This window comes from Stenotrophomonas sp. GW821-FHT09E08, from assembly GCF_059416125.1.
Map to the genome: position 1 here is coordinate 57,672 of NZ_JBWKOO010000007.1, position 114,509 is coordinate 172,180.

97 protein-coding genes and 4 pseudogenes (2 of these 101 cut by a window edge) are annotated in these 114,509 nt (G+C 66.7%); 49 read left to right on the plus strand and 52 right to left on the minus strand.

What is annotated here, in order from left to right; translation table 11 throughout:
- Nucleotides 1-806, minus strand: partial view of a 30S ribosomal protein S1 gene (rpsA, locus tag AC07M7_RS10980; protein ID WP_012510790.1) — the 5' portion only. It extends 880 nt beyond the left edge of the window; only the first 806 of its 1,686 coding nucleotides appear in the window; the start codon lies at nt 804-806; its stop codon lies off the left edge, out of view.
- Nucleotides 807-1,004: 198 nt separating this feature from the next.
- Complete coding sequence (gene cmk / locus AC07M7_RS10985) at nt 1,005-1,682, minus strand: (d)CMP kinase (protein WP_046983807.1); 678 nt, start codon at nt 1,680-1,682, stop codon at nt 1,005-1,007.
- A gap of 197 nt (nt 1,683-1,879) precedes the next feature.
- Here cmk and ykgO point away from each other — a divergent pair, with 197 nt between their 5' ends.
- On the plus strand, nt 1,880-2,005 hold the full coding sequence (gene ykgO / locus AC07M7_RS10990) for a type B 50S ribosomal protein L36 (RefSeq protein WP_005409283.1): 126 nt from the start codon (nt 1,880-1,882) through the stop codon (nt 2,003-2,005).
- Between the two features lie 30 nt (nt 2,006-2,035).
- Here the strand turns inward: ykgO and AC07M7_RS10995 are convergent, their stop codons facing one another.
- A complete protein-coding gene (locus AC07M7_RS10995) occupies nt 2,036-2,314 on the minus strand; it encodes a hypothetical protein (RefSeq protein ID WP_480982511.1) in 279 nt (92 codons plus the stop codon).
- Here AC07M7_RS10995 and AC07M7_RS11000 point away from each other — a divergent pair.
- The 6 genes from AC07M7_RS11000 to AC07M7_RS11025 all read left to right on the plus strand — a co-directional run bounded on the left by AC07M7_RS11000 (nt 2,209) and on the right by AC07M7_RS11025 (nt 7,269).
- A complete protein-coding gene (locus tag AC07M7_RS11000) occupies nt 2,209-2,481 on the plus strand; it encodes a hypothetical protein (RefSeq protein ID WP_428709117.1) in 273 nt (90 codons plus the stop codon). The genes AC07M7_RS10995 and AC07M7_RS11000 overlap by 106 nt on opposite strands.
- A gap of 39 nt (nt 2,482-2,520) precedes the next feature.
- Entirely contained in the window at nt 2,521-3,558 is a 1,038-nt protein-coding gene (locus AC07M7_RS11005) for an agmatine deiminase family protein (protein ID WP_295378291.1), read from the plus strand.
- Between the two features lie 158 nt (nt 3,559-3,716).
- Nucleotides 3,717-4,604, plus strand: a complete 888-nt coding sequence (locus AC07M7_RS11010) for a carbon-nitrogen hydrolase (RefSeq protein ID WP_046983810.1) — start codon at nt 3,717-3,719, stop codon at nt 4,602-4,604.
- A 14-nt stretch (nt 4,605-4,618) separates the two neighbouring features.
- Nucleotides 4,619-5,149 (plus strand): GNAT family N-acetyltransferase, encoded by a 531-nt coding sequence (locus AC07M7_RS11015; protein WP_046983811.1) that lies wholly within the window; start codon nt 4,619-4,621, stop codon nt 5,147-5,149.
- A 4-nt stretch (nt 5,150-5,153) separates the two neighbouring features.
- Entirely contained in the window at nt 5,154-6,374 is a 1,221-nt protein-coding gene (locus AC07M7_RS11020; protein ID WP_136639466.1) for a TraB/GumN family protein, read from the plus strand.
- Nucleotides 6,375-6,423: 49 nt separating this feature from the next.
- Nucleotides 6,424-7,269, plus strand: a complete 846-nt coding sequence (locus tag AC07M7_RS11025) for a phytanoyl-CoA dioxygenase family protein (protein ID WP_046983813.1) — start codon at nt 6,424-6,426, stop codon at nt 7,267-7,269.
- A 67-nt stretch (nt 7,270-7,336) separates the two neighbouring features.
- Here the strand turns inward: AC07M7_RS11025 and AC07M7_RS11030 are convergent, their stop codons facing one another.
- Genes AC07M7_RS11030 through AC07M7_RS11040 form a run of 3 tightly spaced genes read right to left on the minus strand, consistent with a single transcriptional unit; the run spans nt 7,337 to nt 15,089 of the window.
- Nucleotides 7,337-10,423 (minus strand): efflux RND transporter permease subunit, encoded by a 3,087-nt coding sequence (locus tag AC07M7_RS11030; RefSeq protein ID WP_495207385.1) that lies wholly within the window; start codon nt 10,421-10,423, stop codon nt 7,337-7,339.
- Nucleotides 10,420-13,941 (minus strand): efflux RND transporter permease subunit, encoded by a 3,522-nt coding sequence (locus tag AC07M7_RS11035; protein ID WP_495207386.1) that lies wholly within the window; start codon nt 13,939-13,941, stop codon nt 10,420-10,422. The genes AC07M7_RS11030 and AC07M7_RS11035 overlap by 4 nt, the downstream gene beginning before the upstream one ends.
- Entirely contained in the window at nt 13,938-15,089 is a 1,152-nt protein-coding gene (locus tag AC07M7_RS11040) for an efflux RND transporter periplasmic adaptor subunit (RefSeq protein ID WP_136639468.1), read from the minus strand. The genes AC07M7_RS11035 and AC07M7_RS11040 overlap by 4 nt, the downstream gene beginning before the upstream one ends.
- 206 nt (nt 15,090-15,295) lie before the next feature.
- Between AC07M7_RS11040 and AC07M7_RS11045 the strand changes: the two genes are divergently transcribed.
- Together AC07M7_RS11045 and AC07M7_RS11050 are read left to right on the plus strand one after the other, a co-directional pair.
- Nucleotides 15,296-15,685 carry a c-type cytochrome gene (locus tag AC07M7_RS11045; protein ID WP_428708987.1) on the plus strand — a complete coding sequence of 130 codons (390 nt, stop codon included), beginning with the start codon at nt 15,296-15,298 and terminating at the stop codon, nt 15,683-15,685.
- Between the two features lie 9 nt (nt 15,686-15,694).
- Nucleotides 15,695-16,156: a c-type cytochrome gene (locus AC07M7_RS11050; RefSeq protein ID WP_495207387.1), complete on the plus strand. Its 462-nt coding sequence runs from the start codon at nt 15,695-15,697 to the stop codon at nt 16,154-16,156.
- 169 nt (nt 16,157-16,325) lie between these two features.
- Here AC07M7_RS11050 and AC07M7_RS11055 read toward each other — a convergent pair whose 3' ends face one another.
- Nucleotides 16,326-18,209 (minus strand): ATP-binding cassette domain-containing protein, encoded by a 1,884-nt coding sequence (locus AC07M7_RS11055; RefSeq protein WP_046983818.1) that lies wholly within the window; start codon nt 18,207-18,209, stop codon nt 16,326-16,328.
- 233 nt (nt 18,210-18,442) lie between these two features.
- Nucleotides 18,443-19,318, minus strand: coding sequence for a LysR family transcriptional regulator (locus tag AC07M7_RS11060; protein ID WP_136639472.1), 876 nt, complete (start codon nt 19,316-19,318; stop codon nt 18,443-18,445).
- 102 nt (nt 19,319-19,420) lie between these two features.
- Between AC07M7_RS11060 and AC07M7_RS11065 the strand changes: the two genes are divergently transcribed.
- On the plus strand, nt 19,421-20,500 hold the full coding sequence (locus AC07M7_RS11065; RefSeq protein ID WP_495207388.1) for a YeiH family protein: 1,080 nt from the start codon (nt 19,421-19,423) through the stop codon (nt 20,498-20,500).
- Between the two features lie 85 nt (nt 20,501-20,585).
- The gene (dbpA, locus tag AC07M7_RS11070; RefSeq protein ID WP_495207389.1) at nt 20,586-21,962 is read left to right on the plus strand and encodes an ATP-dependent RNA helicase DbpA; all 1,377 of its coding nucleotides are present in this window, start codon (nt 20,586-20,588) and stop codon (nt 21,960-21,962) included.
- 173 nt (nt 21,963-22,135) lie between these two features.
- Here the strand turns inward: dbpA and AC07M7_RS11075 are convergent, their stop codons facing one another.
- On the minus strand, nt 22,136-22,672 hold the full coding sequence (locus tag AC07M7_RS11075; protein WP_136640089.1) for an adenine phosphoribosyltransferase: 537 nt from the start codon (nt 22,670-22,672) through the stop codon (nt 22,136-22,138).
- 805 nt (nt 22,673-23,477) lie between these two features.
- On the opposite strand from AC07M7_RS11075, the gene AC07M7_RS11080 reads away from it, so the two are divergent.
- The 9 genes from AC07M7_RS11080 to AC07M7_RS11120 are packed head-to-tail and all read left to right on the plus strand — an operon-like array spanning nt 23,478 to nt 35,829.
- Nucleotides 23,478-25,109, plus strand: a complete 1,632-nt coding sequence (locus AC07M7_RS11080; protein WP_495207390.1) for a TldD/PmbA family protein — start codon at nt 23,478-23,480, stop codon at nt 25,107-25,109.
- 30 nt (nt 25,110-25,139) lie between these two features.
- Entirely contained in the window at nt 25,140-26,774 is a 1,635-nt protein-coding gene (locus AC07M7_RS11085; RefSeq protein WP_495207391.1) for a TldD/PmbA family protein, read from the plus strand.
- Between the two features lie 21 nt (nt 26,775-26,795).
- A complete protein-coding gene (locus AC07M7_RS11090; protein WP_046984782.1) occupies nt 26,796-28,130 on the plus strand; it encodes a TldD/PmbA family protein in 1,335 nt (444 codons plus the stop codon).
- Nucleotides 28,130-28,837, plus strand: coding sequence for a DUF4159 domain-containing protein (locus tag AC07M7_RS11095; protein ID WP_495207392.1), 708 nt, complete (start codon nt 28,130-28,132; stop codon nt 28,835-28,837). The genes AC07M7_RS11090 and AC07M7_RS11095 overlap by 1 nt, the downstream gene beginning before the upstream one ends.
- Nucleotides 28,838-28,853: 16 nt before the next feature.
- Nucleotides 28,854-29,837 carry an AAA family ATPase gene (locus tag AC07M7_RS11100; RefSeq protein ID WP_495207393.1) on the plus strand — a complete coding sequence of 328 codons (984 nt, stop codon included), beginning with the start codon at nt 28,854-28,856 and terminating at the stop codon, nt 29,835-29,837.
- A 7-nt stretch (nt 29,838-29,844) separates the two neighbouring features.
- Entirely contained in the window at nt 29,845-30,741 is an 897-nt protein-coding gene (locus AC07M7_RS11105) for a DUF58 domain-containing protein (protein WP_495207394.1), read from the plus strand.
- Nucleotides 30,738-31,859 (plus strand): BatA domain-containing protein, encoded by a 1,122-nt coding sequence (locus AC07M7_RS11110; protein WP_495207395.1) that lies wholly within the window; start codon nt 30,738-30,740, stop codon nt 31,857-31,859. Before AC07M7_RS11105 ends, AC07M7_RS11110 begins: the two co-directional genes overlap by 4 nt.
- Entirely contained in the window at nt 31,856-34,024 is a 2,169-nt protein-coding gene (locus tag AC07M7_RS11115) for a hypothetical protein (RefSeq protein WP_495207396.1), read from the plus strand. The genes AC07M7_RS11110 and AC07M7_RS11115 overlap by 4 nt, the downstream gene beginning before the upstream one ends.
- Nucleotides 34,021-35,829, plus strand: a complete 1,809-nt coding sequence (locus AC07M7_RS11120; protein ID WP_495207397.1) for a hypothetical protein — start codon at nt 34,021-34,023, stop codon at nt 35,827-35,829. Before AC07M7_RS11115 ends, AC07M7_RS11120 begins: the two co-directional genes overlap by 4 nt.
- A gap of 98 nt (nt 35,830-35,927) precedes the next feature.
- Here AC07M7_RS11120 and AC07M7_RS11125 read toward each other — a convergent pair whose 3' ends face one another.
- Together AC07M7_RS11125 and AC07M7_RS11130 are read right to left on the minus strand one after the other, a co-directional pair.
- Complete coding sequence (locus AC07M7_RS11125; protein ID WP_495207398.1) at nt 35,928-36,602, minus strand: hypothetical protein; 675 nt, start codon at nt 36,600-36,602, stop codon at nt 35,928-35,930.
- A 40-nt stretch (nt 36,603-36,642) separates the two neighbouring features.
- Nucleotides 36,643-37,161: a hypothetical protein gene (locus AC07M7_RS11130; RefSeq protein WP_136638455.1), complete on the minus strand. Its 519-nt coding sequence runs from the start codon at nt 37,159-37,161 to the stop codon at nt 36,643-36,645.
- 212 nt (nt 37,162-37,373) lie between these two features.
- Here AC07M7_RS11130 and AC07M7_RS11135 point away from each other — a divergent pair, with 212 nt between their 5' ends.
- The 3 genes from AC07M7_RS11135 to AC07M7_RS11145 all read left to right on the plus strand — a co-directional run bounded on the left by AC07M7_RS11135 (nt 37,374) and on the right by AC07M7_RS11145 (nt 41,263).
- A complete protein-coding gene (locus AC07M7_RS11135; RefSeq protein ID WP_495207399.1) occupies nt 37,374-39,863 on the plus strand; it encodes a DEAD/DEAH box helicase in 2,490 nt (829 codons plus the stop codon).
- On the plus strand, nt 39,860-40,882 hold the full coding sequence (locus tag AC07M7_RS11140) for a ribonuclease H-like domain-containing protein (RefSeq protein WP_495207400.1): 1,023 nt from the start codon (nt 39,860-39,862) through the stop codon (nt 40,880-40,882). Before AC07M7_RS11135 ends, AC07M7_RS11140 begins: the two co-directional genes overlap by 4 nt.
- 66 nt (nt 40,883-40,948) lie before the next feature.
- Nucleotides 40,949-41,263 (plus strand): I78 family peptidase inhibitor, encoded by a 315-nt coding sequence (locus tag AC07M7_RS11145; protein WP_046984771.1) that lies wholly within the window; start codon nt 40,949-40,951, stop codon nt 41,261-41,263.
- Between the two features lie 67 nt (nt 41,264-41,330).
- Here AC07M7_RS11145 and AC07M7_RS11150 read toward each other — a convergent pair whose 3' ends face one another.
- Together AC07M7_RS11150 and AC07M7_RS11155 are read right to left on the minus strand one after the other, a co-directional pair.
- A complete protein-coding gene (locus AC07M7_RS11150) occupies nt 41,331-43,316 on the minus strand; it encodes a M56 family metallopeptidase (protein WP_495207401.1) in 1,986 nt (661 codons plus the stop codon).
- A gap of 3 nt (nt 43,317-43,319) precedes the next feature.
- The gene (locus AC07M7_RS11155; protein WP_136638451.1) at nt 43,320-43,706 is read right to left on the minus strand and encodes a BlaI/MecI/CopY family transcriptional regulator; all 387 of its coding nucleotides are present in this window, start codon (nt 43,704-43,706) and stop codon (nt 43,320-43,322) included.
- A gap of 191 nt (nt 43,707-43,897) precedes the next feature.
- Here AC07M7_RS11155 and AC07M7_RS11160 point away from each other — a divergent pair, with 191 nt between their 5' ends.
- A complete protein-coding gene (locus AC07M7_RS11160) occupies nt 43,898-45,019 on the plus strand; it encodes a serine hydrolase domain-containing protein (RefSeq protein WP_495207402.1) in 1,122 nt (373 codons plus the stop codon).
- On the opposite strand, the gene AC07M7_RS11165 is transcribed toward AC07M7_RS11160, so the two are convergent.
- The 3 genes from AC07M7_RS11165 to AC07M7_RS11175 form a co-directional block, all read right to left on the minus strand.
- Nucleotides 44,954-45,766 (minus strand): hypothetical protein, encoded by an 813-nt coding sequence (locus tag AC07M7_RS11165; protein WP_495207403.1) that lies wholly within the window; start codon nt 45,764-45,766, stop codon nt 44,954-44,956. The genes AC07M7_RS11160 and AC07M7_RS11165 overlap by 66 nt on opposite strands.
- Nucleotides 45,767-45,769: 3 nt before the next feature.
- Nucleotides 45,770-47,185: an XVIPCD domain-containing protein gene (locus AC07M7_RS11170; RefSeq protein ID WP_495207404.1), complete on the minus strand. Its 1,416-nt coding sequence runs from the start codon at nt 47,183-47,185 to the stop codon at nt 45,770-45,772.
- Between the two features lie 119 nt (nt 47,186-47,304).
- Entirely contained in the window at nt 47,305-48,411 is a 1,107-nt protein-coding gene (locus AC07M7_RS11175) for an SDR family oxidoreductase (RefSeq protein WP_428709469.1), read from the minus strand.
- A gap of 195 nt (nt 48,412-48,606) precedes the next feature.
- Between AC07M7_RS11175 and AC07M7_RS11180 the strand changes: the two genes are divergently transcribed.
- Nucleotides 48,607-48,915 carry a putative periplasmic lipoprotein gene (locus tag AC07M7_RS11180; protein ID WP_046984765.1) on the plus strand — a complete coding sequence of 103 codons (309 nt, stop codon included), beginning with the start codon at nt 48,607-48,609 and terminating at the stop codon, nt 48,913-48,915.
- Here AC07M7_RS11180 and AC07M7_RS11185 read toward each other — a convergent pair.
- The gene (locus AC07M7_RS11185) at nt 48,893-49,948 is read right to left on the minus strand and encodes a DNA topoisomerase IB (protein WP_495207405.1); all 1,056 of its coding nucleotides are present in this window, start codon (nt 49,946-49,948) and stop codon (nt 48,893-48,895) included. The genes AC07M7_RS11180 and AC07M7_RS11185 overlap by 23 nt on opposite strands.
- 111 nt (nt 49,949-50,059) lie before the next feature.
- On the opposite strand from AC07M7_RS11185, the gene AC07M7_RS11190 reads away from it, so the two are divergent.
- The 3 genes from AC07M7_RS11190 (at nt 50,060) to AC07M7_RS11200 (ending at nt 56,575) form a co-directional block, all read left to right on the plus strand.
- The gene (locus AC07M7_RS11190) at nt 50,060-50,449 is read left to right on the plus strand and encodes an I78 family peptidase inhibitor (protein ID WP_495207406.1); all 390 of its coding nucleotides are present in this window, start codon (nt 50,060-50,062) and stop codon (nt 50,447-50,449) included.
- A gap of 175 nt (nt 50,450-50,624) precedes the next feature.
- Complete coding sequence (gltB, locus tag AC07M7_RS11195; protein WP_495207407.1) at nt 50,625-55,079, plus strand: glutamate synthase large subunit; 4,455 nt, start codon at nt 50,625-50,627, stop codon at nt 55,077-55,079.
- Between the two features lie 50 nt (nt 55,080-55,129).
- A complete protein-coding gene (locus AC07M7_RS11200; protein WP_495207408.1) occupies nt 55,130-56,575 on the plus strand; it encodes an FAD-dependent oxidoreductase in 1,446 nt (481 codons plus the stop codon).
- On the opposite strand, the gene AC07M7_RS11205 is transcribed toward AC07M7_RS11200, so the two are convergent.
- Nucleotides 56,561-58,969 (minus strand): ATP-binding protein, encoded by a 2,409-nt coding sequence (locus AC07M7_RS11205; RefSeq protein ID WP_495207409.1) that lies wholly within the window; start codon nt 58,967-58,969, stop codon nt 56,561-56,563. The two genes, AC07M7_RS11200 and AC07M7_RS11205, sit on opposite strands and share 15 nt — an antisense overlap.
- Nucleotides 58,970-59,136: 167 nt before the next feature.
- Here AC07M7_RS11205 and AC07M7_RS11210 point away from each other — a divergent pair, with 167 nt between their 5' ends.
- Nucleotides 59,137-60,003 carry a methylglyoxal synthase gene (locus tag AC07M7_RS11210; protein WP_136638444.1) on the plus strand — a complete coding sequence of 289 codons (867 nt, stop codon included), beginning with the start codon at nt 59,137-59,139 and terminating at the stop codon, nt 60,001-60,003.
- Between the two features lie 377 nt (nt 60,004-60,380).
- On the opposite strand, the gene AC07M7_RS11215 is transcribed toward AC07M7_RS11210, so the two are convergent.
- The 3 genes from AC07M7_RS11215 to ttcA are packed head-to-tail and all read right to left on the minus strand — an operon-like array spanning nt 60,381 to nt 63,058.
- On the minus strand, nt 60,381-61,160 hold the full coding sequence (locus AC07M7_RS11215; protein WP_046984705.1) for a M48 family metallopeptidase: 780 nt from the start codon (nt 61,158-61,160) through the stop codon (nt 60,381-60,383).
- A gap of 59 nt (nt 61,161-61,219) precedes the next feature.
- Complete coding sequence (locus tag AC07M7_RS11220; RefSeq protein ID WP_495207410.1) at nt 61,220-62,125, minus strand: recombination-associated protein RdgC; 906 nt, start codon at nt 62,123-62,125, stop codon at nt 61,220-61,222.
- A 36-nt stretch (nt 62,126-62,161) separates the two neighbouring features.
- Nucleotides 62,162-63,058, minus strand: a complete 897-nt coding sequence (gene ttcA, locus AC07M7_RS11225; RefSeq protein ID WP_046984704.1) for a tRNA 2-thiocytidine(32) synthetase TtcA — start codon at nt 63,056-63,058, stop codon at nt 62,162-62,164.
- 90 nt (nt 63,059-63,148) lie between these two features.
- Between ttcA and AC07M7_RS11230 the strand changes: the two genes are divergently transcribed.
- The gene (locus AC07M7_RS11230) at nt 63,149-63,352 is read left to right on the plus strand and encodes a YdcH family protein (RefSeq protein WP_012509637.1); all 204 of its coding nucleotides are present in this window, start codon (nt 63,149-63,151) and stop codon (nt 63,350-63,352) included.
- Nucleotides 63,353-63,510: 158 nt separating this feature from the next.
- Here AC07M7_RS11230 and plsB read toward each other — a convergent pair whose 3' ends face one another.
- The 4 genes from plsB to AC07M7_RS11250 form a co-directional block, all read right to left on the minus strand.
- Nucleotides 63,511-66,147 carry a glycerol-3-phosphate 1-O-acyltransferase PlsB gene (plsB, locus tag AC07M7_RS11235; protein ID WP_495207411.1) on the minus strand — a complete coding sequence of 879 codons (2,637 nt, stop codon included), beginning with the start codon at nt 66,145-66,147 and terminating at the stop codon, nt 63,511-63,513.
- The gene (locus tag AC07M7_RS11240; RefSeq protein WP_046984702.1) at nt 66,147-67,100 is read right to left on the minus strand and encodes a hypothetical protein; all 954 of its coding nucleotides are present in this window, start codon (nt 67,098-67,100) and stop codon (nt 66,147-66,149) included. Before AC07M7_RS11240 ends, plsB begins: the two co-directional genes overlap by 1 nt.
- Nucleotides 67,101-67,498: 398 nt before the next feature.
- Nucleotides 67,499-68,224, minus strand: a complete 726-nt coding sequence (gene pyrF, locus AC07M7_RS11245; protein WP_495207412.1) for an orotidine-5'-phosphate decarboxylase — start codon at nt 68,222-68,224, stop codon at nt 67,499-67,501.
- Nucleotides 68,221-69,144, minus strand: a complete 924-nt coding sequence (locus AC07M7_RS11250; RefSeq protein WP_495207413.1) for a 5'-nucleotidase, lipoprotein e(P4) family — start codon at nt 69,142-69,144, stop codon at nt 68,221-68,223. Before AC07M7_RS11250 ends, pyrF begins: the two co-directional genes overlap by 4 nt.
- A 102-nt stretch (nt 69,145-69,246) precedes the next feature.
- Between AC07M7_RS11250 and AC07M7_RS11255 the strand changes: the two genes are divergently transcribed.
- The gene (locus AC07M7_RS11255) at nt 69,247-69,897 is read left to right on the plus strand and encodes a YceH family protein (RefSeq protein ID WP_046984700.1); all 651 of its coding nucleotides are present in this window, start codon (nt 69,247-69,249) and stop codon (nt 69,895-69,897) included.
- Nucleotides 69,898-69,956: 59 nt separating this feature from the next.
- Here the strand turns inward: AC07M7_RS11255 and AC07M7_RS11260 are convergent.
- A pseudogene (locus tag AC07M7_RS11260) lies at nt 69,957-70,472 on the minus strand (GNAT family N-acetyltransferase); the annotation flags it as partial.
- A 262-nt stretch (nt 70,473-70,734) separates the two neighbouring features.
- Nucleotides 70,735-72,711, minus strand: a complete 1,977-nt coding sequence (locus AC07M7_RS11265) for a UvrD-helicase domain-containing protein (RefSeq protein ID WP_012509630.1) — start codon at nt 72,709-72,711, stop codon at nt 70,735-70,737.
- Nucleotides 72,712-72,810: 99 nt separating this feature from the next.
- Between AC07M7_RS11265 and AC07M7_RS11270 the strand changes: the two genes are divergently transcribed.
- Genes AC07M7_RS11270 through AC07M7_RS11280 form a run of 3 tightly spaced genes read left to right on the plus strand, consistent with a single transcriptional unit; the run spans nt 72,811 to nt 74,843 of the window.
- Entirely contained in the window at nt 72,811-73,482 is a 672-nt protein-coding gene (locus AC07M7_RS11270) for an SEL1-like repeat protein (protein WP_046984695.1), read from the plus strand.
- Nucleotides 73,479-74,213, plus strand: a complete 735-nt coding sequence (locus tag AC07M7_RS11275) for an SEL1-like repeat protein (protein ID WP_430766743.1) — start codon at nt 73,479-73,481, stop codon at nt 74,211-74,213. The genes AC07M7_RS11270 and AC07M7_RS11275 overlap by 4 nt, the downstream gene beginning before the upstream one ends.
- A 9-nt stretch (nt 74,214-74,222) precedes the next feature.
- Complete coding sequence (locus AC07M7_RS11280; RefSeq protein WP_046984694.1) at nt 74,223-74,843, plus strand: thymidine kinase; 621 nt, start codon at nt 74,223-74,225, stop codon at nt 74,841-74,843.
- Nucleotides 74,844-75,059: 216 nt separating this feature from the next.
- Here AC07M7_RS11280 and AC07M7_RS11285 read toward each other — a convergent pair whose 3' ends face one another.
- From AC07M7_RS11285 to AC07M7_RS11300, 4 genes are all read right to left on the minus strand, one after another.
- Entirely contained in the window at nt 75,060-76,664 is a 1,605-nt protein-coding gene (locus tag AC07M7_RS11285; RefSeq protein WP_012509627.1) for an OpgD/OpgG family glucan biosynthesis protein, read from the minus strand.
- Nucleotides 76,665-76,769: 105 nt separating this feature from the next.
- Nucleotides 76,770-77,582, minus strand: a complete 813-nt coding sequence (gene mutM, locus AC07M7_RS11290) for a bifunctional DNA-formamidopyrimidine glycosylase/DNA-(apurinic or apyrimidinic site) lyase (protein ID WP_046984692.1) — start codon at nt 77,580-77,582, stop codon at nt 76,770-76,772.
- Between the two features lie 124 nt (nt 77,583-77,706).
- Nucleotides 77,707-78,039, minus strand: a complete 333-nt coding sequence (locus AC07M7_RS11295) for an EF-hand domain-containing protein (protein ID WP_253077929.1) — start codon at nt 78,037-78,039, stop codon at nt 77,707-77,709.
- Entirely contained in the window at nt 78,036-79,238 is a 1,203-nt protein-coding gene (locus AC07M7_RS11300) for a DesA family fatty acid desaturase (protein WP_253077928.1), read from the minus strand. The genes AC07M7_RS11295 and AC07M7_RS11300 overlap by 4 nt, the downstream gene beginning before the upstream one ends.
- Nucleotides 79,239-79,425: 187 nt before the next feature.
- Here AC07M7_RS11300 and AC07M7_RS11305 point away from each other — a divergent pair, with 187 nt between their 5' ends.
- Nucleotides 79,426-80,211, plus strand: coding sequence for an ABC transporter ATP-binding protein (locus tag AC07M7_RS11305; RefSeq protein WP_046984689.1), 786 nt, complete (start codon nt 79,426-79,428; stop codon nt 80,209-80,211).
- Between the two features lie 141 nt (nt 80,212-80,352).
- Here AC07M7_RS11305 and AC07M7_RS11310 read toward each other — a convergent pair whose 3' ends face one another.
- Nucleotides 80,353-81,555 carry a DUF4785 domain-containing protein gene (locus AC07M7_RS11310; protein WP_495207414.1) on the minus strand — a complete coding sequence of 401 codons (1,203 nt, stop codon included), beginning with the start codon at nt 81,553-81,555 and terminating at the stop codon, nt 80,353-80,355.
- A gap of 11 nt (nt 81,556-81,566) precedes the next feature.
- Nucleotides 81,567-82,445, minus strand: a complete 879-nt coding sequence (locus AC07M7_RS11315; RefSeq protein ID WP_253077926.1) for a hypothetical protein — start codon at nt 82,443-82,445, stop codon at nt 81,567-81,569.
- A gap of 260 nt (nt 82,446-82,705) precedes the next feature.
- Between AC07M7_RS11315 and AC07M7_RS11320 the strand changes: the two genes are divergently transcribed.
- Nucleotides 82,706-83,545, plus strand: a complete 840-nt coding sequence (locus AC07M7_RS11320) for an acid phosphatase (protein ID WP_100442918.1) — start codon at nt 82,706-82,708, stop codon at nt 83,543-83,545.
- Nucleotides 83,546-83,653: 108 nt separating this feature from the next.
- On the opposite strand, the gene AC07M7_RS11325 is transcribed toward AC07M7_RS11320, so the two are convergent.
- A complete protein-coding gene (locus AC07M7_RS11325; protein WP_046985030.1) occupies nt 83,654-85,924 on the minus strand; it encodes a TonB-dependent receptor in 2,271 nt (756 codons plus the stop codon).
- Between the two features lie 159 nt (nt 85,925-86,083).
- Here AC07M7_RS11325 and AC07M7_RS11330 point away from each other — a divergent pair, with 159 nt between their 5' ends.
- Nucleotides 86,084-87,100, plus strand: a complete 1,017-nt coding sequence (locus AC07M7_RS11330) for a TIGR00266 family protein (protein WP_495207415.1) — start codon at nt 86,084-86,086, stop codon at nt 87,098-87,100.
- Between the two features lie 177 nt (nt 87,101-87,277).
- Nucleotides 87,278-88,270 (plus strand): patatin-like phospholipase family protein, encoded by a 993-nt coding sequence (locus AC07M7_RS11335; RefSeq protein WP_495207416.1) that lies wholly within the window; start codon nt 87,278-87,280, stop codon nt 88,268-88,270.
- A gap of 39 nt (nt 88,271-88,309) precedes the next feature.
- Here the strand turns inward: AC07M7_RS11335 and AC07M7_RS11340 are convergent, their stop codons facing one another.
- The gene (locus AC07M7_RS11340; protein ID WP_046985032.1) at nt 88,310-88,795 is read right to left on the minus strand and encodes an Lrp/AsnC family transcriptional regulator; all 486 of its coding nucleotides are present in this window, start codon (nt 88,793-88,795) and stop codon (nt 88,310-88,312) included.
- Nucleotides 88,796-88,920: 125 nt separating this feature from the next.
- On the opposite strand from AC07M7_RS11340, the gene phhA reads away from it, so the two are divergent.
- Nucleotides 88,921-89,814 (plus strand): phenylalanine 4-monooxygenase, encoded by an 894-nt coding sequence (phhA, locus tag AC07M7_RS11345; protein ID WP_046985033.1) that lies wholly within the window; start codon nt 88,921-88,923, stop codon nt 89,812-89,814.
- Between the two features lie 52 nt (nt 89,815-89,866).
- Here the strand turns inward: phhA and AC07M7_RS11350 are convergent, their stop codons facing one another.
- Nucleotides 89,867-90,922 (minus strand): LacI family DNA-binding transcriptional regulator, encoded by a 1,056-nt coding sequence (locus AC07M7_RS11350; RefSeq protein WP_430766746.1) that lies wholly within the window; start codon nt 90,920-90,922, stop codon nt 89,867-89,869.
- A 239-nt stretch (nt 90,923-91,161) separates the two neighbouring features.
- On the opposite strand from AC07M7_RS11350, the gene AC07M7_RS11355 reads away from it, so the two are divergent.
- From AC07M7_RS11355 to AC07M7_RS11370, 4 genes are all read left to right on the plus strand, one after another.
- Nucleotides 91,162-91,752 (plus strand): cysteine dioxygenase family protein, encoded by a 591-nt coding sequence (locus tag AC07M7_RS11355; RefSeq protein WP_046985035.1) that lies wholly within the window; start codon nt 91,162-91,164, stop codon nt 91,750-91,752.
- A gap of 116 nt (nt 91,753-91,868) precedes the next feature.
- On the plus strand, nt 91,869-92,507 hold the full coding sequence (gene eda / locus AC07M7_RS11360) for a bifunctional 4-hydroxy-2-oxoglutarate aldolase/2-dehydro-3-deoxy-phosphogluconate aldolase (RefSeq protein WP_046985036.1): 639 nt from the start codon (nt 91,869-91,871) through the stop codon (nt 92,505-92,507).
- Between the two features lie 96 nt (nt 92,508-92,603).
- A complete protein-coding gene (gene adhP, locus AC07M7_RS11365; protein WP_046985037.1) occupies nt 92,604-93,632 on the plus strand; it encodes an alcohol dehydrogenase AdhP in 1,029 nt (342 codons plus the stop codon).
- A gap of 127 nt (nt 93,633-93,759) precedes the next feature.
- Nucleotides 93,760-94,152 (plus strand): hypothetical protein, encoded by a 393-nt coding sequence (locus AC07M7_RS11370; protein ID WP_495207417.1) that lies wholly within the window; start codon nt 93,760-93,762, stop codon nt 94,150-94,152.
- Between the two features lie 71 nt (nt 94,153-94,223).
- Here AC07M7_RS11370 and ligD read toward each other — a convergent pair whose 3' ends face one another.
- The 3 genes from ligD to AC07M7_RS11385 form a co-directional block, all read right to left on the minus strand.
- The gene (ligD, locus tag AC07M7_RS11375; RefSeq protein ID WP_495207418.1) at nt 94,224-96,710 is read right to left on the minus strand and encodes a DNA ligase D; all 2,487 of its coding nucleotides are present in this window, start codon (nt 96,708-96,710) and stop codon (nt 94,224-94,226) included.
- Nucleotides 96,711-96,713: 3 nt separating this feature from the next.
- Nucleotides 96,714-97,619, minus strand: a complete 906-nt coding sequence (ku, locus tag AC07M7_RS11380) for a non-homologous end joining protein Ku (RefSeq protein ID WP_136640057.1) — start codon at nt 97,617-97,619, stop codon at nt 96,714-96,716.
- 154 nt (nt 97,620-97,773) lie between these two features.
- A complete protein-coding gene (locus AC07M7_RS11385; protein WP_004132921.1) occupies nt 97,774-98,172 on the minus strand; it encodes a hypothetical protein in 399 nt (132 codons plus the stop codon).
- Between the two features lie 147 nt (nt 98,173-98,319).
- Here AC07M7_RS11385 and AC07M7_RS11390 point away from each other — a divergent pair, with 147 nt between their 5' ends.
- Nucleotides 98,320-98,664 (plus strand): hypothetical protein, encoded by a 345-nt coding sequence (locus AC07M7_RS11390; protein WP_046987677.1) that lies wholly within the window; start codon nt 98,320-98,322, stop codon nt 98,662-98,664.
- Nucleotides 98,665-98,749: 85 nt separating this feature from the next.
- Here the strand turns inward: AC07M7_RS11390 and AC07M7_RS11395 are convergent, their stop codons facing one another.
- Nucleotides 98,750-100,840: a TonB-dependent receptor family protein gene (locus tag AC07M7_RS11395; RefSeq protein WP_495207419.1), complete on the minus strand. Its 2,091-nt coding sequence runs from the start codon at nt 100,838-100,840 to the stop codon at nt 98,750-98,752.
- A gap of 171 nt (nt 100,841-101,011) precedes the next feature.
- Here AC07M7_RS11395 and AC07M7_RS11400 point away from each other — a divergent pair, with 171 nt between their 5' ends.
- The 3 genes from AC07M7_RS11400 (at nt 101,012) to AC07M7_RS11410 (ending at nt 104,390) form a co-directional block, all read left to right on the plus strand.
- Entirely contained in the window at nt 101,012-102,214 is a 1,203-nt protein-coding gene (locus AC07M7_RS11400; RefSeq protein ID WP_495207420.1) for an amino acid aminotransferase, read from the plus strand.
- A gap of 341 nt (nt 102,215-102,555) precedes the next feature.
- A complete protein-coding gene (locus tag AC07M7_RS11405) occupies nt 102,556-103,572 on the plus strand; it encodes a class 1 fructose-bisphosphatase (protein ID WP_337302982.1) in 1,017 nt (338 codons plus the stop codon).
- Between the two features lie 107 nt (nt 103,573-103,679).
- Nucleotides 103,680-104,390, plus strand: coding sequence for a 2OG-Fe(II) oxygenase (locus AC07M7_RS11410; protein ID WP_046987680.1), 711 nt, complete (start codon nt 103,680-103,682; stop codon nt 104,388-104,390).
- 97 nt (nt 104,391-104,487) lie between these two features.
- On the opposite strand, the gene AC07M7_RS11415 is transcribed toward AC07M7_RS11410, so the two are convergent.
- Nucleotides 104,488-105,084 (minus strand): hypothetical protein, encoded by a 597-nt coding sequence (locus tag AC07M7_RS11415; RefSeq protein WP_495207421.1) that lies wholly within the window; start codon nt 105,082-105,084, stop codon nt 104,488-104,490.
- Nucleotides 105,085-105,254: 170 nt separating this feature from the next.
- Nucleotides 105,255-105,419 (minus strand): hypothetical protein, encoded by a 165-nt coding sequence (locus tag AC07M7_RS11420; protein ID WP_495207422.1) that lies wholly within the window; start codon nt 105,417-105,419, stop codon nt 105,255-105,257.
- Nucleotides 105,420-105,449: 30 nt separating this feature from the next.
- On the opposite strand from AC07M7_RS11420, the pseudogene AC07M7_RS11425 reads away from it, so the two are divergent.
- Nucleotides 105,450-105,592, plus strand: a pseudogene (locus AC07M7_RS11425) (2OG-Fe(II) oxygenase); the annotation flags it as partial.
- A 1,166-nt stretch (nt 105,593-106,758) separates the two neighbouring features.
- On the opposite strand, the pseudogene AC07M7_RS11430 reads toward AC07M7_RS11425, so the two are convergent.
- Nucleotides 106,759-107,145, minus strand: a pseudogene (locus AC07M7_RS11430) (RHS repeat-associated core domain-containing protein); the annotation flags it as partial.
- A 39-nt stretch (nt 107,146-107,184) separates the two neighbouring features.
- Here AC07M7_RS11430 and AC07M7_RS11435 point away from each other — a divergent pair.
- Nucleotides 107,185-107,361: pseudogene (locus AC07M7_RS11435) on the plus strand (2OG-Fe(II) oxygenase); the annotation flags it as partial.
- Between the two features lie 62 nt (nt 107,362-107,423).
- Here the strand turns inward: AC07M7_RS11435 and AC07M7_RS11440 are convergent.
- The 9 genes from AC07M7_RS11440 to AC07M7_RS11480 all read right to left on the minus strand — a co-directional run.
- Nucleotides 107,424-107,894, minus strand: a complete 471-nt coding sequence (locus AC07M7_RS11440; protein WP_495207423.1) for a hypothetical protein — start codon at nt 107,892-107,894, stop codon at nt 107,424-107,426.
- Nucleotides 107,891-108,181 carry a hypothetical protein gene (locus tag AC07M7_RS11445; protein ID WP_100447254.1) on the minus strand — a complete coding sequence of 97 codons (291 nt, stop codon included), beginning with the start codon at nt 108,179-108,181 and terminating at the stop codon, nt 107,891-107,893. The genes AC07M7_RS11440 and AC07M7_RS11445 overlap by 4 nt, the downstream gene beginning before the upstream one ends.
- A gap of 205 nt (nt 108,182-108,386) precedes the next feature.
- Entirely contained in the window at nt 108,387-108,980 is a 594-nt protein-coding gene (locus AC07M7_RS11450) for a hypothetical protein (RefSeq protein ID WP_495207424.1), read from the minus strand.
- A gap of 948 nt (nt 108,981-109,928) precedes the next feature.
- Nucleotides 109,929-110,225, minus strand: coding sequence for a hypothetical protein (locus AC07M7_RS11455; RefSeq protein WP_241877585.1), 297 nt, complete (start codon nt 110,223-110,225; stop codon nt 109,929-109,931).
- Nucleotides 110,226-110,477: 252 nt separating this feature from the next.
- Entirely contained in the window at nt 110,478-111,569 is a 1,092-nt protein-coding gene (locus AC07M7_RS11460; RefSeq protein WP_495207425.1) for a PA0069 family radical SAM protein, read from the minus strand.
- Nucleotides 111,570-111,711: 142 nt separating this feature from the next.
- Nucleotides 111,712-112,455 carry a pyridoxine 5'-phosphate synthase gene (locus tag AC07M7_RS11465; protein ID WP_495207426.1) on the minus strand — a complete coding sequence of 248 codons (744 nt, stop codon included), beginning with the start codon at nt 112,453-112,455 and terminating at the stop codon, nt 111,712-111,714.
- A 9-nt stretch (nt 112,456-112,464) separates the two neighbouring features.
- Complete coding sequence (locus AC07M7_RS11470) at nt 112,465-112,734, minus strand: hypothetical protein (protein ID WP_241877569.1); 270 nt, start codon at nt 112,732-112,734, stop codon at nt 112,465-112,467.
- Nucleotides 112,735-112,774: 40 nt separating this feature from the next.
- Nucleotides 112,775-114,235: a cardiolipin synthase gene (gene cls / locus AC07M7_RS11475; RefSeq protein ID WP_495207427.1), complete on the minus strand. Its 1,461-nt coding sequence runs from the start codon at nt 114,233-114,235 to the stop codon at nt 112,775-112,777.
- 150 nt (nt 114,236-114,385) lie between these two features.
- On the minus strand, nt 114,386-114,509 hold the final stretch of the coding sequence (locus AC07M7_RS11480) for an ExbD/TolR family protein (protein WP_004132666.1). It continues 290 nt past the right edge of the window; 124 of the gene's 414 nt are visible here — the last part of the coding sequence; the start codon falls outside the window, past its right edge; its stop codon occupies nt 114,386-114,388.

Genomic DNA, 114,509 nt, shown 5'->3' on the forward strand with positions numbered 1-114,509 from the left:
TCCCACGGATCTTCGCCCAGCTGCTTCAGGCCCAGCGAAACGCGGTTGCGCTCGCGGTCGAACTTCAGCACGCGCACGTCCAGCTCGTCGCCGACGTTCACGACTTCGGACGGATGGCGCACGCGCTTCCATGCCATGTCGGTGATGTGCAGCAGGCCGTCGATACCGCCCAGGTCCACGAACGCGCCGTAGTCGGTCAGGTTCTTGACGACACCCTTCAGGATCGCGCCTTCCTGCAGCTTGTCCATCAGCTGCTCGCGCTCTTCCGAGTGCTCGCTTTCGACGACAGCGCGGCGCGAAACCACGACGTTGTTACGCTTGCGGTCCAGCTTGATGAGCTTGAACTCGAGCTCCTTGCCTTCCAGGTAGGCCGGATCGCGCACCGGGCGCACATCGACCAGGGAACCCGGCAGGAAGGCGCGGACATCCTTGATGTCCACGGTGAAACCACCCTTGACCTTGCCGCTGATGCGGCCGGTGATGGTTTCGTTCTTTTCCAACGCTTCTTCCAGCTCGTCCCACACCATCGCGCGCTTGGCCTTCTCGCGCGACAGGACGGTTTCGCCGAAGCCGTTCTCGATCGAGTCGAGGGCGACCTTGACGATGTCGCCTTCGGCGACGTCGATTTCGCCAGCGTCGTTACGGAACTGTTCGATCGGCACGATGCCTTCGGACTTCAGGCCAGCGTTGATCACCACGACGTCGCCGCGGACTTCAACAACGGTACCGCTGACGATGGCGCCCGGCTTCAGCTTGGCCAGGTTGGCCTGGCTGGCTTCAAACAGTTCGGCAAATGATTCGGTCATTAGATTTACTCTGTTGGACACATGGGTCGGTGGCGTCCCCTTCAGGGGAATGGCGACCGCCCGCCTGTTGGTCGACCCCGGAAACGCAGGTCGTGTGTAGTAGGAAAACCGCCACGCATCATTGCGCGACGGAGCTGGTACAGCACTGCTTTGCGCGACCACCACCGGTGTTGCTGGCAGTACTCCCGCGCGAACGGATCAGGCAGCCGGAACCGGAAGCAGATCCATCACTCGGGCAACGACATCATCGATGCCGATGCCTGTGGTGTCGATGAGGACAGCATCGTCTGCCGGCTTCAGGGGCGCCACGGTACGCTGAGCATCACGGGCGTCGCGGGCCATGATCTCGCGCAGGAGGTCATCAAAGCTAACAGAAACCCCCTTGTCTTTCAACTGCTTATGCCGGCGCTCGGCGCGCTCCTCGGCACTGGCGGTCAGAAAGACCTTGTAGGACGCGTCCGGGAAGATCACCGTGCCCATGTCACGGCCATCGGCGACCAGGCCCGGCAGTTCCCTGAATGCGCGCTGGCGCTCCTTCAGGGCGGCACGGACCTCAGGAATGGCGGCAATGGCCGAGGCCAGCGCCCCCGTGGTCTCCAGGCGCAGCTCGTCGGTGGCATCGGTGCCGTTGACCAGGACCCGCATGGCCTCGCCCTGCTCGACAAACTGGACGTGGGTGTCGAAGGTGCAGCGGACCAGCGCCGAGGCATCCGAGGTATCGATGTCGGCCCAGCTGGCAGCCACGCCCACCGCCCGGTACAGCGCGCCCGAATCCAGGTAATGCCAGCCCATCCGGCGCGCCACGATGCGGCTGATGGTACCCTTGCCGGCCCCGGATGGGCCGTCGATGGTCAGGACGGGAGCAAGTGGATTCATGGGGGTCCCAGAGCGTGTGAAGAGGCCATTCTAGCCTCTGCCAGATGCCCCCAGCAGGTTCTTTTGTGCAACCACTTGAAACCACGAGGAAAAGCCCGGTAGAATGGCGGGCTTGAACGAGCGTCAACTGCCGATTGTCTTTCGCATATCGCGGCCACGCTCCACCCGAACAACTACTGTTTACGCCGAGGTATGCCATGAAAGTCCTGTCCTCCCTGAAGTCGGCGAAGGCCCGTCACCGTGACTGCAAGGTCGTGCGTCGTCGTGGCAAGATCTTCGTCATCTGCAAGTCGAACCCGCGTTTCAAGGCGCGTCAGCGCTAAGCCTCACAGCCCTCGCGGCTGCGGCTGGCCCTACGCGGGGCCGACCCGATGCAAAAAGCCGCCTTCGGGCGGTTTTTTGTTTATGCGGCTTTTTCCTGCCGTTTTTGCTGTAATCGCCGTTCTTGACCACTGGGGAGTAGTTCGAGATGAAGCGTTACCTGTCCGCCCTGGCCATGCTGGCCACCCTGGCCGCCGCCACACCGGTGCTGGCCGATACCCTGCTTGTCGACCGCGCCCGCGAAAAACCAGCTGGTGCCCTGCCCGCGCGCGGCCAGAGCATGCAGCAGGTGCAGGCGCAGTTCGGTGCACCAAGCGAGCAGCTGCAGCCGCGTGGCGGGCAGAAACGGCAGTGGCCGACCATCAACCGCTGGGTGTACCCGCAGTTCACCGTCTACTTCGAGAAGCAGAAGGTGATCAACGTGGTGGCCAACCAGGCGGACCCGAACGAAATCGGCCCGAAACCGCCGATCCGATGATCCCTCTACCCGCCGTGCGCGGGCCTGTGTAGCGAGACCATGAACCAGACCCTTCGTTTTCCTGCCGAATGGGAAGCCCAGAGCGGCATCCTGATTGCCTGGCCCACCGCCGACACCGACTGGGCCGACCGCCTGGGCCAGGTGGAAGAGACCTACATCGCGCTGGTCGCGGCGATCACCCGCTTCCAGCCGGTGCTGATCTGCGTGGCCGACGACGATGTGGAGACCTATGCCGAGATGCGGCTGCGCTCCAACCGCATCGACATGGACAAGGTCCACTTCACCACGGCGGCCTACGACGATACCTGGCTGCGCGACTCCGGCCCGATCACCCTGCGCCGCGCCGATGGCGGCTTCCAGCTGCTGGACTTCCGCTTCACCGGCTGGGGCGGCAAGTTCGACGCGACCCTGGATGACCAGCTGGTGGGCGTGCTCGACCAGGCCGGCGTGTTCAACGACGCACCGGTGCGCAGCATCCCGTTCGCGCTGGAAGGCGGCGGCATCGAGACCGACGGTGAAGGCACCCTGCTGACCACCTGGAAGTGCCTGCACGAGCGCCACCCGGACCGCGACCGGGCAAGCCTGACTGCCGACCTGGCCGACTGGCTGCAGCAGGATCGCGTGCTGTGGCTGGACCACGGCTACCTGGAAGGCGACGACACCGACGCCCACATCGACACCCTCGCCCGCTTCGCCTCGGCCGACAGCATCGTCTACCAGGCCTGCGACGACCAAAGCGATTCGCACTACGCCGAACTGCAGGCGATGGGCAATGAGCTGGCGGCGCTGCGCACCAAGGACGGCCAGCCGTACCGCCTGTTCCCGCTGCCGTGGGCACAGCCGGTGATCGACGAAGGCCGCCGCCTGGCTGCGTCGTACGCCAATTACCTGATCGTCAACGGTGCCGTGCTGATGCCGGCCTACGGCGATCCGGCCGATGACCTGGCCCGCGACGTGCTGGCGCAGGCGTACCCGGGCCGCGAGGTCGTGCAGGTGCCGTGCCGCTCGCTGATCTGGCAGAACGGCAGCCTGCACTGCATCACCATGCAGCTGCCGGAAGGCCTGTTGAAGGCATGACGGTAGTGCCGGCCGCTGGCCGGCAACCATGCAATGCCTGATGGATCCACGGGATTGCCGGCCAGCGGCCGGCACTACCAGCACCCATTCAGCGCGCGACACGCCGTCGCCGTCCATCCGCGCTAACATGCAGGTTTTCCCCCGCAGGAACGCCCCGCATGAACTCGCGCAGCCCCCTTACCGTCGCCCTGATCCAGGAGCGCAACCACGGTGATGCCGCCGCCAACCTGGCGGTGATCGAAGCACGCGTGGCCGAGGCGGCTGCGCAGGGTGCCAAGCTGGTGCTGCTGCAGGAACTGCATAACGGTCCGTACTTCTGCCAGCACGAGTCGGTGGACGAGTTCGACCTGGCCGAGCCGATTCCGGGCCCGAGCACTGAGCGCCTGGGCGCGCTGGCGAAGAAGCATGGCGTGGTACTGGTCGGCTCGCTGTTCGAGCGCCGAGCTGCCGGCCTGTACCACAACACCGCGGTAGTGTTCGAAAAGGACGGCACGCTGCTGGGCAAGTACCGCAAGATGCATATCCCGGACGACCCGGGCTTCTACGAGAAGTTCTACTTCACCCCGGGCGACATCGGCTTCAAGCCGATCGATACCTCGGTGGGCCGCCTCGGCGTGCTGGTGTGCTGGGACCAGTGGTACCCGGAAGCGGCGCGCCTGATGGCGCTGGCCGGTGCCGAGCTGCTGCTGTACCCGACCGCGATCGGCTGGGACCCGGACGATGTGCAGGACGAGAAGACCCGCCAGCGCGACGCCTGGGTGCTGAGCCACCGCGGCCACGCCGTGGCCAACGGCCTGCCGGTGCTGAGCTGCAACCGCGTCGGCCACGAGGCTTCGCCGCTGGGCGCGTCGGGCATCCAGTTCTGGGGCAACAGCCACGTGCTCGGCCCGCAGGGCGAGTTCCTGGCCGAGGCCGGCACCGATGCCACCGTGCTGGTGTGCGACGTCGACCTGCAGCGCAGCGAGCACGTGCGCCGCATCTGGCCGTTCCTGCGTGATCGCCGCATCGATGCGTACGGCGACCTGCTCAAGCGCTACATCGACTGAGCCGGAGCCCGCGCATGGCCGTCCTCATCCGTGATGCCGGCCCGGCCGACATCGACGCGATCACCGCGATCTATGCGGTGGAAGTGACCGACTTCGTCAACACCTACGAGTACGACATCCCCGACGCGCCGGAGATGCTGCGCCGCATGCGCGACATCATCGACCGTGGCTTCCCCTACCTGGTCGCCGAGATCGACGGCCAGGTGGCCGGCTATGCCTACGCCAACACCTACCGCACCCGCATCGCCTACCAATGGACCGTGGAAAACTCGGTCTACGTCGATGCCCGCTTCCAGGGCCAGGGCGTGGGCGCCGGCCTGCTCCAGGCCCTCATCGACGCCTGCGTGGCGCGCGGCTACCGGCAGATGGTGGCGGTGATCGGTGAACCGACCAATGCCGCCTCCATCAAGCTGCACGAACGCTTCGGCTTCGAGCTGGTGGGCGTGTTCCGTGGCCTTGGCCGCAAGCATGGCCGCTGGCTGGATACCGTGCAGATGCAGCGCGCGCTCGGCGATGGCGCCGACACCGCACCTTCCAATGAATGAATCCATGACTGAAACCCTTCCTGACACCGGCGATGACCTGTTCGCCGGCCAGCCGGTACGCGTCGTTGAACGCGACGGCGTGCGCTACACCCTGCTCGGCACCGCGCACGTCTCTCGCGCCAGCGTCGAAGCAGTGGAAAAAGCGATCGACAGTGGTCGCTTCGACGCGGTGGCCGTCGAGCTCGATCCGCAGCGCCTGCAGGCCCTGAGCGACCCGGACACCCTGGCCAAGCTCGACCTGGTCGAGGTGATCCGCAAGGGCCGCGTCGCCCTGTTCGCCGCCAACCTGGCGTTGTCCGCCTACCAGCGGCGCCTGGCCGAGCAGCTCGACATCGAGCCGGGTGCCGAACTCAAGCGCGCGGTGGAACTGGCCCGCGAGCGCGATCTGCCGGTGCACCTGATCGACCGTGAAGTCGGCCTGACCTTCCGCCGTGCATCGCAGCGGCTGGGCTTCTTCGGCAAGCTGAAGCTGGTCGCCGGGCTTGGCGCCGGCCTGTTCTCGTCGGAGGAAGTGGGCGAGAACGAGATCGAGAAGCTCAAGCAGGGCGACATGCTGGAGTCGAGCTTCGGCGAGTTCGCCAGCGAGAGCCCGGCGCTGTACGAGACCATCATCGGCGAGCGCGACCGCTACATGGCCACGCGCCTGCGCGAAGCGCACGACCCGCAGCAGCGCGAAGTGCTGGCGGTGGTCGGTGCCGGCCACCTGGCCGGGCTGGCACGCTATCTGGAAACCGACACCGAGGCACCGGCACCGCTGCGCGCCGAGCTGGAATCGGTGCCGAAGAAGCGCAACATCCCGTGGTTCACGCTGGGCATCCTGGCCATCGTAGCGACCGGCATCGGCGTGGGCTTCTACCGCGGCGGGCTGGGCGTGGGCACCGAGCTGCTGGCGACCTGGGCGATGTACACCGGCGGTCTGGCCGGCCTGGGCTGCCTGCTGGCCGGTGGCCATCCGCTGAGCATCCTGACCGCGATCGCGGTGGCACCGTTCAAGCCGTTCCGCTTGAGCATTCCAACCGGCGCGTTCTCGGCACTGGTGGAAGCACGCCTGCGCAAGCCGGCGTACGAGGACTTCCTGAAGCTGCGCGACGATGCGCAGAGCCTGAAGGGCTGGTACCGCAACCGCGTCACCCGCGTGGTGCTGACCTTCATGCTGACCAACCTGGGCAGCATGCTGGGCCTGTGGCTGACCACGTTCAAGGTCTGGGGCAAGGTGGCGGGCTGATGGTCCCGCCACACGTGGCTATACTCGGCGTTTAAGGAGGAACACAGCGATGGATGCATATGACGCGCTGATGCGCGATGGTTACGTAGTAGTTCGCCAGGCCATCGCGCCGGCGCTGGTCCAGGACATCAACGAGCGCATCGCGCGCTTCAAGCAGCGCAACCCAAAAGCGGTAACGCGCAACCTGGACGATCACAATCGCATGTACCGGGTCGTCAACCTGCACCTGGCAGTGGATGCGATGACCCGCCTGCTCACCGACAACCCGGCCATCGACGTCTGCGACCGCTTCCTCGGTGAACCCACTACGCTCTACACCAGCCTCTACTACGAGCGCGGATCCGAACAGTCATTGCACCGCGATACGCCGCTGTTCTGCACCTCCCCGGGCGAGCGCTACATGGGGGTGTGGACGGCACTGGAGGCAGTTGATGACAGTAACGGCCCACTACGGGTGGTCCCGGGCAGCCACCTGCTGCCGCCCATTGATGTGCAGGCGCTGCGACGCACGGTCTTCGGCGACAGCCCGGTCGGCGCGATGTCGCCGGAGGGCTGGACTGCCTACCAGGATGCGGTAGCCCGCCAATGCGAAGATGCTGGCCTGCAACCGCAAGCGGTGCACGTGCAGGCGGGTGACGTCATCGTCTGGCACCCACAGTTGTTCCATGGCGGCGCCCCGCATCCTTCGTCCGGCACGCGCCGCAGCGTGGTGATGCATGTGACCCCGAAGTCGATGCCGGTCGGTCACATGGATGTCTTCTACGGACAGACCCACCCGCCGGAGAAGGCGCCATGGCGCTACTACCGACGCGGCCGGCGTGAGATCGCGCGGTTCGGCCATGTCGATTTCGGGCATGAATACACCCGGCGCACGCTGTTCCTGCGCAAGGCCTGAAAAAAAATGGGGGGAGACCGCCCCACTACGACCGGTCTCCCCCCACACCACAACACGTTGTCGTGCATTACAGCCGGGCAGCGCCCGGCTCTACCATCTCCAGACCGCGGGCGCGCCGGATCAGTCGCGTGACCGCACTGCGCAGGTCATCCAGCACCGCATAGATGGTCGGCAGGAACAGCAGGCTGACCACCGTCGAGAACGCCAGGCCACCGGCGATCGCGCGCGCCATCGGCGCGTACTCCGGGCCGTTGCCGAACATCTGCGTATTGGTCAGCGAGATCGGCACCATCGCCAGGATCGCCGTGCCCATGGTCATCATGATCGGGCGCAACCGCTCGCGCGAGCCTTCAACCAGTGCCTGCGTTCGGCCCATGCCGCCGCGCCGCAGGTTGTTGATGTGCTCGATCATCACGATGCCGTTGTTCACCACCACGCCCATCAGCACCAGGATGCCGATGAAGGACATGATTCCGAACGAGGTACCGGTGATCCAGAACAGCCAGAACACGCCGAAGATCGAGAACAGCACCCCACTCATGATCGCCGCCGGGAACAACAGCGACTCGAATACCGCAGCCATCACCACGTAGATCATCACCAGTGCGATCAGCAGGTTGAACACCATCTGCTGCATCGCTTCGTCGTCGTTGCCGTAGTCACCGCCATCGAAGGTGAAGCCATAGCCGGCCGGGAAGTTCATCGGCTTGAGCACCGATTCCATGGCCTTGCGGCCGTCCGGCGCGGTGACCTTCTCGGCCAGGTTGGCCTTGATGGTCAACGTGGTCTGGCGGTTGGTACGGCCGATCTGGGTGGCCGACGAACCGACGTCGACACTGACCAGGCTCAGCAGCGGCACGCTGCGGCCATCGCCGGTACGTACGCTGAAGCCGGCCAGATCCTCGGGGCTGCTCTGTTCGGCACCGGCGAAGCGCACCCATACCGGTACTTCGTTGTCACCACGACGGAACTCGCGCATCGGCGCACCGCGCAGTGCGAGGCCGACGAAGCTGGCCACCTGCTCGGCATTGAAGCCGAACGCCGCAGCGCGCTCGCGGTCAACGCGCACCTTCAGTTCACCGCCCTTCTCGCCGTTGTCGATGCGCACGTCGCGCAGCTCGGCACGCTGGGCCAGCAGCGGCACCACTTCCTGGCCGATCTCCTGCAGCATCGAACTGGAGTCGCCGACCAGCTGCACCTGTACGCCCTGATTGCCACCACCGCCGCCGTCGCCCCCTTGGTTGCCGACGAAATAATCGGTGCGGGCCGACTTCGGCAGCCCCTTGCGCAGCTCTTCCTGCAGCGCTTTGATGTCCTTGGCGTACTTCTCGTCGAGGGTGACCACGGTCGAGCTGCCTTCCTGCTCGCTGTACCAGGAGTACACCTGCTTCACGTGCAGGCGTTCGCGGTTCTGGTCGATCCAGCTCTCCACCCGTGCCACTTCCTCGGACATCTGCCGGTAGGTATAGGCGCCCTTCCACATGTAGCCGATGAAGATGTCCTTGCCGCCTTCGCCGCCGAACATATCGATCTTGGTCAGCTTCATCGGCACCAGGCTGACCAGCACCACCAGCAGGATGCCGAGCAGGCTCCAGCCGCGGTGGCGCAGTGACCAGTCCAGCAGCTGTGCGTAACGGCGCTGCAGGCGCGCGATCAGGCCGGTCTTCGAATGCACCAGCTTCGGCGTGGTCATGCGCGCGGACAGCATCGGGATCAGGCTGACTGCCACCAGCCACGAGGCCAGCAGCGAGACCGAGATGGTGATCGCGATCTGCGCCATGAAGATGCTGATGTTGTTGGTCTCGCCGAACAGGTTCGGTACGAATACGATGCAATGGCACAGGGTACCGGCGCTGAGCGCGATGGCCACGTTGCGGGTGCCGATGATCGAGGCCAGCCGTGGCTGCCCGGGCATGCGCTCGCGTTCCTGGTAGATGCTCTCCACCACCACCACGGCGTTGTCGACCAGCATGCCGACCGCCAGCAGCAGGCCCATCATGGTCAGGATGTTCAACGTCACCCCGACGAAGTACATGAACCCCAGGGTGATGGTGAAGCAGATCGGAATGGCCAGGGTCACCATCAGCGTGGATGGCCAGTGGCGCAGGAAGAAGAACAGCACGGTCACCGACAGGATCAGGCCGACGCCGCCGGCCTCGGCCAGTTCCAGCAACGAGGAGGTCACCGCCTTGCCCTGGTTGTCGATCACCTTGATCTGCACGTCGCGCATCGACGCCTCCCCGCGAATTGCCTCGACCTCGGCCAGCGCCGCGCGCGAAACCTCCACCAGATTGGCGCTGCGCTCCTTGAAGATGTCCAGGCCGACCGCCGGGTTGCCGTCCAGGCGGCGTCCATAGCTCATGCGCGCCGGCTTCAGCCGTATCTCGGCGATGTCACCCAGGCGCAGGCCCTTGGCGTTGATCACCAGGTCGCGCATTTCCTGCAGGTCGGTGATTTCGCCCACCGGCTGCACGCGCACGCGCTGGCCGTTGTCGTCGATCTGTCCGGCCGAGATCGAGAAATTCAGCGTGCGCAGGCGCTCGCTCAGCTCGTTGATGCTCAGCCCATGCGCGTTGAGCCGGTTCGGATCGATGGCGATCTCCACCTCGTTCGGCGGCGCGCCGGTGATGTCGACACGGGCCACGCCGGGAATGCGCTCGATGCGCCGCTTGAACTCGCGGTCGAGCATGTCATAGGCAGTGGTCAGATCGGTGGTACTGGCCAGGCGCACCTTCAGCACCGGCTGGTCACTGCTGGACCACTTGAACACGTTGTAGCGCTGCAGGTCGTCGGGCAGGTCGCTGCGGATCGCATCGATGCGCTCGCGCGCATCGGAAGCGGCAATCGCAATGTCGCGGTCCCAGTCGCTGAACTCGATGTAGATCAGCGCCGCCTCGGAGGTGGCCGACGAGCGCATGCGCTTGATGCCGGTCATCGTCGCCAGCGATTCCTCCACCGGGCGGATGATGGTCCGCTCCACTTCCTCCGGTGTCGAGCCGGTGTACGGGATCTGCACGAACAGGAACGGTGCCGAGATGTCCGGCAATGCTTCCAGCGGCAGCCGGAACGAGGCGATCAGGCCGATCACCACCAGCGACACGAAACACATGATGGTGGTGACCGGACGGCGGATGGAGAACTCGGCAACACTCATGCCGGTTCCTCCGCACCCGCCGCGCTGCCCGCTGCACCCGGCTCGATCCCGCCGGCATGCTTGCGGCCACGTTCGCGGTAATACACATCGCCGCGACGGTCCATCAGGTCATACACCACCGGAATGACCAGCAGGGTCAGCAGGGTCGACACCAGCAGGCCGCCGATCACGGTGATCGCCATCGGTGCACGCACTTCCGCACCCTCGCCCATCGCCACCGCCAGCGGCAGGAAGCCGAACAGCGTGCACAGCGTGGTCATGATGATCGGCCGCAGGCGTGAGCGGGCACCTTCCACCAGCGCCTCGTGCTTGGCCACGCCGGCCTCGCGCAGCTGGTTGACCTTGTCGATCAGGATGATCGCGTTCTTGGTGACCAGGCCGACCAGCAGGATCAGGCCGATGAACACCACCACCGAAATGGGCTTCCCGGTCAGCATCAGCGCCAGGATGGCGCCGACCAGCGCCAGCGGGATGGTGAACAGGATCACGAACGGGTGCAGCAGCGATTCGAACTGCGAGGCCATCACCAGGTAGACCAGGAAGATCGCCAGGCCGAAGGCGAAGATCAGCGACTTCGCCGCCTGCGCCAGCTCCTCACCCTGGCCACCGATATGCAGGCCGACGCCTGCGCCCAGCGGCTGTTCCGACACCATCTGCTGCACTTCGCGCATGGCCGCGCCAAGATCGATGTCGCGCAGGTTGGCCGACACCACCGCCACCCGGGTCTGGTCGGCACGGTGGATCTCGCTGGGGCCGGTGGTGGCGACCACATCGGCCACCGCGTCCAATGTGACCGGACGGGTGCTGCCCGGGTTGACGATCAGCCGACGGATGCTGTCCACGCTGGCACGATCACCTTCCTGTGCACGCACCAGCACGTCGATCTTGCGGTCACGGAAGCTGTAGCGGGTGGCGACGTCGCCGCGCACCTTCTTCACCACCACATCGGCGATCTGGCGCGTGGTCAGGCCCAGCGCACCTGCGCGTTCCTGGTCGAAGCGGATCTGGATTTCCGGGAAGCCCTCTTCCACGGTCGACTTCACATCGGCGTAGTGCGCGTTGCCGCGCAGCATCGCCGCCAGGCGCTGGCCGGCCACTTCCAGGGTTGCCATGTCCTGCCCGCGCAACTCGATTTCCAGCGGCGTGGAGAAGCTGAACAACGCCGGCCGTGCGAAGTCGACCTGTGCACCCGGATGCTGGCCCATGGTGTCACGCAGGCGCTCGGTGATCTCCGCTTCGGTACGCGCGTTGCCGCCGCCTTCCATCACCACGGTCAGCTTGCCGATGTTCTCGCCGCTCTCGGTGGGGCTGGCATCCAGGCGGGTGCCGCTGCCGCTGACACCGTACAGCGAAGCCACGCCCTGGCCCTTGCCGTGTGCCAGCTGCAGCTCGCGTACCAGTGCATCAGTCTGCTTCAGCGGCGTGCCGGCCGGCAGCTTCACCGTCATTTCGAAACGGTCCTGCGCCAGCTGCGGGATCAGGTCGGCACCGAGCATCGGCACCAGCGCCATGGTCGCCACGAAGATGATCGAAGCTACGCCCAGTACCTTGCCCGGATGCGCCAGCGCGCTCGGCAGCAGGCGCAGGTAGCCACGCTCGGCACCGGCATAGGGCTTCATCGCCAGATCGCTGGCCTTGCGCATCACCGGACCCACCACGGCCACCACGCCACGCCATACCCGCACCACCAGCCAGGCCAGTGCGTAGAAGCTCCAGCGCGCGGTCGCGACCACGCCACGGCGGCCCAGCGCGACCGGCTTCTGCCAGCGGTTCTGCGGCTGCCACGGTGCGTTCGGCGCCTCTTCCGGGAACGCCAGCGGCGGCCGTCCCTTCAGCGAGCTCAGCATCGGGATCAGGGTCATCGACACCAGCAGCGAGATCGCGATGGCGATCGCCACGGTCAATGCCTGGTCGCGGAACAGCTGGCCGGCGATGCCCTCGACGAACACCAGCGGCAGGAACACCGCGATGGTGGTCAGGGTGGAGGCGACCACCGCCATGCTCACTTCGCGGGTACCGACGATGGCCGCCTGCAGGATGCCCAGGCCACGCTCGCGGGCCTTGGCGATGCTCTCCAGCACCACGATGGAGTCATCCACCACCAGGCCGGTGGCCAGTGCCAGGCCGCCCAGCGACATCACGTTCAAGCTGAGGCCGAGCTGGCCCATGAAGAAGAACGTGGCGATGATCGAGACCGGCAACGACAGGCTGATCACGAACGTGCTCCAGCCGTCGCGCAGGAACAGGAAGATGATCAGGATCGCCAGCAGGCCACCGATCACCGCGTCCTTCTTGACGTCGGCGATGGCGTGCTCGATGAAGCGCGACTGGTCTTCAATGGTGGTCAGTTCAACATCGGACGGGAACGTGCCCTTGATCTGCTCCAGGCGCTTGCGCAGCGCTTCGGCGGTGGACACGGTATTGGCGTCGCCTTCCTTGTAGATCGCCAGTTCCACCGATTCCTTGCCGCCCAGGCGGATCACCGCTTCGCGTTCCTTGTAGCCCTGGCGCACGGTGGCCACGTCCTTCAGGCGAACCGGCACACCGTTGGCAACCACGCTGGAGCCACCACCGGACGATGCGCTCTGCGCCGCCGAGGCCGCCGCGATGGCCGCCGCCGAACCGGTCGACGCCGCGATGTTGAACATCTGCTGCAACGCCGAGTCAGCCGCGCTGCCGTTCGACGCCTGGGTGGTGACCAGCAGGTTGCGGATCTCTTCCAGATCAGCGAACTGGTTGACGGTACGCACCAGGAAGCGCTGCGAACCCTCCTCCAGGCGGCCGCCGGAGATGTTGATGTTCTCGTCCTTCAGGCGCTTGATGACGGTGTCGATGGGCAGGTTCAGCTGGGCAAGCTTCTGCTGGTCGATGTCGACCTGGATCTCGTCTTCCAGGCCGCCGCCGACCTTGACCGCCGCCACGCCGGTGACCGGCTCCAGCTTCTTTTTCAGGTCTTCATCGGCATAGCGGCGCAGGCCGGTCAGCTCGCGGATCGCATCGGCATCGGTGGCCGGCGCGTCCTTGCTCGACAGCACCAGGCGCATGATCGGCTCGGTGGACGGATTGAAGCGCAGCAGCACCGGGGCCTTGGCCTCCAGTGGCAGATTCAGCGCCTCCATCTTGTCGCGAACCTCCAGGCTGGCCTGGTCCATGTTGGTGCCCCAGGCGAACTCCAGCACCACATCGCTCTGGCCGGTGCGCGAGACCGATTTCAGCTTGCGCAGGTTCTTGACCACGCCGACCGCTTCCTCAACCGGCTGGGTGATCAGGGTTTCGATTTCGGTCGGTGCCGCGCCGGTGTATTCGGTGCGCACGGTCAGCGTCGGATAGCTCAGGTCCGGCAGCAGGTTGACCTTGAGGTTGCCCAGCGCGATCACGCCGAACAGCAGCAGGGTGACCGTGCACATGGCGATGGTCACGCGGCGGCGGGTGGCGAATTCCACCAGGCCGCCGCGCATGCCGGCGGCGGCGCCGTCGCTCGCCGGCGAGGCACCGTGTTCGTGGCCCGGGGCGGTCATTGCTTGCTCCCGGCCTTGTCCGCCGGCTTGGCAGCCGTTGCGACCGTCTTCGCCTTTGCCTTCGGATCGGCGATCACCTGCACCGCGGTGCCGTCGCGCAGGGCGACCTTGCCGGCGGTGACCACCTGATCACCGGCCGCCAGGCCATCACGGATCTCCACCCACGGGCCCTCGGCGTAACCCAGCTTGACCGGAACGCGTGCGACCTTGCCTTCGCGCACCCGGAACACCGCCGGTTCACCGTCGTCGAGGAGCGCCAAGCGCGGCACCACGAGCGCATCGGCACGCTGGTCGTAATCGATGCGGATGCGACCGAACATGCCGGGCTGCAGCGCGTGCGCGGCGCCGTCGAAGGCGCTGACCACGCGAAACGTGCCACTGCCCGAATCCACCACCGGCGCGATGCGATCGACCGTACCGGTGAAGCTCTGCCCCGGCAGCGCGTCGGCGGCCAGCGTCACCGGCTGGCCGGCGCGCAAGGTGGCCAGCTCGCGCTCGGGCACGTTGAGGGTGGCTTCCAGCCGCGAGTTGTCGACGATGCGGAAGATCGGCGTGTTGATCTGCACGAAGTTGCCGGTCTTGATCGAGCGCGAGGCGATCACGCCGGAAATCGGTGCGACCACGGTGGTGTAGGACAGTTCCAGCGTGGCCAGGCGGTACTGCGCGCGCACGTTTTCCAGGTCGTAGCGCAACTGGTCGACATCGGCGGCGCTGACCATCTGCTGGCCGACCAGTTTCTGCGCGCGCTGGTAGTTGTTTTCCAGCTTGCGCATCTGCGCTTCGCTCTGCGCCACGGCCAGGCGCGCACGGTCCGGGTCCAGCCGCACCAGCGGCTGGCCAGCGCTCACCCGCTGTCCCTCTTCGACCAGCACCGCCAGCGCCACGCCGGAGGTCTTGGCGACCACCTGCGATTCGGCGCGCGGCTCCAGCGCAGCAGTGCCGGTGTAGCTGGCGGCGACCGCGCGATGGCTGGCCACGGCCACCTCGACCGGAACCGCGTCGACCTTCTTCTCCTCCTTGGTCTCGGCGGCCTTGGCTTCGGAATTAGGCCCTGCGGCGCAACCGCCCAGCAGCAGGGAGGAGGAGATCAGCAGTGCGGCAGCGCAGATTCCGCTGCGACGGCCGGACAGGAGGGTTGGGTGCGACATCGTCAGATCCCTGGAGGATGCGTGGACAGGTGTGGTAGCAAAGTAATGCACCACTTCACGGCAACACCATATCCCAAAGGTCATGGTGCCTTCGTGCCGCTGGTCGGCCCGCCCCCCATTTCAGCTAGATGAAACCTGAGGCTATACTCGGGTCGTTCCGTACCCCACGCCGGAACGACCAGACCCGAATCCCCGGAAACGACACCATGCGCCCGCAGCCGCTCGCCGCTTGTCTCGCTCTGGCCGTCCTCCTGCCCCTCGGGGCCGCCGCACAGCCCGCTCCTGCTCCTGCCACACCCGCCCCGGCTCAGGCGCCCGCCGCCACGCCGCAGGCCACCGCTCCCACCGGCAATTTCGACAATGGCCGGGTACTGGCCTATACCTGCCAGGGGTGCCACGGCATCACCGGCTACAAGAACGCCTACCCCAGCTACCGGGTGCCGAAAATCGGCGGCCAGACCCAGCAGTACCTGGCCCAGGCCCTGACCGAGTACCGGCAGGGCAAGCGCAGGCATCCGACGATGCAGGCGCAGTCGATGAGTTTCAGCGAACAGGAGATCGCCGATCTCTCTGTTTACCTGTCCACCGTCAAGTAAGGCCCGCCCATGTCGAAAGCCGCGCATCCGATGCGTCACGCCATCGCCCTGTCCGTTGCCCTGCTGCTGGCCGCCTGTTCACAGTCGCAGGTGGAAAACAGCGAGAAATCCGCCGCCGACCCGGGCCATGCCAGCGGCGAACACGGGTCTTCATCCTCCGCCGGCCTGCCGCCGGGCCGCGAGGCCGCGGGCGCGGCCCGCGCCAAGGTGAAGAGCAAGGCCACCAACCAGAGCTGCATCGACTGCCACGGCGCCGACGGCAACGCGCCGATCGATGCGACCTATCCGAAGCTGGGTGGGCAGTACGGTGACTACCTGGCGCATGCGCTGCAGGCCTACCGCGCCGGTGACCGCCAGCATGCGCTGATGACGCCACAAGCGAAGGACCTGAGCGATCAGGACATTGCCGATCTGGCGGCGTACTTCGGCAGCCGGCCGAGCCAGCTGCGGGATCTGCACGGGGTCAAATGACCGCCGGCGCCCCGGTGGGTGCGGACCTTGGTCCGCACGGACCGTTGATTGGTGGGTGCGGACCGTTGGTCCGCACGGGTCCGGATATCCACGCATGGCGTGGATCTACTGAGCCGAGCGTGGGCTCGGCTCTACATCAATCGGCGCAACCGCTGGCGCCGACCGATACTCAGCCTTCCAGCTCTTCCCAGCGCGCGTAGGCCGCATCCAGCTCGGCCTGCACCTTGGCCAGCTGCTGGGTGTGCGCGGTCACTTCAGCGCTGCTGCGGGTGTAGAACGACGGGTCGTTCATCGCCGAGGTCAGCCCTTCGACGTCGCCCTCCAGCTTCTCGATGGTCTTCGGCAGCTGCTCCAGCTCGCGCGCTTCCTTGTAGGCCAGCTTGCGCTTGGGCGCTGCCGGCGTAGCGGCCGCTGCAGCAGGTGCGGCGGCGGCCGGCTTGGCGGCAGCCACCGCCGTCGGCGCGGCGGCAATGCTGCTGGCGTACCGCTGCCAGTCGCTGTAGCCACCCACGTACTCACCGATCACGCCGTCGCCTTCCATCACCAGCGTGGAGGTCACCACGTTGTCAATGAAGTCACGGTCATGGCTGACCAGCAGCAGCGTGCCGGTGTACTCGCCCAGCAGCTCTTCCAGCAACTCCAGGGTTTCCACGTCGAGGTCGTTGGTCGGTTCGTCCATCACCAGCAGGTTGGACGGCTGCGCGAACAGCTTGGCCAGCAGCAGGCGGTTGCGCTCACCGCCAGACAGGCGGGTGATCGGCGCACGCGCGCGCTCCGGCGTGAACATGAAGTCCTGCAGGTAGGCATGCACATGCTTGCGCTTGCCGTTGAACTCGAGGAAATCACGGCCCTCGGCCACGTTCTCGATGGCGCTCCAGTCTTCGCGCAGCACCGCACGGTACTGGTCGAAATAGGCGATCTGCAGGTTGGTGCCGGGATTGACTTCACCCTTCTGCGGCTGCAGTTCGCCCAGCAGCAGCTTCAGCAGTGTGGTCTTGCCGCTGCCGTTGGGGCCGATCAGGCCGATGCGGTCACCACGCAGGATGGTGGTGCTGAAGTCACGGACCATGGTGCGCTCGCCGAAGGCGAACGAAATGTCCTTGACGTCGATGACCTTCTTGCCCGAGCTGACGCCCTGGGCCGCTTCCATCTTGACGTTGCCACTGAGGTCGCGGCGCGCGGAGCGCTCGTTGCGCATCGCCTTCAGGCGGCGCACGCGGCCTTCGTCGCGGGTGCGGCGGGCCTTGATGCCCTGGCGGATCCAGACTTCTTCCTGTGCCAGCAGCTTGTCGAAGCGGGCGTTTTCCTGCGCCTGCGCGTTGAGGCGTTCCTCGCGGCGGCGCTCGTAGTTGGCCCAGTCACCGGGCCAGCTGGTGACCTGGCCGCGGTCGATCTCGACGATGCGGGTGGCCAGCGCACGCAGGAAGCGGCGGTCATGGGTGACGAACACCACGCTGCCGCTCCAGCCCTTCAGGAACGCTTCGAGCCAATCGATGGCTTCGATGTCGAGGTGGTTGGTCGGTTCATCCAGCAGCAGCACGTCGGGGCTGGACACCAGTGCGCGGGCCAGCAGCACGCGGCGCTTCATGCCGCCGGACAGGCGGCCGAACTCGGCCTCGCCATCCAGATCGAGCTTGGTCAGGGTTTCGCTGACGCGCTGGTCCAGGCCCCAACCGTTGGCGGCGTCGATCTTGGCCTGCACGTTGCCGAGCGCTTCGCCATCGAACACCTCGGCATGGCTGAGGTGGTGGAATTCGGCCAGCCACTGGCCCAGTTCGCCGAGACCGTCGGCGACGACGTCGAATACCGAGCCGGCGGCGCCGTGCGGCACTTCCTGCTCCAGGCGGGTGACGCGCACGCCCTGCTGCACACGGACTTCGCCGTCATCGGGCTTGTGGTCGCCGGACAGCAGCTTGAGCAGGGTGGATTTGCCGGCGCCGTTGCGGCCGATCAGGGCGATGCGTTCGCCCGGCTCGATCGACAGTTCGGCCTTTTCCAGCAACAACGGGCCGCCGACGCTGAAGTCGACGTTCTGTAGGGTAATCAGAGGCATCCGGCCATTGTACCGGTTGGGGGCGTCGGTCGGGTTGCACCCGGCACCCGCGGTAGTGCCGGCCGCTGGCCGGCAACCTCAACGGCAACGGCAGAAGCTGGTTTCCTGTGGGAGGCGGGACGGTATTCTGCTCTGGTGGGTGTCGACCTTGGTCGACACGGTAGATCTACGCCATGCGTGGATGAGCACTACAAGAAGTGTCGATGGATGGAATCGACTGGGAATCTGATGGCTTACCCCACCTCCCCCAGCAACGCCTGCAACCCCGGCAGCCATTGCTTGCCGGGGTGACGTACCAGCCACAGGGTGCGCTGCAGGGCAGGCAGCGGAGTCTCGAGCACGCGCAGGCGGCCGAGGGCCAGCGGCTCTTCCAGCGCATGACGCGAAAGACAGGCCAGACCCAGCCCGGCGATGGCGGCTTGCTTGATCGCTTCGGTATTGCCCAGCTGCAGGGTCTGGGCGAAGCCGCGCAGGTGCGGCAACAAGGCCTGCTCCACCGCTTCGCGGGTGCCGGAGCCCGGTTCGCGCAGCAACCAGCGGGCGCGGCGCAGTTCATCCAGCGACCAGCGCGCGGCAACGTCGGCGGCGGCCACGATCACCAGCGGGTCCTGCTGCCAAGCGGTGACCTGCAGGCCGCGCTCATGGCACGGGCCTTCGATCAGGCCGGCGTCCACATCCAGGCGCTGCACGGCAGCGACCACGCCGGCACTGTTGTCGATACGCAGGTCGACTTCGGCCTGCGGCGCCTGGCGCAGCAGTTCGGCGATGCGCGGCGGCAGCAGGTAGTTGCCGATGGTGGTACTGGCGGCCAGCACCAGCCGCAGCGGTGCACCCTGCGACGGGTCGCCGCCGGCAGCCAGCTGCCGCTCCAGATCGGCGGCGTTGACCAGTAGCGTGCGCGCCGGCTCCAGCAGTGCGCGGCCGTGGCCGTTCAGGGCCAGGCGGCGGCCGATGCGGTCGAACAACGGCGTGCCGAAGTGCGCCTCCAGCTCCTGCAGGGCGGCGCTGCTGGCCGATTGCGAAAGCGCAATGGCCTGGCCGGCAGCAGTGGTGCTGCCGTGGTCGGCGATGGCGACGAAGACCTGCAACTGGCGCAAGGTCAGGCGCATGGCGCTTACCTCCTTGATGGGTAGGTTTCACCCATATTATTCGTTTTACAGGTCATCGTCTGGGGCGCACGCTTGCCCCATCACTCCAGCCCTACCCTTGCCATGAACGCCCCCGCTCTCTCCCCCTGGTCCCTGCCCGCCCTGCGCCAACGCTGGCAACCGCGTCTGCCCGGCCTGCTGCTGGTGGGCCTGATCGCGGCGGCGTCACTGTATCTGGCCGAGCTGCCCTGGCTGCAGGCGCACGGGCTGAGTGCGCTGACCGTGGCCATCGTCGCCGGAATCGTGGTCGGCAACACCTTGTACCCGCGGTTGGCACCGAGCAGTGCGGCCGGTGTCGGCTTCTCCAAGCACTGGCTGCTGCGCGCCGGCATCGTGCTGTACGGCCTGCGCCTGACCTTCCAGGACATCGGCCATGTTGGCGTCACTGGCGTGCTGATGGACGTGCTGGTGGTCGCCAGCACCTTCGGACTGGCCTGCTGGCTGGGCATGCGCGTGTTCAAGATGGAACGCGAGGCGGCGATGCTGATCGGTGCCGGCAGCGCGATCTGCGGCGCGGCGGCGGTGATGGCCGCCGAACCGGTGGTGCGCGGCCGTGCTGCGCAGGTCACGGTGGCGGTGTCGACAGTGGTGGTGTTCGGCACGCTGGCGATGTTCCTGTATCCCGCCCTGTATGCGCTGGTGCAGTCGCACGGCTGGCTGGCGATGGACGCGCAGCAGTACGGCCTGTTCACCGGTGCGACGGTGCATGAAGTGGCACAGGTAGTGGCGGCTGGCCGCGCGGTCAACGAAGCGGCGGCCGATACCGCAGTGATCACCAAGATGGTGCGGGTGATGCTGCTGGCACCGTTCCTGGTGGCGCTGTCGCTGTGGCTGGCGCGTGGCGGCAAGGCCAGCGCCGACGGCAGCAAGGCGCGCATCGTGGTGCCGTGGTTCGCCTTCGGTTTCGTGGCGGTGGCCGGGTTCAACTCGCTGCATCTGCTGCCGGCCGGCCTGCAGGCCGCGCTGGTGCAGTTGGACACGGTCCTGCTGGCGATGGCGATGGCCGCGCTGGGCCTGACCACCCACGTCTCGGCGCTGCGCCAGGCAGGCCTGAAGCCGCTGCTGCTGGCGCTGATCCTGTTCGCCTGGCTGCTGTTCGGTGGGCTGGCGATCCACCAGGGCGTACTGGCCGCGCTGGGCTGAGCAGGAGAGTGCCGACCAAGGTCGGCACCCACATGGATGAAGGCCCTGGGGCAGGGAGCGGCCGCGCGGACGGGTACAATGCGCCATGACTGACTTCTCGACCCTGCCGCTGAGCCCGGCCCTGCAGCCCGGCCTGGATGCCCTCGGCTATACCACCCTCACGCCGATCCAGGCGCAGAGCCTGCCCGCCATTCTTGATGGCCGCGATGTGATCGCCCAGGCCCCGACCGGCAGCGGCAAGACCGCCGCCTTCGGCCTGGGCCTGCTGCAGGCGATCGACCCCAGCCTGATCCGCGTACAGGCGCTGGTGCTGTGCCCGACCCGCGAACTGGCCGACCAGGTCGGCAAGCAGATCCGCAAGCTGGCCACCGGCATCCCCAACCTGAAGCTGTTGCTGCTGGTCGGCGGTGTGCCGCTGGGTCCGCAGCTGGCTTCGCTGGAAGGCCACGACCCGCACGTGCTGGTCGGCACGCCTGGCCGTGTGCAGGAGCTGGCACGCAAGCGCGCGCTGAATCTGGGCGCGGTGCGCACGCTGGTGCTGGATGAAGCCGACCGCATGCTCGACATGGGCTTCGAGGAGCCGATCCGCGAGATCGCCGGCCGGACCCACAAGGACCGCCAGAGCCTGCTGTTCTCGGCCACCTTCCCGGACAGCATCCGCACCATGGCGCGTGACCTGCTGCGCGAGGCAGTGGAAGTGACCGTGGAAGGCGCCGACCAGGCACCGGCCATCCGCCACATGTTCTGCGAGGTGGAACCGGCACATCGCCAGAAGGCGCTGGCCGGCCTGCTGCTGAAGTACACGCCGGAATCGGCGGTGGTGTTCTGCAACACCCGCAAGGACGTGGACGAAGTGGCCAACTCGCTGCAGCAGTTCGGGTTCTCCGCACTGGCCCTGCACGGCGACATGGAGCAGCGCGACCGCGAGGAAGTCTTGTTGTTGCTGGCCAACCGCAGCTGCAACGTGCTGGTGGCCAGCGACGTGGCCGCACGCGGCCTGGACGTGGAAGAGCTGGCGGCGGTGATCAACTACGAACTGCCGACCGACGTGGAGAGCTACCAGCACCGCGTCGGCCGTACCGGCCGTGCCGGTGCCAGTGGCCTGGCGATCAGCCTGGTTGCGGGCCGCGAGAAGACCCGCGCCGAAGCCATCGAAGCGCAGATGGGTCAGCCGCTGGACTGGCAGAAGACGCCGCTGGCGACTTCGCGCCCGGCCGAGTTGCCGCAGGCCGCGATGCGCACGCTGCGTATCGACGGCGGAAAGACCGACAAGCTGCGCCCGGGCGACATCCTCGGTGCACTGACCGGTGATGCCGGCCTGTCGAGCAAGTTCATCGGCAAGATCGCGATCTTCCCGACCCGCTCCTATGTGGCGATCGCGCGTGAGCAGGCCAACAAGGCCGTGGCGAAGCTGGAAGCCGGCAAGATCAAGGGCCGTCGTTTCCGCGTTCGGATGATGTGATTGAAGCAGCGTTGCCAACCACGTTGGCAACGATCTGACCTGGTAGCGGCCAACCTTGGTTGGCCCGTCCATGGCGCCAGTCGCGAAAAGCGCTGCCAACCAAGGTTGGCAACTACCGGCTCCCGGCCATTCGCTCTGGTAGATGCCAACCTTGGTTGGCACCTACCCTCTAATCAGAACACCAGTTCGGTGTACAGCGGCAGGTCCGTTTCCCAGCGCGCGCGGCCGCCGAGGCCGTCGAGCTCGACCAGTACGCCGGCACCGACCACGTCAACGTCCAGGCGGCGCACCAGCGACAGCGCCGCGACCAGCGTGCCACCTGTGGCCAGCACGTCGTCGATGATCGCCACGCGGGCACCGGCCGGCAGCGCATCGGCGTGCACTTCGATGCAGTCGCTGCGATATTCCAGCGTGTATTCCTCGCGCAGCACCTGGCCCGGCAGCTTGCCCGGCTTGCGCACCGGCACGAAGCCGACGCCCAGTTCCAGCGCCATCGCGGCGCCGAGGATGAAACCACGCGATTCGATGCCGACCACCGCGTCCAGCTTCTGGTCGCGCCAGCGGTCAGCCATGGCAGTGACAGCACCGCGGAAGTCCTCGCCATGGGCGAGCAGCGGCATGATGTCCTTGAACAGGATGCCGGGCTTGGGGAAGTCGGCGATGTCGCGCAGGCGGGAGGCCCACTGCGGAGCGACGATGGCGTCGGTCATGTCACATTGGCTATCTGATGGCGGCATAGGGTACCCGTTCCGGGCGCCGCCTGCCTGTTGAGGGGTATCGGCCGGGCTGCGCCCGGCACCTGCAGAGGCTTCAAGCCAAGGCAACGGCAAAAGCAACGGCAACAGCGGGATTCCTGTGGGATGGCGGGGTGGGTCCGGTGGCGGGAGACGCCGTAAACCCCGCTCCGCGGTCCGGCCCAGCCGCTGGCGGCTGTGCGTTCGGGCGCTTGCGAAGCAGTGCTTCGCAAGCAAAGCACCCTCACCCTTGGGGGCTTGGCCGCGGCATCCATGCCGCGGACACTCCCGCCACCGGACCCACCGCGCCTTCGACAGATTTCTGCGATCTGTCGCGGATCCACGCCATGCGTGGATGAATCTCAATCGAAATCGAATATTTCGAAAATTGAACGAAGAGCATCCACGCATGACGTGGATCTACCGTGTCGACCAAGGTCGACACCTACCCACAGCAGCGGGAATCTGTCGGAGGTGGGGCGGTGTCGGATTGCGGGGTGTCAGCCGCATGGATGCGGCTGCCAAGCCTACACGGACGTACTTGCGGCGTCCCCGCAATCCGACACCGCCCCGCCAACCCACGGAATGCCGCTCTGGCTCTGGCTCTGGCTTTGGCCGTTGCCGTTGCATTGAGCAGGTGCAGGGCTGCAAGCCCTGCCGAAACACCACCAACCATGACTGCAGTCACTTGCCCGGAGGCGCCGCGCTGGCGAAAGTCGAGGAGTTGACGTGATCGGCTCGGCCTGTTGCCGGCTGCACGCAAGCGAGAGAGAGAAACGCTGTGCAACGACGTGAGTTCCTGGCTTTTTCCGGTCTGGGCCTGGCGGGCCTGCTGCTGCCGCATTCCCGTGCCATCGCCGCCGAGCAGTTGCTCGCCCCGGTCAACACCGCGCTGCGCAGGCGCTTGGCCGAGGTCGCCCTCGCTACCGCGCGCACGGCCAAGGCCAGCTACTGCGATGTGCGCATCGGCCGCTACCTCAACCAGTCGGTCATCACCCGCGAGCATCAGGTCGGCAACGTGACCAACCGCGAATCGTCCGGCGTGGGCGTGCGGGTGATCGTCAACGGCGCCTGGGGCTTTGCCGCTACCCATCAGCAGACCGAGGCCGCCGTACGCGCTGCGGTCGAGCAGGCCACGGCCATCGCCCGTGCCAATGCCAGCATCCAGACCCGGCCGGTGCAACTCGCACCAACGCCGTCGGTCGGTGAGGTCCGCTGGCAGACGCCGATCCGCCGCAATGCCATGGAAGTACCGATCCAGGACAAGGTCGAGTTGCTGCTGGCGCTCAACGCCGCCGCGCTGAATGCGGGCGCCGACTACATCAACTCCACCCTGTTCCTGGTCAACGAACAGAAGTACTTCGCTTCCAGCGATGGCTCGTTCATCGACCAGGACATACATCGCATCTGGCTGCCGTTCACTGCCACCGCCATCGACAAGGCCAGCGGCAAGTTCCGCACCCGCGCAGGCCTGTCCTCGCCGATGGGCATGGGCTACGAGTTCCTCGATGGCGATGCGCGCGGCAAGGTGCAGCTGCCCGGCGGCATCACCGCCTATCGTGATTCCTACGACCCGGTCGAGGACGCCATCGCCGCCGCCCGCCACGCGCGCGAAAAACTGAAGGCGCCGTCGGTGAAGCCGGGCAAATACGACCTGGTGCTGGACCCGTCCAACCTGTTCCTGACCATCCATGAGAATGTCGGTCACCCGCTGGAGCTGGACCGCGTGCTCGGCTACGAAGCCAACTACGCCGGCACCAGCTTCGCCACGCTGGACAAGCGCGATGCCGGTTTCCGCTGGGGCAGCGACATCGTCACCTTCTTCGCCGACAAGACCCAGCCGGGCAGCCTCGGTGCGGTCGGCTACGACGACGAAGGCGTCAAGACCCAGCGCTGGGATCTGGTGCGCGACGGCATCCTGGTCGATTACCAGGCCACCCGCGATGAAGCCCACATCCTCGGCCGCAATGCTTCGCATGGCTGCAGCTATGCCGATTCCTGGTCCAGCGTGCAGTTCCAGCGCATGGCCAATGTCTCGCTGGCGCCGGGCAGGAAGCCACTCAGCGTCGAGGACATGATCAAGGACGTGGAGAACGGCATCTACATCCACGGCCGCGGTTCGTATTCGATCGACCAGCAGCGCTACAACGCGCAGTTCGGCGGCCAGCTGTACTACCAGATCAAGGACGGAAAGATCGCCGGCATGGTCGAGGATGCGGCCTACCAGATCCGTACGCCGGAATTCTGGAATGCCTGTACCGCGATCTGCGACGAGCGCGACTTCCGCCTCGGCGGTTCGTTCTTCGACGGCAAGGGCCAGCCCGGCCAGGTCTCGGCGGTCTCGCACGGTTCGTCCACCACCCGCTTCAACGGCATCAACATCATCAACACCGCGCGCAGTCTCGGCGCTTGAGCCACCCATCGTTCGACATGGAGAGCAGCCTTGCAAAGACGTGACTTCCTGGCCCTGACCGGGCTTACCGCGGGCGGGCTGATCGTGCCCTCCTTCTTCGGCAAGGTGATCGCCGCCGAACAGCTGCAGTCCAGCCTCGACCCGGCGTTGAAGAAGCGCCTGGCCGACGCCGCCCTGCAGGCTGCGCGCAGCGCCGGCGCCACCTACTGCGACGTGCGCATCGGCCGCTACCTGCGGCAGTTCGTGATCACCCGCGAGGACAAGGTGCAGAACGTGGTGAACACCGAGTCCACCGGCGTCGGCATCCGTGTGATCGTCAACGGCGCCTGGGGCTTCGCTGCCACCAACGCGCTGGGCACCGCCGACGTGGCCAGGGCCGCGCAGCAGGCCGCGGCAATCGCCAAGGCCAATGCCGGCGTGCAGACCGCCCCCGTACAGCTGGCCAAGGCACCCGGCGTCGGTGAGGTGAGCTGGCGCACACCGATCCGCAAGAACGCGATGGAGGTACCAATCAAGGACAAGGTCGGCCTGCTGCTGGACGTCAACGCCGCAGCAATGGGCGCCGGTGCCAGCTTCGTCAATTCGATGCTGTTCCTGGTCAACGAACAGAAGTACTTCGCCTCCACCGATGGCTCCTACATTGACCAGGACGTACACCGCATCTGGGCCCCGATGACGGTCACCGCCATCGACAAGACCAGCGGCAAGTTCCGCACCCGTTCGGGCCTCTCCTCGCCGATGGGCCTGGGCTACGAGTACCTGGACGGCGCCGCCGCCGGCAAGGTGGTCAGCCCCAACGGCGTGGTCAACTACAGTTCTTCCTACGACATGAAGGAAGACGCCATCGCCGCCGCCAAGCAGGCGCAGGAGAAGCTGAAGGCACCGTCGGTGAAGCCGGGCAAGTACGATCTGGTGCTCGATCCGTCGCACACCTGGCTGACCATCCACGAGTCGATCGGCCACCCGCTGGAACTGGACCGCGTGCTCGGCTACGAAGCCAACTACGCCGGCACCAGCTTCGCCACCATGGACAAGCGCGAACAGCATTTCCAGTACGGCAGCGAGCTGGTCAACATCTTCGCCGACAAGACCCAGCAGGGCAGCCTCGGTGCGGTGGCGTACGACGACGAAGGCGTGAAGTGCAAGCGCTGGGACCTGATCAGCAACGGCAAGCTGGTGGACTACCAGACCATCCGCGACCAGGCCCACATCCTCGGCAAGACCGAGTCCGATGGCTGCTGCTATGCCGACTCGTGGTCCAGCGTGCAGTTCCAGCGCATGGCCAACGTGTCGATGGCGCCGGGCAAGAAGCCGCTGAGCGTGCCGGACCTGATCAAGGACGTGGAGAACGGCATCTACATCATCGGTGACGGTTCGTTCTCGATCGACCAGCAGCGCTACAACGCGCAGTTCGGTGGCCAGCTGTTCTACGAGATCAAGAACGGCCAGATCACCCGCATGCTGGAAGACGTGGCCTACCAGATCCGCACGCCGGAGTTCTGGAATGCCTGCACGGCCGTGGCCGACGAGCGCGACTACCGCCTGGGCGGTTCGTTCTTCGACGGCAAGGGCCAGCCGGGCCAGGTCTCGGCGGTCTCGCACGGTTCGTCGACCGCGCGCTTCAACGGCATCAATGTCATCAACACCGCACGCAGCCTCGGCTGACCGGTCAGGAGCCCTTACACCATGAGTATCTTTACCGAAGCCCAGGCCAAGGCCATCCTCGACAAGGTCATCGCCCTGTCCAAGGCCGACGAATGCACCGCCGTGCTGGCCGGCGCGATCAGCGGCAACATCCGTTTCGCACTGAACAATGTCTCCACCAGCGGCATCGTCGACAACACTGAGCTGGCCGTCACCGTCGCCTTCGGCAAGCGCGTCGGCACGGCCTCGATCAACGAGTTCGACGATGCCGCGCTGGAACGCGTGGTGCGCCGTGCCGAAGACCTGGCGCGCCTGGCCCCGGAGAATCCGGAGTTCATGCCGGCCATCGGCAAGCAGAGCTACCGCGCCAGCCCCACCTTCAGCGAATCCACTGCAGCAATCGACCCAGCCTTCCGCGCCAAGGTCGCCGCAGATTCGATCGCACCATGCCGTGGCCACGGCCTGATCGCCGCCGGTTTCCTTGAAGACGGCCAGGGCTTCCAGGCCACCGCAAACAGCAATGGCAACTTCGCCTACCAGCGCACCACCAACTTCGATTACACCTGCACCGTGCGTACCGAAGACGGTCGTGGTTCGGGCTGGGTCGGCCGCAACCTGAAGGACGCGGCGGACTTCAAGGCCGACCAGGACATCCGCATCGCCATGCGCAAGGCCACCGAGTCGGCCGAAGCCAAGGCGCTGGAGCCCGGCAAGTACACGGTGATCCTGGAACCGGCCGCGGCCGCAGGCCTGATCAGCTTCATGATGAACTTCTTCAGCGCACGCTCGGCCGATGAAGGCCGCAGCTTCCTGTCGAAGAAGGGCGGCGGCAACAAGCTGGGAGAGCAGGTCTACGACCCGCGCGTGACCATGTTCGCCGACCCGTGGCACCCGGATGCACCGGTGCTGCCGTGGGACAACGAGGGCATGCCACGCGAGCGCATCGCCATCATCGAAAACGGCAAGATCGCCAACCTGGACTACTCGCGCTTCTGGGCCCAGAAGCAGGGCAAGACCGCCAAGGCCTCGCCGGGCAACCTGCTGATGAGCGGTGGCGACAAGAGCACCGCCGAGCTGGTGCGCGGTACCCAGAAGGGCATCCTGGTCACCCGTACCTGGTACATCCGCATGGTCGATCCGCAGACCGTGCTGCTGACCGGCCTGACCCGCGACGGCACCTTCTACATCGAGAACGGCCAGATCAAGCACCCGGTGAAGAACTTCCGCTTCAACGAGTCGCCGGTGATCATGCTCAACAACATCGAAGAGCTGGGCAAGCCGGTGCGCGTGGCCGGTGATGAATCCAGCTACGTGATGATGATCCCGCCGATGAAGCTGCGCGATTTCACCTTCACCTCGCTGTCCGACGCGGTCTGATGGATCGCCGGGCCTGCCTGCGCTGGTTGGCCGCTGCCGCTTCGGCGGCGGCGCTGCCGGCCTTCGCGCAGGCAGGCCCGCGCAGTTCGCGCTACGACTTCTGGTTCACCCGCCTGCAGTACGACTCCGGCGACTGGGACGTGGACGCGCGCATGCCGTCCAACCTGATCACCTCGCTGATCGACTACACCTCGCTGCGCGTGGATCCGCAGGAACACGTGGTGGCGCTGGCCGACCCGCGCATGCTGGAAGCGCCGTTCTGCTACCTGGCCGGGCACACACTGGTGGAGTTCAACGCCGCCGAGCGGCAGAACTTCGTGCGCTACGTGCGCAATGGCGGCTTCGTCTTCGTCGACGACTGCAACCATGATATCGACGGCCTGTTCGCCACCTCGTTCGAGGCACAGATGGGTCGCCTGTTTGGACCGAAGGCATTGCAGAAGCTGCCCAACAGCCACGCGCTGTACCGCAGCTTCTTCCGCTTCCCCGATGGGCCACCGGCCACCAGTTTCGAGCTCAATGGCTGGGGCGATGACCTGGTACACGACTACGTGAAAGGCATCGAGGTCGATGGCCGCCTGGGCCTGCTCTACAGCAACAAGGACTACGGCTGCGAGTGGGACTACGACTGGCGCAACAAGCGCTTCCTGGCCGAAGACAACACCCGCTTCGGCGTCAACATCGTGATGTACGCGTTGAACAATTGATAGGACCTGCACGCCCATGACCACCGCTGACCTCGACTCCCTGCTGCCGCGCCTGCACGATCTGCGCGCCGCGCTCGCACGCGCGGTGGTTGGCCAGAACACCGTGGTCGAGCAGCTGCTGATCGGCCTGTTGGCCGGAGGCCACTGCCTGCTGGAAGGTGCGCCCGGGCTCGGCAAGACCCTGCTGGTGCGCTCGCTCGGCCAGGCGCTGGAACTGCAGTTCAGGCGCGTGCAGTTCACCCCCGACCTGATGCCCAGCGACATTCTCGGTACCGAGCTGCTGGAGGAAGATCACGGCACCGGCCATCGCCATTTCCGCTTCCAGCAGGGCCCGATCTTCACCAACCTGCTGCTGGCCGACGAACTCAACCGCACCCCGCCCAAGACCCAGGCCGCGCTGCTGGAAGCGATGCAGGAGCGCACCGTCAGCTACGCAGGCACCACGTATGCACTGCCTGCACCGTTCTTCGTGCTGGCCACGCAGAACCCGATCGAGCAGGCCGGCACCTACCCGCTGCCGGAAGCGCAGCTGGACCGCTTCCTGCTGCATGTGCTGGTCGATTACCCCAGCGAGGAAGAAGAGCGGCAGATCCTTGAACAGACCACCGGCGGTGCCACCGACGCGGTGCCCAAGGTGATGGATGCCGAAGCGGTGATTGCCCTGCAGGCCGCGGTGCGCCAGGTGCATGTCAGCCCCGATGTGCTGGCCTGGATCACCCGCCTGGTGCGCGCCAGCCGTCCCGGCGAAGGCGCACCGGCAGCAATCAACCAATGGGTGAAATGGGGCGCTGGCCCACGCGCCGGGCAATCGCTGGTGCTGGCGGCGAAAGCACGCGCATTGCTGCAGGGCCGTTTTGCCGCCACCCGTGAGGATGTGCAGGCCTTGGCCGCGCCGGTGATGCGTCATCGCCTGCTGTTGTCGTTCGCCGCCGAGGCTGAGCAGAAGCGTGCCGACGACGTGGTCGCCGCCCTGCTGCAGGCCGTGCCGTTCCCGGGTTGATCCACGCGTGAACGCTGGTATGTCGTTGACCCTGCCACCCGAACTGCGCGCGCGCCTGCGCCTGCTGCGGTTGCGGCCGCGCCTGGCCAGCGGTGCGAGCGGCATTGGCCAGCACGCCAGCCGCAGCCGTGGTGCCGGCCTGGAGTTCGCCCAGTACCGGGCCTACGAGCCGGGCGACGAACTGCGCCAGATCGACTGGAAGCTGTATGCACGCTCGGACCGCTTCTTCGTACGCGAATCCGAACGCGAAAGCCCGATCACGGTCTGGCTGCTGCTCGATGCCACCGCCTCGGCCGGCCAGGCCGATCGCGCCGCGCCGGAACGCACGCGCCTGGACCATATGCGCGGCGTTGCCGCCTGCCTGGCCGAGCTGGCCCTGCAGCAGGGCGACCGTTTCGGCCTGCTGGCGATCAATGGCGATGGGCTGCAGCTGGTGCCCGCAGCGAGCGGCGCACGCCAACGTGACCGCGTGCACCTGCAACTTCATGCGCTGCAGGCGCGCGGCGGCTGGCCTGCGGCGGATCGACTGCGCCCACTGTGGGAACGCGTGCGCCCGGGCGACATGCTGCTGGCCATTGGCGATGGCTTCGATGAAGCCGGCATCGTGCTGCTGGAACAACTGGCCAGCGCGCGCCGTGAAGTGGCCCTGCTGCAGATCCTGACTGCCGACGAACGCGACTTCCCGTTCGACACCGGCCACCGCTTCCGCGACCCGGAGACCGGCGAGGAACTGCTGGGCGATGGCTCGGCGATCCGCGCCGACTACCTGCAACGCTTCGCCGACGCACGTACCGCATTGCGGTCGCGGCTGCAGGCCAGCGGGATTGCCAGCGCAGCCGGCTGGCTCGACCAACCGCTGGACCAGCCGCTGCAGGCGCTGTTCGGTCGCGGGGGCGACGCGTGAGCCTGCTGTTCCCACTGGGGCTGGCAGCGCTGGCCGCGTGGCTGCTGCCACTGCTGATCCACCTCGCTCGACGCCATCCGTATACGCCGCTGGATTTTGCCGCGTTGCGCTGGCTGCGCGCACAGATCCGGCCGCGCCAGCGCATCCGTTTCGATGACTGGCCGTTGCTGCTGGTGCGCCTGCTGTTGCTGGCCGCGCTGGCATTGCTGCTGGCGCGGCCAGCGCTGACCGGCCCTGCTCGGGCCCCCGATGCGTGGACGGTGGTGGCACCAGGACTGGATGCCACGGCGCTGCGCGGCACGGCCAAGGATGGCAACTGGCATTGGCTGGCGCCCGGCTTCCCGGCCATTGATCAGGCGCCCCCCACATCCTCGGCAACCCTGCCCAGCCTGCTGCGCGAACTGGACGCGCAGCTGCCAGCGGGCACCGCATTGAACGTGCATGTTCCCGATCCCCTGCCCGGCCTGGATGGCGCCCGCCTGCTGCTGTCTCGCAAAGTACAGTGGTACCCGCAGCAGACGGCGATCAATCCGCCGCGGACGGCAGCCGCACTGCCGCAGCTGCGCGTGCACGGCGAGGCATCCGCCACTGCCCAGCATTGGTTGAACGCACTGCAGCGCGGCTGGGGCGTGCAGGCACCGCTCGCGCCGCTGGCAGCGAATGCGCTGCCCGAACGTGGCGAGATCGGTGTATGGAGCCGCAGCGATGCACTGCCGGCGAACTGGCAGGCTTGGCTGCATGAGGGCGGCAGCGTATTGACCGCGGCCAGGCCCGCCGCCAACGCCGCCGTCCTGCTGCGTGATACCGAAGGCGTGCCGCTGTTGTGGCAGCAGCGCATCGGCCAGGGTCGCCTGTTGTCGCTGACGGGCGAGTGGAACACCGCCAGCAACGCCGCGCTGCGCGATCCACAGCTGCCGCGTTCCCTGCTGCTGGCCCTGCAGCCGCTGCCGTCGCCACGCGTGGGCGATGCACAGGACCAGGCGCCGCGCCAGGTTGCACTGCCCGCAGCAGCATCGCCGGTGCGTGAGCCCACGGCGTGGCTTCTGCTGGCAATCGTGCTGCTGTTCGCACTGGAACGCTGGATGGCCAGCAGCGCGCGGCGCAGGGCGGTCGCATGAAGACGCTGCAGCATGCCTGGCAACGTGCGCGCCGTCGCCGCGCCGCCATCACCCTGCTGCTGGGCCTGCCGTGGGCGCTGGCCGCGACGGCGCTCGCACTGCGGCTGTCCGGTTTCGATATCGCCTGCGTGGTCGCCACGGTCAGCCTGCTCGCCTGCGCGGCCTTCGCCACTGCACGTGCCCGCCAGCTGGACCGCCAGTGGCTGCAGCGGCAACTCGATGGCAGCGGTACGAGCGAAGACAGCGCCGATCTGCTGTTCGCCGACGCCACCACGCTCAATCCGCTGCAGCAGCGCCAGCGCGCGCATGTGCTTGCCACGCTGGAACAGGCGATGCCGGAGCTGCGTCCACGTTGGCCACACCTGACGGTGGTGCTGTGCTGGATCGGTGGCTTGGCCGTTGCCCTGCTCGCGTTCGGCTGGCCGCGTTCGAACCCAGTCCCGGCAGCCGTCCATTCCGCCACGACCGGCAGCGTCGCGTCCGCGGGCCCGCTGCGGCTGCAGTCCACCCGGCTGCGCATCAACGCACCGGCCTATACCGGACAGGCCACGATCACCCAGAACACGCTGGATGCCAAGGTCGCCGCCGACAGCCAGCTGTCGTGGTCGTTGCGCTTCGACCGCGTACCGGCCAAGGCATGGCTGCAGTTCCACGATGGTCGACGGCTGCCGCTGAGCGAGCGCGATGGACAGTGGCAGGCACAGGATGTGGCGCGCACGCCGGTGCTGTACCGCGTGGTGAGCGAACCGGCGCTGGCCGAAACCCGCCTGCACCGGCTGGATGTGGTGGCCGACCGCGCGCCCAGCGTGCGCGTGCTGGAGCCGGCCGCCAGCCTGGTTCTGGGCACGCCCGGGCAACGGCGATGGGCGCTGCGCTTCGAGGCCAGCGACGATTACGGTGTCGCGGCGCAGGCAACGCTGTCGATCACCACCACCCAGGGCAGCGGGGAGAACATCACCTTCGTGAAGCGCAGCGTCACGCTTGCCGGCAGCGGCGAAGCCACCGCGCGGCGTTTCGCACATACCCTTGATCTTGCTGCGCTGGGCGCGCAGCCCGGCAACGATGTGATCGCCCAGCTGGAGGTGCGCGACAACCACGCGCCAACACCGCAGACCGGGCGCAGCAGCAGCGTGATCCTGCGCCTGCCCAGCGCCGAAGTCGCACTCGGTGCAGAGCTGGAAGGCCGCATCAAGAAGACCCTGCCGGCCTACTTCCGCAGCCAGCGGCAGATCATCATCGATGCCGAAGCGCTGATCCGACAGCGCCGCACTCTCGCCGCCGAGGACTTCGTGAAGCGCAGCGATGCGATCGGCGTCGACCAGCGCATCCTGCGCCTGCGCTATGGCCAGTTCTTGGGTGAGGAAAGTGAAGGTGCGCCGAAGCCACCGCCGACCAGCGACCTGCCCACCAGCGATACGCCCGCCGCAGACGACCACGATCACGACGACGATCACGACCATGACGCCGATGCCGGGGCGCACGACGCGCATGGCCACGATCACGGTGGCAAGCCGGCCAATGCCGATACGTCGCCGGTGTTCGGCAGCGCCACCGACGTGCTCTCCGAGTATGGCCACACCCATGACCATGCCGAGGCCGCCACTCTGCTCGATCCGCAGACCCGCGCGACGTTGAAGGCTGCGCTGGACCAGATGTGGTCGGCCGAAGGCGAGCTGCGCCAGGGCCGGCCAGAGCAGGCGCTGCCGTTTGCTTACAAGGCGCTGGCTTTCATCAAGCAGGTGCAGCAGGCCGAACGCATCTACCTGGCCCGGGTCGGACCGGAGCTGCCGCCGATCGATGAAGGCCGCCGGCTGGGCGGTGATCGCGCCGGGCTGGCCAGCCGCGAACTGCCGTTGGCCGCACGCACGCCGCCGGACCCGGCCATCGTCGAAGCCTGGCAGCGCCTCGGCGATGACACCGGCGCGCCCGATCTCGATGCACTCGCGACCTGGCAGCAGCGCAACACCACCTACCTGCCCGATGCACTCGATCTGGCTGCCGCCATCGAGCAGCTGCGCATCGAACCAGGATGCCGTGACTGTCGCCAGCGTCTGCGTGCGCAGTTGTGGCGTGCGCTGCAGCGGCCGCTGCCGCAGGCGATGCGGCGCAGTGCCGCCGATGCGATGGGCCAGCGCTACCTCGATGCGCTGGAGGCGCAGCCATGAACGCCTCCGCTGTGAACCTGTGGATTGCACTGGCACTCACTCTGATCGTGGTCATCGCCAGCGTGCGCCAGCTGCGTGGAAACACCGCGCTCTCTCGCCGCCGGTGGATCGTGATCGCACTGCAGATCATCGTCGCCGCGCTGCTGTATTTCTGCCTGGTGCCGCCCACCCGCCAGCAACCTGCAGGCGGGCTGGTGGTGCTCGGAACCGATGCCGGCAGGGCCGGCGCACTCCCGGCCAGCGAAGGCCCGCTGTTGCTGTTGCCGGAAGCTGCTGATGTGCCTGGCGCACAGCGCGTTCCCGACCTTGCCACCGCGCTGCGCCAGCATCCGGCCTCCGCGCTGACGCTGGTCGGTGCGGGCCTGGCGGCACGTGACCGCGACGCGGTGCTGCCACAGGATGTGCGCTGGCAGCCAACGCCCGCGCCGCGTGGCTGGGTCGCACTGCAGCCACCGGTCGACGTCGCCCCCGGTGCGCGCTTCGCCGTGCAGGCGCAGGCGCACGGCGTGGCAAAAGCGAAGGCAGAGCTGCTCGACCCGGCCGACAGCGTGGTCGATCGCGCGGTCGTTGACGACGACGGCCGCGTGCAGCTCAGCGGCATCGCCCGCGCGGCGGGACGCAGCGTATTCCGCCTGCGCCTGCTCGATGCAGATGGCCATGTGGTGGATAGCGTGCCGGTGCCACAGCAGACCGTGCCCGCGGCGCCGTTGCGTCTGCTGGTGCGCGCCAGCGCGCCGGGCCCAGAGCTGAAGTACCTGCGCCGCTGGGCGGCCGATGCCGGCATCCGTGTGCAGGTGCAGGCCGATACAGGCGCGGGCCTCAGCATCGGCGGTGGCCCGGTGTCGATCGATGCAGCATCGCTCGCACACACTGACCTGCTTCTGCTGGACGAGCGCAGCCTGGCGGCATTGAGCGCAGGCCAGCTGGCCGCCGTGCGCCAGGCACTGCGCGATGGAATCGGTGTACTGGTACGGAGTGCAGGCGCACCTTCGGCCAGCGCGCGCCAGCGCCTCCGCGATCTGGGCCTGCCAGTGCAGGGTGATGGCAGCAGCCATGCAGTCGAGCTTCCCGGCGACGGCGAAAGCGCCATCCTGGCCGCACGACGTGGCCCACTCGCCGCCGGCACACTGCCGACCGGCTACGGCGAAGACGCCGACCGCAGCTCGCACGGTGCCGCCCTGCCCGCGCTGGAAGCACTGGCGCTGCAGTTTCCGGGCGGCAGCGCGCTGCTGCATGATCGTGCTGGCAACGCCATCGGTGGCTGGCGCGCGGTCGGCAAGGGCCGCATCGGCCTGTTGCCGCTGACCGACAGCTGGCGCTGGGTGCTGGCCGGCCGCGATGACCGTCATGGCGAGCTGTGGAGCAGCGTGGTCGCCACGTTGGCGCGGGCACTGGGCAGCGGTGATGCACTGTGGTCGCCGCAGCCGATCAGCTGGGCAGGCGAACGGCAGTCAGTGTGCGGCGTGCAGGCACCGCTGCAGGCCCTCAATGAGCACGGCGAAGGCGCACCGCTGATCGTCGATGGCGCGACATCTGCAATGCGCTGCGCTGGCTGGTGGCCCCTCGAATCGGGCTGGCAGCGCCTGCAGCATGGCGACAGCGTTGTCTGGCGCTATGTGTTCGACTCAAAGGACGCACCCGCACTGCATCGGCAGGCGATGATCGATGCAACCACTCAGGCGTTGGCCTCCAGTACGTCGGCGAACGCGTTGGTGATGCAGCCCGTACCGGGCTCGCGTTGGCCCTGGTGGCTGGCGTTCGTGTTGTGCGCATCGCTGCTGTGGTGGCTGGAACGGCGGCGCTGATCCCGGGGTCGGATCGCAGACAGCATCCACGCATGGCGTGGATCTACTGGCCGGTTTCCCTGGTAGATGCCAACCTTGGTTGGCGCCTTTCCACGGGGTCAGCGCTTGCCCGCGCGCCGGTACACGCCATTGAAGCGCACGTTCATGCCACCGCATTCGCTGTTGTCGGCCACGATCAGCACCTCACCCAGAGAATGCACGCGCACGCTGCAAGTGTCCTCGACGAACTCGGCATCGGCACCACGGGGCGCCGCGCGCGCTTCCACCTGGCCCATGTTCGGCCCATACGGGCGCTGCTCCGGCGTGGGGTTGGCGGAGGGCCAGTAGGCGTCGCCTTCGACATGCAGCTGCCCGCCCTGCACGGTGATGCGCAGGCCGTTGTCGCCATCCTTCCAATTGCCCGTCCAGTCCTGCAGCGACGGCACGACCACCGGCAACGCCTGCAGCTTGCTGCGGTCCACCCAGCCAGCACTACCGCCCACCTTGTTCGGGAAGAACGCGCAGCGGTATCGGCCAAGATCACGCCCGGTCACAACGGTATCGCCGTTGACCACATAGCTGCGCTGGCGGCAGGCAGGTTCGCCTTTCGCCGGGCAGCCGTCCATCTCACCAAGCAGGTACAGACGGGGCGCACCCGTCACCTTGGCCAGCGCGAACCGGCTCTGTTCGGAGGGAAACGCACCGTTGCGGCAGGCGCCATCACCGGCGATGGCATCCGCGAAGGCGGACGCCGGCAGCAATGCGGCCAGCAGGCAGATCGAACGCAGAAACATGGCAGCACTACCGGAGGGGGAGCCGGCAGGATATACCGACCTACTTCACCGGCGATGCATCACCGGCATCCTGCTGCTGGGAGAACCGCAGCGCACGCTGCCGCTGTTCCGCGCTGAGTTCCGGCGGTGGCCGTGCGGTCGCGGCCTGGATCTGGTCCGGTCCCCCGGTGAGCTTGTTCAAGCCCCTGCCAGCCGCCAGCACGCCCTTGACCACGCCCATCATGATGTAGCCACCGCCCATGCTGACCTGCTCCGGCGACGGCGGCTCGCTCCAATCGCGACTGAAGCGGTTGTCGCCGAACTTGACCGGGTTCTTGAAGCGGTACAGGTCCAGCGGCTCGTCTTCGGGCTTGAGTGCACGCACTTCGCCGAGGGTGGTGACGTTGTCCTGCTGCGGGGTGGTGGAGACCGGCGCGGTGGTTGCCGCCGGCGCATCTGCAGGGGGCACGGGCGTTGGATCGGGCACCGCTACCGGCGTGGCCTGCTGCGCCTGTGCGATGCCGGCCAGCAGCATGCTGGCCAGGAGTGCTCCCTGCGTTCCACGTCGTGCCACAGCCATCCACCCTGTTGGTTGCGTCCAGCACCCAAGGATACGGATGCGGGCTTCAGATTTCGTTGCTGCACTGGCAGCTGTTCAGCCAAGGGAGATGCGGCGACGCCACCGGGCGCGGGCACTGAACGGTTCACGCCCTTCGCGTGCGGTGTCTCACATCCTGAGACGTGAATGTGGTGCCATGTGACCCCTCGAAAAACGTCCCGGCTCCATCTTCCATGGCTTACGAACTCGCCAAGCGCACCGCCGATGCCGAGCAGAAGCTCGCCACCCGTGATGGCCTGCCGGCCCGCGACGGCGCCCTGCTCAGTGCGCGCCTGCAGCGCCGCTACCAGGACCGCATCACCGGCAGCTTCGCCATTCCCGGCCGCGAAGGCCGCTATGCGCCCATTCCCGATTCGGTTCCGCCGGCCCTGGCTGCCGCCCTGAAGGCACGTGGCATCGAACAGCTCTACAGCCACCAGTCCGAAGCCTGGGAGGCCAGCCAGCGCGGCGAGCACGTGGCCATCGTCACCCCCACCGCCAGCGGCAAGTCGCTGTGCTACACCCTGCCGGTGGTCAGCGCGGCGATGCAGGACAAGGCCAAGGCGCTGTACCTGTTCCCGACCAAGGCGCTGGCCCAGGACCAGGTGGCCGAGCTGCTGGAACTCAACCGCGCCGGCGATCTGGGGGTGAAGGCCTTCACCTTTGACGGCGACACCCCCGGCGATGCGCGGCAGGCCATCCGCCTGCACGGCGACATCGTGGTGTCCAACCCGGACATGCTGCACCAGGCGATCCTGCCGCATCACACCAAGTGGGCGCAGTTCTTCGAGAACCTGCGCTACATCGTCATCGACGAGGTACACACCTACCGCGGCGTGTTCGGCAGCCACGTCACCAACGTACTGCGCCGGCTCAAGCGCATCTGCGCGTTCTACGGCGTGCAACCACAGTTCATCCTGTGCTCGGCCACTATCGGCAATCCGCAGGCGCATGCCGAGGCGCTGATCGAGGCACCGGTCACCGCCATCACCGAGTCCGGCGCGCCCAGCGGGCCCAAGCAGGTGCTGTTGTGGAACCCGCCGGTGATCAACCCGGATCTGGGCCTACGTGCCTCGGCGCGCTCGCAGAGCAACCGCATCGCCCGCATCGCGATCAAGTCCGGGCTGAAGACGCTGGTGTTCGCGCAGACCCGGCTGATGGTGGAGGTGCTGACCAAGTACCTGAAGGACATCTTCGATCACGATCCGCGCAAGCCACCCCGCATCCGCGCCTACCGCGGTGGCTACCTGCCCACCGAGCGGCGTGAGACCGAACGGGCGATGCGCGCCGGCAACATCGACGGCATCGTCAGCACCTCGGCGCTGGAGCTGGGCGTGGATATCGGCAGCCTGGACGTGGTGATCCTCAACGGTTACCCCGGCAGCGTGGCCGCCACCTGGCAGCGCTTCGGCCGTGCCGGTCGCCGCCAGCAGCCCGCACTCGGCGTGATGGTGGCCAGTTCGCAGCCGCTGGACCAGTACGTGGTGCGGCATCCGGACTTCTTCGCCGAAGCCTCGCCCGAGCACGCGCGCATCGCACCGGACCAGCCGCTGATCCTGTTCGATCACATCCGCTGCGCGGCGTTCGAGCTGCCGTTCCGGGTCGGCGATTGCTTCGGCCCGATCGATCCGGAAGTGTTCCTGGAAGCGCTGGCAGAGACAGAAGTGATCCACCGCGAAGGCGAACGCTGGGAATGGATCGCCGACAGCTATCCAGCGAACGCAGTCAGCCTGCGCGCGGTGGCCGACGGCAACTTCGTGGTGGTCGACCGCAGCGATGGCCGCCAGCAGATCATCGCCGAGGTCGACTATTCCGCTGCCGCACTCACCCTGTACGAGGGTGCCATCCACATGGTGCAGTCCACGCCCTACCAGGTAGAGACGCTGGACTGGGAAGGCCGCAAAGCCTACGTCACCCGCACGCACGTGGACTACTACACCGACAGCATCGACTTCACCAAGCTCAAGGTGCTGGACCGCTTCGATGGCGGCGTGGCCGGGCGTGGCGATTCGCACCATGGCGAAGTGCACGTGGTTCGTCGCGTGGCCGGCTACAAGAAGATCCGTTACTACACCCACGAGAACATCGGCTACGGCCCGGTGAATCTGCCCGACCAGGAACTGCATACCACCGCGGTGTGGTGGCAGCTGCCGCAGGCCTTGCTGCTGCGCGCCTTTGCCAGCAAGCAGGATGCGTTGGATGGCTTCCTCGGCGCGGCCTACGCGCTGCACATCGTCGCCACCGTGGCGGTGATGGCCGATGCGCGCGACCTGCAGAAGTCGGTCGGCAACGGTGATGGTTCCTGGTTCGCGATCGCCGACCAGAGCGGCCGCGGCCAGCTGCGTGGCAGCGAGGGCGATCCTGGCGTTGTCGAGCTGCTGCAGGAATTCGTGCCGACCGTATACCTGTACGACAACTTCCCCGGTGGCGTTGGCCTCAGCGAGCCGCTGTGGCAGCGCCAGGCCGAGCTGGTGCAGCGCGCGCGCGAACTGGTACAGCGCTGCGACTGCAAGGCCGGCTGTCCGGCCTGTGTCGGGCCGGTGCTGGCCGCGCAGGAAGAAGATGAGACTTCGCCGCGTGCGCTGGCGCTGCGCGTGCTCGACCTGTTCGATGCGCAGGCCTGCCAGCACGTGCCCGACGTGGTGGTGACCACGCGCGATCCCATGGAGCTGCTGGCCCCGTGAGCCTGAGTCTGGACAAGCTGCGACTGTTGCGGAAGCAGGCCGGTGACCCGAAGGCGGTTGCGGCGGCCGTGCCCGCGCCGCCGCCCGCAGCGCCGGCCCCGGTGGCCGCCAACGATACACGGCAACCACCGGCCGAACGTTCTGTGTTCGCCTGGGTCGAACAGGAAATCCGCCACAAGGCGACTGGCGCAGCGGCGCCCGTTGCTGCAGCGGCACCGCTGCGCCAACCAGAGGTGGGCAGCCTGCATCGGTTGCTCGGCCTGCGCACACGCAGTGGTCCTTTGCCAACACGTGCCAGCGCGCAGGATCGCCAGCTCCCCGGTAAAGAAATCGCACCAGGCCTGTTCCTGATCGAATCGCTGCAGCCGCAACCGATCCCGACTGCCCCGCTGTCACTGGCCTTCGCCAAGCGCGAAGACCAACGCGTGGCCGCGCGCGACCTGCTGTTCTTCGATACCGAAACCACCGGCCTGGCCGGCGGTACCGGCACCCGCGCCTTCATGATCGGTGCCGCCGACTGGCATGTGTGCCCACAACGCGGTGAAGGCCTGCGCATCCGCCAATTGTTGATGTCGACGATGGCCGCCGAGGACGCGATGCTGGCCACCTTCGCCAGCTGGCTGCAGCCGTCCACCGTGTTCTGCAGCTACAACGGCCGCAGCTACGATGCGCCCCTGTTGAAGGCGCGCTACCGACTGGCCCGCCAGCGTTGCCCGATCACAGCGCTGGATCACGTTGATCTGCTCTATCCGACCCGCCGCCGCTATCGCGGCACGTGGGAGAACTGCAAGCTGTCCACCATCGAACGGCAGCTGCTGCGCGTGGTGCGCGAGGATGACCTGCCCGGCTCGGAAGCGCCCGGCGCATGGCTGCGCTTCCTGCGTGGCGGCGACGCGGTGAACCTGCGCCGGGTGGCCGACCACAACCACCAGGACGTGGTGACCTTGGCCCTGCTGCTGCAGCGGCTGGTACGGGAAGAACAGCGTGAACGCGAAACCCTGGCACTGGTCGGGCAGTAGGCGTTGACGCGGCCTGACGGTGGCAGCGGTGACACTGCCGCCATCATCCACGCCTGGAGCCCGACGATGCGCCTCAATCCCCTGGTCCTGCTCGCCATCCTGCCCTTGGCAGCCTGCAGTCACGCCGGCAGCAGCACCACCCACGATCCCGCGCCAGCGCCAGTGGCCGACGCCACGCACGAATGCAGGCCGGAGGCGCTGGAAGCCTTCACCGGCAAGACCGCCGACGAAGCCACGATCAAGAAACTGGTGGCTGACAGCGGCGCGCGCGGTGCACGGGTGGTCAAACCCGGCATGGCGGTGACCATGGACTTCCGCCAGGATCGCGTGACCGTGCAGGTAGATGCGCAGAACCGCATCGAGCGCGCCAGCTGCGGTTGATGTTCCCAGGGTAGTGGCGGCCGCTGGCCGGCACCCCACATTGCCGGCCAGCGGCCGGCACTACCGATCAGAGTCGCTCGGCCTTGCCGCTGGCCAGTGCACGCGCGATCACCTGCTGCGCCTGCTGCGATGCCTGGGCCTGCACGCGTGCCTGGCGCTCGCCCAACGCGGCCTGCTGGCTGCCCAGTGCCGCCTGACGGCTGGCCAGTTCGGACTGCTGGCTGGCCAGGCGCTGCATGTCACGGGTGCGGCCGGATTGCGCGGCCTCGCTGCGGGCTTCCTGCATCGCACGACGTGCCTCGGCGGCAGCCTCGCGTGCAGCCTCTCGCGCAACGGCCACATCGTGGGTCGTACCGCGCGCCGCTTTCGCCGCTTCCGCGGCGGCATCACGGTTGATGTCATGGGCGGCCATCGCATTGCGTGCTGCCTCGGCGGCGGCCAGTGCGATGCGGCGCGACTCCTCGCCCTGCAGGCGGCCCATTTCACCCATCTGCCTGCCGAGTTCGCCCTGCTGGCGGCCCAGCACGCTCTGTTGGCGGCCCAGTTCGCTCTGCTGGCGGCCCAGGTCTGCGGCGCCGCTGTAGGCGCGCTGCAGGGTCTGGATCAGCATCGGGTCACGCACCACATAGCGCTTGTCGCCCTGGCGGAACCACAGCGCCGGCCCCTTGCCGAGCTGCCTGCGGGCCACCGTTACATCGTCGATGCCGCCATTGGCGAAGGTCGAATCACCATCGACAAGCACGTAGGCCTGTCGCGGTGATTTGCCGAGATCCAGACGGCCATAGGTGGTGATGGAGGTGGTGTGGGAGGTCGAATGCTCACTGTCCATGTCGGTATCCACATCGACATCCACGTCGACCGCCACATCCGCATCGTCCGGGCCTGACAGCGCCTCGACATCGGCCGGCTCGGCCGGTGCCGCAGGAGCCACCGGAACGGCTGGCACTCGCGCGGACATCGGAGGCGCTGGCGGTGCCTTCGGTGGCGGCGGCACCACGGCCTTCGGTGCGGCCGGAGGCGCCGGCGGTGCCGGCGGCACTGGCGCCGCCACCAGCCGCATCGGTGCCACGCCCACCACAACGACGATAGCGGTCAACGCCATCGCCAGGATGCGCGGGCAGGACCGGCGCGACTGCAACGAAAGCAGGCGGCGCTTGAGGCTGGTGGTATTCGGCGCGGCGCTGGCCACGCCCAGGTGTGGCTGCGGTGCCACGCCCAGCTGCAACAGCAGGCGGCCATAGGCCTGGCGACTCGCGCCGTGCTGGCCGACCACGGCCGCATCCACGGCTTCCTCGCGGGCCTGTGCGTATTCGCGCACCGACAAGCGCAGCAGCGGGTGGAAGAAGAACAGGTGCTGGGCCAATGCGGGCAGCAGGCCCCACTGCAGATCGCGCCGCTGCAGATGCTGCAGCTCGTGGGTCAGTGCCAGGTCCAGCGCATCGCCCTGCAAGGCGTTGTCGCCGGCCGGCAGCAGCAGCACCGGGCGGAACGGGCCGACCAGCTGCGGTGCGTCCACCTGCGTGCTCATCCAAAGCCGCGGTGCAGGGCGCACGCCGTGCGCATCGGCGGCCAGCTGCAGGGCCTGCACCAGCGCCTGGTCCTCGCACGGATAGGCCGCTGCCAACAGCGCGCGGCAGCGACGCCACTCACCGAAGGTACGCAGTGCCATCAGCAGCACGCCGGACATCCACAGCGCGGCCAGTGCGACGGTCCACCATGCCACCGCCGGCACATCCGCGGCAGGCATCGGCATTGCGGCCAACAGCTGTGCCGAGGCCTCCGGGGCCAGCGGGTAGACCAGATCCGCGGCAACGTCAGTGGCGGTGATCGCCACCGCCTGCGGTGCCGGCAGCCAGGCCAGCTGCAGCGGCTGGCTCCAGAACAGGCCGAGCACGGCCTGCAGCGAAACCAGCCACCACAGGCGGCAGCGGGTGGCCGCCGACAGGGACGGCAGTGCGCGGCACACGCCGTACACCAGGGCCACCAGCAGCACGGTCTGCAGGCTGGTCCAGCCCAGCCGTTCCAACAACAGGATCAGCATCGTGGTGTCCATGGCTCAGCCCTCGTGGCGGCGCGATTGGAGTTCGGCGACCAGCGCTTCCAGCTCGGCCAGCTCGTTGTCGCTGACCTGCTGGCGCTGCGACAGGTAGGCCACGAACGGCGACACCGAGCCCTGCAGGGTGTTGTCGACGAACTGGGCCACCGCGCCCTGCAGCACGCTTTCCGGGCCACGGGTGGCCTGGTAGCGGTAGACGCCGTCCTGCTGCTGGCGACGAAGATACCCCTTCGCCCGCAGCCGCTCCATCATCGTCAGCACGGTGGAGCGGGCCAGGCCACGGGCCTCGCCATAGCCACTGGCAACCTCGCCGACCGTGGCCGGCGCATGTTCATCGATGTACTGCAGCAGGGCCAGTTCCTGGTCCCCGATCGTCTTGCCACGCATGACACCACTCCCTTGACTACACGTGTCGCCAATTTCTGCTTGACGACAACTGTAGTCAACCCCCCGGAAGTCATGGGCCGACGAACGGTAGGCGCGACAATGCCGTTAAACCTTTTCCGTGCCCCCTGCATCCGATCCTCGACGCCCCGCCGGAATCCCGCATGTTCCGCCCAACGCTTCGAGTCGTGCTCATGCTCATCAGCGCCCTGCCCTTACCCGCTGTGTCCGCCAGCCAGGACCACCCCAACGACCGGACCCGTCGCCTGATCCGCCAGACCATGCTGGAGCAGCGCATCCCCGGATTGCAGATCGCAGTGGTCAAGGATGGGCAGGTCGTGCTGTCCGAGGCCTATGGCCTGGCCAATGTCGAGAACGGGGTGCCGGCCTCGCGTGATACCCGTTTCCCGCTCAACTCGGCCACCAAGGCGTTCACCGGCGTGGCCATCGCGCAGTTGGCGCAGCAGGGCCGGGTGGATCTGGATGCCCCGGCATCGCGCTATCTGGATGATCTTCCGGCCACCTGGCAGGACGTGCGTGTGCGCCAACTGCTGGCCCATACCTCGGGACTGCCCGACATCCTCGATGCGAGCGGACTGCTGGGCGGTGGTACCGAAGCCCAAGCGTGGGCGGCGGTCACCGCGCTGCCGATGGAGGCGGCCTCCGGCCAGCGCTTCGCATACAACCAGACCAACTACGTGCTGCTGGCGCGGATCATCGCGCAGCAATCGGGCATGTCCTATCAACGATTCCTCGCCACCGGCCAGTTCAGCAGCGCGCGCATGGCACGCACCACCTTTGGCGACAGCTACGACCTGATCCCGGATGTGGCGACGATGTACAGCCTGGCCCCGCGTGCCACCGACGCAGCCGATGCACCGCCGCGCCTGTCGCACTGGTTCTACGACATTCCGCCTTCACTGTGGGCCGGTGGTGGCATCCTCACCACCGCCGATGACACCGCGCGCTGGCTGGTTGCGTTGACCGAAGGCCGCCTGCTGCCGGAGACGGCCCTGCGGCGGATGTGGAGCGCGGAGCGCCTGGCTGATGGCCGTGCCGGCCCGTGGGCGGGTGGCTGGCCGGTACTGCGCGCATCGCCCGACCTTCAGGTGGCCGGTATCGGCGGTGCGCGCTCGGCCTTCGTGGTCTATCCCGACCGCGACGTCGCGGTGGTGGTGCTGACCAATCTGGTCGGCGCCAATCCACAGCAGTTCATCCCCCGCATTGCCGATTTCTACGCGCGTGACGCCTCACCGCCCGCTTACGAACGGGTCCCCCTTGCACGGCAGCAACGGGCTGTCGTCGCAGGGCCATAGGGCGGCGGGTACGGTCCTGGCCACTTCGAAGTGATCCTGGTTCCAGCGCAGGAAACCACCGTGGATGGCATTGCCATGGTCGAAGCTGCGCGCCTCGACGGCCAGTGGCTGTTCGGGGTCTGCTTCGGCCACCCAGCGCAGCACCGGCACCTTGTCCAGCGCCCCGATGAAGGCGAACAGATCACCCGCGCCCTTGTCCTGGTAAGCCGTCATGGTCGCCGCGTCGGGCAGCTTGGCCTGCGCCAGCAACGACGCGGTGACATCCTGCAGCGGTGCGGCTCCCTGTGCGATGTAGGCGCGCATGCCCGTGGTGGTTGCCGGGCAGTCCTGCAGCTGCACCAGATACCCGGTGGTACCGCCACGACCGGAGAACGACCGCATCCAGTAGCGGAAACGCGGCCCGCTGCGATCGGTGACCATGAAATCCTGCTGGCCATCCTGCGCGGGAATGGAAAGCACCTGCACCTTGCTGACGCTCTCCACGTCGCACTTCAACTGCGCCAGCACCTGCCTGGCAGGTTCGGGCAGCGCAGCGTAGCGACCGCCGGGATGGGCGCTGCCGGAGGCTTCCGGCAGTGCGGGCAATCCACGATCAGTGGGCAGGGTCTGCGCAGGCAAGGCCTCCGGTTTCGCCGCCGAGCTGGCGGTGGGCGCTACCGGCGCGACGCGCTCCCCAGCGGGCGCGCAGGCGCTGCAGGTCAGCAACAGCATCAACGAAACGCTCGGCATCAGGTGTGATCGGATCATCGCTCAACGCCCTCCCATCGCCGGCGCTTCCTGCGGGTGTGCAGGCGCGGGTGTGGGTGCCGCCTGTTCGCGTGATTGCTGCTGCAGCTGACGCAGGCTGGTTTCCACCGAAGTTTCGCGCACCTCGGCTGCATTGACCCCTGCGCGCAGCACCGCAGGATCGCCCGGACTGCCCTGCACCAGGAACAGTGTCTCGCCCGCCGCACGTCCAGCACTGGGATTGCTGGCCACGATCTGGTCGACCCGGGTGATGCCCGCAGCCTTCGCTTCGCACAGCATCACCAGGCTGTAGTCATCAGCATGCTCGGCGTAGCGTCCGCCCAGGGCCTGCAGGCGCGTGCTGATCTGCTGCTGCAGGGCATGATCGCGATGCTGCGGCTGACGGGGATCGTCAGTGGCCGCGAGCGGCATGTCCTGCCCCAGCTCGCGCGCCTGGCCGGGGGCGACCGAGGTCAGCACGTACTGCCAACGGTTCTGCCCGGGCGTGCCGCGCACCGTCGACACGAAGTCGTCGTACTCACCGCCGCCGATGGTCTGGCAGCCGGCCGAATCGGTGTTGGAGCGGCTGCCACGATGGATCTTGAAGGTGTCGTTGAGGTCCTGCACGCCCTGGGTATCGCGCGCATCGAACCAGCCGTCGCCATTGCTGTCGCGCTCCACACGGCCGGCGCCTGCGGTGATCGCATCCTGCGAGGGACGCAGCGCGAACTCATCGGGATGGCCATTGCGCGGATGGGTCGTTGCGCGCATCTCGGTGGTGCCCTCGCCCAAGCGCCCCAGGTCCTTGACCCGGTCGCCGTTGACGTCCTCACCCTCGGTCTTGGTACGCGGTGCCACGTTGCCGAAGCCCGGGCTGCGCGGCGTGGTCTTGGCATGGCCGTCGTACTGGGCGGTCGGTTCGGTCGTCGCCTGGTTGAACTCACGCACATGGCCTTGGCCCTGCGCATCCTTCCACAGCACCACGATACGGTCGTCGTAGACGCCACGCCCGCGCGCCTCGGTGGTGCGGTTCTCGTCGCGCAGCCCCAGCACCACGCGGTCCTGCGTTGCCATCGCGTCATTCGCCGCAGTGTTGCCGCGCTGGGCCACGATGCTGCCATACACATCGTACTGCTGGGCCTGGCTCAGCGCTGCGGTCTCTGCCGCATCGGGCATCCGCGGTGGCCGCGTCGCCTCGCCCAGGCGATCCAGCATCGGGTTCACCGTGGCCGCATCCGCTGCGGCAACACCACCGCTGCGTCGCAACGCCTCGAGTTCGGTGGCGGCACGCGCCGAAATGTAGCGATCCAGCGATTCCTGCACCACGACACTCTGGCCGTCGTGCAGGGCCTCCAGGCGAACGGCGGCACCGCGCGCGTCGTTCTGTCGTAAAAGCGCGACGACTTCATTGGCCGCCGCGTTGATGTCCATCCCGGGCATGGTCGGTCCTTGAACGTGATCGGTTGGGAGTCAGCCTACCCCAGCCGCCCGGCGGAGCTTTTGACACAGCGCACACCCCGCGCCACGCCCCATTCAGGCAGCACATGCCGCGCCCGGCCTCACCCCCGCGGCCCGCCCATCACCGGCAGGATCACCCCGCTGATGTAACTGGCACAGACCGGCGAAGCCAGGAACACATAGGCCGGCGAGAGTTCTTCGGGCTGTGCGGGCCGGCCCATGTCGCTGTCCTTGCCGAACTCCGCCACGTCCTCCGCCGGCTTGTCGGCCGGGTTCAACGGCGTCCACACCGGACCCGGTGCCACGCAGTTGACCCGGATGCCACGCGGCAGCAGCTGGCTGGCCAGCGCCTTGGTGAAGGCATGAATGGCGCCCTTGGTGGCCGAGTAGTCGATCAGCGCCTTGCTGCCGAAGATTCCCGTTTCCGAACCGGTGTTGATGATGCTGGCACCCTCGCCCAGATGCGGCAGTACCGCGCGCGCCATCTGGATGTAGCCGCCGATGTTGGTCTGCAGGGTTTCCTGCAGATGGGCGTCCTCCAGATCCTCCAGGCGCTCGCAATGCAGCTGGAAGGCAGCATTGTTGACCAGGATGTCGATGCCGCCGAAGGCCTTGGCCACCTGCTTCACCGCCTTGTTGCAGAAGCGCGGATCGCGCACGTCGCCGGCGATCACCACGCAGCGGCTACCTTCGCGCTCCACATGCTGGCGGGTGATGTCGGCGTCTGCAGCCTCGTCCAGGTGCAGTACCGCCACATCGGCGCCTTCGCGTGCGAACAGTACCGCCACCGCACGGCCGATGCCGGAATCGCCACCGGTGACAATCGCGCGCATGCCCTGCAGCTTGCCGCTGCCGGCGTAGTCCGGTGCAAGGAAACGCGGCGCCAACTCCAGTTCGTGTTCATGCCCGGGCTTGGCCAGCTGCTGCGCCGGCATCACCTCCGGTTGTCGGCGTATGCCGGCCTGGGTTGCGGTCTTCTTCGTGGCTTTCTTTGCCGCGCGCACGTCCTTGGCCTTTTCCTGGTCCTGCAGGCGTCGCTGTCGGGCCGCGACGCGCGCTGCCCGTGGATCGCTGGCGGCCGCCTTGCGGGTTGCCGTCTTCACCACCCGTGGGCGATCGGGGTCGGCAGCGGTCTTCGTCGCGGTGCTGCCTTTACGCACCTTGGGCGAGGCTTTGCGGCGAACGGGGGTTTTCTTGGTGGTGGCCATGCAGGTCTCCTCGGGAGGGAAGGGGGCTGCCGGCCAGCGGCCGGCACTACCGGGGGCGGCGCACGCCGCTCCTGCAGTGTCTGCACCTATCCTGTTAGCGGCAGTGAGCGCACCGTGTCCACGATGTGCACGGTATTCATTCCGCCACCACGTGCGGCGTCGCACGCTGCACGCAACCACACAAGGAACGCCTCCATGAAACATGCCATTGCCACCGCCGCCGTCTGCTTTGCCCTCGCCGCCTGCAGCAGCTCGCCGGTGGCCCAGGTGCAGCCAATCGACGGCGTCATTTCCGGGCAGTGCCACAGCGACATGGTGCGCGGCGCACTGGGCCTGGCCGCTTCGGATGCCACCGTGGCCCGCGCACGCGTGGACAGCGACAGCCTGCACGTGCGGGTGCTGCGCCACGACGGTCCGCGGGTGCCGCCGGCCAGCGAGGGCGGCGACCGCCTGACCATAGAGAAGGGCCGCACCAACAACATCACCGCGATCTACTGCGGCTGAGCCTGCGCGCCCTGCGCAGCACGCGCAAGGTGGCCTGTTCCCACTGGCGCGGCCCACGCAGGCCGGCCAGCTTGGCCAGTTCGCCGCGCTCCCAGCCGGCGAACACGCAAGGGTCGATGTAGGCCTTGCGGCATACCGCCGGGGTGTTGCCCAGCAGCGACGCCACTTCGCACACCACCGCGCGCTGTGCCTGCGCCAGCGCGCGCTGGCTGGCCGGTTCCGGCAGCTCGGTGGCGGCGAACGCCTGCACCGCCGTCACCGTTCCGCCCCAGGTGCGGAAATCCTTGGCAGTGAAGTCCTCGCCCATCACCCCGCGCAGGTAGTCGTTCACCGCGCCGGAATCCACCGGCTGCAGCGCACCGTCGTCATCGCGGTACTGGAACAGCGCCTGCCCCGGCAACTGCTGCAGGCGCCGTACCAGCAGTCCCAGCCTGCGATCGCCCACCGTCACTTCCTGCAGCTGGCCGGACTTGCCACGGAAACGCATGCGTACCCGGCCGCCGCGCAGCAACTCCAGATGGCGGTTGCGCAGTGTGGTCAGTCCGAACGAACGGTTCTGTTGTGCATAGGTTTCATTGCCGACCCGAACCAGGGTGTCCGCCAACAGCGCGACCACCATGGCCAGCACCTTTTCCTTCGGAAACCCAGGTCGCTTGAGATCCCGCGACAACCGCCGCCGCAGCGCGGGCAAGGCCTCGCCAAAGGCGATGATGCGGTCGAACTTGCCGGCGTCGCGCTCCTTGGCCCAGTCGGCGTGGTAGCGGTACTGCTTGCGGCCGCGTGCATCGCGGCCGGTGGCCTGCAAGTGGCCGTTGGCGTGGGCGCAGATCCACACGGCGGTATACGCCGGCGGAATCGCCAGCGCACGGATGCGTTGCAGGGTGGTGGCGTCGCGTATCGCGTGGCCATCAGCATCGCGGTAGCTGAAACCCTTGCCTGCGCGGCGCCGGCTGATGCCCGGCTGGGTGTCGTCGACATAGCGCAGGCCGGCCGCGCGTGCGGCCTGTCGTTCGGGGGTGGAGGGGGTTGGCATCCCTGTAGTGTCGCCGTCGCCATGCCGCGATCCTGTCGATAACACAAGACAAACACGTGAGGGCCGGTTCGCCGCTATGCTCGGGTCTTCACAACCCCTTCCGGAGTCATGATGTCGTTCCCGATTCGCGCCCGTTCGCTCTCCGCCCTGTTGCTGCCGGCCATGCTGGCCCTGACCGCCTGCCAGGCACCGGCGCTGGATGAACAGGATTCGGCCACGGCCCACGCCCAGCAGGCCGCCGAAGCAGCCAAGGCGCCGGCCGACGAAGCCGGCAAGGCCACCGAGGCTCCGCCGGTCGGCACCTGCGATGCCAGCCAGGTGCAGAGCCTGGTCGGCCAGGCCTACACCGATGCACTGGGCAAGCAGGCACAGGAAGATGCCGGCGCAAGCCAGGTGCGCGTGCTCAAGCCCAACGACGTGGCCACGATGGAGTTCCTCGGCGACCGCCTGAACATCGAAGTGGACGCCAAGGGCGCCGTCAGCGGCGCGCGCTGCGGCTGAGTCCGGCCCCGCGCCGGCACCGTGTTGCCGGCGCGTTCTGTTGCACCTGCAACCGTGTATTGCGGCGTTGCAGCAACCTGTGATCTAGTCGAGGCATCCGGTGGCCTCACGATGCGCTCCAGGGATTGAGCGGGCTTGAGTGTCCCCGTTCAATTCATTCCGCATCGAGGTAGAGATGGCCCCCCGCAACCGCCAAGGGCTTTACGACCCGCGCTCCGAGCGCGATGCCTGTGGATTTGGCATGGTCGCCCAGCTCGACGATCAACCATCGCGCCTGTTGGTTGATACCGCCATCGCCGCGCTTTCGCGCATGACCCACCGTGGCGGTGTCGCCGCCGATGGCCTGACCGGTGATGGCTGCGGCCTGCTGCTGCGCCGCCCCGATGCCTTCCTGAAACTGCTGGCCAGCGAAGCCGACATCACGGTCTCCGCACGCTTCGCCGCCGGCCTGGTGTTCCTGCCACACGATGCCGATTCCGCGCAGGCGTGCCGTACGCAGCTGCAGGCGCAGCTGGAAGCGGTGGGCTGCAAGCTCGCCGGCTGGCGCGAGGTGCCCACCGATGACAGCGTCTGCGGCCAGCTGGCGCGCGACACGCTGCCGCGCATCGAGCAGGTGTTCGTCGACGCCGGCGTCGGCCAGGATGATGCTGGCTTCGCGCTGGCGCTGTTCCTGGCCCGCCGTCGCAGCGAACAGCAGCTGCGCGAGCATGCCGATTTCTACGTCACCACCCTCACCCCGGATGCGATCAGCTACAAGGGCATGGTGCTGCCAGACAAGCTCAGCCGCTTCTTCCTGGACCTGCAGCGCCGCGAACTGGCCTCCAGCGCGATCGTGTTCCACCAGCGCTTCTCCACCAACACGCTGCCGCGCTGGCCGCTGGCACACCCGTTCCGGATGCTCGCCCACAACGGCGAGATCAACACCATTGAAGGCAACCGGCGTTGGGCGCAGGCGCGCAGCAAGGTGTGGAAGACGCCGCGCTTCGACATCGGTGAATTCGACCCGGTCATCTCCATGCATGGCTCCGATTCGCAGAGCCTGGACAACATGCTGGAACTGATGGTCGCCGGTGGCATGGAGCTGATCCAGGCCCTGCGCATCCTGGTGCCGCCGGCTACGCAGTCGCTGGAATTCAAGGACCCGGACCTGGCCGCGTTCTACGAATTCCACGGCCTGAACAGCGAGCCGTGGGACGGCCCGGCCGGCATCGTTGCCTGTGACAGCCGCTATGCGGTGTGCACGCTGGACCGCAACGGCCTGCGCCCGGCGCGCTGGATGCTGACCGCCGACCGCCATTTCCTGGTCGCCTCCGAAGCAGGCGTATGGGAAGTGCCCACCGAGCGCGTGGTGCGCAAGGGCAAGCTCGGCCCGGGCGAGATGATCGCCATCGATCTCAAGCGCGGCGACCTGCTCGATTCGGATGCGGTGGACCGCATCAACCGCGGTCGCGCGCCGTACAAGCAATGGCTGCAGCAGGGCGTGACCTACCTGCAGACCGAATTGATCGATCCATCGCTGGTGGAGGAACCGTTCGACGAAGGCACCCTGCGCAGCTACCACAAGCTGTACCAGCTCAGCAGTGAGGAAGTGGAGCAGGTGCTGCGGCCCTTGGCCGAGACCGAGCAGGAAGCCACTGGCTCGATGGGCGACGACACGCCGATGGCGGTGCTGAGCCAGCGCAGCCGTCCGCTCTATGACTACTTCCGCCAGGCCTTCGCGCAGGTCACCAACCCGCCGATCGATCCGCTGCGCGAAGACTGCGCGATGTCGCTGTCCACCCAGCTCGGCAGGGAGACCAACATCTTCCATGCCGGCCCGGAGACGGTGAACCACGTCATTCTCAACTCGCCGGTGCTGAGCCAGCGCAAGCTGCGGCAGCTGCTGAAGATGGACCAGTACGTGCAGGCCAACCGCCTGCTCGACCTGTCCTACGGCGAGGATGAAGGCCTGCGTGCCGGCATTGAGCGCATCTGCGCCGAAGCCGAACAGGCCGCGCGCGATGGCATGGTGATGCTGCTGTTGTCCGACCGCTACCCGGTGGCCGGGCGTCCGATGGTGCATGCCCTGCTGGCCACCAGTGCGGTCCACCACCACCTGTCGCGCCTGGGCCTGCGCTGCGACGTCAACCTGATCGTGGAAACCGGTACCGCGCGCGATCCGCACCACATGGCCTGCCTGCTCGGCTTCGGCGCCACCGCGGTGTATCCGTACCTGGCCTACCAGACCCTGTTCGACCTCGGCCGTCGTGGCATCCTCAAGCTCAGCAAGGGCGGCGAGCAATCGCAGATCGGCCGCCGCTACCGCAAGGGCATCTACAAGGGCCTGTCCAAGATCATCTCGAAGATGGGCATCTGCACCGTGGCCAGTTACCGCGGCGCGCAGCTGTTCGAGATCATCGGCCTGGAGCCGGAAGTCGTGGACCTGTGCTTCCCCGACACCGCCTCGCGCATCGGCGGCGCCGGCTTCGCGCGGCTGGATGCCGACGCCCGCGAACTGTGCGCTCAGGCCTGGGACGCGCAGCAGGGCGTGGATGTCGGCGGCCTGCTGAAGTATGTGCACGGCGGCGAGTACCACATGTACAACCCGGACGTGGTGACCACCCTGCAGCGCGCGGCGCGCAGTGGCGACCCGCGTGCGTGGCAGCAGTACTGCGATGCGGTGCATGCGCGCCCGCCATCGGCGCTGCGCGACCTGCTGGAACTGGTTCCAGCCGCTGCGCCGACACCGCTGGATGACGTGGCTCCGGCCAGCGAACTGTTCCCGCGCTTCGACACTGCCGCCATCAGTCTCGGCGCCCTCTCCCCGGAAGCGCATGAAGCGCTGGCCATCGCCATGAACCGCCTTGGCGGCCGCAGCAATTCCGGCGAAGGTGGCGAAGATCCCGCACGCTATGGCACCGCGCGGCGCAGCAAGATCAAGCAGGTGGCCTCGGGTCGCTTCGGCGTCACCGCCGAATACCTGGTCAACGCCGAAGTGCTGCAGATCAAGGTCGCGCAGGGCGCCAAGCCCGGCGAAGGCGGCCAGCTGCCCGGCCACAAGGTCAACGAACTGATCGCGCGGCTGCGCTATGCCAGGCCGGGCATCGGCCTGATCTCGCCGCCGCCGCACCACGACATCTATTCCATCGAAGACCTGGCGCAGCTGATCTACGACCTCAAGCAGGTCAACCCGACCGCACTGGTGTCGGTGAAGCTGGTCAGCCATGCCGGTGTGGGCACGATCGCCGCAGGCGTGGTCAAGGCCGGTGCGGACCTGATCACCATCTCCGGACACGATGGCGGTACCGGTGCGTCGCCGGTCAGCTCGATCCGTTATGCCGGTGTGCCGTGGGAGCTGGGCATTGCCGAAGCACACCAGGCGCTGGTGGCCAACGACCTGCGCGGGCGCACGTTGCTGCAGACCGACGGCGGCCTGAAGACCGGCCTGGATGTGGTCAAGGCCGCACTGCTGGGCGCGGACAGCTTCGGCTTCGGCACCGCGCCGATGATCGTGCTCGGCTGCAAGTACCTGCGCATCTGCCACCTCAACAACTGCGCCACCGGCGTTGCCACCCAGGATGAGCGCCTGCGCGAGAACCACTTCACCGGCCAGCCCGAGCGCGTAGAGAACTTCTTCCGCCTGCTGGCCGAGGAAGTGCGTGGCTGGCTGTCCTACCTGGGCGTGCGCTCGCTGGAAGAGATCGTCGGCCGTACTGACCTGCTGCGGCAGATCGAGGCCGCGCCACGCGACGGCGTGCGCGTGGACCTGTCGCGCCTGCTGGCCGATGCCCGTTACGAAGGCAGCCACTGTGCCGCGCAGCGCCTGTACGAATCGCCGGACAGCCTGGCCACGCAGATGGATGGCCTGTTGGCCGATTCCATTGAGCACAAGCGCGGTGGCGAACACCGCTTCCTGATCCACAACACCGACCGCAGCATCGGCACCCGCCTGTCCGGTGCGGTGGCACGCGCGCATGGCAACCAGGGCATGGCCGAATCGCCGCTGGAACTACGCTTCCGCGGCAGTGCCGGGCAGAGCTTCGGCGCGTTCAACGTCGGCGGCCTGCATCTGGAGGTGGAAGGCGAAGCCAACGACTACGTCGGCAAGGGCATGGCTGGCGGCCGCCTGGTGGTGCGTCCGCCGCGCGGCGCGCGCTTCGAGGCACGCAGCACGGCCATCATCGGCAACACCTGCCTGTACGGCGCTACCGGCGGCGAACTGTTCGCTGCCGGTCGTGCCGGCGAACGCTTCGCTGTGCGCAATTCCGGCGCGCTGGCGGTGGTCGAAGGTGCCGGTGACCACTGCTGCGAGTACATGACCGATGGCGTGGTGCTGGTGCTGGGCAAGGTCGGCCTGAACTTCGGTGCCGGCTTCACCGGTGGCCTGGCCTACGTGCTGGACGTCGACCGCGATTTCGTCGACCGCTACAACCACGAGCTGATCGACATCCACCGCGTATCGGCCGAGGGCTTCGAGAACTACCGCCAGCACCTGCATCGCCTGATCGGCCGCCACCGCGAGCTGACCGGCAGCATCTGGGCACAGCAGATCCTGGACGAGTTCCGCGATTACATCGGCAGGTTCTGGCTGGTCAAACCCAAGGCCGCCAGCATCGAATCCCTGACCGAAACCCTGCGCCGCGCCGCATAACGGTAGTGCCGGCCGCTGGCTGGCAACCGGAAAACACCACAGAGCCCGCCATGAGCCGCAAGCACGCCTTCCAGTTCCTCGACCTGCCCCGCACCATGCCGCAGCGCATTCCGGTGGAACTGCGCACCTCCGGCGACTGGGGCGAGCTGTACGGAAAATTCGGCAAGGAAGATGCCCAGTACCAGGCCGGGCGCTGCCTGGACTGCGGCAACCCCTACTGCAGCTGGAAGTGCCCGGTGCACAACGCCATTCCGCAGTGGCTGCAGCTGGTGCAGGAAAACCGCATCCATGAAGCGGCCACCCTGTGCCACAGCACCAACCCGTTGCCGGAAGTGTGCGGCCGGGTGTGCCCGCAGGACCGGCTGTGCGAAGGCAGCTGCACGCTGGAGGAGTTCGGTGCGGTGACCATCGGCGCAGTGGAGAAGTACATCGTCGATACCGCGCTGGCCACCGGCTGGCGGCCGGACATGGCCGCCGTGCAGGCCACCGGCCACACGGTAGCGGTGATCGGCGCCGGCCCGGCCGGTCTGGCCTGCGCCGACCGCCTCGCGCATGCCGGCATCGCCGCCGTGGTCTACGACCGCTACGAACAGGTCGGCGGCCTGCTGCAGTTCGGCATTCCCAGCTTCAAGCTGGACAAGGACGTGATCCGTCGCCGCCGTGAGGTGCTCGAAGGCATGGGCGTGCAGTTCCGCCTGGGGGTAGAGATCGGCCGTGACATCAGCCTGCAGCAGTTGCTGGATACGCACGACGCGGTGTTCCTCGGCACCGGCGCCTACCGCTACACCGATGGCGGCCTCGACGGCCAGGACCTGAAGGGCGTGCTGCCGGCGTTGCCCTTCCTGGTGCAGAACAGCCGCATCGTCGGTGGCGATGATCCGCAAGGCCGGGCGATCGCCGGCTGGGAAGACACCATCGCCCTGCCCGATCTCAACGGCAAGCGCGTGGTGGTGCTCGGCGGCGGCGATACCGGCATGGACTGCGTGCGCAGCGCAGTGCGCCTGGGTGCGGCCAAGGTGACCTGCGCCTACCGCCGGGACGAAGCGAACATGCCGGGCAGCGCGCGCGAAGTGGCCAATGCGCGCGAGGAAGGCGTGCGCTTCCTGTTCAACCGGCAGCCGCTGTCGATCGAAGCCGGTGCCGATGACGAAGTGATCGGCGTGACCGTGGTTGAAACGCGGCTGGGCGAGCCCGATGCCAATGGCCGCCAGAACGCGGTACCGATCGAGGGCAGCGAATCGCTGCTGGAAGCGGACGTGGTGATCATCGCGTTCGGTTTCTCGCCGAGCGTGCCGGCGTGGCTGGCCGAACATGGCGTGGAGGGGCAGTCCAACGGCCGCATCCTCGCCGGCGGCAAGGACCGCCTGCCGTTCCAGACAGCACATCCGCGCCTGTTCGCCGGAGGTGATGCGGTGCGCGGTGCCGACCTGGTGGTGACTGCGGTAGCTGAAGGCCGCGACGCCGCCGCCAGCATCGTCCGGCTACTGGCGCACTGAGTCCGGCGCCAGCAGCGCCGCAAGCAATGCACGCAGTTCACGCGGCTCCAACGGCTTGGCCAGGAAGTGATCGATGCCAGCGTCGCGGCAAGCCTCGCGGGTACGTTCCAGAACGCTGGCGGTGAGCGCGATGATCGGTACCCGCGCGCGGTGCTGGCAGCTGTCAGCACGGATCGCCCGTGCCAGCGCGAAGCCATCCATGCCCGGCATGTGGCAGTCGGTGATCACCAGTTCGAATGGCTGCGACTGCCAGGCCCGCAGGGCCTGCGCTCCATCGGCGCAGGCATGCACCTGCAGCCCCAGGTCGTGCAGGCGCTGCTCCAGCAGCTGCAGGTTGGTGGGATGGTCTTCGGCCACAAGTACCCGCGCCGGCGGCAACGGCGGTTCCTCGGCGATCGCAGGTGATGGCGCGCCAGCAGGCAGCTCGCAGGCACTCAGGTCCAGCTCCAGCCACACCGTGGTGCCCTCGCCGGTCGTGCTGTGCAGCTGCAGGTCTCCCCCCATCGACACGGCCAGCTCACGGCAGATTGCCAGGCCCAGTCCACTGCCGCCGAAGCGGCGCGTGGTCGAAGCCTCGGCCTGGGTGTAGGCAGCAAACACCGCCTGCTGCCGTTCCGCACTGATGCCCACGCCACTGTCGCTTACCTGCAGGCGCAACCGCTGCCCCTGTGCGTGCTGCTGCAGCACCTGCACCCGTAGTTCCACCCCGCCATGCAGGGTGAACTTGAGCGCATTTCCGACCAGGTTGAACAGGATCTGGCGCAGGCGCAGGCTGTCGGCCAGCGACCCGGCCTGCAGCGCAGGATCGAGATGGATTCGCAGGTACAGGCCTCGGCTGGCAGCCACCGGCAGCAGCAGCTGCTGCACTGCCCGCAGCAATGCGGCCAGATCGGTCGGCTGCCGTTGCAGTGGCGCGGGTTGCAGGCGCTGGCTGTGCAGCACGTCGTCGAGGATCTGCCGCAGCATCTGCGCGGCGTCGCCGATGGTGGCCAGCACCTGTTGCTGCCGCGGGTCCAGATCACTGGCGGCCAATCGTTCGAGCATGCCCAGCAGCGTGCTCATCGGCGTGCGGATCTCGTGACTCATGGTCGCCAGGAAATGGGTCTTGGCCAGCGCGGCCTGTTCGGCCTCGCGCCGTGCATCTGCAAGCGCCTGGGTACGTGTGTGCACCTCGCTGACATCCATCCAGTAGCCGCTCCACTCAACGTTGCTGTCATCGCACGCCAGCGTGCGGCCCTGCGAATGCACCCAGCGCCAGCCCTGTGGCGAGCGCGTACGGAAGGTGACGTCGATCGGTCCACGGGCCAATGCAGCCGCTTCGACACAGCCCATCACCACAGTCCGGTCATCGGGATGGACCGCAGCCAGCAGCCGCGGGTGGTCGATCCGCGCGGTCTCCACGCTCACCCCGAACAGCGCCTGCACATCGCCGGCAATCTGCGGAAAGCTGTAGTCCCCGGTAGCGGTGCGGCGCGCCTGGTAGACCACAGCCGGCAGGTTCGCGGTCACTTCCTGCAGGCGTTGCGCGGCGATGCGACGCCTTGCGCTTTCGCGATGTACGCGCCAGTAGCCGAAGGCGTAGACCAGCGCGAGCGCCAGCAGGATCAGCGAGGCCGGCACCAACCAACGCAAGGGGGACGACGACGGCGGGTTGCGTGGCCGGTCCGGCAGCCATGCTGTGCGGATCGCGTCGCGCTGCGTGTCGGTCAGCTGCGACATTGCATGCTCAAAATCGGGGATGACGCCGGCGCAGGCCGGTACGGTGGCCAGCACCAGCGCGTCGTTGAACCCGGCTGGCGCGGCAATCACCAGCCGATCACCCTGGTAGCGGCGCAGCGCGGCCTCGACCTCGCCGAGATTGGCGATCACCGCGTCGATCAGACCGGTGCCCAGCAGCGACAGCGCATCATCCAACGGCGCCGGCGGCAGCAGCTGTGCACCCGGAGCCTGCTCGGCCAGCAGCGTGGCCAACGGCAACCGGTCGGGACTGGCCACCGCGTGCTCGCGCAGGTCGTCCAGCCCCAGTACCGGCCGCGTATTGGCGCGGCGCACGATCACCTGCGGCAGCTGCAGGTACGGTGCGCTGGCCACCCAGCCGGCAGGCAGCTGCGAGTGCGGCCAGCCCAGCAACGCCTGGGTGGCGGGCGGCAACAAGCCTTCGACGACCGCCGTGGCCGGCAGCAGTTGCGCCTGCAGCGGCCGTTGTTCGCCCAGCAGGTTCAGGTAGGTCGCGCTGACCCCGTCCGCCTGGCCCTCGACCACGGACGACAACGGCGCCCGATCGGAGGGCAAGGCAATGCGCAGCGGTGTCTCGCAGCCAGCCGCAGACGCAGTTGCGGGCAGCATCAGGCAGACCATGACAGCAACAGCTGCAGGGAGGCCGGCGGCATTCACGGTGGACTTCCTCATTTCGCAGGCGGAAACAACGGCCGCGCAGCGGTACCGCTGCGTGACACGCTATCGACCTGCGGACGGGCGGCAATGAAGAAAGTTGCAAAAGCATCCGGAAGCGCTAATGGCGACATACACTGCCGCCTTCACCCGTACCTGCGGAGCTCTTGATGCGTATCGGCCTGGCTGCCAACCGTCTCCACCACCACGACGTGCGCGCCGCCCTGTTTCGTTGGCTGCGTGCCAGTGAGGCTGGCCTGCGCGAACTCGGTGTATCGCTGCACGCGGTCGGGCGTACCCATGATGCGATCGAACGGCACGGCTTCCTGGCCGGATACGGCGGCCTGCACCGTTATCCCTATGGCCGCGAAGGCGGGTTGATGAAGCTGGTCGCCGAGGTGGTCGGCATGGGGCCGGATCGGACACTGGATGGTGCGATCTATCTGATTGATCCGGTCGATCCGTCCTCGGTGTTTCCGGAAGCCACGGCATTGAAACGGCAGTGCGTGATCCACGGCAAGCCGTTCATTTCGACGGTGGCGACGGCGCGCGACTGGGTCGAGGTCGAACGCATCCACGCCGGGCTGGCGGCCGATGCCGGCGCCGACGATCTGCATGCGTTCGAAGACCAGACACTGGCGCTGATCGCGCACGATGCGATGAAGCCGGCGATGCTGGCCTTCGCCGATGAGCACTTCGATGTGCTGGCCCGGTTCGGCGAACGCGTGGCAACCGGCACCACCGGCCAGCGCTTGAACGAGCTGGCCTGGAGCCGCGGTTGGCCCAGCGATACGCCGTGGGTGACGCGCTACCAGAGTGGCCCGATGGGCGGGGATGCGCAGATTGCTGACCGGGTGCTGGAAGGCCGCTGCCAACGCGCGATCTTCTTCGAGGATCCGCATGTGGCGCGCCAGCATGAGGCGGATATCCAGCTGCTGGAGCGTGCGGTGACGACGGTGACCGACCAGGCGGTGTGCATTACGGCGCCACGGGTGGCGGCGCGTTGGGCGACGGCGGCGGCGCTGCGGGCGAGGTGAGGGTTTCGGCCAACGGCTGAGCCCCTCTTGGTGGGTGACATCTGAAGGCAAAGCCGTGCTTGGCCGGGCGGGGTGAATTGCGCAGGGGTCGCTGCAAGTCCCCCTCCGGGGCCCGGCCCAGCCGCTGGCGGCTGTGCGTTCAGGCGCTTGCGAAGCAGTGCTTCGCAAGCAAAGCGCCTTCACCCCTGTAAGCTCGGTCACCGCATCCATGCGGCTCACGCCCCTGCGCACCCCCCCCCACCCGGCCACGGACAGATTCCGGTGTGCCCAGCCACGGAAGAAAGAAAGAAGAGCAAGAGCGGGTCGCGCACTGTGCGCGCTCCTGGCCCATGCTCGCTTGCATTCAACGGCAGCCGAGCGTGGGCTCGGCTCTACAGTTACAGAAGCTGGCGAAGCATGGCTTTCAAGCGGCGCCCTTCCAGCTGGAAGTAGTCGCGCTGTTCGCGCCAGGCGGGGAAGCGTTGTTCCACTTCGTGCCAGAACGCGGGCGAGTGGTTGGCCTGGATCAGGTGGCAGAGTTCGTGCACCAGCACATATTCGAACGCTTCCGGTCGACCGAGCACCAGGGCCAGGTCCAGCGCCATGCTGCCATCGGGTGCCAGCGAGCCCCATTGCGAAGACATCACCTTCAGGCGCAGACGGCTGGGTGCACGCGGCAGGCCCGGCAGGTACTTCGGCAGCCAGCGGCCGACGTCGGCGCGGGTCTGCGCTTCGTAGAACTCGCGCAGCAGGCGGCGCAGTGTGGCATCACCGGCACGGGTCGGCCATTGCACGCAGGCACCGTGGTCGTCGATCTCCAGGCGCGCGTAACGGCCTTCCTGCCAGCGCAGTGGCAGCAGTTCACCGCGCAGTGGCAGCACGCCGGCTTCGCCCGGCTGCAGGGGTGCTGGCAGTTCCTGGCCCTGGTACTGGCGTAGCTGCAGTGCCAACCAGTCGCGGTGCTGTTCCAGGAAGCGTTCGCCCATCACCAGGCTTGCACGCGGCGGCAGGGTCAAGCGTGCGCCGCGCTCGTCCACGCTCAGCTTGATGCGGCGCGCACGCGGATCACGCACGCGCAGCACCTCGATCTCGGCATCCTCCAGGCGCAGGCGAACCGTGTCGCGCTGGACGGTGGCGGGCGGGGTCGGGCTGATCAGGCGGCGCAGCAGACGGCTCATGTACCCAGCATAGCGCCGCTTCGGGCCGCCGGATGACCGGCGGCCGTCGGGCTGCCTGTTCAGTCAGCCTTGCTGAGCTTGAAGGCTTCTTCCAGCAACAGGAACAGGCGGCGGATCTCGGCACTCTGCAGGGCGAAGCGGGCATCAAACTCGGCGCGTCGGCCGTCTTCGTCGGCATGCTCCAGCTGGTCCAGCGCGCCGTCGAGGAACTTCAGCTTGCGTACGATCAGGTCGTCGCCGATGACGAAGGACAGGTTGTCTTCGAAGATCAGCGCCAGCCTGGTCACCTGCTTGCCGGCGTCAAGATGCTTGTCGATCTCGTCGCAGCGCAGTTCCTGGTGCTGGCACTTGACCACTGCACCACCTTCCACCGGGTCCTTCATCTCGCACTCTTCGCCCAGGCTCAGCCCGGTCGGCAGCGGCTCGCCGGCGATCCAGCCGGTCAGGATCGAGCGCGGCGCGACTTCGGCGTTCAGCGGCATCGCCGGGAAGCTGCCGAGCAGGCCACGGATGTCGGACATGAAGTACTCGCCGGTCTTCCGGCTGGAGGTATCCACCGCGACGTAGCCGTGCTGCAGGTCGATGAAGGCGTCGTTGCGCGAAGACTTCACGAAGGCGCGCGGCAGCAGTTCATGCAGCAGGTCGTCCTTCATGCGCTTGCGCTCGCGGCCACCGGGGCGGCGGCCTTCCTTCTCCTCGATCTCCTCCAGCTTGCGCTCGAGCAGGTCGTTGACCACCGCTGCCGGCAGGATCTTGTCTTCGCCGCCCACGGTCAGCCACAGGTGCTCGGCGATGCGGTGGGAGAGCAGTTCCTTCTCCTCGCGGCCGAACGGCGAGATGAAGCCGCGCGAATTCATTTCCAGTGCGCCGACCGGCTTCAACAGGGCATGCGGCAGCAGCGTGTCGACTTCGGAAAAATCGGTGGTGGTCGGGAAGCGGAAGAACGTCAGGTTGCGAAAGAACATGGAATTCCGGTGTCTGAAGGAGAAGGGCGCCTGACCTTAAACGGCAGGCGTCTCGGGGACTGCGTCGGCCAGCCAGGCATCGGCATGCGCCGCACGCCCGCTGTGGCCCAGGGCCCTGAAATCGAACAGGGTGGCATCGGCCAGTTGCGCTGGCCGCACATCGGCCATGGCGCGTGCGATCTGTTCGATGCGGCCCGGATGGTCCTGGTCCCACTGCTTGAGCATCAGGCCGACCTGCCGACGCTGCAGGTTTTCCTGGCTGCCACACAGGGTGCAGGGAATGATCGGGAAACGGCGGGCCTGCGCATACTCGGCGATGTCGCGCTCGCGCACGTACGCCAACGGGCGGATCACCACGTGCTGGCCATCGTCGCTGAGCAGCTTCGGTGGCATGGCCGCCAGCTTGGCATGGTGGAACAGGTTCATGAACAACGTAGCCACCATGTCGTCGCAATGATGGCCCAGCGCGATCCGGGTGAAGCCATGTGCCTTGGCGTGGTTGTACAGCGCACCGCGGCGCAGGCGCGAGCACAGCGAACACATCGTCCGGCCTTCCGGGATGACCCGGCTGACGACCGAGTAGGTGTCCTGCTCGATGATCTGGTACGGCACGCCCAGCGCGGCCAGGTACTCCGGCAGGACATGCTCGGGGAAGCCGGGCTGTTTCTGGTCCAGGTTCACCGCGACCAGTTCGAACGGCACCGGCGCCTTTTTCTGCAGCTGCAGCAGCATGTCCAGCAGGGTGTAGCTGTCCTTGCCGCCGGACAGGCAGACCATGACCTTGTCGCCCGCTTCGATCATGCCGAAGTCGGCGATGGCCTGGCCGACCTGGCGGCGCAGGCGCTTGCCCAACTTGTCCGCCCCGGGCCCGGCCACGCGCGGATCGCGCGAAGCGCGCTGCGGGGGATCGGGAAGGGAAATCACGGCGGTCATCGGCCCATTCTAACGGCTTGCGGCAGCCTGGACCCCGTGTCGGGATTCCCCTCTCCCGGCAGTCATCATCGCTGTGTATGCTCGGAGGCTGTGGACACCTACAGCCCCGCCGAGATCGTCGAACACCTCGCCGCCCTGCGCGCCGAGCACCGCTTGCTGGATGAACAGATCACCCGCATGGCCGCCAACGGCGAGGACGAGCTGGAATCCAAGCGCCTGAAGCGGCGGAAGCTGCAGCTGAAGGACTGCATCGCCAAGCTGGAAAGCCTGCAGATTCCCGACGAACCGGCCTAAAGACGGCCCTGGTAGGTGCCAATCCTGGTTGGTACCTTTGCTTGCGGTAGCTGCCAACCTTGGTTGGCCTCCTGCTCTGGTAGGTGCCAACCTTGGTTGGCACGGCTGGAAGGTGTGTGGACCAAGGTCCACACCCACCGCATGGCCCGGCGCTAGCCTCAATCCTGCGGCGCAGGCTCGTCCGGGCGTGCCGCTTCCGGGCTGACCCGTTCGATGGTGTGGCGCAGCTCGCGGCCGAGGATGAACTTGGCATCCTTGGCCCAGGCATCCAGGCGTTCGTCGAACAGCAGCTTGCTGTTCTCGTCCGGCCATACCAGGCGCAGCTCGCGCAGCTTCTGGATGAAGCCGCGGAACAGCGACTTGTCGAAGAACTCCGGCGCGGCCGGTGCATAGAGCAGGCTCAAACGCTGCGCGGCCTGCTGACACAGGCTTTCCAGCTCGGCCGCACCCAGCACGCCGGGGCCGTTCTTCACCAGCACCGAGATGGCGATGTAGTAGCGCTCGAAGGCCTGCTGCAGCGAGTGGCCGATGGCCCGCAGGCGGAACACTTCATCGGTCTGCCCGGTGTTGCGGGCAAGGATGCCGCCGTCGTCCTCGTTGACGTTCTGCAGCAACCCTTCGCGCACGAACACGTCGATGGTCTGGTCGATGCGCTGGGCGAACTCGTCCTCGGTCCACGGCAGGAACAGTTCGGCCTGCAGGAACGGGTACACCGTGCGGCCCAGCTGGACCAGGCCGGTGCGGCTCATGCGGCGGTTGTTCTGGAAGCAGCAGGCCACCCACGACGATGCGGTGAACAGGTGCACCACGTTGTTGCGGAAGTAGCTGAGCAGCACCGCGGTGTCGCCACTGACGCTGAGCACATCGCCCAGCGGGTGCTTGATGCGGGTGAGGACGTTGATTTCCTCGGCGTGGGCGATGATCCGCTCCGGCGAATGCGGGGTCACCGTCACCCGGCCCGAGTACGGCATTTCCACCAGCAGGGTCTTGCACAGCTCGATCTGCGCGATCAGGTCGGCCTCGCCCATCGCGTGCTTCGGCGTGGACAGCAGGGCCAGCGCCAGCAGGTTGATCGGATTGACGTCGGCGGCACCGTTGATGCGTACCTGGATGCGCTCGGCCAGCGTATCGACGGTGGTCGACAGCCAGGACGGCTTCTCATCCTCGGACACCGCTTCGCCGCCCCACTCCGGGGCCTTCTCGGCCAGCACGTCGTTCAGCGCGATCGGCTCGCCGAAGTTCACCACCACCTGGCCGTAGTTCTGCTTGAGCACCTTGGGGATGCCCCACAGCAGCGACCAGATCGATTCCTTTTCCTTCGGCCGCCCGGACAGTTCATCCAGGTAGCTGCCGCCTTCCATCAGCTTCTCATAGCCGATGTAGATGGGCTGGAACAGCACCGGCTTGCGCGGCTGGCGCAGGAACGCGCGCAGCGTCATCGAGATCATGCCGCCCTTGGGCTGCAGCAGGCGGCCGGTACGCGAGCGGCCACCCTCGACGAAGTACTCCAGCGAGTAGCCACCGGCCACCAGCTGCGCGACGTACTCGCTGAGCACCGCCGAGTACAGCGCGTTGCCACGGATCGAGCGACGGATGAAGAACGCGCCGCCCTTGCGCAGCAGGGTGCCGACCACCGGCAGGTTCAGGTTGATGCCGGCCACGATGTGCGGCGGCACGATGCCACGGTCGTACAGCAGGTAGGACAGCAGCAGGTAGTCCATGTGGCTGCGGTGGCTGGGCACGTAGACCACTTCGTGGCCCGGCGCGGCGGCCTTGAACTTGTCCAGGTGGTGCACCAGCACGCCCGCATAGATGCGGTTCCACACATGGCTGAGCATGAAGCTGGCCGAGCGCACTACCGGGCTGGAATAGTCCGCGGCGATTTCCCAGGCATAGGCATGCGCCTTCTTCCAGGCATCGGCCGGCTTCGAATTGTCGCGCTTGGCCTGTGCGGCGATCGCTTCGCGCACCGGTTCGGCCGCCAGCACCTGGTCGACCAGCAGGCGCCGCGTCGACAGGTCGGGACCGATCACCGATTCACGGATGCGGCGGAAATGGGTACGCAGCACGCGCTGCAGCTTGCGCACCGTGCGCTCCGGCTCCAGGCCTTCGTCCACGGTGCTGCGCAGCGAGATCGGCGGGGCGAAGCGGACGATGGTGCTGCGGCCGTTGAGCAGCACCGCCAGCAGTCGGCGGAAGCGGCCCACCAGCGCCCAGTTTTCCGAGAACAGCACGGCGAACCAGCCGCTCTGCTTGTCCGGCGCGCGGCCGACGAAGATCGACACCGGCACCAGGTGCACGTCCAGGTCATCGCGCACGCGATGTGCCTGCAGGACCTTGGCCAGCGAATCGGAGTGGGTCTTGGCGCCGCGCTGCTCGGGGATCAGCGAGTTGCTGGAACTGCGCCGCGACAGCGCCAGGTAGGCGCGCTTGCGCCCGGTCGGGTCACCGGCCAGCGGCACCAGTGGCGACGGCAGTCCGGCCTGGCGGCAGGCCTTGTCCAGGATCAGCGCATTGGACAGGCCGTAGTCTTCCAGCACGTACATCACCGGGCGGCCATCGTTGTACTGGCCCGGGTCTTCCGGCTCGATCTTCAGCGACAGCCACGGCTCGACCAGGCGGCCGAGCAGGCGCGCCCACAGCGGCCGACGGCCGGCCGGCCGCGCATGCGCCGACGGCGGTACCGGATTCGGGCCGGTACCGGTCGAGGGGGACGCCGGCGCCGTATCGGCGGGCGTCGACTGGGATTCTTCGCCGGGGAACGGCAGCGGGTTCTGTTTCGACATCGGCGCCATTATGGCTTAGGCGGCGGCGTTGCCGCTTCCCCACCCTCGATGGGGGCGTCGGCAGGCGTTGGAGCCGCCGCTGCCCGGGCAGCATCGGCCTGGCGCAGCAGGGCATCGGTATCGGCCAGGGTGCGGGTCAGGTACCAGTGGCCCTCGCGCCGACTCAGCGGCAGCTGCAGGGTCATCTCGCGGCCGGCCAGGTCGTAGCGCAGGCGCACCAGCGCGTTGTCGCCCTCCACCGACAGCAGTTCGCCACGCACACTGCGCAGCGCTTCGTCCACACCCAGCCCGTAACTGCCAAGCACGGCCTTGAGCGTGTGGATGAACGGTGCCAGCTGCTGCAGGCTGCCTTCCATGCCCGCGGCCTGCAGGCCGGCCTCATCGTCGAAACCGACCTTGCCCGCCGCACCGACCAGCGCGGCGATGGTGTTGCGCGCACGGGCGCGGTCGCTGATGGGTGCTCCCTGCGCCCACTCGGCGAGGGTTTGCACCAGGGCGACGTAATGGGCCTGCTGGCCAGGCGTGTAGCCCTTCTGGTGGCGCAGGTACTGCACGCCGAAATTGCCCATCGACTGCGCCGCCTGGCGTACGGCGCTGGCCTGGCCTGCCAGTTGGCGGTCGAAGCTGCGCTGCAGTTCGGTACTGGCGTTGGGCTTGCGCAGTGCGGCCAGCATCGGCAGCAGCTGGTCGCCCAACGGCAGCTCGGTCAGCGGCCATTGGCTGTGGCCGTCGGCCCAGGCCTGCTGCAGGCGCTGGTACTGGCTGGGTGGAACCGACAGCTTCGCGTAGCCGATCAGATCGTCCTCGGCCAGGCGCAGGGCCATCGCCTGTACCGCCGCCACGGGTTCGGCCGCGGGCTTGGCCGGATCGTCGGCCGATTCGCGGCACGCGGCCACGGCCAGCAGCAGCATGGCTGCCAGCCCCCATCCACGCGCAGACCTTCCTCGCACCGCCACGCTCATGCAATCGGACTCCCCGGACCGGTCCGCATCTTGCGGCCTGCGACGTGACAGCGGCAAGCCGCCCGGTCACGGTTCCGTCAGCAGAGGGGTCAGATCCCGCTGCCAGCGGCAGGAGGCTCTGACCCCGCGCGAAAAAAAAGAGCCCGGATCACGAGGATCACAGGCTCTTCAAGCCGGCGCGAGGCCGGTGGACAGTGTTGTGGCACATGTCCGGTCCGAGGACCGGATGGCGGCGATCCTACGCTGCCCCGCAAGTTAAGGCAACACATGATGTAATTCCATTCAACTTGTTGATTTATTTAAAAATCTAGAGCCATAGGCGAGACCGGAGGACTTCTCCGGCGCGATTCCTGCCGATTCGGGCACAACACCTGCGTGGAGCAAGGTCGGCGACAGCCTCAGCGCGCTGCCAGTGCCGACGCGATTTCCTGCTGGATCGCCCGCGCTGCGGCCTGCGGATCGGCGGCCAGACGGATCGGGCGGCCGACCACGATGGCGTCGGCGCCATCGGCGAAGGCCTGGGCCACGCCGACCGTGCGCTTCTGGTCATCGCCGACCGGGCCACCGGGGCGGATGCCCGGGCAGACGATCGAGAACCCGGCGCCGGTGGCGGCGCGGATCGGGCCAGCCTCCTGGCCCGAGGCGATTACGCCATCAATACCGGCGGCCTGGGCGGCCAGCGCGCGTTCGACAACGACGTCCACCGGCTCGCGGTCGATACCCATCTGCGCCAGGTCCGGGCGCCCCATCGAGGTCAGCACGGTCACCGCCAGCAGGCGCATGTCGCTGCTGTTGGCGGCCGCGCAGGCTTCCATCATCGCCGGGTGCCAGCCATGGATGGTGGCGTAGCTGACCGGCCACTGCGACAGGCGCTTGATCACCGCAGCGGCAGTGGCCGGGATGTCGAAGAACTTCAGGTCGACGAACACGCGCTTGTTACGGCGAGCCAGCTCGTCCAGCACCTGGAAGTACTCGCCGGAGGCCAGCAGTTCCATGCCGATCTTGTAGAACGCCACGCTGTCGCCGAGGCGCTCGACCCAGTCCAGCGCCTGCACGCGGTCAGGCACGTCCAGCGCGAAGATCAGGCGCTCTTCATCGCGCAGCGGCAGCGGCGCGCGGCTCACGGTGCATAGTCCAGGGCAGCGCGCTTGGCGTCGTGGCGGGCCTGGCGCGACTGGCTGTAGTCGTTGTTGAACTGCGCCGGTTCGAAGCCGCCGTAGGTCGGGTTCGGCAGCATCCACCAGCGCTCGCCGAACCAGTCGTGGTACTGCTGCAGCAGCGCGTCGCGGCCGTCGTTGGTGTTGGCGGTCACTTCGACGAAGTCACCCAGCTGGTCGCCGAACTGCATCAGCACGCGGTACTTCTGCCCGGCCAGGCGGCGGCGGCAGTTCTTCTCGCTGCCGGCCTGCTCGCAGCCTTCAACCACGGTGCCCAGGCCGAGGAACACGCTGTCGTCGGCCACCGGCAGGCCCTGCTCGCGCAGGTTGGCCAGGGTCGCGTCCTTCAGGTGCACGGCGCGGTTGGAGATGTACAGCAGGGTCACGCCCTTGGCGTTAGCGGCCTTGGCGAAATCGACCACGCCCGGGATCGCCTTGGCCTTCTTTTCGGCCACCCACTGGTCCCAGGTCATTTCATCGTATTCCTTGCCGTCGCGGACCAGGCGCGCCTGGTAGGGCGAGTTGTCCAGCACGGTCTCGTCCACGTCCAGCACCACCGCCGGCTTCAGGCCCTTGGCCTCGTTGCCGCGTTCTTCCGGCACCAGCGCGTCCCAATGGGCTTCCTTCAGCGCCACATCGAGGTGGTCGGCGGCAGCACGGTAGGTCTGCTCGGTGATCGCCTTGTACTCCTGCGCGCGCTGCATCCACAGCACCGCGTTGAGGTTGTCGTTGGCGGTCAGATCGGGCGTGCCTTCAGCCTTGGCAGCGGCGGCGGAAGCCTCCGGCGCAGCGGCGTCGGCGGCAGGCGCGTCCACGCGCTTGCAGGCGGACAAGCCCAGCGCCGCGGTGGCGAGCAGGGTCAGGGACAGGGAAACGGGACGACGCATGAAGATCACCGGCAATCAGATATACCGGCCCATTTTACCGGCAAAGGCGGCCCCGGGACGGCTATGCTTGATGGTTGACCCGTTGTCCCTGCGAAGGCCGCCATGACCGATTCCACCCCGACCCCCGACGTTCCCCTGCTCGACGCCGTGCAGGCCCGCCTGCTGGGCTGCCTGGTGGAGAAGGAAGCGACCACCCCGGACACCTATCCGCTGACGGTCAACGCCGCGCAGTCGGCCGCCAACCAGAAGACCGCCCGCGAGCCGGTGATGAACGTCGATGCCGGTAGCGTGCAGCATGCGCTGCGCCAGCTGGAGACGCTGGGCCTGGCCCGCCAGCACTTCTCCTCGCGCGCCGATCGCTACGAACACCGCCTGCAGGCCGCGCTGGACCTGACCCGGCAGCAGACCGTGCTGCTGGCGCAGCTGCTGCTGCGCGGGCCGCAGACCCTGGGCGAGCTGGTCACGCGCAGCGAACGCCTGCACCGCTTCGCCGACGCCGACGAAGCCCGCCACGCCATCGAGCGCCTGCAGCAGCGCGCCCTGCTGGTGGTGCTGCCGCGCGCCAGCGGCCAGCGTGAGGACCGCTACATGCACCTGCTGTGCGGTGAGGTGGATGGCGCTGCATTGGCGGCGAAGTACGCCAGCAGCGGCGGTGGCAGCGAAGCAGCCGATCCCGGCCTGGCCGAGCGCGTGGCCCAGCTGGAAGCGGCGGTGGCCGAACTGCAGGCGCAGCTGGCCGAACTGCGCGGCTGAAACAGTCCATCGGGATCGGATCCCGCGAGGCGGGCTCCGACCCCGTGCGCATCAGGTAGTGCCGCACCCGGCGTGGCATACAACCGACTGGGCGAGTCGACACCCGGCAACTGGACCACACCGCGCTCCTGCATGCCCAGCCCCAGCAGGATCTTCCCGGAAACCACGTTGTCCAGGTCGGTGATGCCATACAGATCCTGCAGGTCCAACTCAGCGCGCGCATGCGCGAACACCGCCCGCGCCGCCTCACCGGCATAGCCCTGCCCGGCGAATTCGGACAGCACCGCATAACCAATATCCGGCCCCGGCAGGCCATCACGCCGCACCAGCCCGGCATTGCCCAGCCACGCGCCATCGGCCAAGCGCTCGATCGCATACATGCCGAACCCATTCAACGCGTAGCTGTGCAGCACCCGCAGTGCGATGTACTCACGCGCCTGCTCCTCGCTGCGCACGTTGCGGTCACCAATGAATCGCACGAAGCCCGGATCGTTGAGCAGCGCCAGCATCGGCGCCGCATCGCGGTCGGGTTCGATCGCACGCAGGCGCAGGCGTTCGCTTTCAATGAGATGCACGCGCAGACCTCCAACCGAAACCCCGATTGTGCCCCAGCCCCCGGCTGTTGAATTTGATTTTCTTTTTTCTTTTCCGTGGCTGGCACGCACGGAAACTGTCAGAGGCCGGGCGGGTGGGCTGGGCGGGACCGTCCGCGGCATGGATGCCGCGGCCGAGCCCCCATGGACGGGTTTACGGCGTGTCCCGACCAGCCCACCTGCCCGGCCCACCACGAATGCACTGCGAACGGCGCCAACCACGAGGGGCTGTGCCGTTCGCCGGTCAATCGAACAGCGCCTCGATCGCCGCCAACCCGGCACTCGCCCGCTCCTTCTTGCGCGCCGCATCCGCCACCGGATCAGCGCCATCGCGCTGGATCTCCTCGGCCGGAATTTCCTCGAAGAACCGGCTCGGCTTCAGCCGCACGTGTTCACCGAACTTGCGGGTCAGCTTGCTGTAACTCATCCACAGCTGGATCTTGGCGCGGGTGATGCCCACGTACAGCAGGCGACGTTCTTCCTGCAGGTTGCCCTCGTCCAGGCTCACCTGGTGCGGCAGCACGCCGTCCTCGCAACCGACGATGAACACATACGGGAACTCCAGGCCCTTGGAGGCGTGCATGGTCATCATCCGCACCTGGTTGCCGCCCTCGTCCTTGTCACTGCGCGACAGCAGTGCCAGCTGGCCGGCAAGGTCGGCGGCAGTGGCGCCGCGCGGGCCGCCCTCGAACCACTGCGCCAGTTCCTCGATGTTGTTGGCACGGCGCTGGTAGCTGGCCTCTTCCTTGGCCTGCTGGCGCAGCTCGCTGAGCAGGCCTGACTCCTTGGCCACCTTGCGGATCATGTCGCCGGAGCTGATCTGGCGGGTCTGCGCACGCAGGTCACGCAGGATGTCGGTGAAGCGCGCCAGGCTGTTGGCCGCGCGCGGCGGCAGCTGCTGCAGGGCACCGATCGCTTCTGCGGCCTGGGCCATCGGCATGTCCTTTTCCTGCGCCAATTCGGCCAGCTTGGCCAGCGTGCCGGCGCCCACATCGCGCTTGGGCGACTGCACCGCACGCATGAACGCGGTGTCGTCGTCCGGGTTCACCAGCAACCGCAGCCAGGCCAGCGTGTCCTTCACTTCCTGGCGTTCCAGGAACATGGTGCCACCGGTCAGGTGGTACGGAATGCGCAGCAGCTGCATGGCCTTTTCCAGCGGACGCGACTGGAAGTTGCCGCGGAACAGGATGCAGAAATCGCTCCACGGCACCTTGCGCGACTGCGCCACGAAGGCGATCTCGGCGGCGACCTTTTCCGCTTCGTGTTCGCTGTTGCGGCATTCCCATACGCGGATGCGCTCGCCATCAGCCTGGTCGCTCCACAGCTTCTTCAGGTGCTCATGCGGGTTGTTGGCGATCAGCGCGTTGGCCGCGCGCAGCACGCGGTTGGAACAGCGGTAGTTCTGTTCCAGCTTGATGATTTCCAGCGCAGGGTAATCGCGCCCCATCTGCTGCAGGTTTTCCGGGTTGGCACCGCGCCAGGCGTAGATCGACTGGTCGTCATCACCCACGCAGGTGAAATTGCCCTTGTCGCCGGCCAGCTGCTTGAGCAGTCGGTACTGCGCATCGTTGGTGTCCTGGCATTCGTCCACCAGCAGGTAACCGATACGCTCGCGCCAGGCCACGGCGATGTCCGGGTTCTCTTCCAGCACCTGTACCGGCAGACGGATCAGGTCGTCGAAGTCGACCGCATTGAATGCAGTCAGGCGCAGCTGGTAGCGCTCGTAGACGCTGGCCGCTTCCTTCTCGCGGTTGCTGCGAGCGGCCGCCATCGCCTGTTCGGGCGACAGGCCGGCATTCTTCGCGCGCGACACCAGGTTCTTCATGTCCTCGATGTCATCGGGCTTGGCCCCGTACATCAGGTCCTTGATCTGCGCGGCGGCATCGTCGGCATCGAAGATCGAGAAGCCGCGCTTGAGGCCCACCGCCGCGTGCTCGATCTGCAGGAACTTCAACCCCAGTGCGTGGAAGGTGCAGATGGTCACCTCGTCGGCGTCCTGCTCGCGCAGTCGCTTGGCCACGCGCTCGCGCATTTCCTTGGCCGACTTGTTGGTGAAGGTGATCGCCGCGATGCGCCGGGCGGGATAACGGCCGCAGCCGATCAGGTGGGCGATCTTTTCCACGATCACGCGCGTCTTGCCGCTGCCCGCGCCGGCGAGCACCAGCAACGGACCTTCGATGTGCAGGACGGCGGCGGCTTGGGGGGGATTGAGACCGTGCATTGGATGGGGATTGTAGCGGGGCGGCGACGGGCCGACCTGACTTGCACCGCAGCGCGCCGTAAGGTATTGAATCGGCTTCGGAACACAGGAGCGTGGTCCATGTCATCGATTGTCATCATCCGACCGTTCGCGGCCGCCCTGCTGGGCCTGCTGGCGGTACCCTCCCTCGGGTCGGCGCAGGCGCCGCGCGCCGATGCCTATGAAGCGATCGTGCTGCAGTCGCACGAATTCCTGACCTACCACCCGGACCTGCGCTTCCGCGGGCTCGGCATGGATGCCCGTGAACGCGGCCGCGACGAAGAAGCCCGCACCCAGTTCCGCAATGCCGCGCGCTATGGCGACAAGCTCTCCCAGGCGGCGCTGGCGGACATGCTGTGGAACGGCCAGGGGGGTCCCGCCGACCGCGCGCTGGGCTATGCCTGGATGGACCTGGCCGCCGAGCGCGGCACCGAATGGCTGGTGGTGCAGCGCGAGCGCTACTGGCAGGCGTTGACGCCCGAGGAACGCGAGCGCGCCGTGCGCGAGGGTCGCACGCTGTACACCGAGTTCGGCGACCCGGCAGCCAGCCCGAGGCTGGAGCGCGAACTGCGGGCCGGCAGCATGCAACAAACCGGCAGCCGCGCCGGCTGGAGCGGTGCCATGCGCAGCCAGGGCCGCGGCGATGCCGGGGCACGCGTGCTGCAGCCGGAGAAGCATCAACTGGCGCGCTACTGGGATCCAGTGGCCTACCGGCAGTGGCAGGACGAGGAGCTGGCCCGGTCCGGACGATGACCCTCATCCCACGTGCAATCGGCGCCGTCGCGCTGATGCTGCTGGCGCCCTTCTGCGCCACCGCCAGCCCCTGCGCTCCCGACCCTACGGCGTCGATCCCGTCGGCCCTGCTGACCGAAGGCTTCCTGCAGGCCCACCCTGACCTCTACTGGCGCGACCTGGGCCAGCTGTCCTGGCGGCGCGGCAAGCCGGCACAGGCCTTGATGCGCTTCCAGCGCGCGAGCCTGTACGCCGACAAGTTCTCGCAATCGATGGTCGCGCGCATGTACCAGGAAGGTGTCGGCACCGAGACCGACCTGGTACTGGCCTACATCTGGATGGACCTGGCCTCCGAACGCGGCTACCGCGACCTGCTGGTCGAGCGCGAGCGGTACTGGCAACGGTTGGATCCTGCACAGCGCCAGCGGGTGCTTGCCGAAGGCCCGGCGTTGTACGCGCAGTACGGCGATGACGTGGCCAAGCCACGCATGGAGACCGTTCTCCGGGTCGCGCGCAACAGCATGACCGGCAGCCGTACCGGCTTCGTCAACCCCGGTCTGCGCATGGAGCTGGGCGAAGGCCCGGAAGCCAACCGGATGATTACCGGCGATGATTACTACCGTGACGCCTTCTGGGAACCGGACAGCTACTGGTGCCTGCAGGACCAGATCTGGCAGAACGCTCCGCCGACACCCAGCGTCGAGATCGGCACCCTGCGGCAGGTGCGCGACGAGGAGCCGGGTGGCGACTAGAATTGGCCGATGGCCAAGCTCTATTTCTACTATTCGGCGATGAACGCCGGCAAGACCACCACCCTGCTGCAGAGCGCACACAACTACCGCGAGCGCGGCATGCGGGTGGCGATCCTGACCCCGCGCCTGGACGATCGTGCCGGCGCCGGCGTGGTTGCCTCGCGCATCGGCCTGCGTGCGGACGGCATGGCCTTCGACCGTGACACCGACCTGCAGCGCTGGGTCGAGCAGGACCTGGCGACGAACGGGCCGATGGGCTGCGTGCTGGTGGACGAAGCGCAGTTCCTCAGCCGCGCCCAGGTCTGGCAGCTCAGCGAGGTCGTCGACCAGCTGCGCATTCCGGTGCTGTGCTACGGCCTGCGCACCGACTTCCGGGGCGAGCTGTTCGAAGGCAGCCAGTACCTGCTGGCCTGGGCCGACGAAATGCAGGAGATCAAGACCATCTGCCACAGCGGCAAGAAGGCGACGATGACGGTGCGCGTGGACGAGCATGGCCACGCCGTGCAGGACGGCCCGCAGGTGGAGATCGGCGGCAACGACCGCTACGTGTCGGTCAGCCGCGCGGAGTTCAAGAAGATCACACGCGGCGAAGGCCGGATCGATCCGGCGCAGGCGCCGCTGCCGCTGTAAAGGGTGTTCGGCAGGGCTGCGCCCTGCACCTGCCGAGGCCGGAGCCAGAGCAACGGCAAAAGCGGGCTATCCGTGGGATGGCGGGGCACTGTGGGTTTGCGGGGACGCCGTAAACCCGTCCATGGGGGCTTGGTCGCGGCATGAATGCCTGCTTTTGACGTTGATCTGGCTTGTAAGCAGGTGCAGGGCTGCAAGCCCTGCAACCCACCACCCCTCTTAGTACAGCGTGCGCTCCGGCGCACCCGCCGGCGGCGGGGTGTACTGGTACAGCCAGGTCTCGGTCAGCGTCTTGCCACCACTGCGCAGGAACAGGCGGATGTCGATCTGCTCGGTGCTGCCTTCCGGCGGGACCAGGTCGAACATCGCGCGGTAACCGTTGATCTCGCGCAGCGGTCGCGCCGACACGATCTCGACCCGGCCGCGGCTGGCTTCCACCACTGCCTCGACCTCGCCCTTGTCGATCAGCCGGGCCAGTTCGCCGCCCTCGAAGTCCACCGCGAAGCGCCAGCTGAAGTACTCGCGCTTCTTGCCGACCACGCCACCCAGGCCGGTGCGGCTGGCCACGCAGTGCGCCAGCGGCGGCCGTGCGGGCGGCTCGGCACCCCAGTACAGGCGATACCCGACCAGCAGTTCCTGGCCCGGCTGCGGCTTTTCCTTCGGGTTCCAGAACGCCACGATGTTGTCGAAGGTCTCGTCCACGGTGGGAATCTCCACCAGCTGCACCGAGCCTTCGCCCCATTCGCCCTTCGGCTCCACCCACAGGCAGGGGCGCTTCTCGTAGAACACGCCGTCGTCCTGGTAGTGGTCGAAGTTGCGGTCGCGCTGCAGCAGGCCGAAACCACGCGGGTTGCGGTCCACGAACATGTTGAAGCGCAGGTTGCGCGGGTTCAACAGCGGCCGCCAGATCCACTCACCGGCGCCGGTCCACAGTGACAGGCCGTCGGTGTCGTGGATCTCCGGGCGCCAGTCCCATGCCATGCGGCGATCGTTCTCGCCCACCTGGTACATGCTGGTGCACGGCGCGATGCCCAGCCGCTCGATCGCCTTGCGCGGGTACAGCGCGCTGTCGATATCCATCAGCAGCACGTCGCCATTGGTGATCGCGAAGCGATAGGCGCCGGCCACGCTGGGCGAATCCAGCAGGCCGTAGACCACGATCGTCTCCGAATCAGCCGACGGCTGTTCCAGGTAATAGGCGATGAAGTCCGGAAATTCCTCCGGCTTGCCCATACCGGTGTCGATCGCAAGGCCGCGCGCGGACTGGCCGTACTGGCCTTCCTTGCCGACCGCACGGAAGTAGCTGGCGCCGAGGAAGGCGGCAAAATCGCGGTCGGTGTCCTTGCGGGTGTTCAGCCGGAAACCGGCGAAGCCAAGGTCGGCCGGCAGCTCGCCGTCCTTGATGCCGCTCTTGCCGTAGTTGAACGCTGCGCCGTCATAGGCCAGTTCCTGCGCCTTGCCGTCGACCACGTCGAACATGCGCACCGGCGAATGGAAATACAGGCCCAGATGGAAGAACTTGGCCTGGAACTTGCCCGGCTGGTCGGCCCACAGTGCGTGGTCCTGGCGGTAGCCGATCGACTGGTACTGGTCCCAGTCCAGGCCTTCCAGGCGGCCCGGCAACACCCGCTTGTGGCTCTTGTAGGGCGCCTGTGCCAGCGCGCGCGCCTGGCCCTTCAGGGTGGCGAAGTCGAACGGCTGCGGCTGGCCGAGGCGGCGCAGGCCCATCTGGCCGCTCTTGCTGGCCGCACACGCGGGCAGGGACGGCAGGCCGAATGCAGCCAGGGCGAGGGAGGCATTGCGGATGAAGTCGCGTCGTTGCATGCAGGCGCGTCGGGCACAGAGGGAAGGTCGGCCATCATAGGCAGACAAACGTTAACGGGCAGCGGAGACGCGCCCTGCCCGTTCAGCTGCCGCTGGCCGCGCGCCTCAGCGCTGGCAGTGGCTGCACCAGACGCTGGCGCGCTGGCCAATGGTGGCGTGCTTCAGCGTGCGGCCACAGTTCGGGCAGGGCAGGCCGTCGCGGCCGTACACCAGCAGTTCCTGCTCGAAGTAGCCCGGCGCACCATCGGGACTGATGAAATCACGCAGCGTGGTGCCGCCACGGGTAATGGCGTAGCCCAGGATCTCCTTCACCGCGTCGGCCAGCCGTTGGTAGCGCTCGCGCGAGATCTTCCCGGCCTCGCGCAGCGGGCTGATGCCGGCCTTGAACAGGCTCTCGGCGGCGTAGATGTTGCCCACCCCCACTACCACCGCCTGGTCCATCAGGAAGGTCTTCACCGGCGCGCTGCGTCCACGGCTGCGGGCAAACAGATAGCTGCCGTCAAAGGCATCATCCAGCGGCTCCGGACCCAGCCCCTGCAGCAGCGGGTGGACCTCGCCGGCGGGTTGCCAGAGCAGGCTGCCGAAGCGGCGCGGGTCGTTGAAGCGCAGCAGGCGACCGTTGTCCAGGCTGATGTCGACGTGGTCGTGGGCACGCAGCGGGGTATCGCCAGGCAGCACGCGCAGGCTGCCGGACATGCCCAGGTGCAGCACCGCGCTGCCGATGGCGGTATCCAGCAGCAGGTACTTGGCGCGCCGACGGATGTCCTCGATGCGCTGCCCTGGCAGCAGCTCGGCTACTTCCGGCGGAATCGGCCAGCGCAGGTCGGCGCGGCGAAGGATCACGCCGTGCACGCGGCGGCCCTGCAGGTGCGGCGCCAGGCCGCGGCGGGTGGTTTCTACTTCGGGCAGTTCAGGCATGGGGCGATTCTACGCCCGCCCCTCATGCTATCCGTCACCGACCGGTAGCGCCGGGCCATGCCCGGCGGGGTGTCCCGTCCGCGCGGCGCGCTCGCCGGGCATGGCCCGGCGCTGCCAGGCGTGCTCAACGCGGCGGTGCCGCCAGCTCTCGCGCATCCAGGAATCCATCACCGTTGGCATCCTGCTTGTGGAAGCGCTGCACGATCACCTGCCGCTGCTGCTCGCGGCTGATCGCCCGGCCCTTGCCGCCTGGCAGCTCATCGGCGCTCAGCACGCCATCGCCATTGCGGTCCATGCGGTCGAAGGCATACAGCATCCACTGCACGTACTCGGATTCACTCACCCGGCCGTCGCCATCGCTGTCCATCCGCTGGAGATAGCTGGTGGTGTCGGTGACCTGGGCCAGCGCCACGCCCGGCAGCAGCACCGCAAGCAGAACCCCGTACCCTGCCCTCACGCGCCCACCAGGCTGTAGCCCTTCAAGCGCGCGGCGTAGGCCTGGAGCGCGGCAATGCCACTTTCCTCGGCCTCGCGGCACCAGGCCTGCAGCTGGTGCAGGCGCTCGGCCGCATCGTGGCCGCGGGCTTCCAGCAATGCGGCCAGGCGCCCGCGGTATTCAACCAGGGTGCGGATCCGCGGCCGTTGCGACACCCATTCGCTGAGCTGGGCGCGACCATCCGGCTTCAGCCAGCGGCCATCGTTGACCAGGCCACGGCGCAGCCGGCGCGGCAGCAGGCGGCGCAGCTTGGCCCCGGCCTGTGCGGCCTCCTCGCGCAGGGCCGGCATGAACACGTTGCGCTGGTAGTCGGTCATCGCCTGGAAGCGGTGCGACAGCAGCGCCTTCAGTGTTTCGGCATCGGGCACGGCGATGTTCGGGCGCACGTCCATGGCCGGCGCCACCCGCAGCACCTTGGCAAGGCGCAGCGCCTGCAGCACGCGGATCGCGCCCCAGCCGATGTCGAATTCCCAGCGCCGCATCGCGAAGCGCGCCGAGCTGGGGAAGGCATGGTGATTGTTGTGCAGCTCCTCGCCACCAATCCAGACGCCCCACGGCGTAAGGTTGGTGGAGGTATCGGCCGATTCGTAGTTGCGGTAGCCCCACCAGTGGCCCAGGCCGTTGACCACGCCGGCCGCCCAGAACGGGATCCACGCCATCTGGATCGCCCACAGGGCCACGCCGGGCAGGCCGAACAACACGGTATTGATCGCGAACAGCAGCACCGGCCCCAGCGTGGCATGCGGGGTATACAGGCGGCGCTCGATCGCATCATCCGGAGTGCCGCGGCCGTACTGCTCGATGTCCGCGCGCTGGCCGCGCGCTTCCCGGTACAGCTCCACGCCGTGCCAGAACACCTTGCCGATGCCGCGGGTGACCGGGCTGTGCGGGTCGTCCTCGGTCTCCACCTTGGCGTGGTGCTTGCGATGGATCGCCACCCACTCCTTGGTGATCATCGAGGTGGTCAGCCAGGTCCAGAAGCGGAAGAAGTGCGCCACCACCGGATGGAAGTCCACGCCCCGGTGCGCCTGGCTGCGATGCAGGTACAGGGTCACCGAGAAGATGGTGATCTGGGTGAAGACCAGCAGCACGACCAGCATGGCCCACCAGCCCAGGCCGAGCACACCACCGGTCAACAGGGACATCAGGACATCAGGCATGACGGCTCTCCGGATCGACGCGGGGATGGCAGACATCATGGGCGCTTGCGTTGCAAACTGCATCCCCGCGGCGGTGCTTCGCATCGCCATCCGAGGCACCGTTCACAGTTGGGGACCTGAGTTGTCGAGCCTTGATCCGCGCGCCTGCGCCGTTTCCGTTGCCCCGTCCGCCGGGGAACTGCCGCCGTTGATCGAACTGGACCGCGCCACCGTGGTGCGCGGCCAGGTGAAGGTGCTGCACGGACTCAGCCTGCGCATCGCGCAGGGCCAGCACACCGCCCTGCTCGGCCCCAACGGCTGCGGCAAGTCGACCTTCATCAAGCTGATCACCCGCGAGCTGTACCCGCTGGCGCAGGCCGACGGCACGGTGGCGGTGAAGGTGCTGGGGCAGAACCGCTGGCAGGTCGACCGGCTGCGCTCACAGCTGGGCATCGTCACTGGCGACCTCAGCAGCAACCTGGCCGACATGCCCGGGCTGACGGTGGAGCAGGCGGTGCTGTCCGGCTTCTTCGCCAGCTACGTGGTGCCGGCCTTCCGCGAAGTGACCGCCGACATGCAAGAACGAGTTGGCGAGACACTGGCGATGACCGGCGCCCTGTCCCTGCGCGGGCGCGCGTATGCCGAGCTGTCCGCCGGCGAAACCCGCCGCGTGCTGATCGCACGGGCGCTGGTCAACCGGCCACAGGCGCTGCTGCTGGACGAGCCCTCCACCGGCCTGGACCTGGTCGCCCGCGAGCAGCTGGTGGCGACCATGCGAGTGCTGGCCCAGCAGGGCATCACCCTGGTGCTGGTGACCCACCACATCGAAGAGATCATTCCCGAGATCGAGCGGGTGGTGCTGCTGCGCGACGGCCGCGTACTGGCCGACGGCACCCGCGCAGAGCTGCTGCGCAACGAGCCGCTGTCGGCGGTCTTCGGCGGCGCGATCACGGTGGTCGAGCAGGAAGGCCGGCTGACCGCCTACGCGGGGTAGACAGACGCATCGCTTTCCGTAGCCGTCTGTAGCGTCCAGCCATGCTCGACTGCCGTTCGCCGCGAGCAGAAGCAGCCGAGCATGGCTCGGCTCTACAAGGAGCATTGCAGCGGGCCGGAACCCGGCCCGCTGCACGCAACCTCAGAACCGCAACGCCAGTGCGCGCGATTCAATCGGTGCCATCCGGCTCTGGTCCTGCAGTTGCAGGTCGCGCAGCTCGTACGGTGCGCCGAAGCCAGCCGGCAACGCAGCCTGGTCGAACGGCAGCACCAGCTGGCCTGCGCCCGGGCCATCGAACCACGCCGCCGCGTGCGCCTGTGCAACCGGCTTCAATTGGCCATCGCGGGCAGTGGCGTACAGCGTGCCGCGCGCTTCGTAGCGACCGGCCGCAGCCACCTGCAGGGGCAGTGCCACCTGGCGGGTGTCCGGGTCCGGTGCGGCCTGTCCACTGAAGCGGGCAGTCGGCCGTGCCACCGCGAAGGCGACCTTGCCATCGCGCAGCACACCGTCGGCCTGCGCGAACACCTGCAGTTCCCACAGCCCCTGAACGGTTCCGACATCGGCCGGGATCCTTACCTGCGCGCGCAGCGCACCATTGGTGGTGCGCAGCAGCCGTTGCGGCCAGCTGCGGCCATCCGGTGCGACCAGCAACGCTTCACCGCCCAGGCTGCCGCGACGCGCCGCCAACGCTGCGGCGGAGGTACCGTCTTCCAGCAGGCGTGCCTGCAGCTGCACGCTGCCGCCGGCCAGCACCTGCGCCTGGTTGGCCTGCACCTCCAGCCGCAGCGGGCTGTTCGGTTCCAGTACCTGCACCACATAGCGACCCTGCGCCTGCGCGCTCTGCAGCGTATACGCACCGACTGCACTGGTCGCGCCGGTACGCAGCATGCTGCTGCCATCGCTCACCGGCATGCCGGCATCCTGCAGCGCGCGCGCATCGACACTGCGCGCCACGCTGCTGCGTCCGGCCGGGTCGCGCACCTGCAGGGAGTTGGCCGGCAGTGCGCGGGCACCGTCGGCCGGGCTCAGCTGGATCACCGCATCCGGCGCCGTCAGCGGCAGGTCCAGGCCGCGTTGCAACTGCGTGCCATCGACCTGCTGCCAGTAGCTGCGACTGACCGAGGCATACGGCGTGGTCGGCTGCAGCGGTTGCGCCGGGTCCAAGGCCCAGGCAAAAGCCAGCAGCGCGTGTTCGCTTTCATCGGTGGGCAGCGGCGCGGCCACCAGGGCGGCGGGCACCTGATCGCCTGCGCGGACGGCCTGCAGCGGCTGTGCGGCCTGCGCTGTGGACAGGGACAGCACTGCCAGCACGGCGCTGGCCAGCAAGGTGGAATGGATCGTCATGGTCGTTTCCCTCACTGGGTCAGGTCGTTGCGCAGAAGGGTGCCGAGGCCGAAGCACTCGCGGCGGCTCTGGTTATGGCTGAGCGGTTCTGCACCCTGGGTACGCGCCTTGTCGGTGAACCAGGTGGTGCCGGCAGCCTTCTGGCTGCTGCACTCCAGGAAGCCATCGGAGCAGGACGACAACCAGTTCTGGGTGAATTCCAGGCCGACGTTGGCGGCATAGCCACCGCAGTAACTGTTGCTGTCCCACACGGCCGACTCCACGTCGCTGCCGACCACCGCACGGAACGGCTTGGGCAACGCAGGGCGACCGGCGGTGCCGTAGAGGTTCTGCGCGTTGTAGGTGGCCATGCTTGCCACCTGTTGCTGGCGCACCGCGTCGTTCTTGTAACCCAGCAACCAGCCCAGCGAGGTTTCGAAGGTATTGCCGTTGAGCACCGCATCGGCCAGCGGTGTGCCGGCAGAAGACGGCGCCAGCGCGTTGACCTTGCGCACCGTGCGGATGATCTTCGGATAGCGGCTGTCGTAGGTCGGATTGGACAGGATCCAGCGCATCACGTTGCCGCCATTGGAGTGGGTGATCACCACCAGCTGGGTGATGCCGCGGCTGTCGATGAAGCCGGTCAGCTGGTTGGCCAGGCAGCCGGCGGCTTCCGGCTTCCACATGTACTGGGTGAAGTCGCAGTTGATGACCACATAGTTGCTGCTGTTCGGCAGGCCCTGGCGCACGGTGTCGATGATCGCCGGCTGCCAGTAGTCCTGGGTGGCATTGGTCTGCGCGCCGGTGCCATGCACGAAGGCCACGCCGACCACGTCGGCGGCTTGCGCTTGGGCGGTTGCCAGCCCGAGGAGCAGGGCCAGGACGGTACTTCCTGTTGCGGTGCTGCGCATCGCTTCTCTCCCTCTGTCAGCGGATCCCCCCGACCCGGCTGGAACTGGACGGCGTCTCGATCACCGTTGTGCCGATGCTCACGGCGCGGCCGCGTGAAAGTCCGTGCGCTCCGCCCGGATTCAGGAGACTGACGACACTCGATGACGTTTTTCATACTGCTGCGATGACCATGCCGGGTCTGGCCGTATGACCGATGGCCACTGCGGTGTCGCATACGGGCTGCGATCATGAAGCGATGTTTTTCCTCCGGAGCCCGTCCATGTCGCTGATTTCCCACCCCGCCCGCCCCCTGCTCGGCCTCGCCGTTGCCGTGGCCCTGGCTGGTTGTGCCGCCACCGCCGCCAAGCCGACCGCCGTCGAAGCCAACATCACCACCAAGGCGGTGGGCTATCTGGACAAGAGTGCGGTTCCGGCCAGCCTCGACCTGGTGCCGGCCCCGCCGGTGGCCGGTTCGGCCGCCCTCGCGCTGGACGAACAGGTCAGCCGTGAAGCCCGCGCGCTGCGTGGCAGCCCGCGCTTCGCCCAGGCCGGCGTCGATGCCGAACTCGGCTTCCCCGAAGGCGCCAACCACTTCTCCTGCGCCGCCGACATCGACGTCGATGCAGTGAAGACCCCGGCGCTGTACCGCCTGCTCGAGCGCAGCCGGATCGACGCCAGCGCCGCCACCAAGGCGGCCAAGAACCACTACCAGCGCCCCCGCCCGTTCATGGTCAACGGTGAGCCGACCTGCTCGCCGAAGGACGAGGAAGGCCTGCGCAAGAACGGCTCCTACCCGTCCGGCCACACCTCGATCGGCTGGGCCTGGGCACTGATCCTGTCGGAGATCGCACCGGACCGCGCCGATGCCATCCAGGCGCGTGGCCGCAACTACGGCGAGAGCCGCCTGGTGTGCAACGTGCACTGGCAGAGCGACATCCTCGAAGGCCGTTTCATGGGCGCCGCCGCCGTGGCCCGCCTGCACGACAACGCCGCGTTCAACAAGGATCTGCTGGCCGCACGCAAGGAGATCGCTGCCGCGCGCAAGGCCGGCCTGCACTCCAGCCGCGACTGCGCTACCGAGAATGCGGTGCTGAAGGTGCGCCCGCAGAGCGCGCTGTAAGCGGCGATCCGGGGTCGGATCCCTTTCCGCAGGAAAGGGCTCTGACCCCATACAGCAGAAGGGCCGGCATTGCGCCGGCCCTTCTTCATTGCATCACGATCGACCGCATCAGAACTTCGCGGTGAACTCCACGCCCCAGGTACGCGGCTCGTTGAGGAAGCCGGTCAGGTTGTTGAAGTCGATCGCGCCGACCACGCGGGTCTGGTTGGTCAGGTTGCGGCCGAACACCGCCACGTCGTACTGGCCGTAATCCCAGTTGTAACCCAGGCGCAGGCCACCTTCCAGCGAACTACGGCCGCGGAATTCCGGCGACTCGTAGATGAAGAAGTTCACCGCGCTGCGGTAGGCCCAGTCGGTGTAGGCATACAGCTCGCTGCCATCGCTGAGCGGGAAGCCGACGCGCAGGGTCGCGTTGTGGATCCACTTCGGCGCCTGCGGCAGCGGGTTGCCGTTGACCAGCGCATAGGTGCCACCGTTGATGACGGTGGTCGGATCGTTGATGGTGCAGCCACCGCCGCAGATCGCCACCGCCAGATCCTTGTCCTTGATCTCGGTGTCGTTGTAGCTGCTGCCGAAGGTCAACAGGACGTTGTCAGCCAGGTAGGCTTCCAGGTCCAGCTCCACGCCCTGGCCGATGGTCTTGTCGGCGTTGAGCAGGGTGGCGGTGTTGTTGGTGCCGCCCACCGCGATCAGCTGCTGGCCATCGACGTTGTAGCGGAACACGCTCAAGCCCAGGCGCGCGCGACGCTCGAACAGGTCGGCCTTGATGCCGGCTTCGTACGAGATCACCTTCTCCGAATCGGCCTGAGACAGGCCCGGCGCGAAGGCCAGGCGGCCCTGGATCGACGGCGCACGGAAGCCCTTGGCCACGCGGGCGTAGGCATTCACGTTGTCGGTCAGCTTGTACACGCCGCTGACATCCCAGCTGACGTCGTTGACGTCGGTGTTGGCCAGATACGGGCCACTGACCGGGGTACCGAACGGCACGGCCTGCAGCACGCTGGCGCTGAAGTCCTTCTTGTCCTGCGTATAGCGCACGCCGGCACGCAGCTTGAAGCGGTCGGTGACATCGAAGTCACCCGAGGCGAACACCGCCCACGCCTTGTTGCGCTGGTTCTGCACCACGTGGCCGGTCTGCGGGTTGCCCGGGGTCAGCGAGTCGTAGTTGAAGTTGTTGATGGTCACGTCTTCATCGAAGTAGAAGACACCGGCCTGCCAGTCGAAGCGACCCCACTCGTTGGATTCGACGCGGAATTCCTGGGTCCACTGGCGGTGGTGCGGCAGGCCGTCGGCCGACTCGGACGAGAACGGGATGAGGCCCGGGCCGGAGTTGCCCGCGCCCAGGAACGCAGCGCCGTAGCCACCGTCGATATCACCGCGGTTGAGCGATTCGGCGGTCTCGTAGCCGGTGATCGAATGCAGGGTCACCGAGCCGAGGTTCCACTGCAGGCGTGCGCTGCCGCCCCAGGTCTTCAGGTCGGAGAAGTTGACGCCGTCGTTGGCGACCTTGTCGCGGTCGAAGTTCTCGACCAGTGAATTGCCACCCTTTTCGATGATGTTGGCGCGGAACAGGCGAGCGGTGCCGTTGAGCTTGCGCTTGTGCAGGTTGAACAGTGCTTCGAAGTCGTCGCCTTCGTACAGGAACTGCACGCGGCCGGCAGCTTCGTCATAGCCTTCGAAACCGCTGTTGGGCGCACCGGCACGGGTGTTGTCGACCCAGTCGTCACGGCGCTGGTAGATGGCCGACACGCGCGCCGACCAGCGATCGGTCAGCGGGCCGCCGTAGGCACCCTGCACATTCCAGCTGTTGTAGCTGCCATAGCCCACGCGCACGTAGCCGTCGGCATCCTGCGACGGGCGCGCCGAATCGAACTTGACCACGCCGGCCGGGGTGTTGCGGCCGAACAGCGTGCCCTGCGGGCCGCGCAGCACTTCCACGTTGGCCAGGTCGAACAGCGGGAAGCCCTTCAGCAGCGGGCTTTCCTGCACCACGTCGTCGTACACCAGCGACACCGGCTGCGACGCGTTGAGGTCGAAGTCGGTGTTGCCGAGGCCGCGGATGTAGAAGCGCGGGAAGGCACGGCCGTAGGAGGACTCGATGTTGAGGCTGGGCACGCGTGCGGCCAGGAAGCGGATGTCATCACCCGCCGAACCCAGCACATCGAGCTTCTCGCCCTGGATCGCGCTGATCGCAACCGGCACGTCCTTGGCGTTCTCGACACGGCGCTGCGCGGTCACCTGCAGGGCATCGAGGGCAACCGGATCCTTGGCGGCGGGGGTTTCCTGGGCGGCTGCTACCAGCGGCAGCAGGGCGGAAAGAGCAGCAACGAGGGGGCGCGCGACCGGAAGGCGGCCACGGGAAGTGCGGGTCGGAGACATGGCGGTAGGCTGTGTTTGGAGGGGTGGTAAAACGGCGCTACCAGATAATTGTTGCAATACAGCACCTGCCCCGCAAATGCCGGCCGTTCATGGCCGCGTCGCCCGGCGGCCGGGTCGCTCGCTAGACTCGGGGTTTTCCAACCCTGCGGAGCCACCGCGATGACCCAGTGGTACTTCCATGCCTCCGCCCAGGCCGAGCGTATCGGCCCGCTTGATGACGAGGCCGCGCGCCGATATGCGCAGGCCAACCCGCGCGCTCTGGCCTGGTGCCAGGGCATGAGCGGATGGACCCCTATTGCCGATGTGGCCGAGCTGCAGTCCGCGGCCCCGGGCATGCCCAACACCCCACCGCCAGTCCCCGCCGCCGCCAGCGGCCGTGCCGACGACATCGAATTCCGCATCGTCGGCCATGAAATGCAGTTCGTCGAAATCGAGCTTGATCCCGGCGAGAGCGCCATTGCCGAAGCCGGCGCACTGATGTTCAAGGACGCATCGGTGCAGATGGACACGGTGTTCGGTGCCGCCACCGGCGACCAGGGCGGCGGTTTGATGGGCAAGGTGATGGCCGCCGGCAAGCGCGTGCTGACCGGCGAGAGCCTGTTCGCCACCGTCTACACCCAGAGCGGCCACGGCAAGGGCAAGGTCGCCTTCGCCGCGCCCTACCCCGGCACCGTGCTGGCAATGAAGCTGGACCAGCATGGCGGCCGCCTGATCTGCCAGAAGGACAGCTTCCTGGCCGGCGCGCGCGGTGTGCAGATCGGCGTGCAGTTCCAGCGCAAGATCATGACCGGCCTGTTCGGCGGCGAAGGTTTCATCATGCAGAAGCTGGAGGGCGACGGCTGGGTGTTCATCCACGCCGGTGGCTGCGTGGTGGAGCGCGAGCTGGCGGCCGGCGAGCGGCTGGATGTGGATACCGGCTGCGTGGTGGCCTACCACCCGACCGTGGACATGGATGTGCGCCGGGTCGCCGGCATCAAGAGCATGCTGTTCGGTGGCGAAGGCGTGTTCCTGGCCACGCTGACCGGTCCCGGAAAGGTCTGGCTGCAGTCGCTGCCGTTCTCGCGCCTGGCCGGCCGCATGTGGATGGCCGCACCGCAGGGCGGTGGCCAGAACCGCGGCGAGGGTTCGGTGCTGGGCGGCCTGGGCCGGATGCTGGACGGCGACAACCGGTTCTGACCACAGGATCTCGGTGGGTGCCGACCTTGGTCGGCACTGGAATCTGCGCGTGCCGACCAGGTCGGGACCTACCGGCCCCCTTTCCTGAATGGGCGAGACTCCCCACCCTGCCCGGCCCACCACGGCTTCGGTATGCTGGCGCCCTTTCCTGAATCCGGCGCCACGAGCGCACTGCCGATGAGCCTGTTCCGCCCCCGCATGCTGCTGTCCGTCGCCCTGATCGGCCTGCTGGCCGCCTGCGGTGGCGACCCGGTCCGCCCCACGCCGCCGCCGGCGCCGACCGTGGTGCCGCAGGCCAAGCCGGTGAAGATCGGTATCGCCCTCGGCGGTGGCGCAGCCAAGGGCTTCGCCCACATCGGCGTGATCAAGATGCTGGAGGCCAACGGCTTCGAGCCGGCCGTGGTGTCCGGCACCAGCGCCGGCAGCGTCGTTGGCGCGCTGTATGCCAGCGGCATGGACGCGTTCCAGATGCAGAGCAAGGCGGTCGCGCTGGACGAAGCCAGCATCCGCGACGTGCGCCTGTTCTCCGGCGGCCTGGTGCAGGGCCAGAAGCTGCAGGACTACGTCAACGAGCAGGTCGCCAACCGTCCTGCCGAGCGCCTGAAGAAACCGTTCGCCGCGGTCGCCACCCAGCTGGAAACCGGCGAACGCGCGATCTTCGTGCGCGGCAATGTCGGCCAGGCCGTGCGCGCGTCGAGCAGCATTCCCGGCGTGTTCGAGCCAGTGAAGATCGGCGGTCGCAACTACATCGACGGCGGCGTGGTCAGCCCGGTGCCGGTGGATGCCGCGCGCCAGCTCGGCGCCGACTTCGTGATCGCCGTGGACATCTCCAGCAAGGCAAGCGGCAAAGCGCCGAACGATATGCTGGGCATCGTCAACCAGTCCATCTCGATCATGGGCCAACGCCTGGGCGAGCAGGAACTGGCGCGCGCCGACATCGTCATCCGCCCGAAGGTGCTGGACATCGGCGCTGCCGATTTCAGCCAGCGCGGCACCGCCATCCTGGAAGGCGAAAAGGCCGCAATGGCGGCGATGCCGCAGATCCGCGCCAAGATCCAGCAGCTGCAGCGCGCACGCGCCGCCGCGGCGGCACCGGCGCCGGTGGCCGCGGCGAAGTGCGAGGAAGCCTCGCGCCTGGGCAAGCTGATGGGCCGCAAGGACAAATGCTGACGGCGTGATGCCTGGCCACCGGGTTCGCCCGGTGGTCGCTCAGGGCTCCAGCTGCGAGAGCGGCAGTGCCTGGAAGCCCTTCACCGTGCGCAGCACGAAGCTGGAGTTGGCATCGGCCACGCCACCGGCATTGAGCAGGCGGTCCAGCAGGAAGCGCGAGAAGTGCTCCAGGTCGCGCACGTAGACGTGCAGCAGGTAGTCCATGTCGCCGGTCAGCGCATGGCAGGCCACCACTTCATCCCAGGCCTGCACGCTGTCGACGAAGTGCCCGATCGCGGCCTGGTCGTGCTTTTCCAGCTGCACGCGCACGAAGGCCTGCAGGCCCAGGCGCAGCTGCCGTGGTTCCAGCCGCGCGCCATAGCCGACGATGACGCCCTCGCTTTCCAGCCGCTGCAGGCGCCGCAGGCAGGCCGAGGGCGAGAGATTCACCCGCGTTGCCAGCTCGGCGTTGGTGGCGCGCCCATCCCGCTGGATTTCAGCCAGCAGACGTATATCCGTGCGATCGAACTGGACTTCTCCGGCCATTGTTGCCCCGCAACATGGTGAGTACGCAAGGATATTGCGCCAACAAGGCCAATCGACGCAACTTTTGCAACCCTGTTGCGCGCGCCCTGCCCTAGCATCGTGGGTATCTCATCCCGGAGTGCCCCATGGACCTCGCCCAGCCCCGCCGCGTCGAACACCAGCAGACCGACAAGGGCTACGTGCCGGTGTATACCACCGCGCTCGTCGAGCAGCCGTGGGACACCTACAGCGCCGACGACCACGCCACCTGGAGCACGCTGTACCAGCGCCAGCGCGAGCTGCTGGTCGGCCGCGCCTGCCAGGAATTCCTGGATGCGCAGGACGAGATGGGCATGAGCGCGCACATGATTCCGCGTTTCGACCAGCTCAACGAAGTGCTCGGCGCCGCCACCGGCTGGACCCTGGTCGGTGTCGAAGGCCTGCTGCCGGAGCTGGATTTCTTCGACCACCTGGCCAACCGTCGTTTTCCGGTGACCTGGTGGATCCGTCGCCCGGAACAGATCGACTACATCGCCGAGCCGGACCTGTTCCACGATCTGTTCGGCCATGTGCCGCTGCTGATGAATCCGGTATTCGCCGACTACATGGAGGCGTATGGCCGTGGCGGCGTCAAAGCCCACGCGATCGGTCCGGACGCGCTGCAGAACCTGACCCGCCTGTACTGGTACACGGTGGAGTTCGGCCTGATCGATACGCCCGAAGGCCTGCGCATCTACGGCGCCGGCATCGTGTCGTCGAAGGGCGAATCGCTGTACTCGCTGGAATCGGCCGCGCCCAACCGCATCGGTTTCGACCTGCAGCGGATCATGCGCACGAAGTACCGCATCGACACCTTCCAGAAGACCTACTTCGTCATCGACAGCTTCGAACAGCTGATGCAGGCAACGTCACCGGACTTCACCCCGATCTACGCCGCGCTGGCCGATCAGTCGCATCTGCCGGCGGGTGACGTGCAGGACGATGACCGCGTGTTCCAGAAGGGCAGCGGCGAAGGCTGGGCCGACGGCGGCGACGTGTAAGCACGCGCAACCTGCCTGCACTGCTGCTGCGGTGCAGGCGAGGGCAGGGCAGTCAGCCGTCCACCGCCCGGCAGGAACCGCGCACCATCAGCTGTGGATGCACACTGGCCGCAGTCGGCGCATCCGGCACGTCGGTCTGCACCAGCATCGCAGCGGCCATGCGGCCGATGTCGGAGACGTGGCGGCGCACCGAGGTCAGCGGCGGCCACAACCGCGACGCCAGCGGGCTGTCGTCGTAGCTGACGATCGACAACTGCTGCGGCACCGCGATGCCCGCACGCAACGCCACCTGGTACACGCCGGCCGCCATTTCATCGTTGCCGGCGAAGATCGCACTGGGCCGTCCTTCGCCCATCAGCAGGCGCTCGGCGGCATGCACGCCGGACTCGAACGTATCGCCTGCTTCCAGCACACGCTCACCCGGCAGGGTCAGCCCCACCTGAGCCAGCCGATCGAGGAAACCATGGGTACGCTCGCGTGCGGTACGGCGGTCGCCCGGACCGGTAATCACCGCAATGTCGCGGTGGCCGAGCGAGAGCAGGTAGCCCGCCGCAGCGGCTGCACCGTCGCGATCGTGGGTGACCACCGCCTGTGCTTCGTCGTCAGAGGCATGCGCGTTGATGCGGATGTAGCGGCATTCGATCTCGTCGAGCATTCCAGTCAGCGCCACCGACTCGGAGGCGCGCGGGCCAAGGATCACGCCATGCAGTTTCTGCTGCTGCACGAAGCGCCGCACACCCTGCGCGCAGTCCGCGGACTGGCTGTCGCAGGGGTGCACCACCAGCTCATAGCCGGTGCCGCGCAGCGCTTCCAGTGCGCCCTGCTGCAGGTCGACGATGCATTGGGCGCCCGGGTCGTCATACACCAGGCCGATCAGGAAGGAGCGGCGGAACGCGAGTCCGCGCGCCAAGGGGTCGGGCACGTAACCGACCTCGCGCATCAACGCCTCGACCTTGTCGCGGGTGTCTTTGCGCACCAGCGGCGAGTTGTTGATGATTCTTGAAACCGTTTTCTTGGAAACTCCCGACAGTCGTGCGATGTCGTTGATCGTGGCAGCCTTGCCCTTCGATGCCGGCAACGCGGCATCGCTAATAATTCGCACTGACATGTATAGAACCAGGTAAGTCGGAGAATTCTAGCCTTGCGCCGTTGGGGCGCGAAGTTGCGGAATGTCGCAGCGAAGATGGATCGCGTCGTGTTCGACCGCTTCTGCTCCGCGAGGTTCCATTGTGATCGCTCTACTTGATGTGCATCTGAACCGTTCTTCCGCGCGTGTTCACCATGAATGCGGGCGCGACGCGCGCGAACGCCAACATTCCCTTAACCAGGCTCCGCTACAGTCGGGGCATGGACCTGCAGACTTCTCCGTTTCCGGCGTTCCGTGGCCGCGATCGGTTGATCGCCGCCGTCGACGCGGCGATGACCTCCGGTGATGCCGGGCGCATCACCGCCGATCTGCAGTTGGCACTGCAGGACGCCATCGCAGACAGCCGCATCGAACTTCCCGAGTGCGTGCATCGTCCGGTCGGTGATCATTACGCGCGACGCCCGCTCTACCACAGCCGCGAACACGGCTACAGCGTGATTGCCATGAGCTGGGGCCCAGGGCAGGGCACGCCGCTGCACGACCACGATGCCATGTGGTGTGTGGAGGGAGTGTGGTTGGGCGAACTGGAGATCACCCGCTATGAACTGCTGGAGCGCAACGGCGAGCGCTGCCGCTTCCGTCGCCATGCCGCGCTGCGCGGGGGCTGCGGCAGTGCTGGCAGCCTGATTCCACCGCATGAGTACCACACCCTGCGCAATGCCAGCGACGCGGCCCTGGCAATCTCGGTGCATGTGTATGAGGCACCGATGGAGCGGGCCGCGGTGTTCGATCCGCTCGGTGGTGACTGGTACCAGCGTCGCATCCAGGCACTGCAGGCCGACCCGGCCTGAGCGGGGGGCAGGGCGGGGCACCACCAGCACCCTCGTGAGCCACGTGGCATCATGCGCCGCTGCGCTGCCGGACCCGGCGGCGATCCGCGATGCCCCGTCGGGCAAGGAGCAAGACCATGTCCAGCGCTGATCCGCGCCTGCGCGCGCTGTTGAAGCTGGCACCGGTGATTCCGGTGTACACCCCCGAAGATGTTAATGAAGCGGTCGAAGTGGCCCAGGCACTGTTCCGCGGTGGCCTGCCGGTGATCGAAGTGACGCTGCGCACGCCGCAGGCACTGGATGCAATCAAGGCCATGGTCGAGGCCGTGCCCGATGCCGTGATCGGCGCCGGCACCGTGCTCAACGCCGCACAGATGCAGGCGGCAAAGCAGGCCGGTGCGCGTTTTGCCGTTTCCCCCGGTGCCACGCCGGCGCTGTATGCCGCCGCGCGCGATGCCGACCTGCCGTACCTGCCCGGTGCCGCCACTGCCTCGGACCTGATCCTGGGCCTGGAGCACGGCCAGGACACCTTCAAGTTCTTCCCGGCAGTGCAGGCCGGTGGCGCCGCACTGCTGGCCGCCTGGCATGGCCCGTTCGCCGATGTGCGCTTCTGCCCGACCGGCGGCATCAGCGCGCAGACCGCGCCGCAGTTCCTGCACCTGCCCAACGTGCTGTGCGTGGGCGGTTCGTGGCTGACCACCCCGGCACTGCTGCAGACCCGCGACTGGGATGCGATCGAGCGTCTGGCCCGCGAGGCTTCGGTACTGGCCGGCTGAACCTGCTGCAGGAATCTTCAAAGGTTTGATCGTGATCAAAGCGCCGGCCTCGTGCCGGCGTCATTCTGTGGGCAAGCGCACTACGGAGATCCGAACATGAATTCGACCATGAAGGCCGCTGTCGTGCGCGAGTTCGGCAAGCCACTGGTGATCGAGGAAGTCTCGGTACCACGCCCGGGGGCGGGCGAGGTACTGGTCAAGATCGAGGCCTGTGGCGTCTGCCACACCGACCTGCACGCCGCCGAGGGCGACTGGCCGGTGAAACCGAACCCGCCGTTCATCCCCGGTCACGAGGGCGTGGGGCACATCGTGGCCGTGGGAGGCGGGGTAGGGCACGTCAAGGAAGGCGACAGGGTCGGCATCCCCTGGTTGTACTCGGCGTGTGGCCATTGCGAGCACTGCCTGGGTGGCTGGGAGACGCTGTGCGAAACGCAGCGCAATACCGGCTACTCGGTCAACGGCGGCTTCGCCGAGTACGCACTGGCCGATGCCAACTATGTCGGCCTGCTTCCGAAGGAAGTGGGCTTCGTCGAGATCGCGCCGGTGCTGTGCGCCGGCGTGACCGTCTACAAGGGCCTGAAGGTTACCGATACCAAGCCAGGGGACTGGGTGGTGATTTCCGGCATTGGTGGCCTCGGCCACATGGCGGTGCAGTACGCCCGCGCGATGGGCCTGAACGTGGCTGCGGTGGATGTGGACGACAGCAAGCTGGCGTTGGCCCGGCAGCTCGGCGCGCAGATCACTGTCAACGCGCGCACCACCGATCCCGCCGCCTTCCTGAAGAAGGAAATCGGCGGCGCGCACGGTGCGCTGGTCACCGCGGTTTCGCCGAAGGCGTTCGAGCAGGCACTGGGCATGGTCCGCCGTGGCGGCACCGTCTCGCTCAATGGCCTGCCACCCGGCAATTTCCCGCTGGACATTTTCGGCATGGTGCTCAACGGCATTACCGTGCGTGGCTCGATCGTCGGCACCCGGCTGGACCTGCAGGAATCGCTGCAGTTCGCCGCCGAGGGCAAGGTCGCGGCCACGGTCAGCACCGACCGCCTGGAAAACATCAACGAGGTGTTCGCGCGCATGCACGCGGGCACCATCGAAGGCCGCGTGGTGCTCGACTTCGCCGCCTGACCGCCTGTGCATGGCCGTCGTCGCTCCGTTCCCCTCTCCCACGGACGCGGCGGCCATGCCTATCCATCGGTAGGGCCGGCCGCTGGCCGGCATCCCCAGGCACTTCGCGCAGCCGTACAATGCGCGCATGCCCGGCCTGCTCAAGACTCTGTTCCTGTCCCTCGTCGCCCTGATCGGCGGCGTGCTGTCGCTTGCGCTGGTCAGCAGCGTCGCCAGCTGGCTGCCCCCATTGTTGGGCCTGTCACCGGACAGCAACAGCGTGCAGCTGGGATGGGACCTGGCCTTCAGCGTGCTCGGTGGCGTTGCCGGCATTTCCTTCGCCACCTACTACGCGCCATGCTGGCCGCGTTCGCATGGCTTCTCGATCTGGTCGCTGATCGCACTCGGATGCGGTTACGCGATGTGGACCGCCGGCGCGGATTTCCCACTCTGGTTCATCATTTCGCTGCTGGCGTCACTGCCGCTGCAGCTGTTGGCCGGCTGGTGGTTCGGTCGCCGCGCGTCGCGCGATCCGCGCTGAGCGCATCCAGGTAGTGCCGGCCGCTGGCCGGCAACCTCGGCCATCCTACAGTTGCCGGCCAGCGGCCGGCACTACCGCTTCAGCGACGGCAGCGTCTGCTTCAACCGTTCAATGCCCTGCCATGGGTCACCCTTCAGCCGCTTGGCACGCGCCAGCGCCTTGGCCATCGGAAACGCGTCAGCCGCGCTCACCCGGGCCAGCTCTTCCCAGCGCAGCGGCACCGCCACGCCCGCACCATCGCGCGCGCGCAGCGACCACGAACAGACGCTGGTGGCCCCCCGCGTATTGCGCAACCAGTCGATGAAGATGACGCCATTGCGCTTGGCCTTGCTCATCGTCGCCACGTAGCGATCAGGCTGCTCCAGCGCCATTGCCTGCGCGAACGCCTCGCAGAACGCCTTCGCCTCGTCCCAGCCTGCCTTGGGCTGCAGCGGCACCACCACGTGCACGCCCTTGCCACCGGACAGGCGTACGAAGCTCTTCAGGCCCACCTGCTGCAGGCGGTCACGCACATCGCGTGCACCGGCTTTCACCTGTGCCCAGCTGACGCCTTCGCCGGGATCGAGATCGAACACCAGGCGATCCGGATGCTCTGGATCGATCACGGTCGCGCCCCACGGATGCAGCTCCAGGGTGTTCATCTGCACCAGCTGCAACAGGCCCCGTGCATCGTCGATATAGACATAATCCTCGCGGCCGCTCTTCTGTTGCAGCGGAACCGCGTGCACGGCATCGCCCAGGCCGGGACCGTGGTGCTTCTGGAAGAAGCAGGCCTTGCCCACGCCGTCCGGGCACCGGAGCAGTGACAGCGGACGTCCGGCAAGTTCGGGCAGGATCCAACGCGTCATGCGCTGGTAGTAGTCGGCCACGTCGCCCTTGCTCAGCTTCTCCTTTGGAAACACCACCCGCTCTGGATGAGTGATCTGGACCTCGCCTCCGGCTTCGATATCGGCTGTGCTCACACCCAGATCCTCCTTCTGCTTGTCGCTGCGCAGCCGCTTGAAACTGGCCTGGCGCAGCAGGCCTTCCTTGCCCCAGCCACGGAATGCCACCTCCGCCACCGTCACCGGTTTCACCCAGCGCACGCTGGCGGCACGGAACGGCACATGCGCTGGCAGCTGCAGCACGGGTGCATTCACTGCCAACGGCTGCAGCGCCTTGAGCAGCGCGCGCAGGCTATCGTCGTCGAAGCCGGTGCCAACGCGGCCCACATAGCGCAGGCCAGCCTTGTCCGGCGTGGCCAGAAGCAGCGAACCAAATCCCACCCGGGAACCCTTGGGTGCCGTGTGGCCGACAATCACGAACTCGTCGGTGTCTTCGTGCTTCACTTTGACCCAGCTGCGCGCGCGGGTGTTCACGTAGGGAGCATCCACCTGCTTGCTGACGATGCCCTCGAAGCCGGCCTCGCCGCTGGCATCGAATACCTGCGGTCCGTGGTCGATCACGTGCTCGCTGAAGGCCAGGGTGCCGGGCGCTGGCCCGATCAGATCCTTCAGCAATGCCTTGCGTTCGAGCAAGGACGAACGGCTGATATCCGCACCGGCCACACCCGGAAGATCGAACACGATGTAGCGCAGCGGTTGTTTCGAACTACCGTCGATCACCCGCTGCAATGCCGCAAAGTCACTGCGTCCTTCCTTGTCCAACACCACCAGCTCGCCATCCAGGCGCGCATCGCGCAGCGGCAGCGCCTGCACGGCCTGCACGACCTCGGGAAAATCCGCCGTCCAGTCCAGGCCGTTGCGGGAGCGGAGCTTCACCTCACCATCGTGCAGATCGGCCAGCAGACGATAACCATCCCACTTGATCTCGTGCAGCCAGCGCGCGCCGTCCGGCGCGCTGTCGCGATGATCGGTCAACTGCGGTTTGAACGCGCGTGGATAGGGCGTATCGCGTGCACCGTCCAGTTTCAGCGCGCGCGCATGCCAGCGCGCATCAGCCTTGCGTGTGGTCGTGCGTGCGGCAGGTGCAGCACGCGTCGCCTTCTCTGCGGAACGCTTCTTCGCCGCAGGCGCTCGTTTCGGCATCGGTGCCGTCAGCAGGTCATCCGCTTCGGCATCGCGCGCTTCCTCGTCACCGCGCTTGATCAGCAGCCACTGCACCTGACGCCCTTTCATTGCCGTACGCACAAGCTTCCAGCCACCGGCCAGGCGTTGCCCGTGCAGCACGAAGTCGATCTTTCCAGCCGCCAGCGCCTGCAGTGGATCACCTTCACAGGCCCAGGTGCCGTGATCGAAGACATCCACGTGGCCAGCACCATAGTGGCCTTCAGGAATGTTTCCCTCGAAGCCGGCGTAGGACAACGGGTGATCTTCCACTTCCACGGCCAGCCGCTTCTCACCGACGCGCAGCGAAGGCCCCTTCGGCACGGCCCAGCTCTTCAGTACACCGTCCATTTCCAGGCGGAAGTCATAGTGACGCGAGCTTGCATGATGCAGCTGGATGACGAAGGTCGGCCGCCGCTTCGGATCACCGCGTGCGGGCGTGTCGTCAGGCTCCGGCGTCTGTCCGGCGCCACCACCCAGTCTGCGCTTGCGCCGGTACTGGTGCAGCGACATGGTTCAACCTGCCTTGCGCCGCGTGGTCTTCTTTGCGGCCTTTTTGGTGGCCTTCTTTGCCACCTTCTTCGCCGGTGCCTTGCGCGTTGCCGTCTTCTTCGCCGGCGTGCGCTTGTTCGCGTCCAGGCTCTTCTGCAGCAACGCCATGAAATCCACCACATTGGTGGTGGCATCTTCACGCGGTGCGGGCTCGTCTTCCACCCGGGTAGTGCCGCCCTTGGATTTGATGCGCTTGTTCAATACCAGCTGCAGACGCTCGCGGAACTCATCGTGATACTGCGAAGGATCCCAGTCGCCGGCCATTGACTCGATCAGCTGTTCGGCCATCGCTGTTTCCTTGCTGGTGATGCGATAGTCGGACAGTTTTCCGGTGGGCAGCTTGTAGTCCTCGGGATCCACCAGCTCCTGCGGATAGCGCAGGATCATCAGCACCAGCGCGTCCTGCTGCGGCATTACCGCGCACAGGTACTCGCGCGTGCGCACCACCACCCGTGCAATACCCACCTTGCCGGTACTGCGCAGCGTTTCGCGCAGCAGCACATAGCCCTTTTCGGCCTTCTTGCCGGGCACCAGCAGATACGGTTTCTCGTAGTAGCGTGGGTCGATCTGCGCCGCGTCCACGAACGATTCCACTTCCACCGCTTCGTGGCTTTCCGGCGCTGCCGAACGGATATCGCCTTCCTCCAGCACGACGTAGCTGCCCTTGTCGTACTCGTAGGCTTTGACGATGTCCTTCCACGGCACCTCCTCGCCGGTATCGGCGTTGACCCGCTCGAAGCGGATCGGCTTGCGGTCACGGGAGTCGAGCATGCGGAACTGCAGATCGACCTTGCGTTCGCCGGACATCAGCGACACCGGCACGTTGAGCAGGCCAAACGACAGCGTGCCGGTCCAGATCGGGCGAGCCATGGGTGCACCTTTGGCGGGGCAGGGGGCCCAGAGTGGGCCGGAGGGCGTAAACCAGCCGTGTCCGTGCCGTGCACGTGGGTTCTACGGAACACGGTAGTGCTGGCCGCTGGCCGGCAACCACAGCACACCTGAGCGTGTACGCAGAACCCCTGCGCTACTGCAGCAACGGCCTCACCGCTGCCGCCGGGATATGGTCCAGTGCGCGCCACGCATCTTCCACCACCGGCCGCGCCTGCGACCAGCTCAAGCGCGAGTGCCCACGCATCTGTTCCCAGTGCTCGGCCAGCTCCTCGCAGGTATCGGCGGCGTCACCGCGCGGCCAGTCGGCGGCATGCGTGGTCAGCGCGAAGGCGTAGACCGGGCAGAGGTCACGCCAATTGCGATGGCTCTGGCCACGGCGCTCTTCGTAATCGCTCAGCATGTACTGCAGGTAGTCCTGCGCCACCGCCTGCGGGTCCTCATGGCGACGCGTGCGGCGCTGAGCTGTACGCTGGCCGAGCGGATCGAGCAGGGCGTTGAACACGGACGGTGCGGGTCGTTCAAGACGGGGCATGGCCGGCTCCTGCAGCGGGGGCGGGTGGGCAGGAATACGCGCGATCCCGTTACCGGGGGGTGAGCGAGATGTTCATGACGCCAGGTTCGCGGCGGCTTTACCTTGTGAGGGGTGTAGTGGGAGCCCCCGAGCGCAGGTAGCCAGATCATGAGCCGAGAGACCTCCCGTGACCCGCTGCGGGAAAACCACCCACCCATTCCCGGCGAGCAGCGCGGTAAGCGCGATGCCGACAACGCCGACTACCGCGGCACCGGCGCACCGTTCTTTGACGCCGAACACGGTGGCGAGCATCTGCCGGTGAAGCACGAGTCTGAACAGGCCGCACAGGACCGCAAGGACGGCGGCGACCGCCATCGTGGGGGCCAGGAAAGCCCGCTCAAGCGCCGCGAACGCAAGCAGCATGCCAGCGACAACCAGGACGAGGCGCTGGAGGAGACCTTCCCGGCCAGCGACCCGACCTCGCCGTTCGTACCGGCCAAGGCCCCCGACTAAAGGGTAGCGCCGGGCCATGCCCGGCGAGCGCTCGGCGCAGCGCTGGACCCACCGGGCATGGCCCGGCGCTACCGTTGGAAGGGCGTCACCGCCACGACCACTGCAGCCCGAGGCTGGCCCGCCGTCCCGGTCCCGGCTCGTAGAAGCGGCCATTGCCGTCATTGACGATCACCGAGCCGATGTAGGCCTGGTCCAGCACGTTCTCCAACCGCGCGAAGGCACGCAGTTCACCGCCCGGCAGGGTCCATCGGCGCCCGCCTTCCAGGTGCAGCAGAGCGAAACCGGGCGCGCGCGCCGTAGCCACGTCATTGACCACGGTATCGGTGCTGGCCGAGGCCTCCAGCGCCCACTGCCAGTCGGCGGGGCTCCACTGCAGGCGGGCGAAGGCCTGCTGGCGTGGCACGCCGGGCAGACGGCTACCCACTGCGACGCCGGTGTTCGAGGTCAGGTACGGCGAGCGCACCTGCGCCTGCAGCCAGGTCCAGGCCAGCTGCAGTTCCAGCTGTTCGGCCAGCGGCTGTCGGTACTGCAGCTCCACGCCCTGGCGACGGGTGCGGCCGATGTTGCGATAGGTGCTGCGTCCTCCGATATTGCTGGCAACTGCCAGCTCATCGTCGGTATCTGCGCGGAACAGGCTGATATCGAGCTGGGTTCCATCCTGTGCGCGCCACTTGCTGCCAATCTCCAGATTGCGGCTGCGCGCGGCCGCCAGATCCAGCGCCAATCCCGCCTGGCCGTCGGCGCGATAACCCAGCTCGTTGAAGGTAGGCGTCTCGAAGCCCCGCCCCACGGCGGCGTGAAGCCGCCACTGCGGGCTGGCCTCGAAGCTGACCCCTGCCACCGGCGTGGTTGCTTGGTAGCGGCGGCGGCCGCTGTCGTCCGGATTGCGCCCGGTGACGTAGCGGTCATCGGATTCGAAACGCACCGCGCTGTGGCGCAGCCCGGCCAGCAGCGACCAGCGTGGGCTCCACTGCCACCAGGCCTGGGCGAACTGGTCGACGTTCTGCACGGTGTCGATCTGGTCTCGGCGCAGGCGCCCACGCACGCCCAGGGTGCTGCCGATGAAGTTCTCGTAGCCGGTACGGTGCTGGCGCTGGCGGTCGGCGCTGAGCCCGGCCACCAGATCCAACGGGCGGCCGGCGAGATCGCCGTGCCAGCCCCAGCGCGCGTCCAGCCCGCCATAGCCTGCGTCCAGATCGATCACGCCGCCCGCATGCAACGGGTTGGCCTGTGCGGTCGGCGGAATCGGCAGGTACTGGGTGACCTCACGCTGCCCGGCATAGCCCATCAGCTGCCAGCGTTGAGTGTCGGTTTCGCGGGTCCAACGCAACCCAGCCTGCTGCTGGCGCACCGATTTGCGGGTGTTGTACTGGTGCGCCACCGCAGTAGCCTGCCGTGGATCCGCAGCGACCTGCGCGCGGGTCAGGCCCAGTGGATCCTGTGCGTCCGGCGCATCCAGCGCGTTGAGCAGCAGCTCCAGTCGCCCACCGCCCAGATCGCCGCCAATGCGCGCAGTGAGTGATTCGCGGCGCGCGCGGCTGTGTTCGCGCCAGCCATCGGTGCGGAAGTGATTGGCGGCGATGTTGTAGTCCAGCCCGTGGCTGGCTCCCTTCAGCTGCGTGCCGACGCTGAGCGTGTTGTCGGCACCCGAGTTGAGGCGCAACCGCCACGGGTCGCCAGCCTGGCCCTGCGCGCTCCACACCTGCAGCACGCCGCCGGAGGAGTTGCCGTACAGCGCCGAGAACGGCCCGCGCAGCACCTCGATGCGTTCGGCACCCAGCAGGCTGGCATGCGACAGCTGGCCCTGGCCATCGGGCATGGTCGCGGGCACCCCGTCGATCAACACCCGCACCCCGCGCACACCGAAGGTCGAGCGCGCGCCGAAGCCTCGGATCGACAGCTGCGTGTCCTGGGCGAAGTTCTGCCGGTCGCGCGCCAGCAGTCCCGGCACCCCGGCCAGTGCCTCGGACAACTGCACGCTGTTGCCCGCCCGGCCGGTGTCGATCCAGACCGTGTCCTGGCTGGCCGGCAGCGCGAACGGGTCGATACCCGGCACCCGCGCCGCCTGCACCTGCACGGCGGGCAGGGCGGTGGGCGCAGGCTCGGCCATGGCCGCCAGTGGCGACAGCAGCAGGGCGGACAACGGCAGGCAGTGGCGTCGTGCGGCGGGATTCATGATTCAGGTTGATGGATCGGGCGGCAACGCACGCCATGGTACGGGGACACGGATGACGATGGCGGCGGCCAGCCCCGGCAGGCTTTGTTACGATGGGCTGTTTCCGGCCGAAAAGCCGCAGACCGCGTGGCGCAATTCCTCCCCCTTTCCGTCTACCGAACGAGTACCGCCGTGTCCTTCTTTGCAAACGTGGAACTGGTCCCAGGCGACCCGATCCTGGGCCTGACCGAGGCGTACAACGCCGACAGCCGCCCGACCAAGGTCAACCTGGGTGTGGGCATCTACTACGACGAGAGCGGCCGCATTCCGCTGCTGCGCGCCGTCAAGCAGATCGAGCAGCAGCTCGCCAACGAGGCCAAACCGCGCGGCTACCTGCCGATCGATGGCCTGCCGGCGTACACGCAGGCGACGCGTGAGCTGGTGTTCGGCAAGGACTCGCCGCTGCTGGCCGCCGGCCGCGTCACCACCGCACAGACCGTCGGTGGCAGCGGTGCGCTGCGTGTCGGCGCCGATGTGCTGAAGAAGCTGCTGCCGCACGCCACCGTTGCACTGAGCAACCCGAGCTGGGAAAACCATCGCGCGGTGTTCAGTGCGGCCGGTTTCGAAGTGGTGGATTACACCTACTTCGACCCGACCACTCATGGCGTGAACTTCGATGGCCTGCTGGCCGACCTCGGCAAGCTGGAAGCCGGCACCGTGGTGCTGCTGCACGCCTGCTGCCATAACCCCACCGGCGCCGACCTCACCGTCAGCCAGTGGAAGCAGGTCGCGCAGCTGCTGAAGGACAAGCAACTGTTCCCCTTCATCGACATGGCCTACCAGGGCTTCGACAAGGGCATCGAGCAGGACGGCGCCGCCGTTCGCATCATCGCCGAAGCCGGCATCGACAGCTTCATCGTCGCCAACTCGTACTCCAAGTCGTTCTCGCTGTACGGCGAGCGCGTGGGTGCGTTGTCGATGGTGGCGCCGACCGCTGCTGACGCCAAGGCCGTGCAGTCGCAGGTCAAGCGCGTGATCCGCACCATCTACTCCAGCCCGTCCACCCATGGTGCCGCGCTGGTGGCAGGCGTGCTGACCAACCCGGAACTGCGCGCGATGTGGGAGCAGGAGCTGACCGAGATGCGCGAGCGCATCCATGCCCTGCGCCAGGGCCTGGTCGAGAAGCTGGCCGCCGCCGGTGCGCCGCAGTTCGGTTTCATCAACGAACAGGCCGGCATGTTCTCCTACTCCGGCCTGAGCCGTGAGCAGGTCGAGCGCCTGCGCGACGAGTTCGGCATCTACGCCGTCGGCACCGGCCGCATCTGCGTGGCCGCGCTGAACCAGAACAACCTGGAATACGTCGCCAAGGCCGTGGCCACCGTCGCCAAGAGCTGAAAAAACGTTGCACGTGCTTGAAAACAAAGGCGCCGAAAGGCGCCTTTGTTTTTTTGCATTTGCCCCTGCCTTTGCCACACCCACCGCGCTCGCGGCGAACCCTGAAGCGCGTGGGAGGGGGAGGCGATGCAGGACCGTTGGCGCCATGGATGGCGCCATCGAGCTTACATGGACGTACTTGCAGCGTGTCCTGCATCGCCTCCCCCTCCCACGAGCCTCGACAAAAGGAAGGCGCCACGAGCGCAACGCATCTGGAAACGATTACGCCTTCCCGCGCTCACGCACGGCCCCGCCATACGGGCGACAATAGGCGTTTTCCCGCTGCCGAGACCTGCCCGCTCATGTCCCGTACTTCGTTGACCCGCTTCCTGATCCAGGAACAGCACGCCGGCCGCATCAACGCCGACCTGCGCCAGCTGATCGCGGTCGTCGCCCGCGCCTGCACCAGCATCTCCATTGCCGTCAGCAAGGGCGCCCTCGGTGGCGTGCTCGGCGACGCCGGTACCGGCAACGTGCAGGGCGAAGCGCAGAAGAAGCTGGACGTCATCAGCAACGAGATCCTGCTCGAAGCCAACGCCTGGGGCGGTCATCTCGCCGCTTGTGCTTCGGAAGAAATGGACCACAGCCAGCCGGTGCCGGACATCTATCCGCGTGGCGACTTCTTGCTGCTGTTCGATCCCCTCGATGGCAGCTCCAACATCGACGTCAACGTTTCCGTCGGCACCATCTTCTCGGTGCTGCGCTGCCCGACCAATGTCGAACTGCCGGGCGATGACGCGTTCCTGCAGCAAGGCAGCAAGCAGATCGCCGCCGGCTACTGCATCTATGGGCCGAGCACGCAGCTGGTGCTGACTGTCGGCCACGGCACCCACGCCTTCACCCTGGATCGCGAGAAGGGTGAGTTCGTGCTGACCACCGAGAACATGCAGATTCCGGCGGCCACCCAGGAATTCGCCATCAACATGTCCAACCAGCGTCACTGGGAAGCGCCGATGCAGGCGTACGTCGGCGATCTGCTGGCGGGCAAGGAAGGCGCGCGCGGCAAGAACTTCAACATGCGCTGGATCGCCAGCATGGTCGCCGACGTGCATCGCATCCTGACCCGCGGCGGCATCTTCATCTACCCGTGGGACAAGAAGGATCCGTCCAAGGCCGGCAAGCTGCGGCTGATGTACGAAGCCAACCCGATGGGTTTGCTGGTAGAGCAGGCCGGCGGCGCCGCCTGGACCGGCCGCGAGCGCATCCTCGACATCCAGCCCGACCAGCTGCACCAGCGCGTGCCGGTGTTCCTCGGTTCGCGCGAGGAAGTGGCCGAAGCCGTGCGCTACCACCACGCGCACGACGACGCGCAGGGCTGAGGCAAGTCTCCCGACAACGGTCATGGCAGAACGATGACATGACCGTGGGGTGACACCGAGGGCGGCAAACGGCACCATCAAGCCATTGCCGCCTAAGGAATGCACGCATGCACGAGCAGGGCCCGGTCGATTTCATCGAAGTCATCCACAACGCCGTCCCCAGCGAGGTCTGCGCGGCGATCGTTGAGCGCCTGCGCGCCACGCGTGGCCTGCAGCCCGGTGCCGTAGGCAGTGGCGTGTTCCCGGAACTCAAGCACAGCAAGGATCTGCGCATCAGTGGGCTGGACGGCTGGCAGGATGTCGATCAGCAGCTGCAGATCGCAGTGTTCAATGGCCTGCTGACTTATCTACGCCGTTATCCACAGGCGTTGATCGCACCGCTGATGTTGCAGATCCAGGACAGCAACGGCCAACCGCGACGCCTGTCTGCCGAGGACTTCCCCGACATGCCGCCGCAGCAGCTGGCCGATCTGGCCCGCACCTGCCTGCGCCCGGGCGCGATCAACCTGCAGTGGTATGCGGCAGGCGAGGGCGGCTACCCGTACTGGCACTGCGAGCTGTACCCGAAGGACGCGCAGGCCGAGACCCTGCACCGGCATGTGCTGTGGACGCTGTACCTTAACGACGACTTCGAAGAGGGCGAAACCGAGTTCCTGTTCCAGGGGCGGAAGATCGCGCCGCGCACCGGCAGTCTGCTGATTGCGCCGACTGCGTTCACTCATACCCATCGTGGCAACAGGCCGCAGGGCGGCGACAAGTTCATCGCGACCAGCTGGATCCTGTTCCAGAGCGCGCAGAAGTTGTTTGGGGGTGGGTGATACAAGCTGGTCACTCGATGATCTCAGCGCCCACGCTTGAATCATGGAGCACGCCGGCCAGACCCTGTGCCGTGGCGCGAGCGGTTGGTGCTATCCCCTAAGGCAGACCGCTACCCGGGCTGCCCTCGCTGATAAGAGAATCCCCAGGTGCTGGCACTCCCTCCCATGCGTCCAGCTGACCCAGCGATCTCTGAATGGCATTCAATTCGTAACTGAACTCGCGCATCTTGCAGTGGTCCTTCCAGCCCGCTGGGCTATCGAGATCAAAGCGTGCGTTGATGCGGACCCGCATCAGATCGGCGGACTTCTTGAGGATCTCGACGCTACCGGAAACAGCCTTTCCGTAGCATCCAGTGCTGCCGGGTCTCAAGCTAAGGCCAGTGCTGTAGACCGCCCTGCCTTCACTGCTTGGCAAATCAAGCACATCGCCTTCAGCCAGATTCGAGCGAAGGATCAACGTCAGCTTCTTGTACCTTTCGTTTTCGACTTCAGGCGCTGTGTATTCACGCAAAGCCACCACTACATTGTTTCCATCAACAATCCGGTGACAGGCAAGGGCAACCTCCCTGAAGTCAGTCGTATCACAGCCCGCCACATCAGAGTTGGCGTTGGAGACATAGAAGGCACTGACCTTCTGGTTGCCAGGAAGCGATGCGCACGCACTGCAGGCCAGGACCAGAGCAAGCGTAGTCAACCACCTAATTTGCACAGGTGCACTCCCCAGGAATACTGGCTCGTTCAGTTCGAATGTTTGCCTCCCTGGCCAATTTCTCATGGCCTTTTCCAAATGCTCCGCGCAGCCCCCAGTTCGGGTGAAGAACCTCATGAACGATAGTGTCATACAGCGAACTCATCAATCTTTGGTCAAGTTGGAAACATCAGATCTACTTCACTCTTCTTTGCCAACGCGTAAAGGCAATCGATATCGGCCTGGGTAAGTCCATGGGGCTCGACGTATCGCATAGGGTTCCCCGATAGATGGGAGTAAGTGTTCATCCCTCCCGCCAACCCAATCGGATCACTCTGCACATACCGCCCCGCGCTCGCGTCGTAGTCGCGGAAATCGCGCCGCGCACCGGCAGCCTGCTGACCGCGCCGACTGCATTCCCCCCAACCATCGTGGCAACCGGCCGCAGGACGGGGACAAGTTCATCGCGACCAGCTGGACCCTGTTCCAGAGCGCGCAGAAGTTGTTTTGGGGGGTGAACGTCCGGTCTGCTCGACGCTACGCAATCTACTTCCGCCCATATCGCTCCGGTCGCTCCCGCACGGTGGGCAGCTTGGCGTTCCGCGAATGGAAGCACATGGCGGGTACCCAATGGGGATCACTTCCGCGATCAGCTCAGCGACACCCAGAGCCATCGCGCGGTCAGGACGCCTACAAGAGGAACTTATCCCGCGGGTGTCACATCAGTCATCGTGAGCACGTACCAGATGGCGTACACCACCTGACACCGTTCCGAGACAACCTCCACACCACAGCTGCTGCATCGCGTACGAGTCTTCCTCTCGATCGCCTGGTGGACCGGGGACCTCCGCCCGGCGGCGCACATGACGGCTCCGTGCGGCGCGGTCCGGATGGTCAAGCTGAAATGCCGTTGTCCAGATGTCCTTGATGTAGGGGTCGGAGCAGCGACTACGACGGAAGCTATCAGCCTGACTCCAATTACCTTTTGGGGGGATTCGCCTCTTCAAAAGGAGAATCGTCGCCACCCGGTCTCCCCTCCCACGCTCGCAGTTCGGCGATGTCCGCGCTGTCGGCCTTGATTGCACGATGGATGCTGACAGGAGCGTCACAGTCTTCCGGCCAATCCAGAGGGCTTGCGAGTGTGAAAGTCGTCTCCAACGAAACCTCAATCCAATTCCGCTCGACTGCGTCGACGATGATCTGGCCGGAAGCGGCTGTACTGTAACAGCCACTCTTACCTGCAAAAGCACTCGCACCCTTGCTGAAGAAAACACGTACTCCCTCATCTCCAATAGCGAGGATTTGCCCAGCGCGGAGCACTCCAGGAAGTACTACCGTCAGCTTTGAGAAACTCGACCTGTCGGCATTCCAGGCACGCTTGAACTCCCTCACAGCGACTACGGTTTGCGCGCCATCGGAAATTCTGTGGCACGAGAAGGGCAAGCTTCTCGTATCAACTTCAAGACACTTGTCTTCAATCGATGACGCATGGCTCACAAAGAACGCAGATCGATCCGCTGCGGCTGCTGTCATCGGAAGCCAAGCCAGCATCGCCAACACAATGGATTGCGCGTGCAATCTACTGAGTACAATCACAACGCCTCCGCTGATCCATTCCTTCTGCCTCTCTGTGCGTGCCGCCGCATCCCTGTAGATCTGCGCATGTGGCCCCTCATTGGCCTATCCCAAGCCGGACTTGATGCCAACCGTCTTGTGTCCTAGTTCATGAACAATGGTGTCGTACAGATCCAGCATATCCGCCGGAGTGAGTACTTTAAGATACCGGTCGTCGAGGGTTAGCCTCCTTGCAAGATGATTGTAAACCCAAGCGACATCGCCACCGAGATCTTTGACAGTCAGATCACTTTTTAGGAACTTCAGGTCACGCTCGACGCTTTTTGCACGAGCATAGAGGCAATCAATGTCAGCCTGAGTCAATCCAAGAGGGTCGATATAACTTACTGGGTTGCCTGATACGTAGGAGTAAGTGTTCATGCCTCCCACCAACCCAATCGGATCACTCTGCACATACCGCCCCGCAGTCGCGTCGTAGTCGCGGAAGCCGTTGTACCAGAGCCCGCTCTCGCCATCGTAGTAATGTCCAGGGAAACCGAGTTCCTGTAGCAGGACCGGAAGGTCGCGCCGCGCACCGGCAGTCTGCTGATCGCGCCGACTGCGTTTACTCATACGCATCGTGGCAATCGGCCACAAGGTGGAGACAAGTTCATCGCGACCAGCTGGAACCTGATCCAGAGTGCGCAGAAGTTGTTTGGGGGTGGGTGAGGTCACCGTGCCCCTCCCCATTGGAGCCAGTATCCATGGAAGCTCGTTGTTCCTTCGGTGGATTACCGGGTGCTCGTAGAGCAGTAGTAGTCACCGTCCCTGTCCGAGTCCCAATAGGTTCCTCCATAGAGCTTCACCGTACTGCCTCTTGTCGTCAGCTCTACCGAGTGCGCCAGGCGATCCTCGCAGAAGACCATCAATCGGTAATGGCGCTGCCGTTTGTCTTTCTGCAGTCGCCAGTGCTTCTCTGCAGCTTGTTTGATGAAGAAGGCAGCGCTCTGCTCCGGATCAGATTCGAGTTCGGCGTCGAAAACGACACCCATGAATGTGACCTTCGGTAGGAACCTCACGTTCGTAGGACGGATCCCTGAAGGGAGTTCAAAAGTCTCGGTAGCAGCGCGCAGTTCTGCTTCTGTTGGCTTTCCGGTCCAATCGCCACCTCCGATGGATCCGAACATTGAAAGGTAATTCCCTCCTATCAAGGCAGCAACGACAGCGCATAGAAGCAGATGGCGCAACGGTACCTTTTTCATGGCCCATTCCCCGACTGCCGTTGTTCGCCGCAACTTGAATCCCGCAAGGGTTCAATCGTCTTTGTCCCGAGAACCGAAGCATTGATGCTCGGCTGATCGGTGCGCTTGCGAGGACGACGGCGATACAGGATCCCTCCCGCTACCCCACCAAATACGGCCATGCCGAGGCCGACGAGCTCTTCGATGCCTAGCGCATCCGCTGACAGCAACTTGGCCGCCGTCAGCAGAAGAAAATTCAATGGGAGCATCCACAGGAACGCGATACCCAGCCAGTAGATGATCTTCATTTCAGCTATCGCGTTGTTCCGGATACATTGCCCCTAACCAGCAGGCAGATCTGTTCTGCGTCCACGACTTGAGTTCTTCCATCTCCGGCTCTCGTAGTTGTTCCATGTCGTTTCCATCGTGTTGGCATAGCAAGACGAGCTCTCAAGCTGGCCCGATCCACGCCGCCTGATCAATAGCTGCCGGGTATGTGCCGAGGTCGCACCGTTATCTGGCAGGTCCAAAGGATCCCCAGAGATCGTCGTTGCCTCCTTGCCAGGCACTGAGCTTCTCGACAGGGATTTCCTTGAGTTGACAGGTGAACTGGAGATAAAAGGAACGGTCTTCTTTTCGATAGCTGTTCCACTCAACAGCCGACACTTTGACTTCGAACCGACTATCGCCCTTGTGCGGCTGATGTAGTTCGACGTCCGCTGAATCGGACAGCCAGAAGTCTCCCTTGTGCGCGAAGCCCGCGCCGCCACTTGTCAAGCGCGCATCCACTACCTCCGGCGTCCCTTCCGTCGAAGGCGTGTTTCGCTTCAGGCTGCCTGTGATCTTGGTGTACTGCTGGGAATCGATCACGCCCGGCGACTCCGAAAAGAGGCGCAGCAGAAGAAGGGTGTCCGCGCCCTTGCGCACTCTCTGACTTGTACTTGCCGCCCATAGTCGTTGTTCGAACTCGTCCAGGCCAGCCGGCATGTCAGTGACGACCGTGGCCTGCGGAACGACGATGCATTCATGCACTTTCTCCGCCTGTGCAGGCTGCGTACCGAACACAAGAGGAATGAGGAAGCAGAGTATTTTGACCGACAACTTCATTCTTGGATTCGAGCTCCATATTGAAAGCTGTCTGCCAGAGGTTGGAGAAGATTCACCTGTCGCCACGTGGTTACGCGGAGGTTCGCCCGGGTCTGTTCGTATTGGAAGCTCCCATCCTGTGACTTATCAGAAGGAGCATGAAGAACGCGATCGTCATACCGATAAGCTGGAACTGGATGGAATCCGGGTATCCCTTGCAGTACTCGAACGCAGGGGTGTCGTCCACATGATCGAGGCACTCTCTGACGAGGCGATACAGGGACGATGCTCTGCTGTAGAAATAGACCACCGCACCGACGCAGAGGGCTCGTCCGACTGGAAGAGCCATCGTTCTCAACTGTTCTTTATTCACCCTTTTGCCTCGACTTCCCCACGGCAAGCTTCCGCGATTGACCGGTCATCCTATAGTCGACCGAATCGCTCCCCCTGCTACCGTAGCGGACGGTTGCAACCTCTACAACTCCGCCGGGAGCATATGGATCTCTACAGGCTGAAGTGCGTAAGCTGCGGCGACCACACAGGCTTCGCCGGCATTGCTCCCTCACGCCGGCGGTAGACTCTCCTCGATGATTGAGTCCCCCTTGCCCGGGACACCCTCCCACGCAGGCAAGCGTTCAACCGGAAGCCACACCGCCTTGATGTGCCTATTGAATGCACGGGCGCCGCAGTGGCCCTCCGCAGGCCAACGCCAGCTCCCTGTAGGCAACCGTTGAGCATCCGTCACGACCTGAGTCCGCAGCTGCGACATAGAACTTACTGCTTGTTCTTGTTGGCAGGAAGGCGCAGACACTCAGCACCATCGCAATGAGCAGCGGCATCAAGGCTCTGAATGTCCCCATGATCGCGCGCATACAACGCTGCTGTCCCAGTCGATCATTGCGGTGCTGATCAGGTGCATTTCCATCTTCCACTGCACCTGGAGATGATCCAGAACGACGGTTCGAAGCGTCAGAGGTCGCCTTCACTGAGCGTTCCAAGATTGAAGGTCCTGCTCTGTGAGCGGCGACTGCTGATGCTGATTTTCTTGGAGTTCAACCTGCGACCATCGCTGCAGTCGGCAACAAAGAAGTAGTGTGTCGGCGCAGGGCCTGAGACAACCATCATCGTCAAGGAGAACTCACCCTCAACTTCCCTGGTATTCAGATGTTCCCCGGTCTCGATGGAGACCATCTGCAGCTGGCATGTGTCCTGGCGCTCGGCGATGACTGAGGATGCCGGCACTGTCCCTGAAACACGGATGATCATGTCCCCCCCACGGTGCTGCAACTGGCCAGCAACAGGGCTACCATTGTGGCAAGAAGCAACTTGTCCATTCGCCGCACTCCTCAGCCTGTCATCGCAGGCGATCCTTGAGGGACTGAGCCTCTCTTCAATCCACGTCCCCCCGCGCAAGCGCAGCGCGTTCAGGGAGAGAATGGTAGTCCGATATCCGACAGATTGAACAGTGCGCAGTGCGTCTCACGGAACGCGATGGCGTCCTTCCGACACAGCGCTGCCTCAGAACAACGAGCCCTGCGGCGATTCCTTGCGCGGCGGCAGCGGCTTCTGGAACCGGCTGCAATCCAGCTTCGGCCAATGGCTGTTCTGCGCATTGAAACCCAGTCGCTTGCGTGCCAGCTTGAAGCGGTTGTTCAACAGATCGGCATATACGCCCTGGCCACGCATGCGAGTGCCGAACTGGCTGTCGTAGTCCTTGCCGCCGCGCAGCTGCTGGATGGTGCTCATCACGTGTGCAGCGCGATCGGGATGATGGGTATCCAGCCAGTCGCGGAACAGCGGTGCTACTTCCAGCGGCAGACGCAGCAGCACGTAGCCAGCGGTGCTGGCGCCGGCGTCGTGTGCGGCCTCCAGTACGGCTTCCAGTTCGCTGTCGTTGATCCACGGAATCACCGGCGCCACCATCACCCCAACCGGAATACCTGCCTCATGCAGGCGCTTCATCGCGCGCAGCCGTGCGTGCGGTGCAGACGCACGTGGCTCCAGCTTTGCGGAAAGATGCGGATCCAGCGAGGTCACCGAGAAGTGCACGCTGACCAGGTTCTCCGCCGCCAGCGGCTCAAGCAGATCGATATCGCGCTCGACCAGCGCGTTCTTGGTGATCAGCGAGAATGGATGCTTCGTCTCCAGCATCACTTCAATCAGCTGGCGGGTCAGTTTGAACTTGCGCTCGATCGGTTGGTACGCATCGGTGTTGATGCCCAGCGCAATCGGTTGCGGCACGTAGCCCGGTTTCGAAAGTTCCTTGCGCAGCAGTTGCGGCGCATTGGTCTTAGCGAACAGCTTGGTTTCGAAGTCCAGGCCCGGCGACAGGTTCAGATAGGCATGCGAGGGACGTGCAAAGCAGTACGAGCAACCGTGCTCGCAGCCGCGATACGGATTGACCGATTGGCTGAAGCCAACGTCCGGTGAGTTGTTGCGGGTGATGATGCTGCGCGCGGTTTCGGCACGCACTTCGGTACGCAGGCGCGGAGCAAGGAATTCTTCGCTCTCGTCGACCGCCCAGCCGTCGTCCACCGCCTCGCTGACGGTGCTTTCAAAGCGCCCGGCAAGGTGGGACGTGGAACCTCGGCCCCTGATCGCAATACCCATTGCGGAAGCGTAGGCTGCGGCCGTCTCAATGGCTGCGACGGGCGCCTGAAGGGTTCAGGACTGTGCTGAGCCGAGCATGGGCTCGGCTCTACAGTTGATGCTGGGACCTTGTAGAGGCGAGCCTACGCTCGGCTGCAATGCATCAAAGCAGTGCCAGATACCCACGCACGGTGGCATCCAGCCCGTCGTACAGGGCCTCACCGATCAGCGCGTGGCCGATCGACACCTCCAGCACGTCCGGCACGTTGGCCAGAAAATCGCGCAGGTTGTCCTGCGACAGATCGTGCCCAGCATTGACGCCCAGGCCGACGGCCTGCGCTCGACGAGCAGCGGTGGCGAACAGCGCCAGCATCGCATCGGCATCGCCGGCCGCATGCGCTTCGGCGTAGGGCCCGGTATACAGCTCGATGCGGTCGGCACCGACCTCGGCCGCCTGCTCCAGCAACGGGTTGCCGGCATCGACGAACAGGCTGACCCGGCAGCCCATCGCCTTCAGCTCGCCCACCAGCGGGCGCAGGCGCTCGGCATCGCGCTCGAAGTCGAAGCCATGATCGGAAGTGATCTGGCCGTCGCCATCCGGTACCAGGGTGGCCTGCGCCGGGCGGGTCTGCGCGCACAAGGGCAGCAGGCCGGGGTAGCCCTCGCGGGGCGGTGCAAACGGGTTGCCTTCGATGTTGAATTCGACGCCACGGGCACGGGTCAGCGTGGACAGGGCCAGCACATCCTCGGCGGTGATGTGGCGACGGTCCGGCCGCGGGTGCACAGTGATGCCATGCGCGCCGGCATCCAGGCAGGCCTGGGCGGCACGCACCACGTCCGGTTCGGCACCGCCGCGCGAGTTGCGCAGGACGGCGATCTTGTTGACGTTGACGCTGAGCTGGGTCATGGAACGGAACTACTTGGAAAGAGGGGACGGATCGTGTTCTTCGGGGGCGGCATTGCGACGGGCCTGCGCCTGTTCGCGCAGGCGGCGCAGTTCCTCGGCATCGACCAGGGTAGCGGGGTCGCGCTGCAAATCGCCAAAGCGGGCCACGTAGCGACCGCGTACCCAGGCCAGCAGGAAGGCGAGGGCGGCCAGCAGGCACAGGGTCATCAACCCGGCATTGGGCGTCTTCAGGGCGAAGGCGAAACAGCCCAGCGCCAGCAGCAGGTACAACCAGTACATAGTCGGACTCCCCGGATGATCGCCGCAGTGTAGCGCTGCGTCAGAGCAGCGGCGAGGCCAGCCGTGCGAAGGCCTCGGGCAGGCGGTGCAGCCACAGCGAACGGCCGGCCTGGTCATTCACCCGGGTGGCACGGTCGAATTCGCCCTGCAGCAGCTCGGCCAGGGCAGCGACACGGTCGCGATCGCTGATCATCATCGACAGCTCGAAATTCAGCCGGAAGCTGCGGTGGTCGAAATTGGCGCTGCCGACGATGCAGACATCGTCATCGGCGATGAAGGCCTTGGTATGCAGCATGCGCGGTCCGTACTCGTAGATCTTCACCCCGGCGTGCAGCAGTTCGTCGAAGTAGGAGCGCGCGGCCTGGGTGACGAACCAGGAGTCGCTCATCTTCGGTACCAGCAGGCGCACGTCCAACCCGCCCAGCGCGGCCGAGGTCAACGCCATCCGCGCCGCTTCGCCCGGGACGAAGTAGGGCGTGACCAGCCATACCCGTTCGTGCGCTTCCTGGATGGCCGCCACGTGCAGGCGATGGATGGTCTCCCAGCCCGAATCCGGGCCGGACACCAGTACCTGGGCGTTGATCGGGCCATCGCCCCGCAGGGGCATGTCGGCTGGCCACAGGCGCGCGATATCCATCCGCGATGGATCCTGTCCACTGGCATACAGCCAGTCCTCGGCGAACACCAGCTGCAGGCTTCGCACCACGTGGCCACGGATGCGCATGTGCAGATCACGGTATGCATCGGTCCTGCGGCTTTCGTCCTCGTCGTCGGTGATGTTGATGCCACCGGTGAAGGCCAGGCGGCCATCGACGATCACCAGCTTGCGATGGGTACGCAGGTTCAACCATGGGCGCTTGAACGGCTTCAACAGCTGCCGTGGGTGGAACCAGATCGCTTCGCCACCGGCATCGAGCAGGGGTTGCAGGAAGCGCCGCGGCAGGGCGGATGAGCCCACCGCATCGAGCAGCAGGCGCACCTGCACGCCGGCCCGCGCACGTTCCACCAGCGCGTCGCGCAGCGCGGTGCCGGCATGGTCCGGGTTGAAGATGTAGTACTCCAGATGCACGTGATCGCGTGCCTGCGCGACAGCTTCAAGCAGCGCGGCGTAGGTGGCTGCGCCGTCCACCAGCCAGGTCACTTCGGTGGCACTGCTCGGTGCCAGCCCGGTGGTGGCCTGCGCGATCTTGGCCAGCTCGGTGCAGTCGGCATCGGGCGGGCAGACGTCGCTGTAATGCTCCATGCCCGAGCGCGCACGCCCACGACGCAGGCGCTGCCGCTTCACCTTCTGCGGGCCCAGCAGGTAGTAGATGAAGAGGCCGAGGTACGGCAGCAGCGCCAGCGACAGGATCCAGCTCAGCGTGGCGACCGGCTCGCGCTTCTGCAGCATGATCCAGCCCGCCAGCGCGAACAGGTACAGCAGATAGGCCACCGCCAGGATCGTGCCGAGGTGGGCGATGCCATCCAGCCAGTGGCGCAGGGAGTCGAAGAGGGCGAGCATCCGCCGATCATAACGGGCGCGTGCAGCCTGATGGGGTCAGATCCCTTTTCTGTGGAAAAGGGATCTGACCCCGACGGACAAAAAAAAAGACGCCCCTGTTTCCAGGGGCATCTGCAGTCGCGTCATGACTGTTGTATTGCGGTATTGCGTTTACTGCTGCACAAAACCGATCTTCTTCATCTGAGCGTTCTTCGCGGCGGCCAGGACCTTGGCCATCACGTCGTACTCGGAATCCGGGCTGGCGTCGATGCGCAGTTCCGGCTGGTTGGTCGGG

Coding starts and splice junctions, on each gene's coding strand:
- AC07M7_RS11190 (WP_495207406.1), top strand. CDS start 50,060: ATGTCGTTCCCGATTCGCGCCCGTTCGCTCTCCGCCCTGTTGCTGCCG.
- cls (WP_495207427.1), bottom strand. CDS start 114,235: ATGCTCGCCCTCTTCGACTCCCTGCGCCACTGGCTGGATGGCATCGCC.
- cmk (WP_046983807.1), bottom strand. CDS start 1,682: ATGAATCCACTTGCTCCCGTCCTGACCATCGACGGCCCATCCGGGGCC.
- AC07M7_RS11395 (WP_495207419.1), bottom strand. CDS start 100,840: ATGAATCCCGCCGCACGACGCCACTGCCTGCCGTTGTCCGCCCTGCTG.
- AC07M7_RS11170 (WP_495207404.1), bottom strand. CDS start 47,185: ATGCCCGGGATGGACATCAACGCGGCGGCCAATGAAGTCGTCGCGCTT.
- AC07M7_RS11095 (WP_495207392.1), top strand. CDS start 28,130: ATGGATCGCCGGGCCTGCCTGCGCTGGTTGGCCGCTGCCGCTTCGGCG.
- AC07M7_RS11180 (WP_046984765.1), top strand. CDS start 48,607: ATGAAACATGCCATTGCCACCGCCGCCGTCTGCTTTGCCCTCGCCGCC.
- AC07M7_RS11155 (WP_136638451.1), bottom strand. CDS start 43,706: ATGCGTGGCAAGACGATCGGGGACCAGGAACTGGCCCTGCTGCAGTAC.
- AC07M7_RS11465 (WP_495207426.1), bottom strand. CDS start 112,455: ATGACCCAGCTCAGCGTCAACGTCAACAAGATCGCCGTCCTGCGCAAC.
- mutM (WP_046984692.1), bottom strand. CDS start 77,582: ATGCCTGAACTGCCCGAAGTAGAAACCACCCGCCGCGGCCTGGCGCCG.
- AC07M7_RS11300 (WP_253077928.1), bottom strand. CDS start 79,238: ATGCCTGATGTCCTGATGTCCCTGTTGACCGGTGGTGTGCTCGGCCTG.
- AC07M7_RS11275 (WP_430766743.1), top strand. CDS start 73,479: ATGACCCTCATCCCACGTGCAATCGGCGCCGTCGCGCTGATGCTGCTG.
- AC07M7_RS11165 (WP_495207403.1), bottom strand. CDS start 45,766: ATGATCCGATCACACCTGATGCCGAGCGTTTCGTTGATGCTGTTGCTG.
- AC07M7_RS11320 (WP_100442918.1), top strand. CDS start 82,706: ATGTCGCTGATTTCCCACCCCGCCCGCCCCCTGCTCGGCCTCGCCGTT.
- AC07M7_RS11410 (WP_046987680.1), top strand. CDS start 103,680: ATGCACGAGCAGGGCCCGGTCGATTTCATCGAAGTCATCCACAACGCC.
- AC07M7_RS11120 (WP_495207397.1), top strand. CDS start 34,021: ATGAACGCCTCCGCTGTGAACCTGTGGATTGCACTGGCACTCACTCTG.
- AC07M7_RS11310 (WP_495207414.1), bottom strand. CDS start 81,555: ATGACGATCCATTCCACCTTGCTGGCCAGCGCCGTGCTGGCAGTGCTG.
- AC07M7_RS11255 (WP_046984700.1), top strand. CDS start 69,247: ATGACCGATTCCACCCCGACCCCCGACGTTCCCCTGCTCGACGCCGTG.
- AC07M7_RS11340 (WP_046985032.1), bottom strand. CDS start 88,795: ATGGCCGGAGAAGTCCAGTTCGATCGCACGGATATACGTCTGCTGGCT.
- AC07M7_RS11270 (WP_046984695.1), top strand. CDS start 72,811: ATGTCATCGATTGTCATCATCCGACCGTTCGCGGCCGCCCTGCTGGGC.
- AC07M7_RS11285 (WP_012509627.1), bottom strand. CDS start 76,664: ATGCAACGACGCGACTTCATCCGCAATGCCTCCCTCGCCCTGGCTGCA.
- plsB (WP_495207411.1), bottom strand. CDS start 66,147: ATGGCGCCGATGTCGAAACAGAACCCGCTGCCGTTCCCCGGCGAAGAA.
- AC07M7_RS11005 (WP_295378291.1), top strand. CDS start 2,521: ATGAACCAGACCCTTCGTTTTCCTGCCGAATGGGAAGCCCAGAGCGGC.
- AC07M7_RS11075 (WP_136640089.1), bottom strand. CDS start 22,672: ATGACCGACGCCATCGTCGCTCCGCAGTGGGCCTCCCGCCTGCGCGAC.
- AC07M7_RS11045 (WP_428708987.1), top strand. CDS start 15,296: ATGCGCCCGCAGCCGCTCGCCGCTTGTCTCGCTCTGGCCGTCCTCCTG.
- AC07M7_RS11065 (WP_495207388.1), top strand. CDS start 19,421: ATGAACGCCCCCGCTCTCTCCCCCTGGTCCCTGCCCGCCCTGCGCCAA.
- AC07M7_RS11145 (WP_046984771.1), top strand. CDS start 40,949: ATGCGCCTCAATCCCCTGGTCCTGCTCGCCATCCTGCCCTTGGCAGCC.
- AC07M7_RS11460 (WP_495207425.1), bottom strand. CDS start 111,569: ATGGGTATTGCGATCAGGGGCCGAGGTTCCACGTCCCACCTTGCCGGG.
- AC07M7_RS11265 (WP_012509630.1), bottom strand. CDS start 72,711: ATGCACGGTCTCAATCCCCCCCAAGCCGCCGCCGTCCTGCACATCGAA.
- AC07M7_RS11440 (WP_495207423.1), bottom strand. CDS start 107,894: ATGAAAAAGGTACCGTTGCGCCATCTGCTTCTATGCGCTGTCGTTGCT.
- AC07M7_RS11390 (WP_046987677.1), top strand. CDS start 98,320: ATGAGCCGAGAGACCTCCCGTGACCCGCTGCGGGAAAACCACCCACCC.
- AC07M7_RS11175 (WP_428709469.1), bottom strand. CDS start 48,411: ATGGCCACCACCAAGAAAACCCCCGTTCGCCGCAAAGCCTCGCCCAAG.
- AC07M7_RS11200 (WP_495207408.1), top strand. CDS start 55,130: ATGAGCCGCAAGCACGCCTTCCAGTTCCTCGACCTGCCCCGCACCATG.
- AC07M7_RS11010 (WP_046983810.1), top strand. CDS start 3,717: ATGAACTCGCGCAGCCCCCTTACCGTCGCCCTGATCCAGGAGCGCAAC.
- AC07M7_RS11150 (WP_495207401.1), bottom strand. CDS start 43,316: ATGGACACCACGATGCTGATCCTGTTGTTGGAACGGCTGGGCTGGACC.
- AC07M7_RS11240 (WP_046984702.1), bottom strand. CDS start 67,100: ATGAGCGTGGCGGTGCGAGGAAGGTCTGCGCGTGGATGGGGGCTGGCA.
- AC07M7_RS11060 (WP_136639472.1), bottom strand. CDS start 19,318: ATGCGCCTGACCTTGCGCCAGTTGCAGGTCTTCGTCGCCATCGCCGAC.
- AC07M7_RS11385 (WP_004132921.1), bottom strand. CDS start 98,172: ATGCCCCGTCTTGAACGACCCGCACCGTCCGTGTTCAACGCCCTGCTC.
- AC07M7_RS11250 (WP_495207413.1), bottom strand. CDS start 69,144: ATGCGTCGTCCCGTTTCCCTGTCCCTGACCCTGCTCGCCACCGCGGCG.
- AC07M7_RS11050 (WP_495207387.1), top strand. CDS start 15,695: ATGTCGAAAGCCGCGCATCCGATGCGTCACGCCATCGCCCTGTCCGTT.
- AC07M7_RS11325 (WP_046985030.1), bottom strand. CDS start 85,924: ATGTCTCCGACCCGCACTTCCCGTGGCCGCCTTCCGGTCGCGCGCCCC.
- AC07M7_RS11040 (WP_136639468.1), bottom strand. CDS start 15,089: ATGTCGCACCCAACCCTCCTGTCCGGCCGTCGCAGCGGAATCTGCGCT.
- AC07M7_RS11025 (WP_046983813.1), top strand. CDS start 6,424: ATGGATGCATATGACGCGCTGATGCGCGATGGTTACGTAGTAGTTCGC.
- AC07M7_RS11330 (WP_495207415.1), top strand. CDS start 86,084: ATGACCCAGTGGTACTTCCATGCCTCCGCCCAGGCCGAGCGTATCGGC.
- AC07M7_RS11160 (WP_495207402.1), top strand. CDS start 43,898: ATGCTCATCAGCGCCCTGCCCTTACCCGCTGTGTCCGCCAGCCAGGAC.
- ykgO (WP_005409283.1), top strand. CDS start 1,880: ATGAAAGTCCTGTCCTCCCTGAAGTCGGCGAAGGCCCGTCACCGTGAC.
- AC07M7_RS11210 (WP_136638444.1), top strand. CDS start 59,137: ATGCGTATCGGCCTGGCTGCCAACCGTCTCCACCACCACGACGTGCGC.
- AC07M7_RS11035 (WP_495207386.1), bottom strand. CDS start 13,941: ATGACCGCCCCGGGCCACGAACACGGTGCCTCGCCGGCGAGCGACGGC.
- AC07M7_RS11350 (WP_430766746.1), bottom strand. CDS start 90,922: ATGTCAGTGCGAATTATTAGCGATGCCGCGTTGCCGGCATCGAAGGGC.
- ttcA (WP_046984704.1), bottom strand. CDS start 63,058: ATGACCGCCGTGATTTCCCTTCCCGATCCCCCGCAGCGCGCTTCGCGC.
- AC07M7_RS11215 (WP_046984705.1), bottom strand. CDS start 61,160: ATGAGCCGTCTGCTGCGCCGCCTGATCAGCCCGACCCCGCCCGCCACC.
- AC07M7_RS11455 (WP_241877585.1), bottom strand. CDS start 110,225: ATGATCATCCGTGTTTCAGGGACAGTGCCGGCATCCTCAGTCATCGCC.
- AC07M7_RS11020 (WP_136639466.1), top strand. CDS start 5,154: ATGACTGAAACCCTTCCTGACACCGGCGATGACCTGTTCGCCGGCCAG.
- AC07M7_RS11100 (WP_495207393.1), top strand. CDS start 28,854: ATGACCACCGCTGACCTCGACTCCCTGCTGCCGCGCCTGCACGATCTG.
- AC07M7_RS11015 (WP_046983811.1), top strand. CDS start 4,619: ATGGCCGTCCTCATCCGTGATGCCGGCCCGGCCGACATCGACGCGATC.
- AC07M7_RS11280 (WP_046984694.1), top strand. CDS start 74,223: ATGGCCAAGCTCTATTTCTACTATTCGGCGATGAACGCCGGCAAGACC.
- adhP (WP_046985037.1), top strand. CDS start 92,604: ATGAATTCGACCATGAAGGCCGCTGTCGTGCGCGAGTTCGGCAAGCCA.
- ku (WP_136640057.1), bottom strand. CDS start 97,619: ATGGCTCGCCCGATCTGGACCGGCACGCTGTCGTTTGGCCTGCTCAAC.
- AC07M7_RS11315 (WP_253077926.1), bottom strand. CDS start 82,445: ATGCGCAGCACCGCAACAGGAAGTACCGTCCTGGCCCTGCTCCTCGGG.
- phhA (WP_046985033.1), top strand. CDS start 88,921: ATGGACCTCGCCCAGCCCCGCCGCGTCGAACACCAGCAGACCGACAAG.
- dbpA (WP_495207389.1), top strand. CDS start 20,586: ATGACTGACTTCTCGACCCTGCCGCTGAGCCCGGCCCTGCAGCCCGGC.
- AC07M7_RS11125 (WP_495207398.1), bottom strand. CDS start 36,602: ATGTTTCTGCGTTCGATCTGCCTGCTGGCCGCATTGCTGCCGGCGTCC.
- AC07M7_RS11335 (WP_495207416.1), top strand. CDS start 87,278: ATGAGCCTGTTCCGCCCCCGCATGCTGCTGTCCGTCGCCCTGATCGGC.
- ligD (WP_495207418.1), bottom strand. CDS start 96,710: ATGTCGCTGCACCAGTACCGGCGCAAGCGCAGACTGGGTGGTGGCGCC.
- AC07M7_RS11220 (WP_495207410.1), bottom strand. CDS start 62,125: ATGTTCTTTCGCAACCTGACGTTCTTCCGCTTCCCGACCACCACCGAT.
- AC07M7_RS11370 (WP_495207417.1), top strand. CDS start 93,760: ATGCCCGGCCTGCTCAAGACTCTGTTCCTGTCCCTCGTCGCCCTGATC.
- AC07M7_RS11445 (WP_100447254.1), bottom strand. CDS start 108,181: ATGAAGATCATCTACTGGCTGGGTATCGCGTTCCTGTGGATGCTCCCA.
- eda (WP_046985036.1), top strand. CDS start 91,869: ATGTCCAGCGCTGATCCGCGCCTGCGCGCGCTGTTGAAGCTGGCACCG.
- AC07M7_RS11470 (WP_241877569.1), bottom strand. CDS start 112,734: ATGTACTGGTTGTACCTGCTGCTGGCGCTGGGCTGTTTCGCCTTCGCC.
- AC07M7_RS11185 (WP_495207405.1), bottom strand. CDS start 49,948: ATGCCAACCCCCTCCACCCCCGAACGACAGGCCGCACGCGCGGCCGGC.
- AC07M7_RS11450 (WP_495207424.1), bottom strand. CDS start 108,980: ATGAAGTTGTCGGTCAAAATACTCTGCTTCCTCATTCCTCTTGTGTTC.
- AC07M7_RS11115 (WP_495207396.1), top strand. CDS start 31,856: ATGAAGACGCTGCAGCATGCCTGGCAACGTGCGCGCCGTCGCCGCGCC.
- AC07M7_RS11055 (WP_046983818.1), bottom strand. CDS start 18,209: ATGCCTCTGATTACCCTACAGAACGTCGACTTCAGCGTCGGCGGCCCG.
- gltB (WP_495207407.1), top strand. CDS start 50,625: ATGGCCCCCCGCAACCGCCAAGGGCTTTACGACCCGCGCTCCGAGCGC.
- AC07M7_RS11405 (WP_337302982.1), top strand. CDS start 102,556: ATGTCCCGTACTTCGTTGACCCGCTTCCTGATCCAGGAACAGCACGCC.
- AC07M7_RS11130 (WP_136638455.1), bottom strand. CDS start 37,161: ATGGCTGTGGCACGACGTGGAACGCAGGGAGCACTCCTGGCCAGCATG.
- AC07M7_RS11135 (WP_495207399.1), top strand. CDS start 37,374: ATGGCTTACGAACTCGCCAAGCGCACCGCCGATGCCGAGCAGAAGCTC.
- AC07M7_RS11355 (WP_046985035.1), top strand. CDS start 91,162: ATGGACCTGCAGACTTCTCCGTTTCCGGCGTTCCGTGGCCGCGATCGG.
- AC07M7_RS11030 (WP_495207385.1), bottom strand. CDS start 10,423: ATGAGTGTTGCCGAGTTCTCCATCCGCCGTCCGGTCACCACCATCATG.
- AC07M7_RS11090 (WP_046984782.1), top strand. CDS start 26,796: ATGAGTATCTTTACCGAAGCCCAGGCCAAGGCCATCCTCGACAAGGTC.